The 108,529-nt window shown below is 62.6% G+C and carries 97 protein-coding genes, 1 pseudogene and 1 riboswitch; of the genes and pseudogenes, 29 read left to right on the plus strand and 69 right to left on the minus strand.

The genetic code is table 11. From position 1 onward, the window contains the following. The 7 genes from H7E91_RS08395 to H7E91_RS08425 all read left to right on the plus strand — a co-directional run. Positions 1–132, plus strand: a 132-nt coding sequence (locus H7E91_RS08395) for an integrase core domain-containing protein (RefSeq protein WP_182354407.1), incomplete at its 5' end; no start/stop codon positions are given. 59 nt (positions 133–191) lie between these two features. Beyond that, positions 192–383, plus strand: a complete 192-nt coding sequence (locus H7E91_RS08400) for a hypothetical protein (RefSeq protein WP_182354654.1) — start codon at positions 192–194, stop codon at positions 381–383. Position 384: 1 nt separating this feature from the next. Further along, positions 385–1,164: an ABC transporter permease subunit gene (locus H7E91_RS08405; protein WP_182354655.1), complete on the plus strand. Its 780-nt coding sequence runs from the start codon at positions 385–387 to the stop codon at positions 1,162–1,164. A gap of 81 nt (positions 1,165–1,245) precedes the next feature. Next, positions 1,246–2,010, plus strand: a complete 765-nt coding sequence (locus H7E91_RS08410; RefSeq protein ID WP_182354656.1) for an ABC transporter permease subunit — start codon at positions 1,246–1,248, stop codon at positions 2,008–2,010. 186 nt (positions 2,011–2,196) lie between these two features. Further along, on the plus strand, positions 2,197–2,664 hold the full coding sequence (locus H7E91_RS08415) for a hypothetical protein (protein WP_182354657.1): 468 nt from the start codon (positions 2,197–2,199) through the stop codon (positions 2,662–2,664). Beyond that, positions 2,661–2,954, plus strand: coding sequence for a transcriptional regulator (locus tag H7E91_RS08420; protein WP_206680390.1), 294 nt, complete (start codon positions 2,661–2,663; stop codon positions 2,952–2,954). The genes H7E91_RS08415 and H7E91_RS08420 overlap by 4 nt, the downstream gene beginning before the upstream one ends. Positions 2,955–3,092: 138 nt before the next feature. Then, a complete protein-coding gene (locus H7E91_RS08425) occupies positions 3,093–3,629 on the plus strand; it encodes a DUF488 domain-containing protein (RefSeq protein WP_182354658.1) in 537 nt (178 codons plus the stop codon). 157 nt (positions 3,630–3,786) lie between these two features. On the opposite strand, the gene H7E91_RS08430 is transcribed toward H7E91_RS08425, so the two are convergent. Further along, the gene (locus tag H7E91_RS08430; protein ID WP_182354659.1) at positions 3,787–5,157 is read right to left on the minus strand and encodes an APC family permease; all 1,371 of its coding nucleotides are present in this window, start codon (positions 5,155–5,157) and stop codon (positions 3,787–3,789) included. Positions 5,158–5,386: 229 nt separating this feature from the next. Between H7E91_RS08430 and H7E91_RS08435 the strand changes: the two genes are divergently transcribed. Both H7E91_RS08435 and H7E91_RS08440 read left to right on the plus strand, forming a co-directional pair. Then, positions 5,387–5,923, plus strand: a complete 537-nt coding sequence (locus H7E91_RS08435) for an NUDIX domain-containing protein (protein ID WP_206680391.1) — start codon at positions 5,387–5,389, stop codon at positions 5,921–5,923. A 180-nt stretch (positions 5,924–6,103) separates the two neighbouring features. Next, positions 6,104–8,782, plus strand: a complete 2,679-nt coding sequence (locus tag H7E91_RS08440; protein WP_182354660.1) for an HAD-IC family P-type ATPase — start codon at positions 6,104–6,106, stop codon at positions 8,780–8,782. Between the two features lie 41 nt (positions 8,783–8,823). Here H7E91_RS08440 and H7E91_RS08445 read toward each other — a convergent pair whose 3' ends face one another. Both H7E91_RS08445 and H7E91_RS08450 read right to left on the minus strand, forming a co-directional pair. Next, entirely contained in the window at positions 8,824–9,375 is a 552-nt protein-coding gene (locus H7E91_RS08445; protein WP_182354661.1) for a thymidine kinase, read from the minus strand. 92 nt (positions 9,376–9,467) lie between these two features. Beyond that, positions 9,468–10,043: a hypothetical protein gene (locus H7E91_RS08450; protein WP_182354662.1), complete on the minus strand. Its 576-nt coding sequence runs from the start codon at positions 10,041–10,043 to the stop codon at positions 9,468–9,470. 291 nt (positions 10,044–10,334) lie between these two features. Between H7E91_RS08450 and H7E91_RS08455 the strand changes: the two genes are divergently transcribed. From H7E91_RS08455 to H7E91_RS08475, 5 genes are all read left to right on the plus strand, one after another. Further along, positions 10,335–11,966 carry an ABC transporter substrate-binding protein gene (locus tag H7E91_RS08455; RefSeq protein ID WP_182354663.1) on the plus strand — a complete coding sequence of 544 codons (1,632 nt, stop codon included), beginning with the start codon at positions 10,335–10,337 and terminating at the stop codon, positions 11,964–11,966. Next, positions 11,954–12,901: an ABC transporter permease subunit gene (locus tag H7E91_RS08460; RefSeq protein ID WP_206680392.1), complete on the plus strand. Its 948-nt coding sequence runs from the start codon at positions 11,954–11,956 to the stop codon at positions 12,899–12,901. The genes H7E91_RS08455 and H7E91_RS08460 overlap by 13 nt, the downstream gene beginning before the upstream one ends. Beyond that, entirely contained in the window at positions 12,898–13,740 is an 843-nt protein-coding gene (locus H7E91_RS08465; RefSeq protein WP_182354664.1) for an ABC transporter permease subunit, read from the plus strand. Before H7E91_RS08460 ends, H7E91_RS08465 begins: the two co-directional genes overlap by 4 nt. Continuing rightward, positions 13,740–15,293 carry an ATP-binding cassette domain-containing protein gene (locus H7E91_RS08470; protein ID WP_182354665.1) on the plus strand — a complete coding sequence of 518 codons (1,554 nt, stop codon included), beginning with the start codon at positions 13,740–13,742 and terminating at the stop codon, positions 15,291–15,293. Before H7E91_RS08465 ends, H7E91_RS08470 begins: the two co-directional genes overlap by 1 nt. Positions 15,294–15,356: 63 nt before the next feature. After that, on the plus strand, positions 15,357–16,760 hold the full coding sequence (locus H7E91_RS08475; RefSeq protein WP_182354666.1) for a mycothione reductase: 1,404 nt from the start codon (positions 15,357–15,359) through the stop codon (positions 16,758–16,760). Positions 16,761–16,894: 134 nt separating this feature from the next. Here H7E91_RS08475 and H7E91_RS08480 read toward each other — a convergent pair whose 3' ends face one another. Both H7E91_RS08480 and ald read right to left on the minus strand, forming a co-directional pair. Then, entirely contained in the window at positions 16,895–17,803 is a 909-nt protein-coding gene (locus tag H7E91_RS08480) for an NAD(P)-dependent oxidoreductase (RefSeq protein ID WP_182354667.1), read from the minus strand. Positions 17,804–17,882: 79 nt separating this feature from the next. Further along, the gene (ald, locus tag H7E91_RS08485) at positions 17,883–19,007 is read right to left on the minus strand and encodes an alanine dehydrogenase (RefSeq protein WP_182354668.1); all 1,125 of its coding nucleotides are present in this window, start codon (positions 19,005–19,007) and stop codon (positions 17,883–17,885) included. 160 nt (positions 19,008–19,167) lie between these two features. Between ald and pepN the strand changes: the two genes are divergently transcribed. The 4 genes from pepN to H7E91_RS08505 all read left to right on the plus strand — a co-directional run bounded on the left by pepN (position 19,168) and on the right by H7E91_RS08505 (position 23,736). Further along, positions 19,168–21,603 (plus strand): aminopeptidase N, encoded by a 2,436-nt coding sequence (pepN, locus tag H7E91_RS08490; protein WP_206680393.1) that lies wholly within the window; start codon positions 19,168–19,170, stop codon positions 21,601–21,603. A gap of 277 nt (positions 21,604–21,880) precedes the next feature. Further along, the gene (locus tag H7E91_RS08495) at positions 21,881–22,321 is read left to right on the plus strand and encodes an FHA domain-containing protein (RefSeq protein WP_182354670.1); all 441 of its coding nucleotides are present in this window, start codon (positions 21,881–21,883) and stop codon (positions 22,319–22,321) included. Then, positions 22,318–23,067, plus strand: coding sequence for a transcriptional regulator FtsR (gene ftsR / locus H7E91_RS08500; RefSeq protein WP_182354671.1), 750 nt, complete (start codon positions 22,318–22,320; stop codon positions 23,065–23,067). Before H7E91_RS08495 ends, ftsR begins: the two co-directional genes overlap by 4 nt. Positions 23,068–23,169: 102 nt before the next feature. Then, entirely contained in the window at positions 23,170–23,736 is a 567-nt protein-coding gene (locus H7E91_RS08505; protein ID WP_182354672.1) for a MerR family transcriptional regulator, read from the plus strand. A gap of 140 nt (positions 23,737–23,876) precedes the next feature. Here the strand turns inward: H7E91_RS08505 and H7E91_RS08510 are convergent, their stop codons facing one another. Both H7E91_RS08510 and H7E91_RS08515 read right to left on the minus strand, forming a co-directional pair. Then, on the minus strand, positions 23,877–24,512 hold the full coding sequence (locus H7E91_RS08510) for a TIGR03085 family metal-binding protein (RefSeq protein ID WP_182354673.1): 636 nt from the start codon (positions 24,510–24,512) through the stop codon (positions 23,877–23,879). A 267-nt stretch (positions 24,513–24,779) separates the two neighbouring features. Further along, a complete protein-coding gene (locus H7E91_RS08515; RefSeq protein ID WP_182354674.1) occupies positions 24,780–25,316 on the minus strand; it encodes a DUF421 domain-containing protein in 537 nt (178 codons plus the stop codon). Positions 25,317–25,497: 181 nt separating this feature from the next. Between H7E91_RS08515 and H7E91_RS08520 the strand changes: the two genes are divergently transcribed. From H7E91_RS08520 to H7E91_RS08535, 4 genes are all read left to right on the plus strand, one after another. After that, entirely contained in the window at positions 25,498–27,393 is a 1,896-nt protein-coding gene (locus tag H7E91_RS08520; RefSeq protein ID WP_182354675.1) for a heavy metal translocating P-type ATPase, read from the plus strand. Positions 27,394–27,716: 323 nt separating this feature from the next. After that, on the plus strand, positions 27,717–28,367 hold the full coding sequence (locus H7E91_RS08525; RefSeq protein ID WP_182354676.1) for a hypothetical protein: 651 nt from the start codon (positions 27,717–27,719) through the stop codon (positions 28,365–28,367). Positions 28,368–28,418: 51 nt separating this feature from the next. Beyond that, complete coding sequence (locus H7E91_RS08530; protein WP_206680394.1) at positions 28,419–28,952, plus strand: GNAT family N-acetyltransferase; 534 nt, start codon at positions 28,419–28,421, stop codon at positions 28,950–28,952. A 118-nt stretch (positions 28,953–29,070) separates the two neighbouring features. Then, complete coding sequence (locus H7E91_RS08535; RefSeq protein ID WP_182354678.1) at positions 29,071–31,794, plus strand: penicillin acylase family protein; 2,724 nt, start codon at positions 29,071–29,073, stop codon at positions 31,792–31,794. Between the two features lie 199 nt (positions 31,795–31,993). Here the strand turns inward: H7E91_RS08535 and H7E91_RS08540 are convergent, their stop codons facing one another. Both H7E91_RS08540 and H7E91_RS08545 read right to left on the minus strand, forming a co-directional pair. Then, positions 31,994–32,599: a WHG domain-containing protein gene (locus H7E91_RS08540; protein ID WP_182354679.1), complete on the minus strand. Its 606-nt coding sequence runs from the start codon at positions 32,597–32,599 to the stop codon at positions 31,994–31,996. A gap of 125 nt (positions 32,600–32,724) precedes the next feature. Then, complete coding sequence (locus tag H7E91_RS08545; protein WP_241698489.1) at positions 32,725–35,043, minus strand: ATP-binding cassette domain-containing protein; 2,319 nt, start codon at positions 35,041–35,043, stop codon at positions 32,725–32,727. A 206-nt stretch (positions 35,044–35,249) separates the two neighbouring features. On the opposite strand from H7E91_RS08545, the gene H7E91_RS08550 reads away from it, so the two are divergent. After that, entirely contained in the window at positions 35,250–35,594 is a 345-nt protein-coding gene (locus H7E91_RS08550; RefSeq protein WP_182354681.1) for an RNA polymerase-binding protein RbpA, read from the plus strand. Positions 35,595–35,692: 98 nt separating this feature from the next. Here H7E91_RS08550 and H7E91_RS08555 read toward each other — a convergent pair whose 3' ends face one another. The 8 genes from H7E91_RS08555 to H7E91_RS12150 form a co-directional block, all read right to left on the minus strand. Next, on the minus strand, positions 35,693–36,430 hold the full coding sequence (locus H7E91_RS08555; protein ID WP_182354682.1) for a glycosyltransferase: 738 nt from the start codon (positions 36,428–36,430) through the stop codon (positions 35,693–35,695). Beyond that, on the minus strand, positions 36,427–37,914 hold the full coding sequence (lnt, locus tag H7E91_RS08560) for an apolipoprotein N-acyltransferase (RefSeq protein ID WP_182354683.1): 1,488 nt from the start codon (positions 37,912–37,914) through the stop codon (positions 36,427–36,429). Before lnt ends, H7E91_RS08555 begins: the two co-directional genes overlap by 4 nt. A 217-nt stretch (positions 37,915–38,131) precedes the next feature. Next, a complete protein-coding gene (locus tag H7E91_RS12145; protein ID WP_182354684.1) occupies positions 38,132–40,747 on the minus strand; it encodes a DEAD/DEAH box helicase in 2,616 nt (871 codons plus the stop codon). A gap of 76 nt (positions 40,748–40,823) precedes the next feature. Then, positions 40,824–41,726, minus strand: a complete 903-nt coding sequence (locus H7E91_RS08570) for a diacylglycerol/lipid kinase family protein (protein WP_182354685.1) — start codon at positions 41,724–41,726, stop codon at positions 40,824–40,826. Next, the gene (gene tatC / locus H7E91_RS08575) at positions 41,711–42,535 is read right to left on the minus strand and encodes a twin-arginine translocase subunit TatC (protein WP_182354686.1); all 825 of its coding nucleotides are present in this window, start codon (positions 42,533–42,535) and stop codon (positions 41,711–41,713) included. Before tatC ends, H7E91_RS08570 begins: the two co-directional genes overlap by 16 nt. After that, positions 42,532–42,795 (minus strand): twin-arginine translocase TatA/TatE family subunit, encoded by a 264-nt coding sequence (gene tatA / locus H7E91_RS08580; protein ID WP_182354687.1) that lies wholly within the window; start codon positions 42,793–42,795, stop codon positions 42,532–42,534. The genes tatC and tatA overlap by 4 nt, the downstream gene beginning before the upstream one ends. A 322-nt stretch (positions 42,796–43,117) precedes the next feature. Continuing rightward, complete coding sequence (locus tag H7E91_RS08585; protein ID WP_241698502.1) at positions 43,118–44,092, minus strand: helix-turn-helix transcriptional regulator; 975 nt, start codon at positions 44,090–44,092, stop codon at positions 43,118–43,120. After that, positions 44,092–45,009: a WYL domain-containing protein gene (locus tag H7E91_RS12150; RefSeq protein ID WP_182354689.1), complete on the minus strand. Its 918-nt coding sequence runs from the start codon at positions 45,007–45,009 to the stop codon at positions 44,092–44,094. The genes H7E91_RS08585 and H7E91_RS12150 overlap by 1 nt, the downstream gene beginning before the upstream one ends. A gap of 25 nt (positions 45,010–45,034) precedes the next feature. Here H7E91_RS12150 and H7E91_RS08595 point away from each other — a divergent pair, with 25 nt between their 5' ends. Continuing rightward, entirely contained in the window at positions 45,035–46,150 is a 1,116-nt protein-coding gene (locus H7E91_RS08595; protein ID WP_241698490.1) for a DUF3866 family protein, read from the plus strand. A 9-nt stretch (positions 46,151–46,159) separates the two neighbouring features. Here H7E91_RS08595 and H7E91_RS08600 read toward each other — a convergent pair whose 3' ends face one another. The 9 genes from H7E91_RS08600 to H7E91_RS08640 all read right to left on the minus strand — a co-directional run bounded on the left by H7E91_RS08600 (position 46,160) and on the right by H7E91_RS08640 (position 58,034). Then, positions 46,160–48,070, minus strand: a complete 1,911-nt coding sequence (locus tag H7E91_RS08600; RefSeq protein WP_241698491.1) for a heavy metal translocating P-type ATPase — start codon at positions 48,068–48,070, stop codon at positions 46,160–46,162. Further along, positions 48,067–48,432 carry a Cd(II)/Pb(II)-sensing metalloregulatory transcriptional regulator CmtR gene (gene cmtR, locus H7E91_RS08605; RefSeq protein WP_422111039.1) on the minus strand — a complete coding sequence of 122 codons (366 nt, stop codon included), beginning with the start codon at positions 48,430–48,432 and terminating at the stop codon, positions 48,067–48,069. The genes H7E91_RS08600 and cmtR overlap by 4 nt, the downstream gene beginning before the upstream one ends. 80 nt (positions 48,433–48,512) lie before the next feature. Continuing rightward, the gene (locus H7E91_RS08610; RefSeq protein WP_182354691.1) at positions 48,513–49,838 is read right to left on the minus strand and encodes an MFS transporter; all 1,326 of its coding nucleotides are present in this window, start codon (positions 49,836–49,838) and stop codon (positions 48,513–48,515) included. A gap of 143 nt (positions 49,839–49,981) precedes the next feature. Beyond that, on the minus strand, positions 49,982–53,413 hold the full coding sequence (locus H7E91_RS08615; protein ID WP_182354692.1) for a TM0106 family RecB-like putative nuclease: 3,432 nt from the start codon (positions 53,411–53,413) through the stop codon (positions 49,982–49,984). Between the two features lie 155 nt (positions 53,414–53,568). After that, positions 53,569–54,711, minus strand: coding sequence for an MFS transporter (locus H7E91_RS12155; RefSeq protein ID WP_206680395.1), 1,143 nt, complete (start codon positions 54,709–54,711; stop codon positions 53,569–53,571). A gap of 108 nt (positions 54,712–54,819) precedes the next feature. Continuing rightward, on the minus strand, positions 54,820–55,116 hold the full coding sequence (locus tag H7E91_RS08625; RefSeq protein ID WP_182354693.1) for a ferredoxin family protein: 297 nt from the start codon (positions 55,114–55,116) through the stop codon (positions 54,820–54,822). Beyond that, positions 55,116–56,411 carry an FAD-dependent oxidoreductase gene (locus H7E91_RS08630; protein ID WP_182354694.1) on the minus strand — a complete coding sequence of 432 codons (1,296 nt, stop codon included), beginning with the start codon at positions 56,409–56,411 and terminating at the stop codon, positions 55,116–55,118. The genes H7E91_RS08625 and H7E91_RS08630 overlap by 1 nt, the downstream gene beginning before the upstream one ends. Then, complete coding sequence (locus H7E91_RS08635; RefSeq protein ID WP_182354695.1) at positions 56,408–57,268, minus strand: electron transfer flavoprotein subunit alpha/FixB family protein; 861 nt, start codon at positions 57,266–57,268, stop codon at positions 56,408–56,410. The genes H7E91_RS08630 and H7E91_RS08635 overlap by 4 nt, the downstream gene beginning before the upstream one ends. Positions 57,269–57,281: 13 nt before the next feature. After that, entirely contained in the window at positions 57,282–58,034 is a 753-nt protein-coding gene (locus H7E91_RS08640) for an electron transfer flavoprotein subunit beta/FixA family protein (protein ID WP_182354696.1), read from the minus strand. Positions 58,035–58,160: 126 nt separating this feature from the next. Between H7E91_RS08640 and H7E91_RS08645 the strand changes: the two genes are divergently transcribed. Then, the gene (locus tag H7E91_RS08645; RefSeq protein ID WP_182354697.1) at positions 58,161–58,781 is read left to right on the plus strand and encodes a TetR family transcriptional regulator; all 621 of its coding nucleotides are present in this window, start codon (positions 58,161–58,163) and stop codon (positions 58,779–58,781) included. An 11-nt stretch (positions 58,782–58,792) separates the two neighbouring features. On the opposite strand, the gene H7E91_RS08650 is transcribed toward H7E91_RS08645, so the two are convergent. From H7E91_RS08650 to fmt, 15 genes are all read right to left on the minus strand, one after another. Beyond that, positions 58,793–60,127, minus strand: a complete 1,335-nt coding sequence (locus H7E91_RS08650; protein ID WP_182354698.1) for an MFS transporter — start codon at positions 60,125–60,127, stop codon at positions 58,793–58,795. Between the two features lie 37 nt (positions 60,128–60,164). After that, positions 60,165–61,040: a MaoC/PaaZ C-terminal domain-containing protein gene (locus H7E91_RS08655; protein ID WP_182354699.1), complete on the minus strand. Its 876-nt coding sequence runs from the start codon at positions 61,038–61,040 to the stop codon at positions 60,165–60,167. Between the two features lie 13 nt (positions 61,041–61,053). Continuing rightward, positions 61,054–62,610 (minus strand): AMP-binding protein, encoded by a 1,557-nt coding sequence (locus tag H7E91_RS08660; protein ID WP_182354700.1) that lies wholly within the window; start codon positions 62,608–62,610, stop codon positions 61,054–61,056. Positions 62,611–62,620: 10 nt separating this feature from the next. After that, positions 62,621–63,844, minus strand: a complete 1,224-nt coding sequence (gene caiB, locus H7E91_RS08665) for an L-carnitine CoA-transferase (RefSeq protein WP_182354701.1) — start codon at positions 63,842–63,844, stop codon at positions 62,621–62,623. 11 nt (positions 63,845–63,855) lie between these two features. After that, positions 63,856–64,989 carry a crotonobetainyl-CoA dehydrogenase gene (gene caiA, locus H7E91_RS08670; protein WP_182354702.1) on the minus strand — a complete coding sequence of 378 codons (1,134 nt, stop codon included), beginning with the start codon at positions 64,987–64,989 and terminating at the stop codon, positions 63,856–63,858. 31 nt (positions 64,990–65,020) lie between these two features. Then, positions 65,021–65,992: an acetyl esterase gene (aes, locus tag H7E91_RS08675; RefSeq protein WP_182354703.1), complete on the minus strand. Its 972-nt coding sequence runs from the start codon at positions 65,990–65,992 to the stop codon at positions 65,021–65,023. Positions 65,993–65,996: 4 nt separating this feature from the next. Then, positions 65,997–67,361, minus strand: a complete 1,365-nt coding sequence (locus tag H7E91_RS08680) for an MFS transporter (RefSeq protein WP_182354704.1) — start codon at positions 67,359–67,361, stop codon at positions 65,997–65,999. A 673-nt stretch (positions 67,362–68,034) separates the two neighbouring features. Then, positions 68,035–68,436 carry a PH domain-containing protein gene (locus tag H7E91_RS08685; protein ID WP_182354705.1) on the minus strand — a complete coding sequence of 134 codons (402 nt, stop codon included), beginning with the start codon at positions 68,434–68,436 and terminating at the stop codon, positions 68,035–68,037. Positions 68,437–68,456: 20 nt separating this feature from the next. Then, positions 68,457–69,299 carry an ATP phosphoribosyltransferase gene (hisG, locus tag H7E91_RS08690; RefSeq protein WP_182354706.1) on the minus strand — a complete coding sequence of 281 codons (843 nt, stop codon included), beginning with the start codon at positions 69,297–69,299 and terminating at the stop codon, positions 68,457–68,459. A gap of 10 nt (positions 69,300–69,309) precedes the next feature. After that, positions 69,310–69,573 (minus strand): phosphoribosyl-ATP diphosphatase, encoded by a 264-nt coding sequence (locus H7E91_RS08695; protein WP_182354707.1) that lies wholly within the window; start codon positions 69,571–69,573, stop codon positions 69,310–69,312. A gap of 114 nt (positions 69,574–69,687) precedes the next feature. Next, entirely contained in the window at positions 69,688–70,656 is a 969-nt protein-coding gene (locus H7E91_RS08700) for an ABC transporter substrate-binding protein (RefSeq protein ID WP_182354708.1), read from the minus strand. Continuing rightward, positions 70,653–71,402, minus strand: a complete 750-nt coding sequence (locus H7E91_RS08705; RefSeq protein WP_277814803.1) for an ABC transporter permease — start codon at positions 71,400–71,402, stop codon at positions 70,653–70,655. Before H7E91_RS08705 ends, H7E91_RS08700 begins: the two co-directional genes overlap by 4 nt. Positions 71,403–71,463: 61 nt before the next feature. Further along, positions 71,464–71,582: riboswitch (FMN riboswitch) on the minus strand. Between the two features lie 14 nt (positions 71,583–71,596). Then, complete coding sequence (gene rpe / locus H7E91_RS08710; RefSeq protein ID WP_182354709.1) at positions 71,597–72,262, minus strand: ribulose-phosphate 3-epimerase; 666 nt, start codon at positions 72,260–72,262, stop codon at positions 71,597–71,599. A gap of 13 nt (positions 72,263–72,275) precedes the next feature. Further along, positions 72,276–73,682, minus strand: coding sequence for a transcription antitermination factor NusB (locus H7E91_RS08715; RefSeq protein ID WP_182354710.1), 1,407 nt, complete (start codon positions 73,680–73,682; stop codon positions 72,276–72,278). Further along, positions 73,679–74,587 carry a methionyl-tRNA formyltransferase gene (gene fmt / locus H7E91_RS08720; RefSeq protein ID WP_182354711.1) on the minus strand — a complete coding sequence of 303 codons (909 nt, stop codon included), beginning with the start codon at positions 74,585–74,587 and terminating at the stop codon, positions 73,679–73,681. The genes H7E91_RS08715 and fmt overlap by 4 nt, the downstream gene beginning before the upstream one ends. A 177-nt stretch (positions 74,588–74,764) precedes the next feature. On the opposite strand from fmt, the gene H7E91_RS08725 reads away from it, so the two are divergent. Beyond that, positions 74,765–75,415, plus strand: coding sequence for a hypothetical protein (locus H7E91_RS08725; RefSeq protein WP_182354712.1), 651 nt, complete (start codon positions 74,765–74,767; stop codon positions 75,413–75,415). A gap of 90 nt (positions 75,416–75,505) precedes the next feature. On the opposite strand, the gene H7E91_RS08730 is transcribed toward H7E91_RS08725, so the two are convergent. The 27 genes from H7E91_RS08730 to H7E91_RS08860 form a co-directional block, all read right to left on the minus strand. Continuing rightward, positions 75,506–77,419: a primosomal protein N' family DNA-binding protein gene (locus tag H7E91_RS08730; protein WP_182354713.1), complete on the minus strand. Its 1,914-nt coding sequence runs from the start codon at positions 77,417–77,419 to the stop codon at positions 75,506–75,508. Between the two features lie 17 nt (positions 77,420–77,436). Continuing rightward, complete coding sequence (gene metK / locus H7E91_RS08735) at positions 77,437–78,636, minus strand: methionine adenosyltransferase (protein WP_422111038.1); 1,200 nt, start codon at positions 78,634–78,636, stop codon at positions 77,437–77,439. 11 nt (positions 78,637–78,647) lie between these two features. Continuing rightward, positions 78,648–79,892: a bifunctional phosphopantothenoylcysteine decarboxylase/phosphopantothenate--cysteine ligase CoaBC gene (gene coaBC, locus H7E91_RS08740; RefSeq protein ID WP_182354715.1), complete on the minus strand. Its 1,245-nt coding sequence runs from the start codon at positions 79,890–79,892 to the stop codon at positions 78,648–78,650. Further along, on the minus strand, positions 79,892–80,161 hold the full coding sequence (gene rpoZ / locus H7E91_RS08745; protein WP_182354716.1) for a DNA-directed RNA polymerase subunit omega: 270 nt from the start codon (positions 80,159–80,161) through the stop codon (positions 79,892–79,894). The genes coaBC and rpoZ overlap by 1 nt, the downstream gene beginning before the upstream one ends. Positions 80,162–80,192: 31 nt before the next feature. Beyond that, complete coding sequence (gmk, locus tag H7E91_RS11555; protein ID WP_182354717.1) at positions 80,193–80,750, minus strand: guanylate kinase; 558 nt, start codon at positions 80,748–80,750, stop codon at positions 80,193–80,195. Beyond that, the gene (gene mihF / locus H7E91_RS11560) at positions 80,750–81,061 is read right to left on the minus strand and encodes an integration host factor, actinobacterial type (RefSeq protein ID WP_182354718.1); all 312 of its coding nucleotides are present in this window, start codon (positions 81,059–81,061) and stop codon (positions 80,750–80,752) included. The genes gmk and mihF overlap by 1 nt, the downstream gene beginning before the upstream one ends. Before the next feature lie 109 nt (positions 81,062–81,170). Next, the gene (gene pyrF, locus H7E91_RS08760; protein ID WP_182354719.1) at positions 81,171–81,971 is read right to left on the minus strand and encodes an orotidine-5'-phosphate decarboxylase; all 801 of its coding nucleotides are present in this window, start codon (positions 81,969–81,971) and stop codon (positions 81,171–81,173) included. Continuing rightward, positions 81,968–85,249, minus strand: a complete 3,282-nt coding sequence (gene carB, locus H7E91_RS08765; protein WP_182354720.1) for a carbamoyl-phosphate synthase large subunit — start codon at positions 85,247–85,249, stop codon at positions 81,968–81,970. The genes pyrF and carB overlap by 4 nt, the downstream gene beginning before the upstream one ends. Beyond that, entirely contained in the window at positions 85,249–86,415 is a 1,167-nt protein-coding gene (gene carA, locus H7E91_RS08770; RefSeq protein WP_182354721.1) for a glutamine-hydrolyzing carbamoyl-phosphate synthase small subunit, read from the minus strand. The genes carB and carA overlap by 1 nt, the downstream gene beginning before the upstream one ends. Continuing rightward, positions 86,412–87,695: a dihydroorotase gene (locus H7E91_RS08775; protein ID WP_182354722.1), complete on the minus strand. Its 1,284-nt coding sequence runs from the start codon at positions 87,693–87,695 to the stop codon at positions 86,412–86,414. Before H7E91_RS08775 ends, carA begins: the two co-directional genes overlap by 4 nt. Next, complete coding sequence (locus H7E91_RS08780; RefSeq protein WP_182354723.1) at positions 87,692–88,648, minus strand: aspartate carbamoyltransferase catalytic subunit; 957 nt, start codon at positions 88,646–88,648, stop codon at positions 87,692–87,694. The genes H7E91_RS08775 and H7E91_RS08780 overlap by 4 nt, the downstream gene beginning before the upstream one ends. Next, positions 88,645–89,181: a bifunctional pyr operon transcriptional regulator/uracil phosphoribosyltransferase PyrR gene (gene pyrR, locus H7E91_RS08785; RefSeq protein WP_182354724.1), complete on the minus strand. Its 537-nt coding sequence runs from the start codon at positions 89,179–89,181 to the stop codon at positions 88,645–88,647. The genes H7E91_RS08780 and pyrR overlap by 4 nt, the downstream gene beginning before the upstream one ends. A gap of 215 nt (positions 89,182–89,396) precedes the next feature. Further along, entirely contained in the window at positions 89,397–90,113 is a 717-nt protein-coding gene (locus H7E91_RS08790) for a transcription antitermination factor NusB (protein WP_182354725.1), read from the minus strand. After that, on the minus strand, positions 90,113–90,676 hold the full coding sequence (gene efp, locus H7E91_RS08795) for an elongation factor P (RefSeq protein ID WP_182354726.1): 564 nt from the start codon (positions 90,674–90,676) through the stop codon (positions 90,113–90,115). Before efp ends, H7E91_RS08790 begins: the two co-directional genes overlap by 1 nt. A gap of 135 nt (positions 90,677–90,811) precedes the next feature. Further along, a complete protein-coding gene (locus tag H7E91_RS08800) occupies positions 90,812–91,414 on the minus strand; it encodes a PadR family transcriptional regulator (RefSeq protein WP_182354727.1) in 603 nt (200 codons plus the stop codon). A 24-nt stretch (positions 91,415–91,438) separates the two neighbouring features. Continuing rightward, the gene (locus tag H7E91_RS08805) at positions 91,439–92,803 is read right to left on the minus strand and encodes a flavin monoamine oxidase family protein (RefSeq protein WP_182354728.1); all 1,365 of its coding nucleotides are present in this window, start codon (positions 92,801–92,803) and stop codon (positions 91,439–91,441) included. Positions 92,804–93,084: 281 nt separating this feature from the next. Then, positions 93,085–93,600, minus strand: a complete 516-nt coding sequence (locus H7E91_RS08810) for a shikimate kinase (protein ID WP_182354729.1) — start codon at positions 93,598–93,600, stop codon at positions 93,085–93,087. Then, a complete protein-coding gene (gene aroB / locus H7E91_RS08815) occupies positions 93,597–95,144 on the minus strand; it encodes a 3-dehydroquinate synthase (protein WP_182354730.1) in 1,548 nt (515 codons plus the stop codon). The genes H7E91_RS08810 and aroB overlap by 4 nt, the downstream gene beginning before the upstream one ends. Further along, entirely contained in the window at positions 95,141–96,343 is a 1,203-nt protein-coding gene (gene aroC / locus H7E91_RS08820) for a chorismate synthase (protein WP_206680396.1), read from the minus strand. Before aroC ends, aroB begins: the two co-directional genes overlap by 4 nt. A 29-nt stretch (positions 96,344–96,372) precedes the next feature. Next, positions 96,373–96,921 carry a prepilin peptidase gene (locus H7E91_RS08825; protein WP_182354732.1) on the minus strand — a complete coding sequence of 183 codons (549 nt, stop codon included), beginning with the start codon at positions 96,919–96,921 and terminating at the stop codon, positions 96,373–96,375. Next, positions 96,918–97,757 carry a shikimate dehydrogenase family protein gene (locus H7E91_RS08830; RefSeq protein ID WP_182354733.1) on the minus strand — a complete coding sequence of 280 codons (840 nt, stop codon included), beginning with the start codon at positions 97,755–97,757 and terminating at the stop codon, positions 96,918–96,920. The genes H7E91_RS08825 and H7E91_RS08830 overlap by 4 nt, the downstream gene beginning before the upstream one ends. Next, complete coding sequence (mltG, locus tag H7E91_RS08835) at positions 97,754–98,950, minus strand: endolytic transglycosylase MltG (RefSeq protein WP_182354734.1); 1,197 nt, start codon at positions 98,948–98,950, stop codon at positions 97,754–97,756. The genes H7E91_RS08830 and mltG overlap by 4 nt, the downstream gene beginning before the upstream one ends. Beyond that, entirely contained in the window at positions 98,919–99,407 is a 489-nt protein-coding gene (gene ruvX, locus H7E91_RS08840) for a Holliday junction resolvase RuvX (protein ID WP_182354735.1), read from the minus strand. The genes mltG and ruvX overlap by 32 nt, the downstream gene beginning before the upstream one ends. A gap of 14 nt (positions 99,408–99,421) precedes the next feature. Next, the gene (gene alaS / locus H7E91_RS08845; protein WP_182354736.1) at positions 99,422–102,088 is read right to left on the minus strand and encodes an alanine--tRNA ligase; all 2,667 of its coding nucleotides are present in this window, start codon (positions 102,086–102,088) and stop codon (positions 99,422–99,424) included. Between the two features lie 86 nt (positions 102,089–102,174). Next, complete coding sequence (locus tag H7E91_RS08850) at positions 102,175–102,516, minus strand: DUF948 domain-containing protein (RefSeq protein WP_194309209.1); 342 nt, start codon at positions 102,514–102,516, stop codon at positions 102,175–102,177. A 62-nt stretch (positions 102,517–102,578) separates the two neighbouring features. Next, the gene (gene rpsD / locus H7E91_RS08855) at positions 102,579–103,199 is read right to left on the minus strand and encodes a 30S ribosomal protein S4 (protein WP_182354737.1); all 621 of its coding nucleotides are present in this window, start codon (positions 103,197–103,199) and stop codon (positions 102,579–102,581) included. A gap of 266 nt (positions 103,200–103,465) precedes the next feature. Then, positions 103,466–104,809: an AAA family ATPase gene (locus H7E91_RS08860; protein WP_182354738.1), complete on the minus strand. Its 1,344-nt coding sequence runs from the start codon at positions 104,807–104,809 to the stop codon at positions 103,466–103,468. A 363-nt stretch (positions 104,810–105,172) separates the two neighbouring features. Between H7E91_RS08860 and H7E91_RS08865 the strand changes: the two genes are divergently transcribed. The 3 genes from H7E91_RS08865 to H7E91_RS08875 are packed head-to-tail and all read left to right on the plus strand — an operon-like array spanning position 105,173 to position 108,333. Further along, positions 105,173–106,687, plus strand: coding sequence for an FGGY-family carbohydrate kinase (locus H7E91_RS08865; RefSeq protein ID WP_182354739.1), 1,515 nt, complete (start codon positions 105,173–105,175; stop codon positions 106,685–106,687). Beyond that, positions 106,687–107,280 carry a glycerol-3-phosphate responsive antiterminator gene (locus H7E91_RS08870; RefSeq protein WP_182354740.1) on the plus strand — a complete coding sequence of 198 codons (594 nt, stop codon included), beginning with the start codon at positions 106,687–106,689 and terminating at the stop codon, positions 107,278–107,280. Before H7E91_RS08865 ends, H7E91_RS08870 begins: the two co-directional genes overlap by 1 nt. Before the next feature lie 12 nt (positions 107,281–107,292). After that, on the plus strand, positions 107,293–108,333 hold the full coding sequence (locus H7E91_RS08875; RefSeq protein WP_182354741.1) for a 2-hydroxyacid dehydrogenase: 1,041 nt from the start codon (positions 107,293–107,295) through the stop codon (positions 108,331–108,333). Between the two features lie 64 nt (positions 108,334–108,397). Here the strand turns inward: H7E91_RS08875 and H7E91_RS08880 are convergent. Further along, a pseudogene (locus H7E91_RS08880) lies at positions 108,398–108,529 on the minus strand (IS481 family transposase); the annotation flags it as partial.

The following is a 108,529-nucleotide window of genomic DNA, read 5'->3' on the forward strand; positions in this document are numbered from 1 at the left end:
ACCTCAGAAACCGAGCGACGAGACGCCCTACCAGGATGGCTGCATCACTATAATCATCACCGACCCCACACAGCCTGCGACAGGCTCGCCCCAATCACCCGCTTAACCAACCTCCCCGGACAGTACAGCTAGACCAGGTACGCGAGGTCGAGATTGACGGTGTCCATGCCCGGATTTCCTATGACGGCACCGTGAACCCGGTCCTCCACGCGGCCATGGCCCACGATGTGCTTAACCTGCACTCCCGGGACGCGGACCTGGAGGAGATTTTCCTGGCCTACTACCGCGATACCGATGCGGCCACCGAGACAGCGGCAGCGCCCGACACGACCGCGAGTGACGTCAAGACCGACGACGCGGATATGACGGCGAAGGGAAGCTGACGTGTCTCCTACTTTGCTCACGCACGAGATCCGAACCCGCCGAGTTGGTGCGGCGACGCTCGCCGTAGTCCTCGGAGCGTTCGGACTCCTTGCCATGACTCTGGCCGATGCTCTGGGCTCACTGCTGAACGACATTACCGACTCGTTTCCCGAAGCGCTCCGCACGTTTATCGGAGCGGATGCCCCGGGCGGATACGTTGTCGGGGAGATGTTCTCCCTGATCTTCCCGATCGCAGTCGTGACCTTTGCCATCATTGTCGGTGCTGGCACGCTGGCCGGGGAGGAACGCGACGGGACGATGGCGATCCTTGCATCGCAACCGGTGTCTCGCACTCGACTGCTGTGGACGAAAGCTACCGGGGTGGCTCTCGCTATTGTCGGTGTAATCGCGGTGAACTGGGTTGTCATGGCACTGTTTATCGCGGCCGGGGCCACCGAGTTGTCCCTGACTGGGTTGATGGGGGCAACCGTCCACCTCTACTTCCTCGGGGTAGCGTTCGCTGCGATCGCACTCGCAGGTGCCGCCGCCACCGGGCGGCCCGCAGCCGGGTCGGCCATCGCTGGCGCGGTGGCGGTCACGGCCTATCTCGCAGCAACGATGTTGCCGATCGCGGGACTGGACGGCTGGGCCCACGTCAGCCCCTGGTATTACTACCTCCTCAACTCCGATCCCCTGAGGACCGGGGTGACCTGGACCGACATCGCGATCTTCGCCGTGATCGCCGCAATCGCCATGGTCATCGCCACCGTGGCGTTCCGCCGCCGCGACCTGAAAGGCTGACCCATGACGACGACAACCCGCTCAGTACAACGCGCTACTCTGCCAGGCCGAGCCATATGGAGAACTGTCTACACCCGAGCTGTGGCCGACAAGGCGACGCTCGTCGGCGTCCTGGCGTTCTACGGGATGGCGGTCGCTGTTGGTGTCGGGGCTCTGTGGCCACCCCTCGAGGACACATTCGTATCGATCAGCGAGAGTTTCCCTGCCGGTTTCGACACGCTACTGGGAGGGCTGTCCATTGCCACCCCGGCGGGATGGATGCACGCCGAACTCATGTCGATCCTGGGCCCGGGTTTTCTCATCGCGGTCGCCATGATCTCTGCGGCGTCGGCAACTGCCGGTGAGGAGCAAGATCGAACCCTGGGCCTTGTCTTGTCGGCCGGGGTGCCGCGTGGCACGTTTTTGTCAGCGAAGGCCACCGCAACCCTGACACACGTCCTCATCGTTGCCGTTGCCCTGTTCGTTGGAATGCTTATCGCCAATCCCATCGGTAACCTTGGCATTCCCGTCGCCAATCTTCTCGCGGCAACCCTCAACATGGTCCTCATCGCCCTCGTATTTGGGGCGATGACGCTGGGGCTGGGTGCCGTGACAGGCGACAAACGCCTGACGCTCGCCATCACCGGTGCCGTTATCGCCGTGTCATTTATCGCCGCGAACTTCCTCGGACTGAACGAGAGTCTTGTCTGGCTATCGAAACTGAATTTCTGGTACCCGTACGTCGCCAGCACCCCGCTCGCAAACGGACTGGATTGGGGCTTGGCTGCAACGATGGTAGCCCTCGCCCTCGGCATGGGCGCCATGGCCTTCGTGGCCTTCTCCCGCCGCGCCGATCTACGAGGCTAGCGAGCGCCGTCAGCACTTGTACGACACGGTTGTCCACCTCGCTGTGGCTCGGAGCCTTGATGCCCCTCGAGGGACGGAGCGCTCCAGCGAGTTCAAGACGGGCCCAAACATTGCGTCAGTCGGCTAACGGCTACTATCTGAGGTGAGTGCTTGCCATAGCGGAAAGCATCTCTTAAGCTTTACGTTATGGAAAGCATTGAAGGACCTGCAGACGAGTTGCGCGAGTTGGAGCGTAGCGAAGCGGCCCCGTACATCAACCAGCCCTCTGCGCCGTTCTGGCTCGCACCCGTGTTTGGCTCGTGGTTCGCGGCCTATGTCGCAGCATTTGCTCTATGGAACGTCAGCATCGGCCTGTTCATCCTCAGCATGGTCGCGCTGTCTGCCGTGATCGGCTTGTTCGTCGGCTCGCTTGTACGCCAGTACGACACTCTTCCGATGCCGGGGCGAGGGAACCCGCCACCTGAGATTCGGCGCGAGTACCGTGTGTACGGCTCTGGCGCGGCGCTCATTGGCGGTCTTGTCGTCGTCGGGTGGCGGTTCGCAGGGCTCGGCCTCGCCGTCGCACTGGCATTTGTCCTCGTGAGCGTCGGTTACCACGTCTATGTTCGTCGATATGAGAATGCCGCAGAGGCCGTCCGGGAGCGGCTTCAGTGACATTGCCGCAGCTCGACCCGATTATCCATGCGCCGAAGAGGCTCATGGCGATGGCAATTTTGGCCAATGCCGAGTTCGCGACATTTCAGTTCCTCAAGGACCAGCTCGACCTCAAAGACTCGGATCTCTCGAAGCAGATGTCTACTCTCGAATCGGCGGGCTACGTCAACGTGAAGAAGCGCGGCCGCGGCCCAGGTTCCGTCACGACGTACACGATGACACCGCAGGGGGACCGCGCCTATCGGTCCCATCGGGCCGCCCTCTTTGAGATGCTCGGGCCCAAGGGCTGAGCTCGCGCTCGGCGCGCGGCGGATGTGTCCGCGCTCGGAGTCGTACGTGGGCGTGCGCTCCAGTGCCCACCGGGCAGGCCGAGCATCGGTTCCACCATCGTCGTAGGCTGGACGCACAACCGAGATGAGGTGTGAGTTATGAGCGAGGCGAAGGTATTGACTGTCGGGCATTCGACCCACCCGATCGACGAGTTCATCGAGCTTCTGACATCCGCAGGAGTGACGGACGTCGTCGATGTGCGGACCCTACCCGGATCACGCCGTTTTCCTCATTTCAACGAAGAAAATCTTGGGCCCAGCCTGGAAGATGCAGGGATTGCGTACAGCCGGGAGGAGGCTCTCGGTGGACTGCGCAAAGCCGATCCGACCATCGACCCGTCGCTCAACGGATTCTGGGAGAACAAAAGTTTCAAACGCTACGCCGACTACGCGCAACATGATGAGTTCAGGTCGGGTCTCGATCGACTCATCGGAATGCTCGGCCCGGACCGCACTCCCGCGATCATGTGTTCGGAGGCTGTCTGGTGGCGTTGCCACCGCCGAATCATCGCTGATTTTCTGCTTGCTCGGGACATCCCCGTGTTCCACCTCATGCCAAACGGCTCCACTCCGGAAGCGACCCTGACGTCAGGTGCCCGCGTTGAGGGACACAACGTGACGTACCCTGCTCCGTGACAATGCTGTGCCTCGAACCGTCAGCAAGACGGTTCGTCCTCCGGCTTCAATCACGCAAGCGAGGTCCCGACCCGAAGCCGGCCGGCTGTCATGAGCGATCACTGTCCTCGACAAGGCAGGGATTGCGTTGAGCTCGTCGTGACACGACGCTGACGTCCTAGTCGCGGTTTCCCGAGGTGCCGTCGGTTTGCATCCGAGCTTCGTCTGTCGTCACCTCACGGTTCTCGTGAGGACCCTTCGTATCCACTTTCTGGGCGACAAAGTAAAGAACGACGCCGATGATGAGAAGTCCGGCCGCGAGGAGCCAGACCTCGGCGGTCTGCTGGGTAAGCAACACAACGCAGCTACCAAGTGCGAGCACGGGAATGGGGGAGGGGATCGTGAAGTGGCTGTGCTTGACGCGGTCCTTCTTGAGCACGAGGACGGCAAGGTTCGTCGAGATGAAGACGAACAGGAGGAAGAGGACAACAGCCTCCGCCAGCAACTCGAGCTCACCAGCGAGAGCGAGGACGGCGGATAGGGCGGCGGTAACGATGATCGCGACCCACGGGGTGCGACGGGTCGGCAGGACAGCTGTGAAGACGCTCGGGAGGAGACCTTCATCAGCCATGCCGTAGACGAGCCGGGAACTCATGATTGACGTCATGAGGGCGGTGTTTGCAATGGCGACAAGCGCGATCGTGCTGAACAGCCAGCTCGGGAACGACACACCGGTGGCGCTCACGACGTCAAGTAGGGGACCGGTCGATTCAGCCAATTCTTCGGGCGGCAACATGATGGACGACGCCATCGCGACGAGAACATATCCGAAGCCGGCGACGAGGAGCGCGCCGAACAGTGCGCGCGGATAGACGCGGGTGACGTCCCTGACTTCCTCGGCCACGTTGGCTGACGTCTCAAAGCCGACAAAGCTGTAGAACGCGAGCAGAGCCATGCCGAGGATGCCGCTCGCTGTGCTGACGTCGTCGGGTGTTTGCGTGAGACGGGACGTGTCACCCATCCCGTCGCCCATCGCTATCGCAACAACGACGAGGACGAGGACAAGGCCTGTCGTCTCGATGATCGTCATGACGAGGTTCGTCCGCACCGACTCTTTGATGCCACGCATGTTAATGAGCGCGAGGATCGCAAGGAAGATCGGTGCCGCGATAGGAACCGGGACGGGCATAATCGCCGACAGGTAATCTCCCGCGAAGGCAATCGCGAGTGCGCCGACCGAGACAATACCGGCGCTGAGCATGCAGTAGCCGACGAGGAAAGCGATGACGGGACTCTTGTAGGCCCGCTTAGCGAAGACAGCTGCCCCGCCCGCCTTTGGATACTTCGTGACGAGCTCCGCATACGATCCAGCCGTCAGTAGCGCCATGAGGAGAGCAACGATGATCGGTGCCCACGTCATTCCGCCCGCGCCGCCAGCAAGACGCCCCGACAGGGCATAGACACCGGCTCCGAGAACATCTCCAAGGATGAAGGCGAAGAGGAGGAGCCCGCCCATACCCTGCTTCAGCCGTGACTGTGGCTCTGCCATTGTGCCCAACCTTCGTTCTCGATGAGCGCGGGGCTACCCGCGCGCGGGCGATGCCCGTCGGTGCCCTAGTATGCAACGATGTCACGCCAGTCGCATGTTGTGTTCTGGATAGATGTATCCGTTCATGCAGGCTGAGCCGGCACTGGAAAGCTCGGTATGATGCGGCAGAGAAGGACGGCCGCATGCCGCCGCCAGCGCTGTCAGGTGCCAAGAGCGGTAGACTTTGGCGGTGCTCCACTCAGTCCTCACCCACCTCCATGCCTATGACCCCCGAGAGGATGATCAACGCAGCCTGCGAGACGCCTATCTCGATGAAGTGTCGAGACGGGGCGAGAAGATGCTGTGGAAAGGCCTGGCCGAACACCACATAACGGCCAGCTGCTTCGTTTTCTCACCATCCTTCGACCAGATCCTCCTCACGTACCACCGCAAGGGACAGTTCTGGGTGCAGTTCGGCGGCCACCTTGAGATGTCAGACCGATCGCTCGATGAGACGGCTCTACGAGAGGCACGCGAAGAGAGCGGCATCCACGCGTTGGAACTCATCGGAGGGATTGTCGACCTTGACAGGCACGATCTGCATGGAGGGTTCACGTGCCGCACCCACTGGGATGCTGGCTTTGTTGCGCTCGCGGACCCGGGGCTTTCCGTCAGCGTGAGTGACGAGAGTGAGGCAGTCGCGTGGTGGCCTGTGAGAGCTCTCCCTATCGGCGCAACCGCTGACCTTCCTCACCGCGTCGAGCGGGCGCTCACGTCCCTCGGGTAAGGCTCCGCGACCGCGGGGCGCCATCAATTCTTCTCTGCCGCATTCTGTTTCTTCTTCCTGTTTCTTCTTCCCGCTGGTGACGCCCACGCAATGCGGGACCTGCCGGGCGATAATGAATGCCCAGCCTCATGAGCAATGATGAGAGTGTGCGTCACACAGGACGCGACGAATGAAGGGCATATGAATAGACCTGTCGACAAGATTGAGCAGAGAGTTCAGTGGCATGCGATGAGCGTGGACGAATCGGCGGCCAAGCTCGGAGTGAGCACCCGTGGGTTACGTGCCAAGGAGGCGAGCGAGCGGCTCGATACTTATGGCCGAAACGAGCTCAAGCCGCAGGCTGGTGATTCCGTTTTCCGTCGCGCGGTTCGGCAGTTCAACGACCCGATGATTTGGGTTCTCATCGGTGCAGGCATCTTCACCGCCTTGCTCGGCCAATGGGTCGACACCGCCGTCATCTTGGGCGTCGTCGTCATCAACGCGATCATTGGCTTCGTCCAAGAGGGCAAGGCTGAGGATGCGCTTGAGGGAATCCGTACGATGCTCTCCGTCAGCGCGGAGGTCCGACGTGATGGCACGTGGGTTTATGTTCCAGCCGAGGAGGTCGTGCCGGGTGACAGCGTCCGCCTGGACGCGGGCGATAGAGTTCCAGCCGACATGAGACTGTGTGACGCCTCGAGTCTCCACATCGACGAGGCGCCGCTGACTGGCGAATCCGAGCCTGTCGAGAAATCGACAGAACCGGTCAAGCACGACACTGGGGTCGGCGACCGATCGAGCATGGCATTCTCCGGGACGACGGTCACAGGAGGGTCCGGTGCCGGAATCGTCGTCGGTACGGCAGAGAATACGGAGATCGGCAAGATCTCGGAGATGCTGTCCGAGGTCGAGTCCCTTGAGACACCTCTGACGAAGCAAATGACGACGTTCTCGACGAAGCTCGCGGTCGTTGTCGTCGTTCTCGCCGTCCTCATGTTCGGCATCGGCTTTGTTCACGACTACACGTGGAGCGACCTCGTGCTGTCCTCCATTGGCTTCGCGGTCGCAGCCATTCCCGAGGGACTCCCGGCCGTCCTCACGATCACTCTCGCGCTCGGCGTGCAGAAGATGGCTGATAAGAATGCCATCACGCGGCGCATGTACTCGGTCGAAACACTCGGCTCGGTCACAACGATCTGCTCCGACAAGACCGGCACGCTGACGAAAAACGAGATGACAGTCCGGGAAGTCGTGTCCGCCGATCACCACTACGACGTGACGGGGACCGGCTATGCCCCGGAGGGAGAGATCTCCCTTGACGGTGCTGCCGTGCATTCGGACGACGATGGACTTCACCTCCTCGCCCTCATCGCAAGCCTCGTCAATGACTCCACTGTGTCCAACCAGAACGGGACCTGGGTGCTTGCGGGCGAGCCCACCGATGGTGCGCTTCGCACGTTCGCGATGAAGGCGGGTGTCGAGCCAAGAGCGCGGCGGATCGCCAGCCTGCCGTTCGACTCGTCATACAAATACATGGCGACTCTCGACTCCATCGGCGGTCGCCGGTACGTCCACGTCAAGGGCGCTCCCGACAGGATCCTCCAACGGAGCACGACACAGGGCGCCACTCCCACGTCGACGGACCCTCTTGACAGGGAGTTCTGGGAGCGAAAGATCGACGACTACTCATCACACGGTCTCCGTCTTCTCGCCGCTGCGGTCCGCCCGGTTGACGCTGACACGATCGACCATGACATGATCGATGACCTGACATTTGTCGGTCTCTACGCGATCATCGATCCGCCCCGCGAGGAGGCAATCGACGCGATCCGGCTCTGCCAGCAGGCCGGCATCCGAGTCAAGATGATCACTGGCGACCACGGTGGAACGGCGACAGCGATCGGCCACGAGATGGGGATCGGACGGGGCCAGCGGGCCTTCTCCGGCGCGGAGCTGGAAGTCGCAAGCGATGAGGAGTTACGACAGATCGTCACCGAGCACGACATCTTTGCCCGCACGAGCCCGGAGCACAAGCTCCGGCTCGTCCGCGCCCTGCAGGCCAATGGCGAGGTTGTCTCGATGACGGGTGACGGCGTGAACGACGCGCCGTCTCTCAAGCAGGCAGACGTCGGTGTCGCCATGGGCATCAAGGGCACGGAGGCAACGAAGGACGCCGCCGATATCGTTCTCGCGGACGACAACTTCGCGACCATCGAGTCTGCGGTTGAGATGGGCAGGACGATCTATGACAACTTGCGCAAGGCGATCGTCTTCATGTTGCCAACGAACGGCGCCCAGGGCCTTGTCATCCTCACCGCCGTTCTCCTTGGTCTGACCCTTCCGCTCACTCCCGTTCAGGTCCTCTGGGTCAACATGATTACGGCCGTCACGCTGTCTCTCGCTCTAGCGTTCGAACCAGCTGAGCCGGATATCATGCGGCGGCCCCCGCGCAAGCCCGGCGGGTCGCTCCTGTCGCGCTCCGGAGTCATTCGCATTGCCTACGTCTCACTCCTCATCGGAGGTAGCACGACCGCCGTCTTCGTTATCGGACTTCAGTCGGGATGGGGTGTCGACTATTCCCGGACCGTCGCGATCAACACCCTCGTCATCGGCCAAATCTTCTACTTGCTCGCCAGCCGCTTCACGAGGACTTCCGCGATTCGCAGGGAGCTACTCACGACGAACCCGGTCTCGTGGGGGAGCATCGTCGCGATGATCACTCTTCAGGTCGGCTTCGTCTACCTGCCCTTCATGCAGGCGGCATTCTCGTCCGAGTCGGTGGGCTGGGTCGGGTGGCTTGTGCCGATGGCGGTTGGCATCGCCGTCTTCACCGTTGTGGAGATCGAGAAGGCGGTGACAACGGCGACCGGCAGCGACTGACCCGTGCTTCCCGAGCCAGCGACGACGGGAACCGGTGCAAGTTAGATGCCGACATGGTGCCGGCAAAGAGCCTGGTACGTGTCGCTTCCGCCGACCTGGTCGGGGGTGATATCGAGAGCATCGCCGAGGCCGGTTTGGGTGGGGCGGTGGTATGGCGCGGGAGCTCCGCACACGTCGCAGCGGGCCATGAGCTTGTCGACCCGGTCAGCCACGGCCATGAGTTCGGGTATCGGATCGAATGGGCGTCCGTCGAACGTGACACAGAGGCCCGCAACGATGACGCGTCGGCCGGTGTCGAGGAGGTGGGCAACGGCTGGGACGAGCGGCTGGCCGAAAAACTGGGCCTCGTCAATCGCGACGACATCCGACGTGACAGTTCGGATGATGTCATCGGCGGTTGCGACCACGCGAGCATCGTGCGTCGCGCCATCGTGGGTCGAGATATCTCCGATCCGGCCGCGATGATCGATCGCATGAGTGATGATGTCGGGTGACGCCCCCAGCTCTGTCAATCGCCGGATCTCGGCGATGAGGGCGGCGGTCTTTCCGGCGAACATCGGGCCGGTGATGACGTGAAGATGTCCAGGACTCATAGCGCCACGTTAGCGGTGCCCGCTAGAAGAAACCGGTCACATGCTTCGGGTGGCGCGGTGAGAGGATGCGAAGGCACGGGCAGAGGAGCCCGTCAGTGGGGAAATGGTACGTGGGGTTCTTCGCCCGACGTGCCGTGGGGCGGGGTGTCCCTGTGCGGGGTGGGGGCGTCCCTGCCACCGGGGTTCTGCGGAGCCCCTCCCCATCCTGGCCCTGAGAGAAATGGGTCGGGCTCGGGGGGCTGCCGGTACCGTGTCGTCTCCGGGTTCTGGTCTGCGCCGGTCGGCCTGTGGTAGTCCTCCGGTGTCGAGGTGGAGAGCAGCTTCTCCACATTCTCGACGTCACGACGGTAAGCAATGAAGCCGAGGTCAGAAATCCTCCGACCGGTCGGCACGTGCCACAGCTTCCTATCGTGGATGTCGAGGTCGCCGGGATAACGCACTGGATACGTGCCCTTCGTCCTGCCGCCGGGGCTTTTAGCTCTCACCTCATACGGCCAAATTTCGACGAGAGGCTGGACGAGCATGAGAACGCCGAAGACCGCGGCGAAACCGCCGAGGATGTAGAGAACGGGAAGGTCTGCCAGCGCCGCGCCGAGGATAAGAATGATCCCGATGGCGAGGAGCGCGATCGAGAGTCGCCTACTGTGTCTGATTGTTGTCGTCGCCATGAACCTAGCCTATGTGTCACAGATCTCACTGTCAGGTCGAGACGGCGTGGACCCGACGATGTCCCCTCGTCACACGCCAGCCTCCGATAGCGATCGACAGATATGCGCAGACGATGACACGCCCGCCGCGTACCGATTTCCCGTGCAACACACGAAAAATCGTCATCCGATTCCCCGGCCTATGACTGTTCATCGCGTGGGAGAGCATGCTGCTGGGCACCGTGTCCGGCCTATAATCACACGTGTCTCTACAGGTTCGTTCGGGCCGACAGGTCCTGCAAGGGTGATGTCATGTTTACTCTCCGTCGCACGTCCATCGCTGCGGTCGCGGCCGCCTCACTCGTGCTTGCCGGCTGTGGCGGCACAGCTGATGAGGCCGGGGGTGGACGGACCGCCGGAGGAGATCTCGTCTTCGCCACCGGAGATGCCGAACCAACGTGCCTCGATCCTCACGTTGGCGGGAATATGCCGCAGAAGATCGCCAGCATCCACGTGCTCGAGTCCCTCTTCACAATGACCCAAGATGGCGAGATCAAGCCCTGGCTCGCCGAGTCCGGCGACATGTCAGACGACGGAATGACATGGACGTTCGAGCTGAAGGAGGGTGTCGAGTTCACGGACGGCACACCATTTACCGCCGAGGCTGTCAAAGCCAATATTGAGCATCTTCAGGACCCCGCGACGGAATCGTCAACCGGCTACCTCGCAGTCGAGCACGTCGACTCAGTCGAGCCCGTCGACACGCACACCGCGGTGTTCCACATGACGGAGCCGGATGCTGCGCTCATGGAGTCTCTTGCGCAGACGTGGCTCGCCATCCAGTCGCCCACCGCGCTCGAGAGGAGCCGGGAGGAGAACTGCGAATCTCCAGTCGGCACTGGACCGTTCATCGTCGAGGAGTGGAACAAGCAACACTCGATCACGTACTCCCGCAACGACGACTACACGAGCCCGCCATCGACAGCCGAGCACGACGGTCCAGCCCTGCTCGACACACTGACCATCCGCTTCATGCCGGACGCCGCATCACGCTTCGCCGCACTCCAAGCAGGTGAGGTCCACGTCATCGACTCAGCCCAGCCCGACACGATAGCCCAAGCCAGGAGCGGTGGCGGCCCGATTAACGACCTCATCGGTGTCCGTTCAGGAGCTTCGACAAGGCTCGAGCTCAACACCGGCGGCGACACATTCTCTGACCCGCTCGTCCGTCAGGCGTTCATGCATGCCTCCGATATCGAGACGGGCGTCGACACGCTCTTCTTCGGCACCGTCGAACGGACAACAAGCCTTCTCGCCTCGAGTACCCCGCACGGCACCCGCCACGACGACGCGTTCAACTACGATCCTGAGCGCGCTTCCGAGCTGCTCGATGAGGCCGGATGGGTCAAGGGCTCCGACGGAGTGCGGACGAAGGACGGCAGACGTTTGACCGTGAGGATCCCCGTGTCAACCAACCAGTCCATTCCTGCCGAACAATCCCTACTCGAGCAGATCCAGTCCCAGGCCGCAGATGTCGGCTTCGACGTCACGCTCGACCCCATGGACCTCGCGAGCTGGTATGCGGCGGCGGGTGCCTGGGAGTTTGACGCAATCACCGCACCCTACGGTAAGTCGAGCCCCGACGTGCTCCGCATCATCTTCCACTCCGACAGCATCGAACCGGCTCCGTCCGGCTACCATGCCAACAACATCAAGGTGCGCAACGACGAGCTCGACGCACGACTTGATGAGGCGAACCAGACGACCGATGAGAAGGAACGGGCAGAGCTCTACGCACAGGCCCAGCGCATCATCATCGACGGCGCCTACGTCATGCCGCTATACGACTGGCAGACGAGAGTCCTCTACCGCGATAACGTCCACGGACTTCGCCTCGAAACGAACCTGTCGACGCCGTGGTTCCACGAGGCGTGGATCGACTAGACGTGCCGCCGGTCGCCCGCTATCTGCTCCTGCGGCTCGGGGGACTCATCGCCGTCCTCTGGGCTGTCGCGACCATTGTTTTCCTCGCACTCAAAGCCATCCCGGGCGATGAGGTGGATGCCATCCTTGGCCCCGGGTCAAACGCGAGCGACGAGGCCGTCGCGCTCGCGATCGAGACGTACGGTCTCGATGAGCCGCTCCTCGTCCAGTACTGGGTCCAGCTCAAGTCCATCGCATCGTTCAACTGGGGGATGAGCTTCTCCTATGACGAACCCGTTCGTGACCTCATCGGCGAGCAACTCCCGGCAACGCTGACGCTGGCCCTTGCCGCGCTGGGACTAGCGTGGGTCATGGCGCTCGCTTTCGCCCTCGTCAGCGTGTTTGGGAAAAGCGCATGGCGCGTCGCGTCGATGATCGAAGTTGTTTCCGCGGCCCTGCCGCACTTCGCGCTCGCCATTGTTCTCATCGTCATTTTCTCTACCTGGCTGGCGTTGCTCCCACCCGTCTCCACCGACAGCGCACAGTCCCTCATCCTTCCCGCCCTCACACTCGCCGTGCCGACGGCGGGCTTCCTCGGTCAGGTCATGCGCGAATCCATGCTCGACGCCCTCGAAGCACCGTTTACAACCTCGGCCAGAGCCCGCGGAGAGTCGACCATGGGACTCTTCTGGCGGCATCTACTACGCCACGCCGTCCTTCCGGCGATATCTCTCGCCGGGTGGGCGTTTGGTTCCCTCATGTCCGGAGCCGTCATTGTCGAAGAAATCTTCGCCCGCCAGGGCATCGGCCGTACCCTTCTCGGCGCAGTCGGGGTGCGAGACATGCCGCTCGTCATCGGCATCCTCATGGTAATCGCAACCATCTATGTCGTCGTCATGCTCGTGGTTGACGCCGTCGAAGCCGCGGTTGACCCGCGGGTGAGGAGACCCGCGTGAGCACCGTCGTTCTCACACAGACAGCGCGCAACAAGAGAGGGCTCGGTTTAGGTGGCTGGGCGTCACTCGTGGTCCTTGCGATTTTCCTCGTGTGCGCAGTCGCCCCAGACCTTGTCGCACCGGGCAATCCACTCGCGGTCGATCCCGGTGCCGGCTTCATGCCGCCCAGCGCGGATCACTGGTTCGGTACCGACGAGTCGGGACGGGACACGTTCCGCCGGGTCGTCCACGGAACGGGCGATTCACTCGTCATCGGTGTCGCCGCCACCGGCATCGGCCTCGCCATTGCATCACTACTTGGGATCGGCGCAGCGCTCGGGCCGCGGTGGCTCGACTTCACCCTGTCCCGCTTTGTCGAGGTTCTGTTTGCTCTGCCCGGCATCGTCCTCGCCCTCCTCCTTATCACCGTCGTCGGCCCCGGCGTCACAACCTCGACCATTGCGGTCGGCCTTGCGACGGCGCCGGGGTACGCACGAATGATCCGCACCCAGACCATCGCCATCGCGAACTCCGGCTACGTCGAGGCTGATCGTGCGCTCGGACGGACGAGGCGCCAGATTCTCGCCCGCAGGATTGCCCCCAACCTCGTCGTGCCACTCTTCGTTATTGCAACCCTCGGTGTTGGCCAGGGAGTGGTGTGGGCAGCGTCCCTGTCCTACCTGGGCCTCGGAGTCGCTCCGCCCTCGCCGGAATGGGGGGCGATGATGAATGCGGGTCGCACCTATCTCACGTCCTCCGCGTGGTGGATGACGCTCTTCCCAGGCGTTGCGATCATCCTCACGGCCGTGTCGACAACGGTCCTGTCCCGCTCGATCGCCGCCGCCTCTCGGAGGGCGTGATGGAGCCGATCTACCGTGTCCGAGACCTATCCGTGTCGTTCGACAAGCCAGTCGTCACACGCGTGTCCTTCGACCTCGTTCCGGGCCGGTGCCTCGCCCTCGTCGGTGAGTCCGGGTCGGGTAAGTCCGTCACCGCAAGGGCACTACTCGGCCTCGCCGGTAGCGATGCCACCGTCACCGGCGAGCTACTCATCGATGGTCGACACATGACGGGCGCGAGCACGAGATCGTGGCGCAAGGTGCGAGGAAGGCGTATTGGCCTTGTTCTGCAGGACGCCCTCGTCTCACTCGATCCACTTCGCCCCATCGGCCGGGAAGTGGCCGACACGCTTCGTTTGCACACGGACGTTGCTCGCCGCGACATACCTGGCCGCGTCGTCGACGTTCTCGAACGTGTCGGACTGGACGATGCAGGGGATCGATCTCGCCAGCGCTCCGGAGAGCTATCCGGCGGCCAGCGCCAGCGCGCCCTCATCGCCGCCGCCATCGCGGCCGACCCGCCGATCATCATCGCGGACGAACCGACGACGGCCCTCGATCGTAGCGTCCAGAGCCACATCGTCCGCCTCCTTGCAGACCTGCGAGATTCCGGTCAAGCTGTCCTTCTTATCACCCACGATCTCGGGATCGCGAAAGAGATCGCCGACGACGTGTGCGTCATGGCGGACGGTCGCATCGTCGATGCTGGCCCAGACGTGCTCACCGCCTCCTCTCATCCGACAACCCGCCGGCTCCTCACCGCGGTCCCGACACGGTCGACCACGCCGCCTCGGCCCCCCGCTCCCGCTGTCCTCGAGGCAAAGGGACTCGAGCGGATATTCCCGGGAAGGGCCGGTGCCCCCGACCGCGTCGCGGTCGATAATGTGGATCTCACTCTCATGGCGGGCGAGACTCTCGGTCTGGTCGGTTCGTCCGGCTCGGGAAAGACGACACTCGCCCGGCTTCTGCTCGCCATCGACACGCCCACCGCAGGCGACGTCAGACTTCTCGGTGAACCGTGGGCGACAGTTCCAGAGAGTGCGCGCCGCAAGCGCCGTTCCGGCATCTCCGTCATTTACCAGGACGCCCTGTCCTCATTCGACCCGCGAGTGCGGGTGGGAACGATCCTCGCCGATGCGGCGTCAATGGGGAACGTGCCGACCTGGCGACGAGCCCCGGCCGAGCTGAGGGCGCGCGTGCAGGAGTTGCTGGGAGATGTCGGACTGGCTCCTGAGACGGTCGACAGGAGACCGCTTCACCTCTCGGGTGGGATGAGACAGCGGGTCGCGATCGCCCGCGCCCTTGCCACTGATCCGCAGGTGCTCGTCTCCGATGAGCCGGTCTCTTCCCTCGACGTCACTGTCCAGGCGGAGATCCTCGATCTGCTTGCCCGCCTTCAGGAGGAGCGGGGCCTCACTCAACTCTTTATCTCGCACGATCTTGATGTCATCGGGCAGGTCGCCGACCGGATTGCCATCATGTCGGATGGCCGCATTGTCGAGCTAGGCAACCGTGATGATGTGCTTGACAGGCCAACCCACCCGGCGACGAAAGCTCTTGTCTCGCGACGGTGAGTCCTGCCCGCTGTGAGAGGAACGGTGTGAACCGGCCGCGATCATGTCGATAGGGTTGTGTGCATGACCCATTTCGATCTCCTTATTATCGGCACCGGTTCCGGCAACACTCTGCCGGGGCCCGAGTTCGACGGACTGTCCATCGCCCTCGTCGAGAAGGGACTATTCGGCGGGACCTGCCTCAACGTCGGCTGCATCCCGACGAAGATGTTCACGTACACAGCCGAGATCGCCACGACCCCGGCGAGGGCGCCGAAGTACGGGGTGAGTCAGACCCTCGACGGAGTCGACTGGCCCGCGATCCGGGACCGGGTGTTCGGCAGAATCGATCCGATCGCTGCGGGCGGCGAAGAGTACCGCAAGGTCCACGTAGACAACCGAAACCTCACGGTCTATCAGGGCGTCGGCAGGTTCACAGGACCACGGAGGATGGTTGTCGCCACTGCCGATGGCGACAAGGAGATCACCGCCGACAGGGTCGTGATCGCCGCCGGCGCGCGGCCCTCGTTCCCGGCGGTTGCAGGATTGGCAGAAGCGGGCCCCCTCACCTCGGACACGGTCATGCGAATGGAGGAGCTGCCGGGCTCAATGATCATTATCGGATCCGGCTACATTGGCGCGGAAATGGCTCACATTTTTTCGTCCCTGGGAGTCGACGTCACGCTCGTTGCACGTGGCCCCGTCCTGCTACGCCACCACGACAGTGACATCTCCGACGCGTACACAAAGATCGTGTCGGGAAAGTACCGCGTCAAGCTTCGGTTCAACACCGGGCTTGTCGAGCGGCGCGATGGTCGGGTGCGAGTGTCGGGCAGGGTCGGGGACAAGAAGGAGACGCTGGAGGCAGATGAGGTGCTCGTCGCGACCGGCCGGATTCCGAACTCCGACAGGCTCGAGGTTGCTACTGCCGGTATCGGCACCCATGCCGACGGCAGGGTCATGGTCGACGAGTACCAGAGGGTGCTCGACCCGCAGGGCCACGTCATCGACGGCGTCTTCGCGTTGGGGGACATCAGTTCCGAGTGGCAGCTCAAACACGTCGCCAATAAGGAGGCGAAGACCGTCCGGCATAACCTCCTCCACCCAGACCAGATGAAGCCGACCGATCACCGGTTTGTCCCGCACGCCGTGTTCGGCGATCCGCAGATTGCCTCGGTTGGAATGACCGAGGCTGAGGCACAAGTCAAGGGTCTCGATTACGTGGTGGGGAAGCAGGAGTACTCGGGGATCGCATACGGCTGGGCGATGGAGGACACGACCGGGTTCGCGAAGATTATCGCCGACCGGGAGACAACTGAAATCCTCGGCGCCCACATCATGGGTGCGCACGCCCCCACTCTTATTCAGATCCTCATCCAAGCCATGTCGACTGGACAGACGGCCCGCGACATCGTCGACACTCAATACTGGATCCACCCCGCCATGCCCGAACTTGTCGAGAACGCCCTCCTCCAGATCACCGGCTGACACGTCGGGAGGCGTTATCGTCCACACGGGCAGGAGGGAGACTTCGGTCGCCAATGTGGTCACGCAACGCGTGGGGGGGCGGATCTCAGATCCGCCCCCAATTCTCGCTCTGTCATCCTGCCGAGGACAACGCGCTAGCCACTGGTGCCGAGGACAACGTTGACGAACGGCTCACCGGAGATGTAGTTGCCGACCTGACGGCGCACCAACCGGTTCATCCTCGAGTACATCGCGCTCGTGTTGCCACCGATGTGGGGAGTGATGAGGGTGGCCTTCTCGAACAGCGGATGACCATCCGGGAGCGGCTCCGGGTCGGTGACGTCGAGAGTGATCCGGAGGCGGTCCGCGTGCTTGAGCAGAGCATCCGTATCGGCAACCTTGCCACGAGCAATATTGACGAGGATGGCACCGTCCTTCATAGCTGACAGGAACTCGTCGTCGACGAGGTTCTCTGTTGACTCATTGAGTGGGACAACGACGATGACGGAATCAGCATCGGGCAGGAGCTCTGGCAGGTCGCTGAGGGAATACACCTTGCCGTAGATATCTTCCCGCGCGCGGCGGGCCACCCGTACGACGTTCGTTTCAAACGGGGCGAGCCGCTGTGCAATGGCAGTACCAACACCGCCGATGCCAATGAGGATGATCTTCGTGTCGGCCAGGCCGAGAGTGTCAAAGCTCTCCCACCGGCCTTCCCGCTGCTGTGCCGCCACCCGGTCGATGTCGCGGGCGGCATAGAGAAGCATGGCAAGCGCATGCTCGGCCGTTGCTGTCTCGTGCACCGTCGCCGCGTTCGCGACCTCGAGGCCATCGGGCAGGTCACGCGGGATCGAGTCGTAGCCGATCGAGCCTAGCTGGAGGAGCTTCGTCCCCGTCTCGGCAACGCGCTCGACCAGGTCGGCGGTGGTGACGTGGGGGGCGACCGCGATGTCGATGTGCTCGGCAGGTGGCGGCGTCTTGAAATCCCACTCAAGAACGGTGATCCCCGGAATGTCGAGGTCGATCGTCCAGTCTGGCGATATGGCAATAGTCACGTTAGTCACGCCTCTAACCTACATGGCTCCTGTGCTTTCGACTACCGGATCACCAGCCAGCACTCTCGCGTGCGTTCGCCCCGTCGTGCTAGTCGCGCCCAGCGGCGAGTATCTCGTCGAGATCAGCGAGCGGAATACCGAAAGCGTCGGCGACGCCCGGCTCGACGAGATGACCGCCAGCGGCTTGAAGCCCGAGGGCGAGATCGCGGCGCCGCCGCATCGCCTCGAACGGACCCTCGGCGAGCATCTTGACGTACGGCAGGGTTTGGTCTGTCAGAGCAGTAGTCGCCGAGACGGGCACCGCACCCGGCATGTTGCCAACGCAGTAGTACGTTCGACCGTCCTCATGGTAGATGGGGTCGTGGTGAGAGGTCGGGCGAGACCCAGCGAAGCACCCTCCTTGGTCGATGGCGACGTCGACGAGAAGAACATTGTCGCGGAGATCGGCGAACATGTCGTCACTGATGAGTTGCGGGGTGCGGCCGCCCGGGATGAGGACGGTGCCAATAATGACATCCGCGATACTCGCCTCGTCGAGGATGTGAGCGGGGGAGGACGTATGCGTTCTGATTCGGGTTCCGTATTCGCGGTCGAGCTCACGCAGCTTTTGCGTGTTGATGTCCATGATCGTCACATCAGCGCCCATGCCAACCGCGACTTTCGCCGCATGTGAGCCGACGGTGCCGGCGCCGAGAATAAGGGTGCGAACGGGCGGTACACCTGGCACGCCCCCCATGAGCCGGCCCGGCCCACCGAACGGCTTCATGAGCAGGTGCGCGGCTTCCTGAGGTGCCAGCCGGCCAGCAATCTCCGACATCGGCATGAGGAGCGGTAACGAGCCGTCATCGAGCTGAACCGTCTCATAGGCAATGGCGGTGGCCCCGGAATCGACGATGCGGCGCGAGAGACTCTCATCTGCCGCAAGGTGGAGGTAGGTAAACAGCGTCTGACCCTCGCGAAGCCGGTCGAGTTCGCGCCCGATCGGCTCCTTGACCTTGACGACCATGTCGGCGCGCTCCCAGACAGCATCGGCGCTGTCGACAATCTCTGCCCCGGCTGCGACGTAGTCGGCGTCGGCGCAGGCAGCGCCTACACCAGCCCCGGTCTGGACGACGACGGTGTGTCCCGCGGCCATGAGCTCAGCCGCCCCTGCGGCCGTTAGCCCAACTCGTGATTCGTCGTCTTTGATCTCAACCGGGATGCCAATGATCATGGTGGTCCTCTCTTTCGTAGTCCATAGTAGACGCGCCTACCCCGGACCGGCATGTTGGCGCCGTCGCTGATCTTGGGACCGATGTGTGGTAGTCCAGCACAGCAGACTGATGTCATGTTGTGCTGTGGTGAACTCTGCTCCGTCTGCCTACGATGGCACGGTGAATGAGAATCTGACCCGCGCCGAAGCGGCCGCCCGAAGCAGTATCGTCATCGACTCCTACCGCGTCCTCCTCGACGTGCGCGGGCACGAAACCTTCGACGTCGTCTCGACTGTCTCCTTTACCGCTGATATGGAGGAGACATTCCTCGATTTCATTGGCGCCGAGGTGAGCTCTGTCGAGGTCAACGGCGAGGACCGTGAGGTCGAATGGGATGGCGCCCGCATCGCACTGAACGGGCTCGCCGAGCACAACGTCGTGACCGTTCACGGACGCGGCCGTTTCTCGACCTCGGGGGAGGGGTTGCATCGGTTTGTCGACCCGCTCGACGGGTCTGTCTACCTCTATACCCAGTACGAGCCAGCAGACTGCCGCCGCGTGTTTCCCACGATGGAGCAGCCCGATCTCAAAGCCTCGTTCACGTTCGAGATCACCGCACCATCGTCGTGGATTGTTCTGTCAAACCGTGAGGAGGTCGCCAGTGAGGAGGTCGATGGGGGAGTGCGCCATGAGTTCGCTCCAACAGAGCGGATCTCCACCTATCTTACCGCCGTCGTCGCCGGCCCTTACCATCGCGTCACGTCAGAGAAGGATCCGCGATTCTCCCTCTATTGCCGGGCGACCCTGGCCGAGTATCTCGACCATGAGGACATCTTCGATATTTCCCTCGCGGGGCTCGCAACGTTCGAAGAAGCCTTCGACTACCCCTATCCGTGGGGGAAGTACGACCAGGTATTCGTCCCCGAATACAACCTCGGAGCGATGGAGAACCCGGGGCTCGTCACGTTCACCGAGGCGTATATCTTCCGCGGGCAGTCGACCCGGGCGCAGCACGCGGCTCGGGCGAACACGATTCTCCACGAGATGAGCCACATGTGGTTTGGCGACCTTGTCACCCCCGTGTGGTGGGATGACCTGTGGCTGAAGGAGTCCTTCGCCGAATTCATGGGGGCCTGGGCAAGCACCCGGGCCACGGAGTTCACGGATGCATGGGCGGCATTTACCGCTCGTCGTAGCGCCTGGGCGTTCCTCAACGATATGAGGCCAACCACTCATCCCATCGTCGCCGACATCGTCGATCTCGAAGCTGCCGACCAGGCATTCGACGGCATCACCTACGCGAAGGGAGCGGCAGCGCTACGGCAACTTGTTGCCTACGTCGGCGAGGAGGCCTTCTTCGCAGGCGCCAGGATCTTTTTCACACGCCACGCCTACGCGAACGCGTCCCTCGACGACCTGCTTGCGACCCTTGAAGAGACGTCCGGACGAGACCTCGGCGCCTGGGCGGATGAATGGCTCCACACGACAGGAGTATCCGTTCTCACCGTCGAGGGCAGCACGATCCGCCAGGTAGGGACCGAGCCATCCGGAACTGAGATACGCCGTCCGCACCGAATGAGCGTCGGGGCGTACAGCCGCTCTGGCGGTGAGCTGACGCTAGTTGCCGATGAAACAGTCGAACTGACGGATTCGGTCACCGTTGCCGTCAACGGAGACGTCATTATCCCCAATCACGAAGCCCACACGTATGCGATTGTCGCTCTCGACGACACCCAGATTGAACATGTGCTCCGCCAACGGATCGCAGACCCGCTGGCGCGGAGCGTCGTATGGACGGGATTGTGGGAGGCGGTGCGTGACGCCAGACTCGACCCTGCACGTTATCTTGAGGCCGTCGGTCGCTTCCATGATGAAGAGGATGCGACGCTGCTTAGCCAGATGATCCGTAACTGTGACTATCTCGTCGAACACTATGTCGCCGATGTCGACACAGCCCGGACGGCATGGTTCGGTATCTGTGACGACTCGTGGCGCGACGCCGTCGCCGACCGGGATGCCGACCGCATTTACCTGTGGCGCTCTGCCCTCGCTCGTGCTGGCGCGACACTCCCCGAGGCTGAGCGGGTACTTCGGGAGGCTCTCGCGACCGTTCGAGGTGACAGGGACGAGCGGTGGAAGATTCTCATCGCGCTCGCGTCGACCGGTTCCGCGGGAGAGCCGGAGCTTGATGCGGAGCTCGTCAATCCGGCTGAAGCCGATGTCGTCGCCCACATGGAGGCAATAGCCTCGATTCCCGGCAAGCGCCGTGCAGCCTACGAACGGGCGCTTCACGAGTCCCTCTCCAACGACAGGATCTCTGCCCTCCTCGCAGGTGCGACAGCGCGGTACGAGGAGGAGTCGTATCCCTTCTTCGAGATCGCTCAGTCCGTGTGGGCTGAGCGGACCCAGGAAATAGCTGAGCGCATCCTCTACGCCGTGTTCCCGCACAGGGAGTCTGCGATAGCCGAGGCGGAGACCTGGCTCGAGGGCGCCGGCGCCGACGCGCCCCGCGCCTTGAAGAAGATCGTTATCGACGGGCTCGACACATTGAGGCGCGACCGACGGGTCAGGACGATGTTTGGTGACTCAGCGAGATTCCCCATGACGAACCACTGAGGCTGGGGACTCCCGGTCATGAGACGGGCGGGATGGGGGATGTTGCGCATGCCCAGACACCCGAACTGGGCGTCTGCACGGCTCTGACCTGGCACGACAGAGGACTTGTACCCCGCTGACGAAGCGGCGTATCATAACATTCCTTATGCGCAGGTCACATCTGCTCTGCAGGGCATTGAACATTCATACTTGTGCCTGTTGCCATGTGTAACCGTAGGCATTTACCAGCGAAAAGGGATAAGATATTACAAAGCGATAACGACGTGAGGAGGTCGCTATGACGAGCAACGGACATGATTCCGATGCAACATCACAGTTTTCAGCAGTGACCGGTTCCCCGGATACTGCCGAACTCGACGCGCGACGGATCGGCATGTCACCGGACGATTACGCCGCCGTCCAGGCACTCCCGCCGCTATCCGCCCTGCTTCTCGTTCAGAAGGGTCCCAATTCCGGCGCCAGATTCCTGCTCGACTCGGAATCGACAATGGCGGGCCGCCATCCGAAGTCGGAAATTTTCCTCGACGATGTGACGGTCTCACGCCAGCATTGTGAGTTTCTCCGCCACGAGGGCGTGTTTTACGTCCGTGACCACGGGTCACTCAACGGGACCTATGTCAATCGCGAGCGCATCGATGAGATCGCCCTCGAAGCGGGCGACGAAGTGCAGATTGGCAAATATCGGCTGACCTTCCACGATTCGCCCCAACGCCGGTGATCGCGCAGCCCCAGAGACAGCCAGCGACTGAAGCAGACTCCTGGCCCTTTGACGTATCGCACGATCCTGTTCTCAAGATCGGCGAGGTCCGGGAGATCCTTCGGTCGGAATTTCCCATGCTTAATCACTCGAAAATCCGCTATTACGAGTCGATTGACCTTGTTATCCCTCACCGCACGTCATCAAACCAGCGCCTGTTCTCCTACGCGGATGTCGAGCGGCTCCGCTTCATTCTCACCGAACAGCGCGACCGTTACTTGCCGCTCACGCAAATCGGTGAGCTCTTGCGCCAGCTCGATACAGGCGAGGCTGGTGCGGAGCATCCCGGCCGCATGCGGGCTGTTGACACCGAGGACGTGCCGCGACCAAAACCGGGCACGCGCCTGACAAAGCGTGAAGTGTCCGACCTGACGGGAGCTAACCTCGAGGAGATCGAAGATTTCGCGCGCCTCGGGATCGTTGAGATTGACCCTCGCGGCCGGCTCACGAGCCATTCGGTTGACATCATCCGCTACGCCCTCATGCTCACTGAGGAGGGACTGGATCTGCGCCAGGTGCGCGCGGTGAAGAACTCGGCCAGCTCTCACGCGGCGACCATCCGCTCGGTGCTCGCGCCGCAGCTTGCGAAGCAGTCACCCGTCGCGCGGGAGCGGGCGTACGCGCAGGGGAGCGAGATGTCGGCCGTCCTCGTTAAGCTCTACCAGGCGCTTCTTGTCGAGAACGTTGAGGTTGAACTCGACGCTTAAACGTCAACGTGAGGTTGAGGCGCGACACGCCAAACCCATTTAGGGACAGATGATTGACCGGGGTATCCGGTGAGCCTAACGTTGAGAACAATAATCAAGGAATTGGAGGCCGTGGTGAACGACGCCGCACAGCCGAGTTATGTTCAGCCTTCCCTCTTTGGGGAACAGCCGCTGGACGAAAGCGACGGCTACCGAGGGCCCATCGCGTGCAGGGCAGTCGGCATCACCTATCGGCAACTCGATTACTGGGACCGCACGGGTCTTGTCTCACCGTCGATCCGTAGTGCGACGGGTTCCGGTTCCCAGCGCCTCTATTCTTTCCGAGATATTCTCGTCCTCAAGGTCGTCAAGCGTCTTCTTGACACGGGTGTCTCTTTGCAGCAAATTCGGGTCGCCATCAATCAGCTGAGTAAGTACGGTAGCCACGACCTCTCTGGCATCACCCTCATGTCCGATGGCGCATCAGTGTATGAATGCACGTCGGACGACGAGGTTATTGACCTCGTCAACGGAGGGCAAGGCGTTTTCGGCATTGCGCTTGGCCGCGTATGGCAGGAAACCGAGTTCTCTTTGTCGGAGCTCCAGACGGAACGCGCTGAGGAAGAGGCGACTGCTGGTGTCGTCGACGAGTTGGCACAGCGCCGCGCAGCGAAGCGCAAGACGTCATAACCGGCTCGCGTGGCTGGCGGCCATGTATGTGACCTAACGGGTGGTGGCGGGGCATGTGCCCCGCCACCTCATCCTTACCGGCCAACCCCTGCCGGCGGTCACCGCGGCGCAACCTGTCAATGCAGCCCGCGGCACGTCTGTTACACGGAACGATCCGAGTTTTTCAGTTTGGTGATGTCGGTCTCGTCGCCTGAGAACTCGACATCGGCTTCGCGACCAAAAGCGAACATGGCGAGCTCGAGCGGGTTGCCAATGACCGTCACGGTAGTGTCGTGTCTTTTCGTCGCGAGAGCCGTAATATCGCCGAAGTCAGGCGAATGGAGGACGACGCGCACCGGTGCCGTGAGGAACAAAAGCTGGGCCATGATTCGAAGCTGGTTAAAGATCGACCGCTCGTCATCGGAGGACAGGACTCGTCCAAGTGGCGGATCCTGCGCCCGGCGGACGTCCTCATGATGGATGACATATTCGAGCGTGTTAACCGCCTGATCGATAGGGCTGAGCTTAAGGGGAGAGAACTTCTGGCGGCCGGTTCGGAAAATCTCGACGAGATCGTCAAAGCTCTTGCCACGGAGCTCTTCCATGGTGTCGCGGTACTTGTCCGTGGCCTTGCCGGGCAGCTTGGACAGGACCTGTGAATGCGGATGAATCTCCCGCACAATAAGGTGCCGGAGGAGCTCTTCAGTGTCCCATCCGGCGCATAAAGTTGGGGCCTCAGCGCCCACCCGTTCTATCGTCGACAAAAGGCGCTGTCGTTCAGCCGTCACAAACTGCATGGTCCAAGGTTAAGGAGAGGGGCTGGAAGAATCCTCCAAAGGCTCTGGGCATTGCTGTATCAGGTGATTACGTCTCGGTAGGTTCAGCGCGCGACATCGCTGACTCACCCGTCCTACGGACACCCGGTGCCACCTCTCTAACCGAGGTGGCCGTCATTCTTCCTACTACCTGCTCGGCTGAGGCCGGTCTGACGCGGCTGTCGGTCTGGGGCGGTCAATACTTGACCGGTTAGCCACCCAGCCCCGCCATGTCATCGACGGGGGTCATCAGCGCCCATCGGACCGTTGGCCCTTCGATAGTCCGTCGACATCCGAGACTGTCCACCGGTCGCCCATACTGTCCTGAGGAATGACGCTCATCGTGCCGTTGGTCTCGAGGATGACGGCTCCCACCTGGTCGAGTCCTCCGATTCCCGTCATCCGTATCGCCTGCCGCAGTGCCGACTCGCTGAGCCGATTCACTTTGAGCGCCTCAGACAGAACCTGGCCGTCACGGATGAGGAGGGCGGGACTAGATGTGATGAGTCCGCGTGCAGCGGGTACGCGGGAGTTGATGACGGCGACGATGACCTGCAACCCGGCGAGAACAGAGAGCGTGACGATCCCCTCGCTCAGGGAGACATCGGATGAGAGCATGATGGTCGCCATCACCGAGCCGAGGGCAACGTTGACGATGAAGTCGAAGGCATTGAGCTGTGAGAGCGTCCGCTTGCCCGAAATCCGGAGAATAACGACAACGACGACATACGTGAGAACGCCCATGATGAGAACGCGGATGAGGTCCTGCCAAGAATCGAAAAACATGTGACGATCCTCCCACGCCAGGTAGGGAGTGAGCAGGTCGAACCGACGGGCGTATGTGCTTCGCCAGGTCGGCTTCCACCCACGCGAGCGACCTGGGCCGGTCTTGACCGATGCCTTCCCTCCCACGAAGGCAAGCCTGACCTTCGTTGAAATCTCGCCAGAACAGGTCAAAACTGTATCCATGGTCAAGGTCAATCGTTTCTTGCGAAACTACCCGATGGTTGTCCTCGTGCTCGGCACCGCGATCGTCGGCATCATTCTCGAGTTCGCTGGCCCCGATGGATCGGCCCAGTGGTTTGTCTCCGCGGTTGCTCTCATCATCGCGGTACTGCAGTTCAAGGGCATGGTTGATTCCCTTCTTGCCGGTAGCTTCGGCATCGACATCCTTGCCGTGACCGCGATCGTATCGACGCTGGCCGTGGGTGAGTATTGGGCGGCCCTCGTCGTGTGCCTCATGCTGACCGGAGGTGAGGCACTCGAAGACTATGCCGAAGCTCGAGCGGGCTCTGAACTGACGAGCCTGCTCGAGGGTGCGCCAACAGTCGCCTACAGGATCGAAGACTCGGGCGATGTTACGGCCATCGGCGTTGAGGAGGTCGAGATCGGTGATCGCCTGCTTGTCCGACCACATGACACAATCCCCGTTGATGCTCGGCTCGCCTCGGCTTCGGCTGCCATCGATGAAAGCTCACTGACCGGCGAGTCGCTTCCGGTCGAGCATGTTGAAGGCGATGCGGTGCTCTCCGGCTCGCTCAATGGCAACGCAGCGATTGAGCTCGTGGCAACAGCAGATGCGAGCGCATCTCAATATCAGCGGATCATTCAACTTGTCCAGGAGGCGCAGGACTCGAAAGCTCCGTTCGTCCGCCTCGCGGACCGCGTCGCCGTTCCCTTCACCCTCATCGCCTTCATCATCGCAGGCACGGCATGGGCCATCGCAGGCGATCCCACGCGGTTCGCTCAGGTCCTCGTTGTCGCGACTCCGTGCCCACTCATCATCGCCGCACCTGTAGCCTTCATGGCCGGCATGTCACGTGCCGCACGCGGCGGAATGATTGTGAAGAACGCCGGGACAATCGAGCAGGTGTCCAAAGTTCAGACGGTGGCGTTCGACAAGACGGGCACTCTCACACGCGGGATCCCGGAAGTGAGTTCCATTTACACGTTCGCTGAGCACTCCGACGAGGAGCTACTTCGGATCGCTGCGTCCGCCGAGTTGCACTCCTCCCATCCGCTCGGTGAGGCCATCGTTTCCACAGCGCGCCGCACCGGCGACGTGCCGGTCCCATCGTCCGCGACGGAGGTCCCTGCACAAGGAGTTTCGGCTGACGTCGACGGCGCCCATGTCCGGGTCGGCAAGCGATCGTTCGTCGCCGACAGGAACGAGGCCATGGACACTGGCCCGGAACCGGATGCTGGATACACGGTCATTTGGGTCGGCATTGACGGCCGCCTCGTGGGCCGCATCGACCTGTCCGATCCGATCCGCCCCGAGACGGCTTTCGCGCTCGACGCAGTCCACCGTGCTGGCGTGCCGACGACGGCAATGCTGACGGGCGATGCAGAGGACACGGCGACGAGGGTCGCATCAGCAATTGGGATCGATGACGTGAGAGCTGGTCTCCTTCCCGAGGACAAGGTGAGCGCGGTCGCGGCGATGCCGGGCACGCCGGTCATGATGGTCGGCGATGGCGTGAACGACGCTCCCGTGCTCGCCGCTGCCGACGTCGGTGTCGCTATGGGCGCACGGGGCTCGACGGCGGCCGTGGAGTCCGCGGACGTTGTCATCATGCTCGACGATTTCGCCCGCATCCCGCGCCTTCTGCTACTCGGCCAGCGCACGATGACGATTGCGTGGCAGGCCATACTCATCGGCGTCGGGTTCTCTGTCGTTCTCATGCTCATCGGCGCCACGGGGGTCATGCCCGCCTTCGTTGGAGCCTGGATGCAGGAGCTCGTCGATCTCGCTTGCATCCTCTGGGCCCTTCTCGCCGCGCGTCCGTCGCGCCAGGAGAGGGAGCTCATCGCCCTCAGCCAGGAGCAGAGCCGAGCCGAGACCGCAGCGGTCCCCTCGTGATTCCGGGCTACGTAGCGGCCCCAAGACGTCGATGTCGGCATCTTGGGCCCTCGTGTTGCGCGTGTTGGTGTGGTGGATAGCCGTTTGATGGCACACGATTTCTGCCCGCCGCGTTTGCTACTTTTCACTCTATGAACGAATCATGGAGGCCGAGACCGGCACAGCCCAGTTCTGGGGACGAGGAGGCCGATTTCGCCGGCGAGGGTGCCGAAGCAGGGAGTACGGGCGACGGCAGGGCCCTCGGTGACGATTCGGTCTTCAACACCCGCGGTGCGGCTTCATACTCGCCTCAAGCACCGGGCGCCCGAGGCCACGACATCGCCGTGAACCCGCCGTACCCAGGTCAGTGGCAGCCCCGGGGCTATCCGAGCTACGGCTATCCAGCAGGCGAGTCCGGGTACATGCAGAGGGCCCCCAGGAAGCGCATCCATTGGCCGTTCGTCGTCGCCGCCTCCATCCTTGCTCTCGCTTCGATCGCCGGCGGTGCGTGGATCTTGCTTCAGCCGAAGAGCTACGAGGCCATCGCTAAGCAGTGTGAGAACACATCGAGCCTGAATTTTCTTGCGCTCTTCACCGGCTTTTCGGAAATAATCGAGGAGCATGGGGACCCCGCAGACGAATTTTGGGATGAGGTTCCGACTTTTATCAGAGTGTCGGGCGACTCCTCGTCGCTCAATGTTTATGACCGTTCCAGGATGTCGCTTGATGCACTTGAGCTTCTGGACGGCGCGGCGGGTTCATCCCGTGACGATGCACAGGAGTTCATCGACCAGTGGAACGGAATGCGCGACCTGGCGATCATGGGTGCAGTGGGATGTATACACGACGAGCTGAACATCCCCGACTCGGTCGAGCGACGAATGCTGTCCACGCGAGCCCTTGACGGAACTCAGGAGCTCGTCCATTCAGGCACGAGGATAATGTGGAGTTATCATCCCTCCCAGGGCATGGATGTCCTCTACGAAAGGGAGTAGCACTCTTACGGCTGTCCCATGACACGAAGATCGTCATCTACACTCAGGCGCATGACCGTGACGTTGAGGCCCGAAACCCGTGACGACTGGCCGTGGTTATGGCACTGGCGCCACGAAGAGGAAGATCCGGATTGGAAGCGGTGGGATTCACCCTTCCTCCACGAACAGACCCACACTCTGACTTTCTCTGAGTTCACGATGCGTCGCGGGCTCAATGCGCGACTCGGTGCCATCATCGAACACGATGGCCGGCCCGTGGGCTACGTGACGCGCGGCGAGCTTGCCCCACTAGGCGGTGGCTGGTGGGACTGGGGGATCGTCATCTTCGATCCTGCGGACCGACGAAACGGCGTCGGCACGCGCGCTGGTCGCCTGTGGATCGATGACACTTTCCGTCGGACGAACGCCCACGTTCTCACTCTGACGACGTGGTCTGGAAACGACGCGATGATCGCAACAGGGGAGAGTCTCGGATTTGTCGAGTGCACGAGGATTCCCGAAGCGCGCCTCTGGCAGGGCACACGGTACGACTCCGTACAAATGGCGATGCTACGTCGCGATTGGTCCTTTGAGCCTCGGCACTAATTGTGCGGGGGAGAGGCCGCATACCCCGCCACTTGTCGCACACGCGATCGGCGAGGTGGATCTCCCAGCGCCTACCGTTCGGTAGTATGTCATTTGACTGCTTCCAATGAGGTGAACGATGTCACAATCCCGCACGATAGTCCGCCGTGTTCTTCTGGCTCTTCTTGTCCTCATCCTCGTCGTTGCGATAACTGGGGGAGTAGCCCTCCTCGTGGCGCTCAACAGCCCGTTACCGCGACACAGCGGCAACCACGTTATCCCAGAGTCAGACGGGCTGATCGAGGTGATCCGCGACGAGAATGGGATTCCCCATATCTACGGGGAGACGGACGAGGATCTTTTGAGAGCCCAGGGCTATGTCCATGCCCAGGACCGGTTTTTCGAAATGGACTACAGACGGCACATGACCGGCGGGCGACTGTCCGAACTGGTTGGCGATGCGGAAGCAGCCAAGCAGGCCGATGTTGTCATCCGCAGCATGGGGTGGCGCAGGCTCGCAGAAGAGGAATGGGATCTCATCTCCGAGGAGTCGCGACGCTTCTACACGGCCTACGCCGAAGGGGTCAATGCCTACATCGCGGACCGGGGACCATCCGAGCTCGCGCTGGAGTACCGCGTACTGTCGCTGTCGATCCCCGTCACAGATGTCGAACCGTGGACGGGCATTGATTCGCTTGCATGGCTTAAGGCGATGGCATGGGACCTGAAAAACAACCTTGACGAAGAGACTGCGAGAGTGATCGCCTACGACAGTCTTGGGGATCCGGCGCTTGTCGAGGAGCTGTTCCCCGCGTTCTCACTCACCGGCCATGCCCCCATCATCCCCTCGGAGTCAGGCTCGAATCTGTCCGACCGCCAGGCGTATCCGCGCGACAATCCGCGTCCACTTCCTCAGGTTGGGAGGCAGCCAGAGGAGCCGACGTCGGATGCTGACGTTGAGGTCGATGCGAGTTCTGAGAGCGAGATTGGGCGCGCGGTTGTGTCAGCCCAGGCGGCGCTGGACTCAATGCCGATCATGCTCGGCCGCGGCGCCGGCATCGGCTCGAATTCGTTCATCATTGGGGGAGAGCACACCGAATCCGGGCTACCGATCCTTGCCAACGATCCGCATCTGACAATCTCCTATCCATCCGTCTGGTACCAGGTTGGCCTCCATTGCGTCGAGATGACGGACAACTGTACGTATGATGCGAGCGGCTTCTCGTTCGCCGGGATGCCCGGCCTCATTATTGGCCGCAACTCCGAGCTCGCGTGGGGCCTGACGAACCTCGGCGGCGACGTCACCGACTTCGTCATCGAGAAGAACACGGGCGAGACGACGTATGAACGAGACGGGCAGGATGTGGACTATGAGATCTGGACCGAGACATTCGATGTCGCGGGCGCCGATTCTTTCGAGGTTGAAGTGCGGCATTCCGTTCACGGTCCGATCGTCTCTGACCTGCTCCTCATGGACGAGACAACGGCGGGTCTGCCGAATGCGCCGGCGGATTTCTCAGTCGCGCTCGAGTGGACGGCGCTCAAGCCTGGCCTGACAGGGGATGCGATCTTCGCGATCAACAGGGCAAAGACTGCTGACGATGTCGCGGCCGCAGCGGAGATTTTTGCCGTGCCGGCCCAGAACATCGTCTTTGCCACGGTCGACGGTGACTACGGCTATCAGGCGCCGGGACTGTTCCCGATCCGTCCTGTCATAACAGCGGCGGATGGAGAACTTGAGGTGGCGCCAATGCCGGACAACCTCGGCGCGGACGGCAGATGGCCACGCCCCGGCTGGGACTCGGCCTACGACTGGCAGGGGTACTACGCTGCGACCGATATGCCGTCGCTCACCAACCCCGAAGAAGGCTTCATCGTCGCCGCGAACCAGCAGGTGACCCCCTCCGAAAGCGGTCCCTACCTCGGCTCCTACTCAGACGGCGGATATCGATCGGAGGCGATTCGGGAGGCGATTGAAGCGGAGATTGCCTCGGGCAGTCCAATGAGCCTTGCTGACGCCGAGCAGTTCATGTTGCTCGACCAGTCGCCGTTCGGTCTGGAGCTCGGTGAACTCTTCGTCTCCGTGGAGACGGACGATGTGCGGATCTCCGAGGCGCAGACGATCCTCGCAGATTGGCTCGACCGAGGCGCGCATACGAGCGTCGATGAAGCGGGAGCCGCAATCATGGCGTCCGCTTACTCTCATCTGCTCGATCAGACGCTCGCGGCGCGGATCTCCAATTTCGATCCGGTCAATTCCACCGACTACCTCATTTTCTTCACGCAACTTGATGAGTCGAGCCCCTGGTGGGACAACGGAGTGTCAGAACGGGTGGAGCACCGCGACGACGCGCTACGCGCGGCGCTGGCGGCGATGGACCATGATCTTTCGGCACAGATGGGGGACGACATGTCCTCATGGCGGTGGGGCGATATCCATATCGAGACCCCAACCCACTCCGTCCTCGGCGGCACTGACATTCCGAGTGTTGTCAGACACTATTTCAACGGCGATCCGCTCGGCGTGCCAGGTGGCTCCGCCATCCCGAACGCCATGCACTTCTCGCCAGCCGTGGGAGAGGGAGATGGTCTCGTCGACTACGAGGTGACAGCAGGTCCATCAATGCGAATGGCGGTCGACATGGCCGGTCTCGATGAGGCGTTCTGGATCATCTCCTCCGGATCGTCAGGCCACCCGCGCTCCGCGCAGGTAAACGATCAGTTCGAGATGTGGGCTACCGGTAAGAGCCTGCCATGGACCTTCACGCGCGATGAAGTTGAGCAGCGAGCAACAGCGACGATGCGGATCTCGTCAGAACCTATCGACGATGGCCCACGAACGCGCCCGCCATCGCTCAGGTAAACGAGGGACGCTGTCGCCTGTCGGCCCACACCCGCAGGTCTTCACGTCGTCACAGTGTGCTCGGCGACGGCGGGAGAGGGGTCCCGATCAACCGTCACTCGGACATCTGCCACCCATAAAGTAAAATGACATAATATGCATTATCGGAAAGTGGCGCGAATCGGAAAGTGGCGTGAATCCGGCTGCGGCTCCGCAACCGTCACCTGCCCCGCGTCTGCTCGAGTCCCAGCCCCTTAAGCAGGATGTCGATCGATGTTTCAAGGACGGCACGCTTCTTTTCGAGAGAAATTTCCCGGAGGCTACCGAACGTCGACAGCGTGGCCGGACCGTGCGCGGTTGCCCAGATTGTCAGCGCCACATGGATTGGATCGTCGACGGGCGGATCGATTTGCGCGGCGAGCTCTTTGAGTACGCGTAGCGGACGCGGTGTCGTCGACTCCCAGTTGTCGCTGACTGGGAACTGGTATGTGACGGCGCGGAACTTCGTTGGATTCGCGACAGCGTACTCGAAGTAGGTTCTACAGACGATGGCGATTTGTTCGCCGATGGGAGCACCTGTGTCGTTATTAAGGGCCGCCTCAAGCTCGTAAAAGAGATCCTGGAGAACCCTGTCTCTAATTTCCTCGAGCAGGTCGGCTTTACTCTCGAAGTGTCGGTACGCCGCCGACGGCGACACGCCTACTCGACGGGCGACCTCGCGTAGGCCGACTGCTTCGGTCCCACCTTCGTCGACGAGTGCGAGACCGACCCGAATCATCTCGTTGTGCAGATCGCCGTGATGGTATTGACGTGCCGACTCTGTCACTCAGTCTCTCATTCTGTGCTTGTCCGGTTCGCTGGCTGTCGCGCAGGACCTGGACGTGACGTTTGACCAGGTAGAATACGTCTGAGGTTCGTAGGGGCCAGTGTAGCCCCGAATCGTTGCGCGAGTCACGTCAGCACATAGCGGGCGAGATGGTGCGCCGTCAGCGTTGATCCAGCGGCAACGAGGTCTGCCGGCGTCCCAGCGAAGACGACGCTCCCGCCCTCACTGCCGGCTCCCGGCCCAAGATCGATGACCCAATCCGCGTGAGCCATGACCGCCTGATGGTGTTCGATCGCGATGACAGATATGCCGGAGTCGACCATGTCATCAAACAGTTCGAGGAGCGTCCGGATGTCGGCCAGGTGGAGCCCGGCAGCTGGCTCGTCGAGAACGTAGATTCCGCCCTTCTCTGCCAAGTGATGTGCGAGCTTCAGGCGCTGGCGCTCACCACCGGACAGCGTCGACAGCGGCTGGCCGAGGGTGAGGTAGCCGAGCCCGACGCGGACGAGCCGGTCGAGAATTGCCGCGGCAGCCGTGAGCTTCGCTTCCTCGTAGAACGTCGCCGCCTCCCCCACTGTCATGCGGAGTACATCGGCGATATTCTTCCCTTCGTACATATGTTCGAGAACATGGTCTTGGAAGCGCTCTCCCCCGCACACCTCGCACGGAACGGGAACGGACTCGAGGAAGGACAGCTCGACGAACGTGACCGCAAGACCCTTACAGTTCTGGCAGGCACCATCCGAGTTGGGGCTGAAGAGCGAAGCGGGCACGCCATTCTGCTTCGCAAAAGCCTTCCTGATGTGGTCAAGTAGCCCGGTATATGTTGCAGGGTTGGAGCGTCGAGACCCGCGAATGGGGGTCTGACCGATGTAAACAAGGCCCTCCGTGTCGGGGATCGAGTCCTTGACGAGAGACGACTTTCCCGACCCGGCGACACCGGTGATGACCGTGAGAACGCCGAGCGGAATGTCGACGTCGACGTTCTTGAGGTTATGAATATGAGCTCCACGCACGCAGATCGCGCCCGTTCGTGGTCGGACCCGAGCCTTGAGCCCGACGCGTTGAGAAAGGAATCTGCCCGTCACCGTGTCGGAGTCGTGGAGCCCGGAGAGGTCACCCTCGTACGTAATTTCGCCTCCCGCGGTGCCCGCGCCGGGCCCGAGGTCGACGATGTGATCCGCGATCGCGATTGTTTCGGGCCTGTGCTCGACGATGATGACGGTGTTGCCCTTGTCGCGCAGAGCGATGAGGAGGTCGTTCATCCGGTCGATGTCGTGCGGATGAAGGCCCGCTGTCGGTTCGTCGAACACGTACGTGACGTCGGTGAGCGAGGAGCCGAGATGCTTGACCATTTTGATCCGTTGCGCCTCCCCACCCGATAGCGAGCAGGCTTCCCGCTCGAGCGTGAGATAGCCGAGGCCGATGTCGATGATCGACGTGAGAGCGCTGATGAGGGTCTCCGTGATGGTGGCGGTTCCTGGCCTGTCGAGTCCCTCAACCCAGCGCAGCAGGTCCACGACCTGCATGGCACACACGTCGGCGATGCTCAGTCCATCGATAACGGATGTGCGAGCGGACTCCGCGAGGCGGGTGCCTCCGCAGTCGGGACACTCCTCGAACGTCACCGCCTCGTCGACGAAGCGGCGGATGTGGGGCTGCATTGAGGCTCGGTCTTTTTGCAGGAAGGAGGCCTTGACCTTGGGCAGGAGCCCCTCGTACGTCATGTTGGTTCCCCGCAAGGAGACCTTGGTTGGCTCCTTGTAGAGCAGGTCGTGCCGCTCCTGGTCTGTGTAGTCTTTGATCTTCTTTGCTGAATCGATGAATCCAGACTCGCTGTAGTACCGCACGGACCAGCCTCCCGGCTTGTATCCGGGGACGGTAATGGCTCCCTCGTCGAGGGAGAGGTTCTCGTCGATGACATGGCCGATATCGAGTTCGGCGACCGTGCCGCGCCCCTCGCACACAGGACACATACCGCCGAGAAGCTCGTACGTCACAACCTTGCGCTTCTGATCGCCCTTGGCAACCGTCATAGCGCCCTGTGCGCTGACCGACGGCGTGTTGAAGGAGTACGCGAGCGGAGAGCCGAGATGGGGCTCGGCAAGTCTGCTGAACAGTAGCCGCAGGTAGGCGTTAACGTCGGTCACCGTTCCCACGGTCGACCGTGGGTTCGTCGCGAGCCGCTCCTGATCGACGATGATTGCTGCGGTGAGGCCCTCGAGCATGTCGACGTCAGGGCGGGCGTTCGTTGGCATAAGGCCCTGGACGAAAGCAGAGTAGGTGTCGTTGACGAGCCGCCGGGACTCTGCCGCGATCGTCTCGAACGCAAGCGAACTTTTACCGGAGCCGGATACCCCCGTCAACACAGTGAGCCGTCTCTTGGGCAGGTCAAGGTCGACATTTTTGAGATTGTTGACGCGGGCACCGCGAAGCCGGATCATGTCGTGACTGTCAGCTGGATGTACGACCATGACGCCCTCTCCGCATTAGGGCGCTAGAGTACCACCACTCAACACATTCATCCATATTTTTCTCCAGCAACTCGGGTCCTCAATCATCCTGGCAAAGCAGTGCCGTCATCCACATCGGCTCCTGGAACAAACGGGTGCCTTGTGGCGTTGACCAGGGTGGAGACAAAAGGAGAAGAATGGCTGAACGATCGCTTCGCGGAATGAAAATTGGTGCGTCCTCGCTCGAGACAGACGAGGGCGTGCGCTTTGTTCCGCGCCAGGACCATGAATACACCTGCCCGAACGGCCACGTGTTCCACAAGACTTTCGCTGAAGAAGCCGACGTGCCGGCACTCTGGGAGTGCCATTGCGGTGCGAATGCCCTCCTCAAGGACGCCTCAGAGCCGGAGGATGCGAAGAAGGCGAAGCCTCAGCGCACCCACTGGGACATGCTGCTTGAGCGCCGTACCCTCGATGAGCTGGACGACCTCCTCAAGGAGCGGATGGCTCTTCTTGAGAAGCGGGGTCTTCGCAACCGCTGATAGGCGAGATGCAACCGGGGGCCTGTGGCCCCCGGTTTGTCTTGTTCGGCTCTATCGGGTCAAGCAGGATTCGCAACGATGGACCGTGAGCGCGTCACTTAGCCTCGCAAGATTCCTTTCGCCTGCGTTGTGTGGTGACGAATGCCGCGGCGCGTTGATTCTTTGAGAGATTCAAAAAAGATCGTGGAGGACAGCTTCGACTGCCCCGCCTCGCGCTCGTGGAACGTGATGGGCTGCTCGACGACGTGAGCTCCCCTTTCGTGCATCCGCTGCGTCATGTCTGTCTGCCAGTAGTAGCCGACCACCTGGACGTCGGCGAGATTGATGTCGCGAAGTGCGTCGCAGCGGTAAACACGGAAGCCCGCCGTGATGTCGGTGAACGGTAGTCCGAGGGCAATGCGGTTATAGACGTTGCCGAGACGAGACAGAAGCTGCCTCGACAGCGGCCAGTTCTCCACTCCCCCGCCAGGCACCCAGCGCGATCCAATGACAAGGTCAGGCTCGTCGGCACGCTCTGCACGCGCGAGCATCCTCACGAGATCGTCAGCCCGGTGGGAGCCGTCCGCGTCCATCTGTACGACATGCGTGTAGTCCTTTAGCGCCCATCCGAACCCGGCGACGTACGCCGCGGCGAGCCCACCCTTGCCCGGTCGATGTAGCACCTTGAGATGTTCGTCTTCTGCTGACCTCGCGTCGGCCCAGGCACCCGTGCCGTCTGGGGAATTGTCATCGACGACAAGGATGTCGATGTCGGGTAGCTCGGAACGGATCCGATCCACTGTCATCGGTAGTGCGTCGATCTCGTTGTATGTGGGAATGATGACGATCGGCTTCACTGCCGTTCCTTCCTCAGTGTGAATGCCCAGATAAGGGCAAGGAGCGCGCCGCCCACCGCGACACCGCGGTAGACGTGGCCGAAGCGAGCTGCGGGGGTCAGGTCGTCGCGCAGCGGGATTGTCGCAGCCCCCGATGCGTTCGTCTGTTTCTCCGACTGCTGTATTACCGTGCCGTTGGGCATGACAACCCCGGAGACTCCCACGGTCGACACCTGGACGGCGGCGCGGGAGTATTCGACAGCTCGGAAGATTGTCTGCTTCATTTGCTGCTCTGACTCGGCGCTGTCCCCGAACGAGGCCGAGTTGACGGGGACGATAAGGGCCCGGCCGCCCGCGTTGACAGCATCTTGGACAACGGTGTCGACGGCGATCTCGAAACAAATCGGCACAGCCAAGATCTCGGTCCGCGCACCGATCGGCACCTCGAGGACTGCGGGGCCCTCCCCGGGAAGCATGTCGGTTGTCACGAGGTCGACTGCTTCGGTGAAGCGCCGGAAGACGTCTCGTGAGGGGATGTACTCCCCGAACGGGACGGGGCGCGACTTCGAGTAGTGCGCAACCATCTCGCCGTCGACAACGAGCCCGTAGTCGTTGTAGCGCCCATTCTCTACGTATTCTTGGGTGCCGAGCAAGAGTGGGATGCCGGCGGTGAGACTGACCCGCCGGACGATGGCAGCTGCCTCAGGGTCAACTCGGATGTCGCGGTCCGAAGCAGACTCCGGCCACAGGAGCAGGTCGATCTGTTCCGAGTTCGCGAGCAGCCGCTCCGTTTCTTCTTCGGTGCGCAACGTGACGTTGAGGGCTCTGCCGGAGTCGTGATCGCCCCTGTCCGGACCTCCCTGCACCCATCCGACCGTGAGGGAGTCGGAGCCGCGCACCGACAGCGGGATGGTGAGGCAGGCGGCCACGGCGATGACAGCACCGAGCGCAGTCGCGAGGCCTGCGACCCTCGGCCCGTTGTACAGCCAGCGCACCGCAGTTGCGAGAAGGAGGGCAAGAAGAACGGTGAGGAACGTGACGCCGACGGCGGCGATGTAGGGGGACGTGCGGAGCAGGGGCGTGCCAACTTGGGAGTAGGCGACCATGCCCCACGGAAACCCGCCCCACGGCCAGTTCGTTCGGATAACTTCGATGCCGGCGAAGGCGACGGCACCGAGAATCGACGCCGGTATCCCCTTCATCGGGGACAACCCCGCCCATATCGCACCGACGAGGCCGATGAAGAGGGCTTGGGACAGGCTGAGTGCGACCCACGGTAGGGTCTCCCCCACGGCTATCCGCGTCCACTCGACGAGCGGCAAGAAGAACGCGAGCCCCCACACCGTGCCCGCCACGGAGCCAAACAGCATTCCGCGGGCGCGGGTGACGTGCGCGAGGATGATGAGTGCGGGAAACGCAAGGATCGGGAGATCGACAGGGTCGAACGATGCCCACATGAGGCCCCCGCCGAGGGCGGAGGCGAGGAGTAGCAAAGCGGAGCGCACCACATCACACTACCGAAAAAAATCCCGCCGCCACTCCCTCGGGCCGTTGGCGCGAGTCCAACGTTTTCTAACGGAGCAGCGGCGGGTGCACAAGACGAACTCATGCATCCCTGCAAGCGTATTGACCTCTGTGTCGCTGTGCAAATCTTTACTGCGCGAAGATGGGTGGACGCACGGGGTGACGCCCTAATGACGGCGTGTTGTCGACACCGGCGCGTCAGATTGACATCGTGACGCCGGGCCGTTCGAGGAGCCTGCGGGCAGTTGCCGCCGTGTCTGAGGTCGGCGACCCCTCGGTTGCGTGCATGACCTGAGTGAGAAGGTCGCCGGTGCGGCGAAGCCCGTTGATGAAATCTCCCGGTAGCAGTTGCGACATGCTGAGGCACGTCTGGAGCGTCGCTCCGTCCGCCCAGGCGACAACGGCCGACGTTGGATGTGCAGAAATCTCAGGCTGTCGATCGAGCCCGTAACGTTCCTCAAGGTCAGTGAGAAATTCGAGATTGTGGCGCATCACCCGCCAGGCGAGCGGGTCCGCCGGTGGGTTCGACCGGCCCCTGCGGTCCTTAAAGGAGAACGCCGCCATCATCCCCGCCAGCATCGCTGGCGACAGGCCCGCGATATGTGGATCCTTCAGGCACTCATAGATGAGCAGATCAGCCGATGAATGGAGACTGCGCAACGGTTTCGCGCCCGTGCCGAGGACATAGTCACCCGGCTCGCCCTTGAGGATCCCGAGGGTGGCGAGCAGATCGCATGTCGCGTCAAACTCGGCACCGACAGAGTCGTCGTAGGATTCCGCGAGATCGGCTAGGCTCTCGAGCTGCCGGCTGAGCGTCCGATAGGCCGCCGCAGCGTCAACATGGGCCTCCCGATCGGGGCACGCGTGGACGGGATGGGCGAGGAGTTGCGGGCTCTCCCGCACCGCTCCCCTATCCCACGACTCGAGCAGATCATCGTCGAGGCCGATCTCGACCCGCTCCGCTACGAGGTCTGTGATGTGGCTGGCGAGGACGTGGCGCTGGGCCGGGTCACGTAGCTTCATTCCAGATGGGAGCTCATATTCGCCAACGTGTCGAAGTTCGGAGCGCACCTCATCACGGCGGAGCCACACGAGGTCCCCCATCCACGTCGCAACCCGCAGGCGTTCCCCGTCGACCTGCGTGACGTAGGCGTACTCAAGAGACGTTCCGTCGGCGTACGCAACGATCTCCCCGCCGTAGGCCCAGTCGAACGAACTGGCGACCCGCTCCCGATAGGCACGCTTCGCTTTCTTTCTCGCGGAAGAGCTGGCCCTGCCAGCCCGGTTACGAAGCTCGATGTACTCGGCCACGTCTCCGAGCTCGCACAGGCCCTGCAGACGGGCCGCTTCCCGCTCGTGCGCGATGCGGACGCGCTCGCGGGTCACCTCGAGTTGCGCGAGCTCCCGGTTGCGCTGGAACTGCGCGAACGAGCGGGCAAGGAGGGCTCTCGCGCTCTCGTACTCGTGCTCAGCCAGCACGTTGACAACCGTGTTGTACGACGGGAAGAAGGCGGATATGAGGGGTTCAAGCTCGCCTGCGCCGAGGGAGAGGAGCACGTCCGGATCGGTGTCCGTGCTCGCGATGACGAGAGTGTGGCCGACATCGTCTTTACCGCGGCGGCCGGCTCTGCCGATGAGCTGCGTGTACTCGATGCCGGTGAGGTCGGCGAACTCGGTGCCATTGAATTTGAGGAGCGACTCGATGACGGTTGTCCGAACCGGCATGTCGATCCCGAGAGCGAGAGTTCCGGTGGCGTAGACGAGCTTGAGCAGGCCGCGCTGCATGAGGCGCTCGATGATCTCTTTGAACGGCGGGTAGACCCCGGCGTGGTGCGCCGCATATCCCGACGCGAGGGCACGTTCGAAGGACCGGAACCTCAGAACCTCCTGATCCTCGTCTGTGAGTTCCTCACGAATCGGGTCGAGCGCCTGGTGGATGAGCTTCCGCTCATGCCTGGTTGTGAGGAAGATGCCATCCTTGACGAGGTCCCGAACCGCCTCATCGCAACCCTTGCGGGAGAAGATGAAATGGATGGCGGGGAGGAGACCGCGCTCCTCCATGAGCCTCAAGACTCTCTGCCGCTGTGCCGGACCTATTCTCTCCGGTAGCTTCTTGTTTTCCAGCGCCGTCAGAGCTTTCCGGTTCGGGTTTCTGCCCGCGCCGAGCGTTGCGGAAGGGCCGCCCTCATAGAGATCGTGCAGCCTGTTGCCAACAACGACCTGCTGGAGCAGTGGGACGGGACGGAGGTTCGTGTGGACAAGCCGGGTGTTGCCGCGAACCGACTCGAGCCAGGCATGGAATTCATCCGCGTTCGCGACTGTCGCGGACAGTGAGACAACGCGGACGGACCGGTCGAGTTCGAGGATAACCTCCTCCCACGTGGGCCCGCGCTCCGCGTCGGCGAGGTAATGAACTTCGTCGAGGATGACGTAGCCGAGGTCGGACAGGTCGTCACCGGCGTAGAGAAGGTTTCGGAGAACCTCGGTCGTCATGACGACGATGCGGGCGCCCCGGTTGAGGGTGACGTCCCCAGTCATGAGCCCGACCGAATCGCTCCCGTAGCGGTCGACGAGCTCTCGGTATTTCTGGTTGGACAGGGCCTTGATTGGGGTTGTGTAAATGCAGTTCGTCGACGTTGCGAACGCCATCTCGACCGCGAAGAGGGCAACCATCGTTTTACCGGCTCCGGTGGGCGCACAGAGGAGCACATCGTGTCCGTCCTCGAGAGCCTGGGATGCGTCGACCTGGAAATCGTCAAGCTCGAAACCGAGAGCCGACACAGAGTCCTTGTAATGATCGAGGTAGATGCCCACGTGGTCAGGCTAGTCGACCGCGGCTCAAACATGCCAAAGATCGCCCGGTGCGGCGAGCTACGAGGCTACTGAGCCGTCAACAGAGGAATCGGAGCGAACGCGGCAACACGGTGACAGTGACTGGGAGCGGGCCGACCTCTTCGCCATCGACCATGGCTGTCACTCCCTCGCCGACGGTGTCGATGACAACACTGTCCGTACGGTACTGATGGACAGAATCCGCCTCGAGGTGACGGCCCTTGTAAAGCTTCGGGAAGACCGAGAGGAATTCGGGCAGGGAGAGCGGTTTCGCGAGGATGAGTTCGAGCACTCCATCCTCTCCGTCCGACTCTGGCGAGATTGTGAGACCGCCCCCAAACGAGCTGAGATTGGCGACGGCGACAAGCAGGGCATCGCCTGTGTTCGTTCGACCACCGACATCAACCCGGTACGTCCGCGGCGAATAGCCGGGTAGCTTCGCTATGATGGCGCGCAGGTAGCGGGCGTGCCCATGCGGCCACCTGTAGCCATTCGCGGCCTTGTTGACGATCGCGTCAAGACCGGCGGAGAGCACTGCCAGCCCATACCGCGTTCCGTGGCTACCCGTAATCTTCATGACGTCGAGCGCGGTCGGTTCGGGTTCCTCCAGTGCTGGCAGGAGCCGTTCGACTCCTGATTCCCACGTCGTACCGAGTCCGAGGGCGCGCGCGATGTCGTTGCCTGTTCCGAATGGGACGTGGCCGAGGAAAAGATCCGTTCCAACAAGATGTTGTATGGCGAGATGGATCGTCCCATCACCGCCCATCGTGACAATTCCGTCGACCATGCGGCTTTGAACTGCGCGCCCTATGAGGTTGCGAGTTTCGTCCACTGTTGGGGCACCGAGAGGGACGATGTGATGCCCGGCGGATTCTAACCGCCGGGCAGCCTCTCGACCGAGTGTCAGGCCTCGTCCCGCTCCCGCTGAGGGGCTGACGACGAGGCCTAGGGCTGAAGCCAATCCTCGCCCTCGCTCTCATCCCCGAGCAGTTCTCCCAGCTCCGCAGCGCGGCGCTTGAGCTTGCGTTTGTCGTGGATGATGGCGATGCCGGTGGCCGCGAAGTAAAAGACGATCATCGGGGTGAGGATGCCGAGCATCGACCACGCGTCGGGCAACGGGTTGACCATCGCGGCGAAGATCGAGCAGCCGACGACCGCCCATCGCCAGCCGCGTAGGAAGCTCGTGCCTTTGATGACGCCGACGAAGTTCGCTCCGACCATGACAACGGGCAGGAGGAAGCTGATACCGAAGGCGCCGATGATCTGCATGAAAAATCGGTAGTAGGTTCGCGCGTCGAGGATATTGACGGCGAACTCTGGTGCGAAGCCGGTGAGGATGACAACGGCTCGCGGCAGGATGAACCAACCGAGAAGCCCGCCGAGGAGGAAGAGGATAACCGCGGTGAACGTGAAGCTGAGCGCGAGAACCTTCTCCTTGCGCCTCAGCGCGGGTGCGATGAAGAGCCAGATCTGGAGGATCCACCACGGGGAGGAGATGAAGACGCCGATGAAGGCCGCCATCTTCAACTGCAACTCGAAGCCGACGCCGACTGTCGCGAAGTTTAACTCTGCGTTGCCGCCGCGCTCGTTGATGCCCTCGAGAGGTTGCACCATGAGTGTGGCAAGCGGCTCATAGAGGAACCAGCCCGCGACCGATGCGAGGGCGATGCCAATGAGGGCATAGAGGAACCGGTTCCGGAGTTCTCGCAGATGCTGGGCGAGCGGCATCCGCCCTTCCGGATCACGGCGTTTCGTGATCCGCTCGGTCACTGGCGCGGTTTATCCTCATCGCGCCGATCGTCGTGTGGCGCGGTGGCGTCATAGCTGGACTGCGGGGCCTCGCCCTGCGGAGGTTCAGTGGTGCGCGGCGGCGTGCTCGGGTTGGTGTCCTCACGAAGTTCGGTGACTTCCTTCTTGAACACCTTCATCGACTTGCCGACTGAGCTGGCGATCGTCGGTAGCTTCGCAGCGCCGAAGACGAGGACGAGAACGAGCAGGATAATGAGAATTTCCCAACCGCTAAGTTTCATTGTGAGCTCCCTAGTGTGTCTACGACATGTACTCTATCCCGATTTTACCCGGGGTAAATTTCCGACCACCGTTCGATGGTCCTACGCTCCCTTTGTATTCGGCCACATTTTCTCATCTGTGAGTTGCGGGCGAGGGTCGCGATGGGTGACTCGGTCGGACGAGCCGGACGCGGTGGCGCCTCAACCGCTCCCAGGCGCTCGGCGGACATGCTCAGCGACTCCCCGAGACGTTTCGCAGCACGCCAGTTGAGTCGCACCGTCCGGAACACGTCCCACGCGAAATAAGCGATCGCGGCGACGATGAGAAGAATGACAAGCGTCGTCACTGGACCTCCAACATGGCTCGAGCCTGCTCAGCGACGGCCTGGCGGACCTCGGGTGGGTTGATGTCGAGCAGATCCGTGCCGATCTTCAGTGCGGACTCTCGAACCCACGTCGTCGAGACTGCCCTCACGGTGATGTCGAGCCTGTCGCCGTGACTCGTGACATGAGCTCCCGGGGTGCTCTCAGCAAACCACGCCGCGCCCGTCTTGACGGTGAATGTGACGGCGAAGCCATCAATCGGCTTCGGATCGGAGTTCTTCTTGAGAGTTCGGCGGGCACGGTTTGCCTCTGTCGACGACACGGCCTCCCCCACCGACGCGTTCGACATCCGGTCGAGGCGGAACCACCGCAGTTCGGTCTTGTCTTGGAGCGCAGCGAGATAGCCGTCGGTCTCCGACAGGACGGCGCAGGGAATGACAGTGCGGGTCGTGACCTTCTCGGTGAGCCCACCCGGGCCGTGGTAGTCGAATGTCAGGCGTCGCGACTCCCGCAGGGCCTGCCACGTGCAGTCGAGCACGTCCTGGGAGCTATCTGGTACGGGCGGCTCCGCTCCGACGGTGCCCCCGGTCGCCGAGCGGATCTTCTCGCGCACGGTGCGCAACGATTCCGCCGCATCCGAGCCCGGGTGAAGGAGTTTGAGGACCTGGTCGATCATCCCGATCGACACAGCAGCCTCGCCGAGGGTGAGGTAGACGAGCGGATCGTCGTACTTCGTTGGCGTGTAGGTCACCCAGTTGTCGCGAGCGAAGACGAGGTCGGAATCGTCATCATCGTCCTCGGTATCGACGGCGATCTCGATGAAGTAGAAGCCAGGCCGGCTCTCGACCTCTGTGAGCATGAGGGTCTTGAGAGCGTCCACCGTGTTGGTGAGGGACAGATCGAAGACGTCGGCGATCTCTCCGACCGTCGTCTGGCGGGTGTTGATGATGAAGGCGGCCATGGAGGTGAGTAGGACAACGTCAGGTTTCGCCATCACTGCCCCAAATCTGCGATGTGGCGGAGCCGCTCGCGGTAGTCGGCCACATCAGTACGAGACTCGACGCCAAGAATGTTGAGAGCATCGAGCATCCGCGGCCAATCGGTTTCCTCGAACCGGTACCCGTCCCATCCGTTGTCGTCTGTGCCGACAGGCTTGCCGCGGGCGCGAAGGTGATCGCCCGCACCGGGCGCGAGGTAGACGGTGGCGGTGACGGGGTCGAATGAACGAACGGTGATCGGCTCGGGTGTGTAGCCCGTCGGCTCGAGCGCCTCGACGGAGACGATGCGGGACAGCCGGAAGTTGCGGATCTCCGGAGCCGTCTGCTCCATGTCGTCCGCGCCCGTCCCGACTGCAGTTCTGTTTCCGCGGCAGTAGAACTGGCCGAGAGTCTCCCACACGCCGTGGACCTCGACCGTGTAAAAACGGCGCCGCGGGTTTCGGACGTTGTCGTACTCGATGAGGACCGGGGTCCGATGCGCGATGGCGTCGACGATATCGAACAGGTGCCCGATATCGGGAAGAGCGATGAGGACGGCAGCGTGATCATCCGTGATGCTAGCACCGCCAAGAAGCTTGCGAACCGTCCTCTTCGCGACCTTGTGCAGGTCAGCCCTGCCAGTGAGAGAATCCGCCGCGAGCCGCAGAAGCGTGAGATCGGCGGCATCGAGATCGAGTGCGACAAGCCCGTCTAGGTTGAGCTCGAAGATTGGGTCCTCATCGTCGCTTTGCGAAACGGGGTAGCCGTACTCCCGAAGCTTGTCGATGTCGCGGGTGAGCGCCTTCGCCCTGTCCGCTCCCGACTGGTCGTAGCCGAGCTTGTAGAGCTCGGAGCGTCTGCGCGGCTCGTCGACAAGGTTGGCAAGGAGCTGGAACAGTCTCCTGCCGGGGTCATACGTTCGAGTACCTGTCACAGGCTCAAGAATAGCCCACGTTAAGATGGGACTCGTGATGACATGGCGTAGCGGCGTGACCCTCGAACCGGGCGATACGTGGGCAGGAGCCGAGGAGTGGTGGGTCGATGTGGACGGCGCGCGTTACCGTGCACTGGCCTACACCGACCTCGTCGGCCCGCTCGAGATCGGTGAGCGGGTCCTTCTCAACTCGACCGCGGTCGATCGTCACCTCGGGTCCGGCGGCTACCTCTTCATCGTCGCACCGCTCGACCGGCTCCCGACGCCCACTCCCGGCCCGGGCCATATTGTCAAGGCTCGCTACATGCCTCAACAGAATATGGTGCTGGCAGTTGACGAACAGGACTCACCTCATCACGAAACCGTCCAAGACGCGGATGGTCTCGATGGTATGCCCGTCATTGTCGCCGACCTCCATTCCGCCCTGCCGGCGATTGTCGCAACTGCGCGATACCACGTCCCTGACGTGAGAATCGCCTACGTTCATACGGATACTGCTGCCCTGCCGATTGCCTTCTCGAAAACAGCCGCCCATCTCAAAGCGCGCGGCGACATCACAACGATCACAGCGGGACAGTCCTTCGGTGGAGATCTCGAGGCGGTCAATCTCCACACCGCTCTCCTTGCAGCGCGACATGTCATCGGTGCTGACATTGCTGTTGTCGTCCAGGGGCCCGGCAATGTCGGGACGGGCACAACCTGGGGTTTCTCCGGAACGGCCGTCGGCGAGGCCATTAATGCGATCAATCTGCTTGGTGGAACCGCGCTTGCGACGCTGCGAGTGTCCCAAGCTGATCATCGTGCCCGCCACCGCGGCATCTCCCATCATTCGCTCACGGCCTACACGAAGGTTGCACTCACACCGGCTCTCGTCCCGACGACCAGAGAAAACATCGGTCGCGACATTCTCACGAGGATCGAGGCTCACTATCCCACGCTGGTCCGAACGGGCTGGCTCACCCTCATTGAGGTAAGTGGAATCCGGGACGCTCTCGAGCACTCCCCGGTCCCACTGAGAACGATGGGAAGGGGACTGCCCGAGGACTATGCCGCCTTCGCTTTCGCTGGCGCCGGCGGTGTTCTCGCAGCGCAGATGATCGCCGACGCTCGCCGAGTTCCACCTGCCGACCGCCGGCTCTAAACAGCCGCTCTAACGGGCGGACGCGCTTTCGAGCTCGCGCTGTGCGGTGAGGAGAGTGGCGGGAGCGCGAGATGCTCGCAAGCCATTGAGGATGACGATAATCTCTCCGACCTCGTGGACGAGGACGACCGCGGCGAGGCCGAGGACGCCACTGATGGCGAGCGGCATGAGGGCGGTGATGATGACGAGTGAGAGGGCGATGTTCTCGTCGATGATCCGCCTGCCCCTGCGGGCGTGGCGGACCGCCTGCGGTAGCAGGCGAAGGTCATCGCCTAGAAGAGCGATCTCAGCTGATTCGATCGCCACATCCGATCCCGCCTGGCCCATGGCGATTCCAAGATCAGCAGAAGCCAGGGCCGGGGCGTCGTTGATTCCATCGCCGACCATGGCTGTCCGCCCGCTTGTCGACAGCTGGGAAATGGCGGCAGCCTTGTCTTCGGGCCGAAGACTCGCGCGAACATCATCGATGCCAGCTTTGGAAGCCAGCGCATCGGCCGTCTGCTGGTTGTCTCCCGTCAGCATGACCGTGCGAATGCCGTCCTCGTGGAGAAGCGAAATCGCGTGGGTTGCCTCGGGTCTCAGCTCGTCACGCAGGCCGATGACACCGGCAACGTCATCGTCGCGGTGAACAACGACGATCGTCATGCCGGCCCGCTGGAGCTCGTCAACCGTACCGGAGAGTGCTCCGGGGTCCAGCCACGTGGGGTTGCCAACCGCAATGGCGGCACCATCGACCATTCCCGTCATACCCAGTCCTGCTGATTCTCCCGCGTCGGATGCTGGCGGCGCCGACACGGAACCGGCGATCGCGCGCGCTAGCGGATGGGTGCTGTGCTGTTCGAGTGCGGCTGCCCACGACAAGACATCACGTTCGGAATAACCCGGTGCGCTGACAACCTCGACGACCACCGGCTTGCTTTCTGTCAGCGTTCCGGTTTTGTCGAACGCCATCGTTCGGATCCCGCCGAGCTCTTCAAAGGCTGCTCCGGACGTAAAGATGACGCCCATGCGGCTGGCGGCGCCGACCCCGGCGACGACGGTCAGGGGTACGGAGATCGCGAGCGCACAGGGTGATGCGGCGACGAGAACGACGAGGGCGCGTGTGATCCAGAGGTCCGGATCGCCGAGCAGGGAACCGATGATGGCAACTGCGGCGGCGAGGATGAGGACTCCGGGAACGAGGGGCCGGGCAAGCCGGTCCGCGATTCGGGCGCGTTCTCCCTTCTCCTCCTGGGCCTGCTGAACGAGCCGGACGACGGTTGTTAGCGAGTTGTCAGTACCGCTCGCGGTGGCAGTCATCGTCAGTGGGCCGGAAAGATTGATGGATCCGGCGAGCGCCTCATCGCCAGCGCTGACGTCGACGGGGATTGATTCACCGGTGATCGCGGACGTGTCGAGGCCGCTTCTGCCGTCGGCGATCATGCCGTCCGTTGGGACCCGTTCGCCCGCTTTGACGAGGATCGTGTCGCCGACTTTGAGGTCTGCGACCGGGACTGTGCGGGCCGGCCCGTCGATGATCGTCGCGGTGTCGGGGACGAGGGTGAGGAGAGCCCCGAGCCCCGACCGGGCCCGGTCCATGGCTCGGTCCTCCAGGGCTTCGACGATGGAGTAGAGGAAAGCAAGGGCGGCTGCCTCTTCCACGTAGCCAAGGATGATGGCGCCGGTGGCGCTGATCGTCATGAGCAGGCCGATACCGAGCTGGCGTTCCATGACGAGCCGGCGAAGGGCTCCTGGTGCGAATGTGTATCCGCCGAGCACGAGGCCCGCCCAATAGAATGCTGTCCCGGTCCCTCCGAGCCATTCGGTTATGAAACCGGAGGCGAGGGCGATGCCGGAAAGGATCGGAAGGAGGATCTGCCGATCCTGCCACCAGGCGGCGGTCTTTTCGATCTCGTCGTGGTCACATCCGCACGCGCTCATGAGGCACCTCCGTCGCATCCGGTGACGGCGCAGTCGGGGTCGAGGCAGGGTGCACTTTCGTCGACGGCGAGGGTGATGGTGACGAGAGTTCGCAGGGCGTTAGCGAGGTGGCTGTCAGCTATCTCGTACCGTGTGTGCCGCCCTTCTGCCACGGCGGTGACGATTCCGCAGTCGCGTAGGCAGGCGAGGTGATTGGACACGTTCGGCCGCGTCAGGCCGAACGTGTTCGCAAGGTCGGAGGGGTATGCGGGGCCATCGAGGAGGGTGAGGAGGATCTGGGAGCGGGTCGAGTCCGCCATCGCCCTGCCAAGCCTGCGCATGACATCCAGCTGGCGGGTTGCCGCGCCGCGGCTCACGTCAATGTTCAACACATGCTGAACTATACAGCGTGCAGTGAACTGTTGGTAACCGGGTCTGACCGAGTCCGGTCAGTGGGCGGGATTCACTCGGGCTTGGCAGACACGTCGGGAAGGGTGCCGCCAGCGAAAACTCCGACGAGGCCGAGGGCCGCGAGAACGAGGAGAGCCCAAATGATGCCGAAGGCTGCGATCGCTGAGCTGATTGCGCCGACGAGAAGGAGGATGATCCCCATGGCCGTATTCGACACGGCCGTATATGTCGTGCGTGTGTCGCCCTCTGCCATGTCGACAATGTAGGTTTTCCTCGCGACTCGGACGCCGGTGTGAGTGAGACGGAGAAGAAAGTAGCCGAGGATGAAGACGACTGTCCCCACCCACGAGTTTCCGTCAAAGCCAGGCAAGGAGACGGCGACGACGACGGCGACGATGATGGCAGAGGCAAGGCCGGCTCCGATGCTCATGAGCCGCCTGCTCGATCTGTCAGCGAACCGGCCGAAGAGGCGGCCGCCAATGAGGGCGGCGAGGCCGGAGGCGATGACGAAACCGCCGAGGCCGACAAGGACGTTCGAACCCCGCTGGATCGACATCGTGACAATGAAGGGCGGGCTGAGGGCTGAGACGAGGAGAAGGCTGCGGACAAGAACGAATCTGTGGAACACATCGTCATCCCTCAGCAGGGCAACCATGGAAGAGAACCAGTTCGACGAATCGTCCGAGGAGTCTGCATCCCCCTCATCGGCCGGCTCGTTGATGCTCGCATAGACAAGGGCGACAAGGACCCACAGAACAGCGCCTCCCGAAAGCATGAGTGCGAGTTCGCCAGCCGAGAGGCTTTCGCCTCCGAAGATGCGGATGGCGAGGCCGAGGGTGATGGCAACGATGCCGGAAGCTGTCGTCGCAAGTCCGGTAATCTGGCCCCGCTCCCCCTTCGGGATCGTTCGGCCCTGGACGTCCTTCGACGAGATCGACCCGAGGCAACGGCCAAGCGAGAAGGCAGCGAGTGCACTGATGATGAGAATCCCCGCTGTCAGCCCCTCGGCCAGCGCGGCAGTGCCCGCCATGAAGGCAACGGACGCCGCTTGAATGAGTGCTCCGGTGACGAACACCCACTTGCGGTGCTTCACCCTCAGCACGAGCGGGGTGAGGAAGGCCTGGGGCAGCATCGAGCCCGATTCGCGGATCGGGACGAGGACACCCGTGAGGGAAGTTGGGACACCGAGGACAGCGAAGAGCCACGGCAGCACGGTCGAGGCATTGACGATCTGGTCACCCGATGACTGGAGTGCGTGACCGACAACTTGGCGCAGGCCGTTCGAGGGAATATGTCGTTGCACCTCGTCCGGCATGTCCTCCGCGGCCTGCGGACTTCGGGTCACGATGGCTGAATAGATTTTCTCAACTGTGCTCACGCATGAACCCTAGTCCATCGCCTCACAGCGTGCCCGCAAAGCTGGCCCGCGACCGGGGCTTTCTCTCGTCGACGCCACGCTGGCGTTCCCCCGTTCAGTCCGGGAGGTTCGTCGCTGTCGACAGCCGGCGCCGGCGCGCAGGCTCAGCTGTCAGCTCCGACGAGCCGAGCAAACCGGCTGAGCTCCGCGAGGTTCGACGGCGTTGTCGGCATGTGGTCGACGAGGCCGGGTGAGTAGACGATGTAGGCGATCCACATGGCTCGGGAGATAGAGACGTTGAGCCTGTTGCGCTGGAGAAGGAATTCGAGCCCACGAGGCACATCAGCCGCCGAGGACGCCGCAAGAGTCGTCACCGCAATGGCAGCTTCCTGCCCCTGGAACCGGTCGACGGTGCCAACCTTGACGTTCGAGAGCCCGGCCTCGTCGAGTGCTCTGCGGACCGTGTTGACCTGAGCGTTGTAGGGGCTGACGACAATGATGTCGTCCTGTTCGAGGGGCCGTGTCTCACGGCCGTCATACCACTGCTGACCAAGGTGAGAGTGGGCGATCCTCACGACCTCGTCTGCTTCCTCGGTCGAGGACGTGACGTTGCCCCTGTGATGAAGCGGGATTGCTTTGACACCGGGACGGACGCCAGCGAGCTTGCGCTGCGTTGTCGAGGCGTGTGACCGGAGCTTGCCCTCGTATGAGAGCTCTGACACGGCGCGCGTGACTGCGCCATCCATGCGCCGGGATTCGGGAAGGAAATATCCGTATTCGGGCGGGAGCACGTCATGTCCCGCGCTGAGGAATCCGAGCGCGGACGTGTCGACCGGTTCGGGGTGCGAGCCGATCGTGACCTGTGGGAGCTGTTGAGGGTCTCCGACGAGCAGGAGCCGCGTCGCACATGGCGCAGTGGCAATCGTGTTGGCGAGAGAGAACTGCCCAGCTTCGTCGATGACGAGCAGGTCGAGGCTGGCGGCGGGCAGGCGAGAAAAGCACCACGCCGTGCCCCCGATAAGTGCCGCCTGTCCGGGCCGGAACCGTTCCGTCTCTGCGTTGCGAACGTGCGTGATCGGGATCGGCAGCGGCGGCCGATCCGCAGTCTGGGCCTTGCAGATCAGATGCGGCTCCAAACCGAAGCGGTGGGCGGTCAACAGAACGTTGTCGACGACCTTGTGCGATTGGGCAACGACACCGACCCGCCACCCATCCCGAACGAGCGCAACGATCGTGTTCGCAGCGACATACGTCTTTCCCGTTCCGGGTGGTCCCTGCACGGCGAGATAGCTATGGTCAAGATCCCGCAATGATGCGACGACCGCGGGGTTGTCAGCGTCCATCGGGGCCGGGCCAGAGCCGCTGAGAAACCGCGGGGGCCGCCGCGACAGGAGGTCGCCCACCGGATCAGCGGGCATCGCCCCCAGCGCATAGGCCCGGCGCACCCAGGTCTCGATCGCATCCGCGAGACCGCCAGTTTCCAGCGGTGGGCCGGGCACGACCGCGATCGGAGCGAGGTCATGGGGTTCGATCCCACCTGGCAGCCGCTCGCTCACGGTTACCGAGCCGTCGGTGATCTCACCCAATGTGGCTGAGATGGCGACGCGCTGGCCACCGGCGGACAGGAGTCCGGACTCATAGATGAGATAACAGGAATTCTCCTTCGGCGTGCTTCCCGGAGACCATTCGCCGGTCAGCACAAGGTCTCGCGACAGCGTCTTCGCCCGCGGCTTCACCGACCAGTCGCGCTCGATGGCCGCCTCCTCGACAAGGAAGACATCTCTGTTGCCCGACCACTGGTCGACCGGGTCGTCAAGGCGCGCATAGTGCGCCCACCAGAAAGACTTGTCTTCTCGGCGGTGATAGTGCAGTGCGGCTGCCGCGAGACCCCAGGCCCTTTCATCGGCCGTACGGTTCACGTCAAACCGGTCGCCAGCACGCTTCGCTACCTGGGTCTCGAGTGCCGTGCGCGCCTCGACTTTCGCCTGCTCTTGTTCCTTCTTCGTTTGCCGTGTCCCCGAGTCGGTCGTGACAGACCCACCCGCTCCGTCGCCGGCCGCGATGGGAAGCGCGCGCAGCCAATCACGCAGCCGAAGGGTCGACAGACAGTCATACCTGTTGTAGTCCGCGATCTCGTCCAGGACCGCTTGTGCCTCGTCAGTGCGGCCTGCGTCACCGAGCTCGACGTAGTGCGCATACTGAGTGACACTGTCCGCCGCCGTTGTCACACCTTCGCGATGATCGGCACCCATGTAGAGAACCTCAACAGCCTTGATCGAATACGACGGGGCCCCGATTCGTAGCGCTCGCCTCACCGTCGCATACAGGTCGACGAGAACGCCCTCGCGGAGCAGGGTGTCGACCCTCTCCTCCCCCACCCCGTGACGTTGCGCAAGCGACGCAAGGTGCGCCCTCTCGTAGCTCGCGTAGTGATAGACATGCATGTCGGGATGATCTCGCCTGCGGGCTTCGACGTCATCGAGGAAGTCAAGGAGCGCCTGCCGCTCCTGCTTCATGTCATGCGCCCAGAACGCCGTGAACTCACCGGAGGTGTCAACGAGCCCAAACAGATAGTCGAGACCCCATGTCGCACCATCGGCCGTCCACAGCGGATCACCCTCAAAGTCGAAGAAGATGTCGCCGTCGCTTGGAGCTGGCAGCGCCGCGAGCGCGTGCGGGTCGATGACCCTGACGAGAGGCTCACTCCGCCCCTCGCTGGCGATCTGCAATGCGGCTTGGTCTGACAGGGTCGACAGGGTCTGCACCGGCACCCCGCCCGTCGGCGCGCCACTCTTCCACGCGGCAACATCGTCAATTGTTTTGAGGCCGGCCGACCGGAGCTTGGCACGCTGAGCGCCTCGCAAGCCGTGGATAAGCCACATGTCGCGATGCTCGGCGATAGCTGCGGCGCAGTCCTCGCATGAGCCGCACCGTGAATACCGGTCGTCTTCCCACCCGACAGGTCTGCCAGATGCGAGCTGTTCTCCAACGATCGCGGCGAGTCTCCTCCGGCGCAGAACATACATGGGCTCGATGTCCTTCAGCCGATGGGTGCTCGTTGTTCCATCACCGAGGACAAGATCGACCTCATCGTCGACCGGGATACCGAGGGCTCTCAGTTGCCGCGCGTACGCCGCAAGCTGGAAAAGAGCGGTGACTCGGGCGGTGCGGGCGAGCTTCGTGTCCTGGACCCGGTACGACCCGTCCCCCTGCAGGACGAGGAAGTCGGTGTATCCGACAAACGGCAAGCCAAGATCATCATCTGCGACAAAGGCCGCCTGAAAGACCACGTCCGCGTGGGACTGCAGAGCGAGGAGAGTCTCCTCGGCCGCCTTCTCAATACTGCGCCGATCGTTCCCCGCAGGCCTGCCAATGATCTCGACCCGCCGGCCCTGCTGTCGATGTGAATCGAGAACTCTCCGCTCGTGGAGTTCACCAAGTTCCGCTGTCCGCACCATCATGGCGTCGATGCTCCGCTGGAGCGGGGGAACCCGGCCCAGACGCTCGTCAAGCTGTCTCAGCCACGCATACTCACACGACGAGGCGGCGGCGAGATCACTCGCCCCCGTGACGACGCGGCCCTCATCTACATACATCCCGCTCCCCTCGTAACCCGGCCTCCATTCTGTCTCATCTGGCGGTGAGAAATGCGGCGCATGTTCAGGCCGGCACGAGTCGCGACAGAACCCACTGGCGGAGCTGACCCGAGGAAACTCGCCACGCGCCGTCAGCTGCCGTGACGGACGTTCGTTTAGCCGGTGACCTTTGGCGTTTGCTTGAACGCAAGCGGCAGGGTGAGGAGAGAGACGGCACCTCCGACGAGCATCGCAGTGCTGAAAGACGAACTTGCGGCGACGGCGCCGATGACGACCGAACCCAGGCCCGTGCCCGCATCGAATCCGATGTTCCACGCCGCGCTCGCGGAGCCGTAATGAACGCGCTTGACGCCATCGAATGCGAGAAGAAGCGTGAGATTTTGTAGCCCGCCGTAGCCGATACCGACGAGTGCTGTGCCGGTGAGGAGAGCCGCAACATGCGAGTCACCTCGCACGGCGTAGGCGATGACGACCATGCCGACCGTTGTCGATACGACGAGAGGCCACACGAATCGCTGAGCACCAAAACGGTCGGCAAGGCCCCCAAGTCGCCACCTCGTTGCGGCAGCGAACACGGTGAGCAGGAGCAATCCAACCATCGCCAGCCACGGCTCGGACACCATCTGTGCGAGGAACGTGATGATCGCGCCGCCCGCAAGCGTGACGGCAAGGAGGAGGAAGATCGGCCGGAGGAGGTTCGTGTACGGCGCACGTTCCTGGGGTTTCGGCACCGCCTCCATCCGCCCCCCGAGGATGTAGGCGGGCACGGCGCCGAAGATGGGAAGGACTCCGATCGCGAACATCGTGGCGAAGCCGAAGCGTTCAGCAAACCAGGGTCCGGTCGACATGAAGAGAATCTGAGGAGCGGCCACGGCAAGGCCGTAGACACCGATCGCCTCTCCTCTGCGTAGCGGGTCGACAAGTTCGGCGATGAGGGCGCTTCCGGTGACGGTGATGATGCCGAACCCGATGCCGCGCAGGGCCGAGACGGCAAGGATCGCTTCGAGACTGTCGCTGAAGAACAGTCTGATCGTTGGCAGGCCGAGAAAGAGCGTGCCCGTCACGAGGACAAGCACCCAACCGAACTTTCGTAGGCTGGCTGGCACCATGAGCTGGGTGAGAACTGTTGTCCCCATGAGGACGCCGTTGACGAGCCCAACACCGCCCGCGTCTGCCCCGCCGGCGGCTGCCCAGAGCGGAGCAACCGGCATGAGGGCGCTATAGCCCGAGAACGCCAGTGCTGTCATTGCGACAACGAGTGGCACGCCGGGCGAGCGGAGGACAGAAGATGGAGTCACGCCAGCAAGGATAACCCCGAACCTTGCTGGCGCTACCGCTGGACCACGGCGGCGCCGATAAGGTCCAGAGCGTCGGCCCGCTCACGTGGAGCGGGCCGACCGTCTGTCCTATCCTTCGCGGAAGACGATGCCCGCGCCCGAGCTGGGATAGTGCCATGTGAGAGCACCAGGTGCTGCGACCGCGAGACACGTCCCGCATTCCAAGCACGCGGCGTACTCGACGTCGATCGTGCCGTCCTCACGTTCGGAGTAGACGCCCGCGGGACACACCCTGACAAGGAGTTTGCCAGTTCCGGTTGACTTGGCGATGTCCTGATTGACCTCGATGTGCGAGTTGCCCTCATCGACCTCGTAGTGGTTCCCGGCCAGCCGCTGTGTGACTGAATCGTTGACAAAATCAGACATTATAGTGACCTCACCGCTTGGTAACCGATCTTCGCAAGGCGCCGCATCGTCAGCTTCGAACGCTTGACCGCGCCGAGTGCGACCTTGACCAGCGGCCTGCGCGGGCTGAGATCGTGATTGAAGATGTCGTGCATAACATCAGCGACGAGCACTCCCATGTCGCCATACATCTCCTCATTTTCAAGGAACGCGGGAGCTTTCGCATACGTTGCCATGTCCTGGCCGACAAAGCTCTCGTCGACGTGTCTCGTGTAGGAGCCAAGCGCCGTGGCCGAATAGTCCTCGGCCTTGAGCGCCTCGTCGACAGCCTTCGCGGCGGCACGGGCCGAACCGGCCGCGAGATCCATGCCCCGCACCGTGAAACCGGTGTTGAGGCACAGCCCCGAGGCGTCGCCGATGATGAGAAGGCCCGGGTGGACAACATCGCCCATCATCCCCTGCCCGCCCTCCGGCACCATGTGGCAGCCGTATTCGAGCAGTTCGCCACCCTCGAGGAACGGGGCGATGAAGGGATGGGAGAGGAAGTGGTCGTGGACGTCGCTTGACGCCTTGCCTTTGTCAGCGAGATCGTCGAGCCGCAGGACGACGCCGATCGACACACTGTCCGTGTTGGTGTACATGAACCCGCCGCCAGCGACACCCTGTGTGCAGTCGCCGACAACCGCATATGCGGCGCCGTCGCTACCGGACAGGTTGAAACGTTGACGCACGGTGTCCTCGCCGAGGCGGATGACCGATTTGACGCCGACCGCGAGGTCCTTCGTCTTGGCCTTCGGGCGGATGCCGGCATTCTGCGCGAGGAACGAGTTGACACCGTCTGCAGCGATGACGACGCGAGCGTGGAGTTCGTCCTCGCCCGCGCGGACACCGACGAACTGGTCTCCGTCGCGTAGGAGCTCGTCGACCTTGATGCCGGGCATGACTGTCACGCCGGCCTCTTCGCACTGCTCCGCCAACCAGGGATCGAGCTTCGCCCGCAGCACGGTGACCGCGTTGACGGGCTCAGCCAGCCGCGTGTCCCAGTAGTCAATGTTGACAGCTGAACCCTCGTTGAGGAAGGACACGCAGTTTCGGGTGATCGTCCGTTCGACCGGAGCATCGCTCAAGAAGTTCGGGAAGATCTCCTGCATGATCCTGCAGTAGAAGACGCCTCCGGAGAGGTTCTTCGACCCCGGCTCGACGCCCCGCTCGATGAGGAGAACTTCGTGGCCCTCCTGCGCGAGCAGGTATGCGCAGACCGTGCCTGCGACACCCCCACCGACGATAATGACGTCGAAATCGTACTCGACACTCACGCCAGGGCCTCTGTCATCGCTGGCAGGACCTCGTATAGGTCGCCGACAACGCCGTAGTCGGACTGAGCAAACATCGGAGCCTTGTCATCGGAGTTGATGGAGATGACCGTGCCGGAACCGACCATGCCAGCCGTGTGTTGCATCTGCCCAGAGATGCCGATGGCAACGTAGACCTCGGGGGCGACGTGCTGGCCGGTGATGCCGATGTAGCGGTCACGAGGCAACCACTCGGTGCCCTCGGAGAGCGGCCTCGAGCAGGCAATGACGGCGCCGATCGACTTCGCGAACGTGTCGGCGAGCTTGAGGTCCTCCTCGGACTTGAACCCGCGGCCGACAGCGACGATCTTCTTCGCGGCTGCGAGGTTGACTGACTCGCCCTCGGCGCGGCTCGTCGCGGTCACGACTGCAGCGTGCGTCGTTGCGGGACCGGTTTCTGATGCTGGGGCTTCGCCCTCGGGTGCGGTTCCACCATCTGCGATGGCGACGACAGCGGATTCGTAGGAGACGGTCTCTTCGACGATCCCGCCGTAGCGGCCGTAACGGATTGTGCCCTCGCCAATTTCCTTGACGCCGGAAAGGACGGGAGCGTTAAGTTTCGCCGCGACCGCGCCGGCGATGACGCGCTCAGCGGATCGGTTGGCCACGAGGACGATGTCACCCGGTTCTGCGCTTACCGCCTCTGCGACGGCCGGGGCGGCTGCCTCAGCGGGCATGCCCTCGGCAAGCGGGATGACGATCTGTCGAGCCGCACCTGGAACATCTGCTCCGACGGTGACAGCGGTGACCGGGCGGTCGCCAGCCAGCTCAAGAAGGTTCGCGACGTCGGGGTTAACTGCAATAAGCCAAATCTGTGCCATGTTCATCTTCTTTCTAAAGAATGCCTGCCGCACGGAGCTCACTGGCCAGGCCAGCGGCGTCGGACGAGCTGCGGATATCGTTCTTGCGTGCCTGGGGTGCTGGCCTGGTCCGGCCCGTCACCGTGACCGCGGCGTCCGACACGCCGACCTCGTCAGCGGATGCTTCGTCGAGCGGTTTCTTGCCAGCGGCAAGGATGTCCTTCATCGATGCGGCCTTGATCTCGACAGCGTCCGACGTGGCGGCGAGAACCGCGGGGCCGGTGACGTCGATCGTGCGGGTGCCACCCGCGACCGCCTGGATGACTGTGACTCCATCGGCCGTCTTCTGAACGGACATGATGTCCTGGAAGCACGGCCACCCAAGGTATCCCGCGAGGATCGCGGGGACGATCCGGGTTCCCTCATCGATCGAGGAGTCGCCCGCGAGGACGAGCTCGACATCGTCAACTTTGCGGACAAGGCCGGCCAGTGCTGACGCGACCTTGGTCGCGTTCCACTCGGCGCTCGCATCGTCAGCGACGACAAGGGCGCGATCGAGGCCCTTGGAGATGGCGTTCTTCTTCGCCATGGAGCTCGCGACGGCGGAGGTGCCAACGGACACGCCGACAACTTCGCCGTCACCAGCAATGGTGCGGGCGAGTCCGATGGCGACCGGATCGTATTCGGACACGGCGGGCTTGGCGCGTGACCAGTCGATCTGGCCATCAGCCCCGACTGCCGCGTCCTGCGGATTGGACGCATACTTGTAAGCGACGACAACGCTCATGGTTTCCTCTTTCTCTCTGTGTGGTGTGCGAAGGTGTGTGGGGTGCCGGGCGTGGACTTAAGTCACACGCCCCCGGACTTTTGACCTGGTTGGATGGGGAAGCGAATAACTGTGGAGGGAAGACACGTGACTCAGTTCTCTGTTGTAGGACGGCCCAGAAGTGTTGATGCGGACGAGCGGATCATGAGGGCTGCCCTCGATCTGTACGGTGAAGCGGGCTGGTACGGGTTCAACCTCACGAATGTGGCGAAGCGCGCCGGCGTCGGGAAGTCGACAATGTATGCCCGGTGGAACTGCCGCGGCAGGCTGCTCATCGACTCCTTCAACCAGTTCATCGAGCTGCCCCCGATCACGGGGACAACCGTTCGGCAGATCCTCCGCGATGAGGTCATCTACCGACTCGGCCTCTACTTCGGCGAGCATTCCAAGGCGATTCGCCGCATCCTCGTCGAGATGAATACTGAAAACGAGCCTGCTCTCATCGAGATCTACAACGCGCACGTCCTCTACCCGATTCGGGCTGTCCGCGACAGGCTGTGGATCCTCAAGAACGAGGGCGACCTGTCCTCCCATATTTCGGTCACCCGCCTGCTTGATGCGATTGAAGGGTCGACCCTCATGAGGGCTCTCACTCTGCACCCGGACAACATCGAGTGCTTCAAGACCGAATTCGCCGAGTACGCTGACGACCTGGTCGACGATCAGCTCTATGTCATCCACCACTCGAGCGACCTTCGACTCGCCTAGGATCGCGCACCTCATCGCTTCGCCTTCGTCCGGGCATTGAAGCCCTCCGAGGCCGTTTCCGTCAGCGGGTACCCGGATGTTTCCGGGGCCCACGCGACAGAGATCGCCAGTCCGAGCAGGGAAATCGCCGCGCCGACGAGCATTGTCTTACCCGTTCCGTGGGTCGCGAGGAACGTCGGCAGGACGTAGATCGACACGACGGTGCCAATGCGTGACAGTGCCATCGCCGCTCCCATCGCCGTTGCCCGCACGCTCGTCGGGAAGAGTTCGTTCGGGTAGAGCCACTGAAGGTTGCCCGGACCGCCGGAGGCGATCGCGTAAATCGCGAAGCAGGCAACGACGACGAACAAGCTCGGAGCTGGGATCACCCCAAGAACCGCAAGAGAGGCGGTCATGATGACGAAGCTCCAGATAATAAGCGGTCTTCTCCCCCAGTATTCGGCGAGGAACATCGCGGGGATGGTGCCGATCATGAAGAACGTGCCGATGATGATCTCACCGATGAGGGCCTGACGGCCCGCACCGAAGCCGAAGCCGGAGATGATCTGCGGGCCGTACGTGTAGACCGCGTACATCGGGATTGCCTGGCACAGCCAGATGACGCCAACGAAGATGATTCGCTTGAGGTACGTGCGGCGCAGCAGCGTCCTCACATCCGTCTTCTCAGCCGTCTCATCCTCGAGTTGGACGGGGGTGTGGAAAATCGATTCCATGATCCCTTCGGCCTCGTCCGTGCGGCCCTTCGACATGAGCCAGCGCGGGGACTCGGGGATTGACCAGCGACCGATGAGAATGATGAGGCACGGAATGATGGAGCTTGCCAACATCCAGCGCCAACCGCCGTCGAGGTCGAGCAGGAAGTAGCCGACAATGTAGGACGCATTCGCGCCGATGTACCACATGGCTGCGATGAAGCCCATGGAAATCGCGCGATAGCGGCGGGGCGTGAACTCCGCGATCATCGATGTGGCGATCGGGTAGTCCGCGCCAACTGCGAGACCGATGAGGAAGCGGACGATGAAGAGCTGGAGCGGGCTCGCGACAAAGGCGGAAATGATGGAGAGGATGCCGATGGCGGCGATATCGATGATAAACATCCGCTTCCGACCGAGCAGGTCAGTGAGCCATCCGCCGATTGAGGCGCCGAAGAACAGGCCGACGAGGGACGCGACTCCGAGAAGTCCGTTCCAGTGTTCATCGATCCTGAACTCGCTGACGATAAGGGGCAAGGCGACGCCGATCACGCCGAGCACGTACCCCTCAAGGAACGGACCCCCAGATGAGTAGAGGGTGATCCGTTTGAGGAACGTATTCATTCCCAGATCGTCAAGGCTTACTTTCTGCATTCTTCCTTCTTCCACCGCGCCAGCCCGCTCCAGTCGCTTACTTGAACTCGATGATTCCCCAGTTGAGATGCGGCTTGGCGCCGGTCACGTCAGCGTCCTCGTCGACAAGGCGGAAGCGAAGCTCACCCTCCCCGACCTTCCACAGCTCGGTCTTGAGCGTCGTGCCAGGGTGCACGGGTGAGGTGATGCGGGTCTTGAACCGGGTGATCCGCTCCGGCTCACCCGGAACGAACTCGTTGATCGCGTGGCGCATAACGACACCCGCGTACGAGATCGCGTGCAGGATGGGGCGCGGCTCGCCGTTCTCGGCTGCGTAGTCCCAGTCGATGTGCTGCGGGTGGTAGTCGCCCGACAGCCGGTAAAGCAGAGCCTGATTCTCCGGGATCCGCTCGGTCACGACAACGTCCGGCTCACGATCCGGCATCTCGACGATGTCCTTCGGCGCGGCAGGGCCGCCCCAGCCGCCGTCGTAGATGAGGCAGTCCCACGACTCTGTCGTGAACAGCTTCTTCCCGTCCGAGTCGTACGTGTCACCGATGTGCTGCGCGAGCAGGCCTCTGCCCTCACCGCGGTCGAAAAGACCTTCGAGCTTGACGAAGGTCTCGAGCCGGTCGGACATCTTCGTCATCGGTTCATGGAAGGTGATGTCGAATCCCCAGTGGAGGGAGCCTGCGTAGTTGTAGCCGTAATCGATCGTCCGGGTGACGTCGGAGTCGACAATGAGCATGGCGCCGAACATGGGGAGCACCTTGAGCTCCGGGTTCGTCGAATCCTTCTCGTTGATGTACTCCAGTCCGTCCTTGCCGTCGATGCCGGCGCCGCAGCCAAGCGCGAAAAGCTCGAGGTCGCGGAACGTGTAATCACGGATGAATGGGCCGAATGTCTGGCCCACCATCTCGGTGTTGATCGCCATATCTAGTCTCCTTCTAGTTGCTGGTCGTCATGTCATGTGTCGGCTGACAGGCCGTGTGCCGGTCAGAAAGTTCTACGGGCTCTTTGAGCTCTTGGCGGTTGACCTTGCCGTAGGCGCCCCGCGGTAGCGCGGTGCGGAACTCGACAATGGTGGGAATCTTGAAATAGGACAGGCGCTTCGCCGCGTAGGCGATAATCGACTCGGCGGTCACTACGTCGGATGAGGGGACGACGACGGCCTTGACCGCCATGTCCCGCACCTCGTCACCGACCCCGACGACCGCGACAGCCTCAACCCCCGGACAGCCGCTGAGGACGCACTCGACCTCGGTGGCCGACACGTTCTCGCCCGCCCGCTTGATGAGATCAAGGTGCCTGTCGAGGAAGTAGAACCACCCGTCCTTGTCGGTGACCGCGTAATCGCCCGTGCGATACCAGCCATCCTTGAGAACCGCTGCGGTGGCAGCCGGGTCGTTCCAGTAGCCCATCATGAGGCTGACTCCGGGAATCCCATGAATGTAGAGCTCCCCGCATTCGCCAGCAGGTTGCTCGCGACCGTCCTCGGCGCAGATCCGGGCCCGATAGCCGGGACCGATCCGTCCGATGGAGGGCCAGCGCCGCTCGCCGACAGGCGGGTCGGTGATGACGCCAACGAGCGACTCTGTCGACCCGTAATTGTTGAGCAGGGTAATCCCGAATCGGGACGTGAATTCGTTTTTCTCGGTATCGGATAGTGGCAGGAAGTAGTGCATCTCCCGCACAACGTGGTCCTGCTCCCCGTCATCGACCGGTTGCTTGAGCATCGTTCGTGCGATCATCGCCATCCCCTGGACGAGGGTGGCCCGGTGCCGGCAAACAGACCGCCAATAGCGTGTCGCCGAATAACGAGTGAGAGCGATAAGGGTCGCGCCCGCCTCGATAACGGGCATGAGGGCCGAGAATTGGAAGTTGATGTGGGTCATCGCCATCGTCGTCAGCAACCGGTCCTGCCCGGTCATCGCCATCTGCCACACACAGAACTCGCCGGAGAACGTCGCGTTCCTGTGGGACAGCATGACGCCCTTCGGCTGGGCCGTCGTGCCGGAGGTGAACATGATCTCGAACAGGTCGGCGCCGAACGGCCCGTCACGTCGTACCCGCCGCGGCGCAGGTGGTGTCCTGTAGCCGCCCTCCGCATAGCCCCGGATGTGGAGCTGCGGAACCGAGGTGATGTCAGCGCCAAGTTCGGGGTCGGACACAACGAGACGGACTCCTGTGTGGCCGAGCATGTAGCTGGCCTCGAAAAGAGTGGACGCTGCGTTGATCGGGACGAGGACGCCGCCGATCTTCGCAAGTGCGAGGAGGGTTTCGATGAACTCGACAGAGTTGTGGAGGAGGGTGGCGACGCGGTCGCCGGGGTTGACTCCAAGGTGGACAAGTATGTCCGCCAGAGCCTCGACGCGTTCGTCGAACTCCCCGTACGTGTACCGGCGCACGCGGCCCGTGTCAGGATCCTCAAAGATGAGGAACTCACGTTCGGGGTGAGACACGCACCGTGCCTCCCACAGCTCCCCCACACCTCTGTCAGTCATCGCGCGCAGCCTACGGCTGCTCCACCTGCTCTCCGAACTTCACTGCACCTGTTTCACCGAAGCGACGGATGTCGTCGTCGGAGAAGCCGGCGCGCTCCAAGACGTCCCGGGAGTCCTGCCCGAGGCCCGGCATGGGCCGCCAAAACCCGCCCGGGTTCTTCGCGAACGTCGGGAACGTGTTGGGCCCCTTAATGGTCACGCCGTCGGCGTTCTCCCACTCGATGAAGTTGCCCCGCAGCGCGACGTGCTCGTCGGCGACAACATCGGCGATCTCATTGACAACCTGAGCTGCGATCTTGTGGGCAACGAAGTCCTTTTCGACATCCCACTTGGACCGAGCGAGGAGGTACTCTTCGAGCTTCTCTTCAATGAGGTCCGCCTTCGGGCCGTTCCGCCACAGAGCGGACGTGCCCTCCGGGTAGTCGTCCGTGCCCCACAGGTCACCAAGACCGATCTGCTCGAGCAGGTACTTGTTCTGCGGCACGCCATAGAGGCATAGGCCGATATAGCCGTCCGCGCATTCGTACAGGCCGATACCGCACAGGTTCTGATGGCGACCGCCGGGACGGTCGTACGTCACGCCTGCGTTGAGATAATCCATCATGTAGTACGTGCCGACGCGCAGCATCGTCTCGTACATCGCAAGATCGATCGACTCGCCTTCGCCGGTGATGCCGACCTTGTGAAGCGCCGCGAGCGATGAAGACACGATCATGAGGGCATTGAAATAGTCCGCCCCGTAGGGGTGGATATTCATCGGCTGCTCGGTCGTGCCGTTCTGCGCAACAATCCCCGCGTAGGACGCGACCGTGAGGTCGTAGGCCGCGGATTCGACGCGCTCCTTCACACCCGTCAGGCCAAACCCGGACACGTGGACGATGACGAGCTTGGGGTTGATACTCCACAGCCAGTCGTCCGTGATCCCCTTGCGGGCGTACGTGCCGCCCTTCGAAGACTCGATGAAGATGTCAGCGTCCTTGACGAGGCCCGCGAGGGCCTCCTTCCCCTCGTCGGTGAAGGCATTGAGGGAGATCGAGCGCATGTTGCGCCTCTCCAACTCCTTCACCCACGCGGTGTCGCGCATGGAGTCACCGCTCCACACGTTCTCGATCCACGTGACATCAGCACCCCACTCACCCATGATCGCGGCCGCGGTAGGCGCAGCGATCTCGACGGCGGAGTAGACGACCTTGACGTCATCGAGGACGCCGAAAGAGGGCTTGTTCGTCTCCATAAGTTCTCCCCTTACCTGTAGTCGCGAAGGGCAGCGCGGCCTGTCGCGAGGATCATGACCTCGTCGGTGCCGCCCGACACGCGGTCAACCCGCAGGTCCCGGAAGGCACGCTGGACGCGGTGCTCACCGGTAACGCCGATGCCGGCGAGAACCTGAAGCGCGTGGTCGACAACGAGGCTCGATGCGTGCGAGCAGTAGTACTTCGCCATCGAGCAGTCACCGCGACCGAGCTGATCGTTGTCTGCCTTCCACGCGATCTCGTACAGCATGTTCCGCATGTTGACGAGCGCGACCTTCATCTCCGCAAACTTCAGCTGAATGAGCTGCGTGCGGCCGATGGCCTCCCCGCCCTGGACCCGCTGGTTGGCGTACTTCGCTGCGTCCTCGAACGCCATATAGGCGGTGCCGTAGTTCGTCAGGGCAACGAGGAAACGCTCAAGGTCGAAGTCCTGGACACCGCGCTTGAACGCGTTGCCTTCACTACCGAAAATGTCGGACTCGTCAAGCTCGACGTCATCGAAGTAGAGCTCCGCACAGGAGTCCATCTTGAGACCGAGCTTCGCGAGCGGCTCCTTCGTGATGCCGGGCTTCGACATGTCAACGAACCATTCGGTGTAAACCGACATGTCATCAGCGTTCCGGGCCATGACGACCATGTACGGCGCATGCATCGCCGAGGTCTGGAACGTCTTGTGCCCGTTGAGGTACACCTTGCCGTCTCGGCGGGTGTACGTCGTCGCCATCTCATCCCACGAGGAACCCGCACCGGGCTCGGTCATGGCGTAGTTGAGCATCTGCTTGCCGGTGCCGAGGAAGGACAGCATCGTTTCCTTCTGCTCCTCGGTACCCTCGCGCAGAACGGTGCCCCAGCCCGGAAGCTGGTAGAGCACGTAGGTCGGTCCGCCCAGGCGGCCAAGTTCCTCATACGCTGCCGTAAGCTCTGTCCAGCCGAGCCCGAAACCGTCGTTCTCCTCGGGCAGGAGGATGTGGTCGAACCCGAGCTCGCAGATCGCCTCAGCCCACTCGATCGGGTACTCCGAGTTGGCATCGCACTCGCGGAAGTAGTCTTCCCAGTTGCGCGACTCCATGAGCTGTCGGTAGCCCTCGACCATGAGCTGCTGGTCTTCATTCAGCGAAAAATCCACGGTGATGTCACTTCTTTCTGTGTCTGATGTGTTAGGACTGGCTGGCTTGTGCGCGATAGAACTCGCTCGCGGCCGCAAGGGCCGCTCCCGCCTCCGGCACAAGCCGTGAATGATGGAGGAAGGCGTGGATGATTCCCTCGTAGATGTCGAGCTTGACCGGGATCCCCGAGGACTCAAGGATGTCGGCGAGTAGCCGGGAATCATCGAGCAGGGGATCAAGCTCGGCGGCGACGATGTAGGTCGCCGGCATGTCCCTCGTCAGGTCGTTGCGGAACAGGTCGAGGAATCGGTCCTCGATCTGACGTTCGTCGGCGAGTGCCTGGCCGATGTAGAAGGCCAGCTCGTCTTGGGTGATGCCGTCCCACGGGCCGCCGAGGCGGCGCTGTGAGGGAGAGTCGCGTAGGCCGAACCAGCCGTAGAAGAGGAGCAGGGCACGAACGTTATCGGCAGCCTTCTCCACCTCCCGCAGGTAGAGGTATGAGGCGAGCGCAATGTGGGCGCCACCCGAGTCGCCAGCGAATGACACATCGTCGCCGTCGATTCCCCACTCACCCGCAGCTGCGCGGACCGCCTGAACGACGGCGACGCACTGCTGCAGATTTGTCGGATACTTCGTCTCCGGGCTGAGCCCGTAGTCGATGGCGATGACGGCCGCGCCTGATTCCTCCGCGAGGATCCGAGTCATCCTGTCGTGGGTATCGAGGTCCCCAAGGCACCAGCCACCGCCGTGAGTGAAGAAGATGACTGGAAGAACAGCATCCGTCGTCGGCCTGTACATCCGGACCGCGATATCGCCGTGGTCCGTGGGGATGACACCGTCAACCGTGGCGGCCATGACCGGACCACCCTCGTTCCAGTAGGCGCGCTCCGTGCGGTAGCCCGCCCTCATCTCTTCGATGCTCTGACCTGTGGAGTAGACGTCAGCGGCAAGCTCGTTCTGCTTCGCCACCGCCTCGCCTGTCTCGTTCGTCCAGCGAGAGGGGACATCGATCTTATTGACCACGGACCTACTTCACCTCCGGGACAGCTGCCTCGGCGGGGACCGGTGGGATGGGGCCCTGCGGAGCGATCTCGCCCTCGATGAGCGCATCTGCGTCGACCGGGCGACCGTTGGTCTTACGGACGTAGAGAATCAGAGCGATGGCGAACACCATGGCGAGCACCGCGACGCCAGCGAGGATCCCGAAGATCTGCGGGTACGCATCGTTGCCATTGGCGTCGATCATGGCGCCGAACCACTTCGAGGAGAACGTGTCCGGAAGGAAGCCGACAACGGAGAGCAGGCCGGTTGCGGTTCCGAAGATCGTCAGCGGAACCTTGCCCTCCGTGAGCTGGGAAGACACGATGCCGAACACGCCGTTTGCGATGAAGCCGAGGAGAACAATGATGAGAGCCGCGATGATCGTCGCCGCCTCGTTCTTCGGAAGGAAGGTGAGGACAATGATCGAGATCGCCGTGACAAGGGAGCCCGCCCCGATGATCTTCGACGGGGAATTGACTGCCTTCGCCATGAAGCCGAACGCCGGCCCTGACAGCAGCGTGACGCCGTAGGTGCGGATAACCGACACAAAGGTTGCGATGCCAACACTCGCACCGAGAACCGACGTGAGGTACGGAGTCGTGTACGAGACTCCCGTGTAGTAGAAGTACACGCAGAACATCGTGGCTGCGGCGATCCAGACGACTGGCGACCGGAGTGCGTCACGCAGCTCCGACAGTGAGAAGCCGTTCGCCTTCGTATCAGCAATCTCGCCCTCGAACTTCGGAATGTAGAGGTAGGAGAGAACGCCGAGGATGAGAATGATGGCCGCGAGGATCCAGATGAGGGATCGAACCGCCATGTCCATGTTCGACGCCATCCACGAAATGATGGCGAGCTGGATGACACCCATGACGAGGCCGGCTGCGCCGTAAACGCCGTACGACAGGCCGATGTTGCGCGAGTATTCGTCCTCTTCCGAGATGAGACGGACAAGCTTGAAGCGAATCCCCCACCAGATGAGAATCGTCGTCACGCCCATGCCGACGAAGATGACGTGAAGCATGAACATTGACGGAAGCAGGCCGTACATAAACGTGAGGACCGCGGTCGAGCTGAAACCAACCCACGCCAGCGTGCGCATGCGGATCTTGTCCGCAATGATTCCCGAGGGCAGGTAGCAAATCGTCGCCGTGATGGCGTACGCGGTGATGAGCGAACCGATCTGCTCGTTGTTGGCGTTGAGCGCCTCCATCAGCGGATCGTAGATGACGTTCTTAAGATAGGCGGGTGCATAAATAATCGAACTGCCCATTGAAACGAGAATAAGGAGGAAAATTCTGTGACCTTTGGACAGGTCGGTCGCCCGCACCTCCTCACGAAGATTGATCATGGTTGTTGCCTTTCAAAAATGGGAGCGCCGCCACCGGCTGGAAAGATATATGTGCGGATCACGAACCGTGTTCCGTGCGAGCCAGGTCGCCCCGCACAGAAATAATCATCGGCGCGACGTTCCACCAGTTCGTGGGACCAAGGTGCAGATCCTGCGGACGGCTTTCGTCCGAATTATTGACGGCGGATACGCCGCAGATTCGGCCGCCCACGCGTCCCGGACGTCACACCGGCCGTTCGCAACCGAGGGCCGGTCCTCTCGGCCCAGCACGAGCTACGCCCGCCGTGGTCCGACTCACACGGACGGCTAGCGTCCGAAACGACCGATTTATGGCGCACGTCTCTCCAACGAGTACACGTATAAACGTCGTTGTAGTTATAAACCGCCCAACCGTCATGGTCCTGCGCACACTCGGGCATGCACGACTCATGAACAAAGTCCGCTGGACGCACGACAACGCGTGAGCACATGGGTTTATCGCAGCAGGAGGCCGCATGGGGCTTCGGCGGTGGTCAGCCCATCCCCCTGAGCACTTTTGCCTCGTACGTTCGCGAGAATGTCACGGGCGCCGCGCCCGCGCCGAGGGTCATGACATTGGACACAGCTCGGTTCCGGCGCGTCGTCTGAGCAACGTCCAGCCCAGCTCGACTCTCAGTTCTCATTGCCTGCCGTGCTAGGCAGACTGTTTCCTGTCGATAAGTGTCGCGAGCCGAACGGCTTCCCTCCGTGCATAGTCGCCGTCGGCGCTCTGGATCGCCATGACGGACACGACGTGGCCGTCTGTTGTATCGATCCTCACCCACGGGCCTTCACCGAAGTCGACCCCGACGATCTGCCCCCACTCGAGGCTATGGGCGTAGATGAGGTTCTTGATGTAGATGCCCTCGTCGCGGACTTCAACGCGGACCTGGTACTGGATCCACAGCAACCAGAGGAAGAAGGCAAGGAGAATGACGGTACCGATGTAGTCGACGGTCCCCCACGCGTAGATGCCGAAACTCGGCGCCATAGCGAAGAGGACCGCCGTCGAGGCAATGAGGAGAACGGCGAGGCCCGCAGTCACGTACCTCGCCATTCGGGGTCGAAACGTGCGCGTCACAGCCTGCAGGCGAGGATCGGGGTGACGAGAATGGCACGGGCACCGACGTCGTACAACCCGTCCATGACCTTGTTCCTGTCGTCCTTCTTCACCATGGCGCGCACCGCGTACCACTCACCATCATGCAACGGCGAGACCGTCGGTGACTGGAGGCCCGGCGTTAACTTGACCGCGTCATCGAGGTGGCTCGTGTGAATGTCGTAGTCGATGAGAACGTAGCCGCGGGCGACGAGGACGCCCTGGATGCGGCGGTCGAGAATCTCGAGCCCCTCGGGTTCTTCTCCGGCGCGACGGATGAGAACTGCTTCGGACAGCATGAGCGGCTCACCAAAGACGGTAAGGCCCGCAGCTCGCAGGGTCGACCCCGTCTCCACAACATCCGCGATGGCGTCCGCAACCCCGAGCTGCACGGAGGATTCCACTGCTCCGTCAAGGTGGACGACTGTCGCGTCGATGCCCTTGTCCGACAAGTGCTTCGTCACGACCTGGTCGTAGGACGTGGCAATCCGCTTGCCCTGCAGTTCGTCGATGGTCGACATTGATCCGCCAGGCGCTGCGAAGCGGAATGTAGAGCGGGCGAATCCGAGGGCGCGATGCTCGATCGCCTCGGCATCGGAGTCGATGAGGAGGTCACGGCCCGTAATGCCGACGTCAACGGTTCCCGCGCCGACGTAGACGGCGACGTCCCGCGGGCGGATGAAGAAGAACTCGACGCCGTTTGTCTCGTCGAGCAGGACGAGCTCTTTCGGGTCGCGGCGCTGGCGGTAGCCCGCCTCGGCGAGAAGGGTCGATGCGGGTTCGGACAGGGAACCCTTGTTTGGGACAGCGATTCTCAGCACGGAAAAGTCCTTAGAGGTAGCGGTAGAGGTCATCGAGGGTCAGTCCCCTGGCGATGAGCATGACCTGGAGGTGGTAGATGAGCTGGGACGCTTCGAGGGCGACCTGTTCGTCGGATTCGTACTCGGCCGCAATCCACACTTCGCCCGCCTCTTCGAGGATCTTCTTCCCGATCGTATGGATCCCGGCATCGAGCTCCTTGACGGTACCCGATCCCTCCGGGCGGTCCTTGGCCTTCTGGCTGAGTTCGGCGAACAGTTCTTCGAAGTTCTTCACGCGCCCAGTCTATGCGCATCGGCCACGCTCCTCACCTCGCGCCCAGGAACGGGCACCCAGCGGAAGGCATCGTCATGCACGAGTCCCGCACAGGAACGTGCGGGACTCGTCGGGTCAGCGTGCGTCGATGACAGACGTTGTCATTGCCTCGTCTGCAGGCACGTCGGTTGAGATGAGGCCAGTGCCAGACATGAACTCGCTCATCGCCTCCCACCTCGCGGTGTCCTGAACACCGATCCTGCCATCGCCCTGATAGAGAGGCAGTGTCGCATTGAAGGTCAGTGTCGCTGCTGCACGGACCTCAGGGTCGCTCATGCCGGGAACATACGTCGTCACGATGTCGATCGTTTCCTCGGGGTTCTCAGCCGCGAAGTCGATTGCCTTCTCGACGCCCTCGAGGATGGCGGCGTAGGCGTCGGTGAACTCGTCGAAGGAATCACCGCGGGCACTGAGGCCCGGACCAATGAGAGGCAGATTCGGCGCGAGATCAATTGTGCGCACATCAAAGCCCTGCGATTCCATGGCGACAGCGTCGTTATTAATGAAACCAACAACGGCATCGACATCCCCGCGAGACAGCGCCGCCATCTGCGTGAAGCCGATGCTTTGAATGTCGACGTTCTCAAGCTCGTATTCATCAAGCATGGCAAGGAGGCCGAACCAGTTTGCGCCGTACTCTCCGGGCAGGCCGACGCTTCGGCCCTCAAGATCAGCCGGGCTTGTAATGTCAGAATCCTCGGGGACGATGAGAGTCACCGGGTACTCCTGGTAGAGCGTCGCGAAGTTGACGACGTCGATGCCCTCCGCTCGGGCGTACATGACCTCGTCCCCACCCGCATAGAGGACGTCCTCTTCGCCGGTTGTCAGCGCCGTGAACAAAGGCTCCTGCGCCCCGTGGTGACGTAGCGTGACAGCCACTCCAGCATCGTCGAAGAAACCCTCGTGGTCAGCGACGTAGAACGGGAAGAACTGGACGTCAGGCACGTACGACATTCCGACGGTCACCGACTCAGCCTCCTCCGTCTGTGCACCACATGCACCGAGCAGAGCGACTGCTGCCAGAGCTGCGACGATTCTTTTCATGAGATTCCCTTTCTGATGTCGAGGACACGCTCGACGTACGTGAGGATGAGGTAGATGCCGACAGCGAGGACGATGAGGACCGCGATGACGGCGAAGAGTTGGGCGACGTTTGCGGTCGAGCCCTGACCTTTCGACAGGGCGGCCCCCAGGCCGTCCCCGCCCATGACCATTTCGCCAACGACGGCGCCGGTGATGGAGAGCGTGAAGCCGGTCCTGATACCGGCGAGGATGGAGGGCAATGCGAGCGGCATCTCAATACGCCGCATGAGGTTGAGCCTGCCGGCCCCGTCGAGCCGTGCCGCATCAATGATGTCCTGGTCGAGTTCGCGAATGCCGAGGGCTGTCGAGATGACGACGGGGAAGATGACGATGATTGTGCACAGGACGGTAATCGGCAGGAGGCCATAGCCGATCCAAATAACAAGAAGGGGGGCGAGAGCAACCGCTGGAACCGCCTGCGATGCTGCCAAATATGGGCCCAACATGGCCGCGACGACGCGGGAACGGGCAATGAGGTAGCCGAGCGGGATGCCAATGATCGTGGCGGCGGTGCACCCCAACAGGGCGGCAATAAGAGTCTCGCGAGCCGCAAGGATGAGGTAGCCCTCGGTCAACCCAGCCCACAGCGTGTCCCACACGCGCACGGGATGGGGAAGGAAATATGTCGGGACTGCGCCCGATTCAGCGACGGACCACCACAGGGCCAGCACCAGCAAACCGAAACCGATCGGTGCGAAGTGTCGCAACTGTCCTCCGCGCATTCCGGGGACAGCGGGCACGCGCCGCGCACGTTGGGCGCGACAGCCAGACGTGTTTCTCCCATCCGGACTTTCACCGTCGGTTAGGGAATTTCACCCCATCAACCGCTTGCGCGGGTCGCGGACTATCACCGCCGGCTCGGACTTTCACCGACCCCGAAACACGCCCCTATCGTATCACCTCATGAATGGCTGCACTTGCGAGCCAGCTCACGAAGCTGATCGACAGCGTTTGCCGCATCTTCAGCCCTGTAGACCGCGGATCCGGCGACAAAGTTGTTCGCGCCTGCCTCGGCGGCCTGTTCGATCGTGTCGACGCTGACGCCGCCATCGACCTGGATCCACGTCTCGAGGCCCTTCTTGTTGATGAGCTCACGCAGGCGCCGAACCTTCGGCATGACGCTGGTGAGGAACGGCTGGCCGCCGAATCCCGGCTCAACTGTCATGCACAGGACCATGTCGAACTCGTCGAGGATGTCAATGTAATCGTCGATCTGGGTGGCGGGGTTGAGAGCGATACCGACCCGTGCTCCCATGCCGCGCACCTCGCGGGCTAGACGGATCGGGGCCGCAACAGCCTCCGCGTGGAAGGTGACAGAGTCAGCACCCGCTTCGACGAAGCTCGGCACCCAGCGGTCGGGATCGGCGATCATGAGATGTGCGTCGATCGGGACTGGCGAGTACTTCTTTGCAGCCTCGATGACGGGCACACCCCACGTGAGGTTGGGGACGAAGTGGTTGTCCATGACGTCAACGTGAGCCCAGTCGGCGTTCGAGATCTTCTCGAGTTCGCCAGCGAGGTGGCCGATATCGGAATTGAGAATGGAGGGAGAGATGAGAGTGGTCATGTCTCCCAGTTTCTCACTTCTTCACGAGAATGGCGGCAAACATGGCGTCAGTATCATGCTCGTCCGGCCAGAGCTGGAGATATGGGCCCCTGACCGTGTCTAAAGAACCAGGCCTCGCGATGCTACGGGCGATCTCGACAGCATCGAGCACCTCGACCCTGTCCGTGAACCGGTCAACGATCTCCCGGGTTTCCCGCACATCGGGTGAGCACGTCGAGTAGCAGACGAGACCACCCGGACGAGCGGAGTCAATGGCGGCCTCAAGCAATCCGACCTGAAGATCTGTCATCCCCTCCGCATCCTCCGATGTCTTCCGCCAGCGTGCCTCGGGGCGGCGGCGTAGCGAACCGAGTCCCGAGCATGGCACGTCGACAAGGACACGGTCGAACCGATTCGGCTCGTTCAGCGAGCGAGCATCGCCTTCGCGAAGAACAACAGCATCCCCGAACGGCTCGACTGCGTTCGCAACAAGGTCAAGCCGGTGATCGTGGAGCTCGTTGGCAAAGATCGTGACCGACGGATCTGCCAGCGCTACCATCGTCGCCGCCTTCCCGCCCGGCCCTGCACACATATCAAGCCATTCGGTATCGCGCCCCTCAAGCGGCGCTTTGGCAACAAGGTGGGCGACGAGCTGGGACCCCTCATCCTGCACGCCCGCGCTGTGATCGCGGATCGACTGCATCCGGCCCGGATTGCCCCTCTCGAGGACAACGGCCTCCTCGAGGAGTGAACCCTCGGTCGGGGTCGCGCGAGCGTCCTCAGCATCCCGCACGACCGTCTCCCGGGAGACAGCGCGGGGTGCGATGGCGACGCGGGCGGGCTCGTTGTTGGCGGCGAGCACGTCGCCGAGATCTTCGACCCTGCGCCCCGACGCCTCGAGCGACTTCTCGTAGACCTCGAGGATCCACTCGGGGTGGGAGGTCTGTGCGGCGAGCACCGCCCGCGGCCCCTGCGCCGCGAGCTCCTTTGCGAGGATGTCATCCCATTCGGCAGCGGTGCGTTCGCTGATGCGGTGCATAACGGCGTTGACAAAGCCTGAAGCGCCGGAGCCCGCCTCGTTGCGTGCAAGGTTGACGGTCTCATTCATGGCCGCGTGAATCGCGACATCGAGGCCCTGGATTTGATGCGCTCCGAGGCGGAGGATGTCAACAACGAGTGGGTCGATCTCGTCGAAGGGCCGGCCCTGGACGCAGCGCTCGATGATCGCATCCCACCTGCCCATCATGCGGAGCGTGCCGTACGTGAGGTTGGTGGCAAAGCCCCTCCCCCGTCCCGTGAGACCAGCCTTCTGGAGGGTCGCCGGTAGCGCGATATTCGCATACGCCCCATCGCGGACCTGCTCGAGCACATCGAGAGCGACGAGCCGTGCAGGGTCAGATTCCATGCGCCCCGGGCGCCAGTTCGTTGGTCTGTCAGTCATGAGCCCCAGACTACCGCCTCACGCAGGCCTCTCCCCCAGTCGGCCGCCCTCATCCACGGCTTCCCCGGGGGCGCGATCCGGTCGAGCCTGAGCGACCCGGCGCCCGTACCCAGCAGCACATCATCGCCGACCGAGATCTCCCCGACGGGCAGGTCGACGTCGACCGGCTCGGCCGGACCGATCTTCACCCGGTCCCCGTGCCACGTCGTCCACGCGCCCGGTGCGGGCGTGAAACCGCGGATTTGCGCGTCAAGCTCGGCCGCGGTGCGGGTGAGGTCCAGCCGCCCGTCGGCGGCCTTCAGCTGCGGCGCGTAGGTCGGCTCACCTGCCTGAGGCACAGGGTTCGCGGTTCCATCCGCGATCGATGACAGAGTTCTCGCGAGCAGGTCGGCGCCCATGTCCGAGAGCCGCTCGAGTAACTCCCCCGCGGTCTCACGGTGACCGATCTCAACCTCCGCAGTGTCAAACACGGGGCCCGTGTCGAGGCCCTGCTCGATCTGGAATGTCGCAATCCCCGTTGTTCGTTGACCGGCGGCGACCGCGTACTGGACGGGGGCCGCGCCCCGCCACTGCGGCAGCAAAGAGTAATGAAGATTGATCCAGCCGTGAGCGGGCACTGCCAGCAGCGACTCGGGGATGATGAGGCCGTAGGCGACGACGGCGACGATCTCCGGGTTGAGTTCCGCGATCTGCTTGTGGACGGCCGGGTCCTTGAGGGTCGCCGGAGTGAGGACATCGATGCCGAGCTCACGTGCCTTCGCCTCAACCGGCGAGGCCGTGAGCACGCGCTTCCTGCCCACTGGGGCGGGCGCCCTCGTGAGGACAGCGACGACCTCATGCTCCTCGGCAAGGCGAATGAGCGAGGGTACTGCGGTGGCCGGGGTGCCGGCGAAGATGATGCGCATACGCTCATTCTACGGTCCGCCAGCATGGCGACCTGGGCGGGCTGAGCTCTGGGAGATGGGTCCTAGCCTGACCCTGCATCTCACCACCACGGCAGGTCACGACCAAAAGCGGTGCCTGGTGTGCGACAGTCCTTAGCCTGATGGAGCGTGCAGAGCGGCGCGCGGAATGGAGACAGCGTGGTCGACACACCAGAGACGCAAAGGCGCGCCCGGAGCCACCGGAAGCTGCTCCGCCTCTGGCCCATCGGAGTCGTAGCCGTGGTCGCACTCGCCATTGGCATGATCCTGCCGAACTCTTTCCCGACAATGTTTGGCACCGAGGAGCAGTCCGACCACAGCCTCGTCGTGCACTCCCTTGAGAGGAGCGAAGAGATCGTTCTCATGGGCCTGGGGATCCAGGGGATCACCGAGGAGCGCGTCTCCCGCACAGTCTTCGGCCGCAGCGTTCCCGGGAGCGGCAGGGCGCTGTTCCTTCAGTACAACTTCCAGGCGAAGCTCGGCATCAACGGCGAGGACGTCGAGATCGAGCAACGGGGCGAGGATGGCCTCCACATCACCATCCCCGAGTTCATCTTCATCGGCCACGACGACATCACGTTCAAGACGGCGCTCGAGGATAACGGGGCACTGAGCTGGGTCTCCCCTGACATCGATGAGCCGGACGTCATCAACCAGATCCTCAACGATCAGAATGTCGACGTACACGTCAACGCGAACAGGGATCTTCTCGAGGATCAGGCCGAGGCCTTCTACACGGGCATTGTCACTGCCGTCGATCCCAACATCCGCGTCACGTTTGAGTTCCCCGAGGCAGACCCCACTCGCTGACGCCCTGCGCATTCCAATCCGACTCTGGCAAGACTGCCACAACAGAGCGAGCACTGACCCGGCGGCATCAGACAGCGCCGGTTCGTAGCCTCAGATGATTGGATCCGCCTCGACCCGCACGGCGAGCTGCCCCAGCTTCTGAAGGGTCTCTCGAAGGACGCGGGCGAGCCGCTCGGCAGGCGCCTGCTCGTGCAGGTGGAGCGTCACGCCATCCGCCTCTTCGACCGGCCCGACGATGTGGATGCCGCGCGCGAAGACCTGGCGGCCGCCGCCCGCCAGGAGGGCTGCGATGCCCTGTTCGGGTGGCGCCTCGCCCTCGAGCCTGGCGGCGATGCCGCCGAGCAAGCGCTGAATGTCGACCCTCTGCCCAGAGATCGCGAACCACCGGTGGAAGGGCGGCTGGCCGAGGGCCTCCCGCTCGGCTACGAGCGGCTCGATAAAGTCAATGTTGCGGGCCGCGAGAGCCTCAGCGAGGTGCGGTGGAACCCCACCGGTGAGGAGAACGTGCTGAGAGACGCGGCTCGCCACTCGGGCCCACCTGCCCACCGCCTCGATCTCCGCATCGAGCGAGAGGCTCGCGAGCCTCGACCCAGCATCGAGAATGACGCCCGCGGAGAACTCACGGTCCGGTTCGGCTCCCGGGGTGGCGATGACGATGGGGAGGGTGGATTGCTCGGAGCTGCGTCGCACCGTTTCCACTCCGATTCCTGGGAACGCGGCGGCCAGCTCCTGGGCCACGCGGCTTGAGCCGCGGGCGACAGCCCGCAGGGCGGCCGAACCGCACTCGCACCGCCACTGCGAGGTCCCGCACGTCGCGCACGAGGCGGGGGTGCCGGGCGTCGGCACGGCGAGGCTCGTCCCGCACTGCTGGCACACGGCCTTCTTCCCGCACCGCTGACAGGCGAGTGCTGGCACATAGCCGGCCCGCGGGGCAGAGACAATGACGGGTCCGGTTTCGAGGCCGCGACGGATTGTTGTGAACGTAGCGGGTGGTAATAGACCGCGCTGGTCTCCGGCCCATTGCTCGGCCCGGGTGACGTTCGGCCACAGGCCGCCCGAGACGGTGTCGGGTTGGGGTAGGTGGATTCTCGGCGGGAAGCTGAAGCGCAAGAAGGTGCGCCCTGTGCCCCTCATACGAAGCACCTCGTCGGCCCACATGTACGGGCTGCGCCTGTCCCTCATCGCGTCGTTTTGCTCATCGACGACAATGAGTAGCCCGGCGTCGATCGGCGCGAAGGCTGCCGCACGGGTGCCAAGAACGACCCGTGCACGGCCTGTCATGGCCGAGAGAAAGTGACGGTAGCGGGTCTCCGGGGACGTGCTTGCCTCGACGAGGGCAACTGGCTCAGCTGGCAAGCGCTCGCTGATCGCCGTTCTGCACAGGTCGACCTCGAGCGCTGTCGGAACAACGACGAGGACGCGCTGACCTGCGGCAAGTGCGGCGTGCACTGACCACGCGATCGCCTCCCACGTGCTTCGCCCAGCTGGCACGAGCAGTTCCCTGCCGCTGACGGGAGCTGTTCCCAGCCACGACGGCTCGGGCGGGTCGATGGTCGGGAACAGCGGCGGCCGAAGAGCCGCAACAGCTTTCTCGGCGCGGACGTGCCGTGGCGGCACCGCACCTCGCAGGACATCGTGGCGTGAGCACACCTGCCGGCGGGCGATGCGGTCGGCAAGAGCGAACAGTTCGGGCGTAACGACTGGCTCTCCGAGGACCTTGAGGAGCGGCTTGAGCGAGCCCGCATCCGTCGTTCTGCCCCGTTCCCGCAAGAACCCGGTCAGGCGCTTCGATCCGAACTGGACCCGAACCCGAACACCGGGAACGGCAGCCTCATCGAGACTTTCCGGCACGAGATAGTCATAGTCCTTATCGGGCCATGAGAAGGGCGTGTCGAGGATGATCCGAGCGATTGGATTCTCGACAGAGGACTCGACAGTGCGGACAGCCCGCTCTGCGGGAAGCAGGGCGGGCTGTGCCGGCAGCTCGAAGAGAGTGTCGTCCACTCGGCTATATCACCACGTCACAGGGACTCAATGGCGGCTCGGAGCGCTTCGACCCGGTCGGTTTGCTCCCACGTGAAGTCGGGAAGCTCGCGACCGAAATGACCGTAGGACGCCGTCTGGGCATAGATGGGGCGCTTGAGTTGCAACTGGTCGATGATTGCGAGCGGCTTGAGGTCGAAGACCTTGTCGACCGCCTTCGTGATCTTCTCGACCGGGACCGTGTTCGTCCCGAACGTGTCAACGCGGACCGAAACCGGGTGGGCCTGGCCGATGGCGTAGGCGACCTGGACTTCACATCGCTCAGCGAGCCCGGCGGCGACGATGTTCTTCGCGACCCAGCGGGCCGCGTACGTCGCAGAGCGGTCAACCTTTGATGGGTCCTTGCCGGAGAAGGCGCCGCCACCGTGGCGGGCCATGCCACCGTACGTGTCAACGATGATTTTCCGACCGGTCAGCCCAGCATCGGACATGGGGCCGCCAATAACGAAGCGGCCGGACGGGTTGACGAGAATCTTCATTCCGCTGCGGTCCAGGTGCGTGGCGTACTCATCGAGCACGGGCGTGATGACGTGGTCGATGATCTCACGAAGGAGCTCCTCCTGCGTCACGTCCTCATCGTGCTGGGTAGAGACGACGATCGTGTCGACGCTGACCGGCTTATCGGATTCGTCGTAGTTGATCGTTACCTGAGTCTTGCCGTCGGGGCGTAGCCCACGGACCTTCCCTGATGTTCGGACGTCGGTCAGAGTCTCGGCGAGCCGGTGGGCGAGGAAGATCGGCATCGGCATGAGAACGTCAGTCTCGTTCGTCGCGTACCCGAACATGAGCCCCTGGTCGCCCGCTCCTTCTCGAGAGTACTTGTCCACCTCACCATCTGACTGGCGGGCTTCAAGGGAATGATGGACGCCGTCGTAGATGTCCTGCGACTGCTGGCCAATTGACACGGACACGCCGCAGGAGCGGCCATCGAAGCCGACCTCGGAGCTGTCGTACCCGAGGTCAATGAGGGTCTCCCGGACGATGTGCGGGATCTCGACGTACGAGCTCGTGTTGAGTTCGCCAGCGACATGGACGAGACCCGTGGTCACCATCGTTTCGATGGCGACCCGCGCGTGAGGGTCGTTCGCAATGATCGCATCGAGAATCCGGTCGGAAATGAGGTCACAGACTTTATCGGGGTGGCCGGCTGTGACTGATTCAGAAGTGAAAGGCTGCACGGTTGTCAAGCCTAAACGCCCTTTCTGACAGAAAAGATGGTGTCGATGACGACTCCCGCCATCTGAGACTTTGTCCCAGTATGTTCGGCGCGAATCTCGCCGCTAGAGTCGAGGATCGTGATCGTCGTGTCGACGTCGCCGAAGCCCGCGGTCTCGCCGACCCTGTTGACGATGAGGAGGTCCGCACCCTTCGCCTGTGCCTTAGCCCGGCCGTAGTCGAGGACCGTGCCCTGCTCATCACCGGTCTCAGCCGCGAAGCCGACGACAAACGCGCCGTGCGACCGGTCAGCGGCGAGGCCTTTGAGGATGTCGGGATTCTCGACAAGCTCGACATCGGGGGCCTTGCGCCCCTTCTTCACCTTTGAGCCGGTCATCTTCGCTGGCCGGAAGTCCGCAACCGCGGCTGTCATGATGAGGGCCTGCGCCCCGGGAGCGAGCTCGAGCATCTTCTCCTGCAGCTCGAGAGCTGTCCCTGCCTCATGGATTGTGATGAGCGGGTGGTGCGGCCGTAAGGCTTCATCGACATTGCAGGCAACGAGGTCGACAACGGCGCCCCGGTGTGCCGCGGCGAGGGCGAGGGCGACGCCGAAGCGGCCGGTCGACCGGTTGCCGAGGAAACGGACCGGGTCGATCGGTTCTCGCGTGCCGCCGGCAGAGATGACGTACCGCTGGCCATCGAGGTCCTGCTCGGTCAGCAAACCGAGAGCGGCCTGGACAATGTGTTCTGGCTCGGGCAACCTGCCGACACCCGAATCGGCGCCAGTAAGGCGACCTTCTGTGGGTTCGAGAACCGTGACGCCGCGTTCTTGCAGGGTTGCGATATTTGCCTGCGTGGCGGGATGGTTCCACATCTGGGTGTGCATGGCCGGGGCAATGATGATCGGGCACGTCGCAACGAGTGCGGTCGCCGTCAGGAGATTGTCGGCGATGCCGTAGGCAAGCTTCGCTATCGTGTTCGCTGTTGCGGGCGCGATAACGAGAAGGTCGGCTTCGACGCCGACTCGCACGTGCTCGACGGCCTCAGGGTCGTCCCACACCGTCGTATGGATGGGGTGGCCGGAAAGGGCCGCGAACGTTGACTCGCCAACCATCTTCAGCGCTGAGGCGGTTGGGACGATGCGGACATCGTGACCCGCCTTCATGAGGAGGCGGGCGACGATGGCGGACTTGTAGGCCGCGATTCCGCCCGTCACCCCAATAACAATGCGAGACGGGCCCGCGGTATCACCGTGGGCCCGTGCGGTACGAGTGGACATCAGGCTTCGGGTTGGTCGAGGACGAGCTTGTCCTCAACGATCTCCCGCAGCGCAATCGACAGAGGCTTCTCCTCAGGATCGGAAGCGACGAGCGGCCCGACATGAACGACGTTGCCGTCGGCGGACATGAGCTCTTGGCGGTAGTCGTTGATCTGACGTGCGCGGTCAGCGGCGTACACGGCGAGCGCGTACTTCGAGTCGACCTTCTCGAGAAGATCGTCGATGGGAGGGTAGGTGATGCCTTCCGGCTCTGGAACGGTTCCGTACATGTCAGCCTTTCCGATTGCTCAGCGATTCAGTCTATCTGATGCTCGACATAATCGACAGGACCTCATCGGTGGCCCGTGCCACGTCATCGTTGATGACGATGCGGTCGAACTCGTCTGCCGCCGCCATCTCCACCCGCGCGGTCTCGAGCCGTCGGGCCCGTTCAGCTGGCCCCTCCGTACCGCGGGTCTCAAGCCGCTCCTCAAGGTCCTCGAAGGTTGGCGGGGCGAGGAAAATCTGAACCGCTTCGGGGAAGGATTGGCGCACCTGGCGTGCGCCAGCGAGATCGACTTCGAGCAGAACGTCCCGGCCCGCCGCCATCGCATCGAGCACGGGCCCGCGCGGAGTGCCGTACTGGTTCACTCCGTGGACGGTCGCCCACTCAAGCATGTCGCCCGCCGTGACGAGATCATCGAACTCGGTGGGGGTGACGAAGAAGTAGTGGACCCCGTCTACTTCACCCTCCCTGGGTGGCCGCGTCGTCGCGGAGATCGAGAGCCAGATGTTGGGCTCTCGAGCAAGCAGGTGACGGATAACCGTGCCCTTGCCAACCGCGGTCGGGCCGCAGATGACGAAAGCCCGTGTCGTCACTAGCTGAACAAAGAGACGAGCGCGGCCCTCTGGTGAGGTCCTAGTCCGCCGACGCGCCGCGACGGAGAGATGTTCGTACGGTCCATAATCGCGCGAGCCTTCGCGATACCGATGCCCGGCATCGCTTCCAGGAGGGCCGAGACCCGGAGCTTAGCGATGACCTCATCGGTCTGCGCGAGGGTGAGAACCTCGCTCAGGGCAACCTCTCCCATTTTGAGAGACTTCTTGAGCTCTGCACGCTTTTTCCGCGCGACAGCTGCTTTGTCAAGGGCTGCCTGCCGCTGCTCGGGTGTGAGGGACGGAAGTGCCATGGATGCTCCAAACTTTCAATGCACGGTCGTTGTGCACGACGACGGAATACGCTCAAGTTCGTGACATGAGCACCGCCAGATTAACAAAGTAAAAACGTACGTTTTCGCTTTAGAATGTGAGATGGGAATCTTTTAAGCTGGACATGTCCGGACCTGAACGAAGGACCGCACGAGAGACCGGGATGATGAGCGGATTTCCAGCCGCGAGCGCCTCCGCTTGGGCACGTGTGGCACCCTGGGCGCCGACTCCGGGTGCGAGGATCGGGCCATGGAGGTGGTCGAGGGCGATGCCCCACTCGGTGAGCCTCGGCCCCGCCGTGGCACCGATGACAACACCGATTGACCCGGCCCTGCCGGGCCACAGCCGCTCATTCCACTCAGCTAGCTCATCAATGATCCGCTGAGCGACGGGCGGTGTGCCCGCACCCTGAATCGATGCGCCATCCGGGTTCGACGTGACGGCGAGGACGAAAACACCGCGGTTGTTCTCTGCTGCACGCTCGAAGGCGGGAGCAAGCGCGCCCACTCCGAGATAGGGGCTGAGCGTCACCGCATCGGAGCCGAGCGGCCCCTGCCCCAGCCAAGCCTGCGCATACCCCTCCATCGTCGACCCGATGTCGCCGCGCTTTGCATCGGCCACGACAAGGGTGCCAGCGTCCCGGAAGGTGCCGATGAGGTTTTCGAGGACGGCGAGTCCGGCCGAGCCGTGCCGTTCGAAGAAGGCGACCTGCGGCTTGATTGACGCGACAGAACCTGCGAAGGCGCCGGCGAAGATCTCCGCGAAACGGGCGAGACCGGCTGGGTTGTCGGGCAGGCCCCACGCCTGGAGAATCGAGGCGTGGGGGTCCGCTCCGACGCAGACCGGCCCGAACGTTTCCTGGGCTGCTGCGAGCCGCTCGGCGAACGTCAACCCGCCCGCCTTGCGGTGTGCTCCTGCAGGGACGTGACGTCAAACCGGCTCATCGCCTGCATCGCCTGAACTGCGGCACCGAACTGCTGGACCGTCGTCATGATCGGCTTGTCGGCTGCCGTCGTCGACGCTCTGATCTCGTAACCGTCGGCACGGGTACCCGATCCGGACGGAGTGTTGACAACCATGTCGATCTCCCCGGCCGTGATGAGGTCGGAGATCGTCGGCTCGCCGTTCGGGCCGCGGCCTGCCGAGTTCCGGCGAACCTCGGTGGCTGGGACGCCGTACCTGCGAAGGAGAGCGGCCGTTCCTGTTGTCGCGCAGACCTCGAAGCCCATCTCGATGAGCCCGATGACGGGGAAGATGATCGATCCCTTATCGCGGTCGGCAACTGACACGAACACCGTTCCCGTCGTCGGCAGGCCGCCGAAGGCGGCCGCCTGGGACTTGGCGAACGCGAGGGGGAAGGTGGAGTCGAGGCCCATGACCTCACCGGTCGACCTCATCTCTGGGCTGAGAAGAGAGTCAACAATCCGACCATCCTTCGTTGCGAACCTCTTAAAGGGCAGCACGGCTTCCTTGACAGCTGTGACGGGGTTGATGTCGACCCGCCCAGCATCTTGCTCCGGCAGGAGGCCGTCCGCTTTGAGATCGGCGATTGTCTCGCCCGTCATGATCCGAGTTGCCGCCTTCGCCAGCGGAACGCCGGTCGCCTTCGCGACGAACGGAACAGTGCGGGATGCTCGCGGGTTCGCCTCGATGACGTAGAGGATGTCAGAGACGAGCGCGAACTGGATGTTGAGCAGCCCCCGGACCCCCACCCCTTCCGCGATCGCCTCGGTCGACTGGCGGATCCGGTCGATCATTGGCTGGCCGAAGGTGAGCGGGGGAAGAACGCAGGCCGAGTCGCCGGAATGGATGCCAGCCTCCTCGATGTGCTCCATGATCCCGCCGAGGAACAACTCGTGGCCGTCATAGAGCGCGTCGACGTCGATCTCGATCGCATCGTCGAGGAACTTATCGATGAGGAGGGGTGCGACCCTGCGGTTCGCATCCCCGCCCTGGCCGACCATACGCACGAGATAGTCCCGTAGCTGAGCCTCGTCGAACACGATCTCCATGCCGCGCCCGCCGAGCACATATGAGGGGCGCACAAGAACCGGGTAACCGATCCGGTCGGCGGTGTCGATCGCCTGCTTCGTCGTCATGGCGGTGCCGAACGCTGGTGCGGGCAGCCCTGCCTGTGCGAGGACCCCGCCAAACTCGCCACGGTCCTCCGCGGAGTGGATCGCTTCCGGTGACGTGCCGAGTATCGGCACTCCAGCGGCCTTGAGGTCCGCCGCGAGAGACAGGGGCGTCTGCCCACCGAGTTGGACGATCATGCCCTCGACTGGGCCCGCCTCGCATTCGGCCCGGTACACCTCGAGGACATCCTCGAGTGTGAGCGGTTCGAAGTAGAGACGGTCCGACATGTCGTAGTCCGTTGACACCGTCTCCGGGTTGCAGTTGATCATGACCGTCTCGTACCGGTCCCGTAGCGCGAGCGTGGCATGGACGCAGGAGTAGTCGAACTCGATGCCCTGCCCGATCCGGTTTGGGCCCGAACCGAGGATGATGACGGCAGGCCGCTCACGTGGGGCAACCTCACTTTCGAGGTCGTAGCTCGAGTAGTGGTAGGGAGTCGACGACGCGAACTCGGCGGCGCACGTGTCGACTGTCTTGTATACGGGGTGCAGAGCATAGGCGTGCCGGATCTCCCGGACTGCCTCCTCCCCCATGTGTCGCAGCCGGGCGATCTGGGCGTCAGAGAATCCGTGCCGTTTCGCGTGAGCGAGAAGGTCAGCGTTGAGAGCCGGAGCGGTGCGGACCTCGTCCGCAATCTCGTTGATGAGAACGAGCTGGTCGAGGAACCACGGATCGATCTTCGTGATCTCGAACATCTGCTCGATCGTCGCGCCGCGGTACAGTGCCCGCTGAACGGTGCGAAGTCGATGTTCGGTCGACTCACCGGCCTGCTCGAGTAGCTCCTCGAGGCTCTCCTCGATGTCCCACGTGAAGGATGACCCGCTCTTGTCGATCGATCGCATAGCCTTCTGCAGAGCGTCGGCATAGTTCCGCCCGAGGGCCATTGCCTCACCCACGGACTTCATCGTCGTTGTCAGCGTGTCATCGGCTGCCGGGAACTTCTCGAACGCGAAGCGCGGGATTTTGACGACAACATAGTCGATCGACGGCTCGAAAGACGCGGGCGTCGTGCCCGTGATGTCGTTGCGAATTTCGTCGAGCGTGTATCCGAGTGCGAGCCGGGCCGCGATCTTCGCGATGGGGAAGCCGGTCGCCTTCGAGGCGAGGGCAGAGGAACGCGAGACACGCGGGTTCATCTCGATGACAACAACACGGCCGGTGGCCGGGTCGACAGCGAACTGGATGTTACAGCCGCCCGTGTCGACACCGACTTCGCGGATAACGGCGATGCCAATGTCTCGCAGGTTCTGATACTCCCTGTCGGTCAGCGTGAGCGCGGGAGCGACAGTGATGGAGTCGCCCGTGTGGACGCCGACCGGGTCAACGTTCTCGATCGAACAGACAACGACACAGTTATCAGCCTGGTCGCGGATGATCTCGAGCTCGTATTCCTTCCAGCCAAGAATCGACTCTTCGAGGAGGACCTCGGTCGACGGCGAATAGTGCAAACCTGCTCCGGCGATGCGGCGCAAGTCATCCTCGTTCCAGGCAAACCCAGAGCCAAGCCCTCCCATCGTGAAGCTCGGTCGCACGACAACCGGGTAGTGAAGCTCCTCGGCCGCATCGAGGCATTCCTCGATCGTGTGGCAGATAAAGGACCTGGCGGATTCGGCGCCGCACGTCTCGACGACCTTCTTGAACTCGTCACGGTCCTCACCGGCCTGGATCGCGTCGAGGCGGGCGCCGATGAGCTCGACGCCGTATGTCTCGAGCACGCCGAGCTCGGACAGCTCAACTGCCGCGTTGAGGGCGGTTTGGCCACCGAGAGTGGGGAGCAGGGCGTCTGGCCGCTCCTTCTCGATGATCGACGTCAGGACATCGGCTCGAATCGGCTCAACGTACGTCGCGTCGGCGAGCTCCGGGTCCGTCATGATCGTCGCCGGGTTGGAGTTGACGAGGATGACGCGTAGCCCCTCCTCTTTGAGAACTCGGCAGGCCTGGGTGCCCGAATAGTCGAACTCGGCGGCCTGGCCGATGACGATCGGCCCGGAACCGATGACAAGGACGGACGAGATATCGTCGCGGCGGGGCATCAGCCCACCTCCTTCATGAGGGTAATGAAACGATCGAACAGGTGCTCGCCGTCGTGGGGACCGGCGGCAGCTTCAGGATGGAACTGGACGGAGAAGGCGGGAATGTCGAGGCACCGAATGCCTTCGACGACCCCGTCGTTAAGGGACACGTGCGAGACCGCGACACGGCCGTATCTTCCCCCTCCATATGGTGCCTGCGTCGGTTCGTCGACCGGCAGATCGACCGCAAAACCGTGGTTGTGGGCCGTGATCTCAACGCGACCGGTCTCGCGGTCGAGGACAGGCTGGTTCGCTCCCCGGTGGCCGTAGTCAAGCTTGTACGTGCCGAACCCGAGAGCGCGGCCAAGTAGCTGGTTGCCGAAGCAGATCCCAAAGAACGGAATCCCCGCATCCAGCACGCCCCGCAGCAGATCGATCTGAGCATCTGCCGCCGCCGGGTCACCGGGCCCGTTCGAGAAGAACACTCCGTCGGGGGTGAGCGCCCGAACGTCGGCGAGGGTGACGGACGCGGGAACGACCGTCACCTCGACCCCGCGTTCGGCGAACTGCCAGGGCGTACGGTTCTTAATCCCTAGGTCGACCGCGACGATCCGCGCGACCGGTTCCGAGAACTCACCGCGTGGCGTGACGACGTACGGCGACGCCGTCGACACATCGGAGGCGAGGTCCGCCCCCGTCATCGCAGGCGAGTCGTTGACGAGTCCGAGAAGAATGTCGATCGCCTGCTGGCTACCGGTCTCGGCGCCGACGGGCAGTGCCGACGCTGAGAAAATCCCTGCTCGCATCGCGCCGCGTTCGCGGATGTGACGGGTGATGGCGCGGGTATCGACGTCGCAAATTCCCACGACGTCGTGCTCGACGAGGTAGTCTTCCAGCTCGCCCTCGGCCCGCCATGACGACGCCCGGCGGGCGGGGTCGCGGACGACAACGCCCGCGGTCCACACCCGATCCGATTCGCTGTCGTCCGAGTTCACTCCCGTGTTCCCGATATGGGGGGCTGTCATGACGACGATCTGGCGGTGGTAGGACGGGTCCGTGAACGTCTCCTGGTAGCCGGTCATCGCGGTTGAGAACACGATTTCGCCGGTGGTTCGGCCTCGCCTGCCCCATGCCCTGCCGCGGAAGATCGTTCCGTCTTCAAGGACGAGGAGCGCTGGTTCTCTCATTCGATGACCTTTCCGTCGCGGCACGTGAGGCGGCCGCGAAACACTGTGTGCGTGACCTGGCCGGGCAGTGTCACGCCCTCCCACGGGGTATTGGTGGACTTCGTATTCTGCTCCTTCCCACGCACAACGACCGGTTTGTCCGGATTGTAGAAGCAGAGGTTGGCGGGCTCGCCGACAGCGATGGGCCGGCCCTGATCCGCCATCCGGCCGATCTGCGCAGGCTTGGTCGACATGACCCGGGCAACATCGGCCCAGTCGAGTAGCCCGGGAGCGACGAGCTCTTGATGGACAACGGCGAGTGCCGTTTCCAGCCCCGTCATTCCGAACGCCCCGGCCCCCCATTCGCAGTCCTTCGCCTCGACAGGGTGTGGCGCGTGGTCGGTGCCAATCGTGTCAATTGTTCCGTCAGCGAGGCCAGCCTTGAGGGCCTCGATATCGTCATGCGTCCGCAGGGGCGGGTTGACCTTGAATCGCGGATCGTAAGAGCGAGCATACGTGTGGTCGAGAGAGATGTGGTGCGGGGTCGCCTCGGCCGTCACCTGGATACCGAGCTCTTTTGCCCAGCGGATGATATCGACGCTGCCCTTCGTTGACACGTGGAGCACGTGCAGGCGGGAGCCGACCTGCTTGGCGAGCAGGCAGTCGCGGGCGATGATCGACTCTTCGGCGACGGACGGCCATCCGGCCAGCCCGATCTCGGCCGACACTTCACCCTCGTGCATTTGCGCCGTTTCCGTCAGGCGCGGCTCCTGGGCGTGCTGGGCGATGACGCCGCCGAACGTGCGCACGTATTCCAGAGCGCGGCGCATGAGGACCGGGTCGGAAACACACATCCCATCATCGGAGAACATCGTGACGTTTGCCCGGCTCTCGAACATCGCCTCAAGCTCGGCGAGCTTCTCGCCCTTAAGCCCGACGGTCACGGCGCCAACCGGCTGCACGTAGGCATAGCCGGCCTTTTTGCCGAGCTTGCCAACCTGCTCAACCACACCAGCCGTATCCTGCGTCGGAGTCGTGTTCGCCATCGCATGAACGCACGTGAACCCGCCCGCGGCGGCAGCCTTTGTGCCGGACAGGACGGTCTCGGCGTCCTCGCGGCCCGGCTGGCGCAGGTGGGTGTGGAGGTCGACAAGGCCCGGAAGGGCAATGAGGCCGGCGGCCTCGATGACATCTGCGCCATTCGGTTCGAGGCCCTGGCCGATCTCGGTGATCGACCCGTTCTCGATGCGGATATCGGCAGCCTGCTTGCCGAGGATAGATGCGCCTGTGAAGAGAATCATGCTGCCGCCTCGCTTGCCAGGGTCAGATAAAGGACTGCCATTCGGATATAAACGCCGTTCTCAACCTGTTCGAGGACAACGGAACGATCCTGGTCGGCCGCTTCGGCCGAGATCTCGAGGCCCCTGTTCATGGGCCCGGGGTGAAGGAGGATCGTGTGATCTGGGAGCCTGCTCATCCGCTCCATGTTGAGGCCGTAAAGCCGGTGGTATTCCTCCGGTGAGGGGAAGAACCCTCCCCCGGCCCCGGTCATCCGCTCGTGCTGAACACGAAGCATCATGATGGCATCCGGACCGGCGTCAATCGCATCATCGAGGCTGTAGTTGATCGTCGCGTTCCAGCCTTCAATGCCGACAGGAAGCAGGGTCGGCGGCGCCACGAGTGTGACCTCGGCGCCGAGAGTCGTCAGCAGGTCAAGGTTCGACCGGGCGACACGCGAATGGAGAATGTCACCGACGATGACGATCTTCTTACCCGTCAGGTCTTTGCCGAGCCGGTCGGCACCGACAAGGTGCCTCCTCATCGTGAATGCGTCGAGCAGAGCCTGCGTCGGGTGCTGGTGTGTGCCGTCCCCGCCGTTGATGACGGGGGCATCGATCCAACCCGAATGGGCGAGCCGGTGCGCAGCACCGGAGGCGGAATGCCGCATGACAAACGCTTCCGCCCCCATGGCAGCGAGCGTTTGGGCGGTGTCCTTGAGGGACTCCCCCTTGGACAGAGAGGAACCTTTCGCGCTGAAGTTCAGCACGTCAGCGGAGAGCCGCTTCGCGGCGGCTTCGAAGGAAAGACGAGTGCGGGTTGAGTCCTCGAAGAACATGATTGCGATCGTCCGTCCCGCCAGGGCAGGCAGTTTCCGAATCGAGCGCTTGTTCGTGTCCCGCATCGTCTCTGCCGTGTCGAGGATCGTCAGGGCCTCGGCGAGGTCAAGCTCGCCGGCAGACAGCAGGTGCTTCATCGGGGATCCTCAATGATAACTGCGTCGTTGTCGTCGATCTCGGCGACATGAACGTCGACCCGTTCAGAGCGGGAGGTCGGCAGGTTCTTCCCCACATAGTCAGCCCGGATCGGGAGCTCACGGTGGCCGCGGTCCGCGAGGACAGCGAGCTGGACCGCGGTGGGCCGGCCGATGCTCGTCAGCGCGTCAAGGGCAGCGCGGACTGTGCGCCCGGAGTAGAGGACATCGTCGACGAGGACGACGATCTTGTCGTCAATACCATCGTCGGGAATAAGAGTTGGGGCTGGTGCTCGGGTGGGGTTTCGGCGCAGATCATCTCGGTGCATCGTCACATCGAGCGATCCAACATCGACGCCTCCGCCGCCTGCCTTCTCAATCGCCGCGGCGAGCCGGTGGGCGAGAGGAACACCTCGTGATGGGATGCCGAGCAAGATGACATCCTCAACACCCTCGTTGCGCTCGATAATCTCGTGCGCCATGCGGGTGATTGAACGATAGATGTCGCCATCGTTCATGACAGTTCGTTGACTCATGTGGACTCCTTGCCGCCTCACAGGACGGTAGTTAAAGGAGATCCGACCCGGTTAGGCCGAACCCGTTATTCAGTTGTGTATTAAGTTATCTGCGCCGTGGCGCAGGCCGGCCCGCCTCAGCGGGACGGACATCTGTCAGCGCGGGGCAAGAGCGGCTACCCGGCCGCGCTGGGTTGACAGTACCAGGACCCGGAACTGCCGCCCCACCCCGTCCATCACTCGAACCGGTCCGACTCCGGCGAGTCGCCAGCATCGTCAGCCGTAGGGGCGCTATGAAGAGGACCGGACGTTTCGAGAGCGTCGACAACCTCTGCCTTGTTAATATCGGACTCGATGACGTCAGCCTCAGCCTCGACAGCCTCCCCAACGACAGTGCGGTCGATGTCCGCCTCGGCCATGAGGGTCTCAGCACTCGCCTCAGCGGTGTCCAGGTCGCCCTGGGAGCCGCTCTCGTCGGCGAGAACCTCCGCATTTTCACCGGTGCGCTGCGGGAGCTCTGTCACCCGAGTTGCTCCACGCCCATCCGCCTCATCCTTTGCACGATTGAGAATGGCAGTGATAAAGCCGATGGACTTCTCGGTCCCAAGCTCGCGAACGATCGCCGTGTAGTCGTACACCGTCTCGCGAAGATCGGCCCCAGCGAAGACGATCTCGCCAATCCCGAGGCGGAGGACCGTCCGGTCGAGGCTCGACAGCCTCCGTAGCCCCCACTTCGAATAGGTGTCGACAAGTTCGTCGATCTCGTACAGGTGATCTGCGACGAGGGTGACGAGCTCGACACCGAGCTTCTGGATCGGTACCTGGGATGTCGAGACCTGCTGGCGCTCGGCGAGGAGCTCGCGAAGGAGGCCGGGAACAAGGATGTCCTTCTGCTCGGCCTCGAAGATGACGTCGAGGGCGCGCCGGCGCTGAGTGATTTCTTTACGAGCCACTAGTCGGTCGCGCGACCAAGGTAATCACCCGTGCGGGTATCGACCTTGACCTTCGTGTGCTCGTTGAGGAATAGGGGGACCTGGATCTCGTGGCCGGTCTCAAGCGTCGCGGGCTTCGTACCAGCCGAGGAGCGGTCACCCTGCAGGCCCGGCTCCGTGTACGTGATCTCGAGGACGACCGAGGCCGGAAGCTCAATGAAGAGGACCGTGCCCTCGTGGGTGGCGACGATCGCGTTCTGGTTCTCGAGGAGGAAGTTCTTCGCGTCTCCCACGACCTCGGGGCTAATCGTGATTTGGTCGTACGTGTCGAGGTCCATGAACACGTAGTCGGTGCCGTCGTTGTAGAGGTACTGCATATCCCGGCGATCGACCGTTGCAGTCTCGACCTTGACACCGGCGTTGAGAGTGCGGTCGACAGTCTTGCCGGACATGACGTTCTTGAGCTTGGTTCGGACGAACGCGGGCCCCTTGCCAGGCTTGACATGCTGGAATTCAACAACCTGCCAGAGCTGGTTGTCGAACACGAGCACCATGCCATTCTTCAGATCATTCGAGGTTGCCACAGAAAACTCCTTAAGCTCAGTCACCCACACATTACCGGTTCGCTCTGGTTCGGCCCAAGATGACCGGTCGGATGTGAGCCAGACGGCACAGTCACACGCGTTCGCCTGGCGGAACCCGGTCCAGCACCCTTGCCGTCAGTTGCCTTGAGCGGATGGCGGCCGTGCGCCGATGCGGCCCGCGTCGAGCAAGTCGATCGCCGCGGTGATCCAGTCGATCTTCCGCTCGATGTCCTCGAGAAGGAAGGCATTCTCGTGGCGCCACCCGGCAAGGTAGATGTGCTCATTGTCCAGGCCCTCGACGTAGCTTTGCTCATTTGCGAGCGAATCAGCCTCTATCCGGTCCCGTTCACTGCGGAAATGGGAGAGCCCATCGGTGAGGAAGGCGCGGATAACTGTGGGATCGGCCGCGACGAGAAACGTGTAGCGCAGGAGGAACGTGCGAAAGTCCGATAGCGAATTCTCATACGAGATCGGACTTGCCAGCCACTCTCGGTGGGCGCGCTCGCCCGCTTCCGTCACCGTGTACTGCTTCCGCCACCTGCCGCCGTTACCGCTGTTGTCCTCCACACTGACGAGGCCCTCATCGAGGAGCCCCTTGAGAACGGGATAAATCTGGCTGAGGGATGCGGAGAAGAAGTACCCTGTCGAGCGTTCGATAATGGCCCGCAGCTCATATCCGGTCACGCCGGGATGGAGGCCGATGAGCCCGAGGATGACGTCGCGCTGTCGTGTGGTCATACGTCCTCCTCGGGCCCCGGTGTCTCAGCTGATCATAGCCTTTTCAGCTCTTGCGACCTCCTCGGCGGCCTTCTGGCCGGTCGCAAAAGCGCCCTCCGTGCTGGCGATGAGGAAGAGGTACTCCCCTGCCAACCTCAGTCCCTTGACATCGTCCGCATGGTTCTCGAGCAGGTTGTGGATTGCCTCGAACTGGCCAGGCGATTCAAGGTTGACTGCCTTGTCCCAGCGCTCCACATCAGTGAAGAGCGGTTCATCGGGGAACTCGGGGAAGTAGCGCTGAACCTCGCGAATAACCGTGCGGCGCCGCGCCTCCTCCGACATTGCCGACAGCGTCTCATCGTGCCAGCCAGCCGTGAACGCGTGCATAAGACCAGTGCCTTCAGGGGCACGTCTGCTCGATCCAGCGTTCTCATCGAACATTGTCGTCAACAGCGAGTTGTCTGATTGGGGAATAAAGAGCGAAAGGAAGTGATCCGGAACGATGCGCTGGTTGAGCCCGAACATATAGTTATAGGTCGACGAGTACTTGACGGTCTCGAGTGGCTCCCGCATCGTCGTCGGCAACTCCGGCATGAGGTTGAGAGCGACCTCAGCATCGGTGCAACAGATAACCTGGCTTGCCTCCATGAGCTCACCGTCGACGCGGACCCCAACGATGGCTCCGTCCTCAATAACAATCTCCTCCACCGGGGTATTGAGTTTGAGGTCATCCTTCACCTCGTCATACAGGGCGTCCGTGAGCGTCGCGAGACCACCCTCCAGGACACACATTCCCTGCATGAGGGACATGAGGGCAATCGGGTGCGCGATAGATACATCGCGAGCTCGAGCCAAGACCATCGTGCCGAGGAACGGGTTGAGGACGCGATTGACCAGTTCAGCGCTGCCCTTCGCCATGCCAAATTCCGCCGTCGACTGCCGCGAGATTTCCTTCAATCCGCTGAAATCGTGTCCGTCAGACGCCGTTATTTGTTTCCGATATGGAACAATCGCCTTCGCGAACTTGACCGCGCCAAACAGCGCGCTGAGCGGCAAACCCCGCAGGGCTCCGATGAGCGACTTGACGGGGTTCATGCCCTTGCCGAGTCGAACGTAGTGAATCTTCCCGTTTCGCGGAAATCCGTAGGTCTGACTTTCGACTTTTGTCACCCTTTTGGAGAGATCGAACTCTTCGAGATATTGGAATGTTGTCTTCCACTGCGGTTCTGTCATTCCGGCACCGTAGGCGGCTGTGAACTCTCCATGGTAGCGATTACCGACTCTGCCGCCGTAGCGCTCAGATGCCTCGAGAATAGTGAAGGGCACTCCAGCCTTCTTTAACGTGTACGCGGCGGAGAGCCCCGCGCACCCGGCCCCGACGATAATGACGCGATTCGTGTGATTCGACATGATGATCCTCCTCCAGCGCACCGTTGCGCTTGACACCACGATATGTCGGGACCGTTATATCATCATAGAGTCATTCGAGAAAAGGTCCGTGATTTGTCCGAAGTCGGGAAGCGAGAATGAGCGAAAAGGGTCTATGGTCCCGTAAATCGCACGGTCATCGTCTGACTGGGGTCAATTTTTGGTCGCTAAGACAGCCTCACGCGTGCCTGGACAAAAGGCATAAGTCCTAGCCCTCGAGATCACAGGACAACCCGCAATCAAAAGGGAAACGAGACCAGCGATCAGAGTGCGTCGATCTGGTCGGCGAGCGCCTCCCAGTCCTCCTCGGAGGTGTCGATCTCCAGCGCATCCCCTTCATACAGCGAACTGCGGGCCTTAAGTTGGGTGAGGTACATCGATCGAGGTGAACCGATAGCGACCGAGCGTGGCACATTGAGGCCGGAACGGTCGAGGAGCTTTTTCGCGGACGCCGTGAGATAAACCTTCTTGGCACCTTCCGCCAGGGCTTTGTCGACCCGCTCTCGCACTTCCGCCCCCCGTTCATCACCCGCCGCGTTCCCGAGCGCCCCAGAGCCGAGCACGACGATGTCGGCGCCGGAGTCCAGGGCGGCGATGGCGGCGGCACGCTCAGCTTCGGCGTACTTCTCGGGGCCTCCGCTGATCGCCAGGCTTGCGAGTAGCATTCCCTCCCGCTCTTCCACGAGCCGGTCGGAGTCGACAACTGTTCTGCCTCGCTGTTCGAGGACAGCTACAATCTCGTGAGCGCCGCTTCCGGGCGGGCCGACAAGGATGATCATGCGCCAATAACTTCCCACGAGCGGTCAATTTGTTCGGCGGTGGGCTCGTAGATCACCGGCCTGCCCTGCTCTTCGAGTAGCACGAACCGAAGTTTCCCGGCCCGCACCTTCTTGTCTGAATACATCGCTTCCAGGAGTGGTTCCCGCATCCCTTCCCGGTACGTCACCGGCAGTCCGACTCGTGAGAAGGAATGAATGTGGTCGTCCACGAGATCGGGGAAGCCCGCTTCGCGGGCAAGCGCGGCCGCGAATACGGACCCGATGGCGACAGCCTCGCCGTGGCGGACCGTGAAGTTCTCGACCTTCTCGATCGCATGCGCGAGCGTGTGTCCGTAGTTGAGGAATTCCCTGCTCCCCGCTTCTCGGAAATCGTCCGTCACAACCGTCGCTTTGACCGCGATCGAGCGAACGATCGCGTCGAGTAGCGCGCTGCTGGACGCATTCAGCAGAGAGTCTGGATCGAGCTCGAGGATCTCCTTGTCGGCAATCCATCCGCACTTGATGACTTCGCCGAGCCCTGCCGTGAGCTCTTCTTGGGGCAGGGTCGTAAGGAAGTCGAGATCTGCAATAACAGTGACGGGCTTGTGGAAAGAGCCGACAAGGTTCTTCCCCGCAGGGATGTCGATGCCGGTCTTCCCACCGACGGCCGCATCGACCATTCCAAGTAGCGAGGTGGGAACCTGGATGAGGTCAATTCCGCGCAGCCAGGTGGCCGCAACGAAGCCGGCGAAATCGGTCGTCGCTCCCCCGCCGAGCCCAACGATGATGCCATCACGGCCCATCTTCATGTCCCCAAGCCTGTCCCAAGCACGCACGAGCTCGCTCGACTGCTTCTGTGCCTCGCCGTCGGGGACTTCGTGGCGCTTCGTTGGGATGCCGCGGCGGATCATCTCTGCCTGAACGGCCTCCGCCGCTCCCGTGAGAGCGGCTGGATGGATGATGAGAGCAGATGAGGCACCCGCGGCGGCCTGGGCGACCCGAGGTAACAGATAGCGGCCGACATGCACCGCATAGTCGACAACGTCGATCGTCTGGCAGTCCTTCTCTAGCCTGTCTCGCAGTTCGCGGGCGAGCCTGCTCGGCGGCCTGTTATCCGTTGTCACAGTCAGACTCGCAACCCGCTGGTAGAGAGGTTCCCGCTGCGCTCGCAGGGCGGCAAGGTTCGCCGCTGGATCGTCGGCGAGGAGCGGCCTGCGGTCAGGGTGTCGGGAGACTCTGTCGAGCAGGACATCGTGGTCGCCGCTGATAAAAACGACGCGGTGTCCGCGAAGGGCCGTGCGCACGCCGGGGCTCGTGATGGCGCCCCCGCCGAGGGCGAGAACTCCTGAGAAGTTGGAGAGTGCTTCGGTGATGACCTGCTCTTCGACAGCCCGGAAGCCCGCCTCACCCGACGTGGCAAAGATGTCGGGGATGCTCATCCCCCGTTCCGCGATGAGATCATCTGAGTCGGCAGACTCAATACCGAGAAGCTCGGCAACGTGGCGTGCCATCGTTGACTTGCCCGAGCCGGGAAGTCCGACGAAGACTGCGTAGGGCCGGGTCATGACATCGTGGCCGGTCGTGATGCGAGGTATCCGGCAAGGTTTCGGCGCACCTCGGCGACCGAGTCTCCCCCGGTCTTGTCAAGCAGTGCCTCGGCCAGCGTGAGGGCGACCATCGCCTCCGCAATGACCGCGGCGGGGACGACAGCGGACGTGTCTGAGCGCTGGTGGATTGCGGTCGCTTCCTCGCCCGACACGGTGTCGATGGTTGTGAGTGCCCGGGGCACTGTTGAGATCGGCTTGATCCCTGCACGCACGCGAAGAACCTCGCCGTTCGACATGCCACCCTCCGTGCCGCCCGCGCGGTTTGTCTTCCGCACAATCCGGCCGTCCCGCACAGCGATCTCGTCGTGAGCTTCGGAGCCGCGGCGGGCCGCTGTTGTGAAACCATCGCCCACCTCGACACCCTTAATGGCCTGGATGGACATGAGCGCCTGGGCGAGGCGAGCGTCAAGTTTTGTGCGTCCCGAGATGTAGGAGCCGAGCCCTGGCGGCATACCGTAGGCGAGGACTTCGACAACACCGCCGAGGGTGTCGCCTTCCTTCGTGGCTCTGCGGATTTCCTCCTCCATCGCATCCGACGTTTCCGCATGGAAGCACCGTGCCGGGTTGTCATCGAGGGCAAGAATATCGCCTGGCCATGGCTTGTCGGCGTCTTCCGGCACCGCGACGGATCCGACGCGGACAACATGGGAGACGAGCTGGATGCCGGCAGCCTGGTCAAGGAATCGCGCTGCGACCTCACCGAGCGCAACGCGCGTGGCGGTCTCGCGCGCCGAGGCACGTTCGAGAACCGGGCGAGCATCATCGAAGCCGTACTTCATCATGCCGACGAGGTCGGCATGGCCGGGACGGGGTCGGGTGAGCTTCTTGTTGCGGGAAACCTCCCTCTCGTCACCCGTGCCGGCGTCAATGAGGAGATCGGCCGGGTCGACCGGGTCCGGGCTCATGACCTTCGTCCACTTCGGCCATTCGGAGTTCCGAATGACGAGGGCAATGGGTGAGCCGATGGTGACGCCGTGGCGAATGCCGGCGAGGATCTCGAGCTCGTCCTGTTCGAACTTCTGGCGTGAGCCTCGGCCTGCTCCGAGCCGGCGCCGGGCCAGCGCAGAACTGATGTCTGCCGATTGCACCTCGATCCCGGCAGGCAGTCCCTCGATGACCCCGACAAGCGCGGGGCCGTGTGATTCTCCAGCGGTCATCCACAGCATGGGTCTATAGTGCCAGAGATTTACGCGAGCCCGGTTGCGAGTATCGCGGCCATGATCATCGCCGGGCCGTATGGCGCCGTGCGCCGGCCACGGGCGAGAGACACACCCAGCCACAGGGCTCCAATGATGGTCGTGAAGACGAATCCGAGCCCGATCGCTCCCCAGCCCAGCGGTAGGAGCCACCCACCGAGGACGGCGGCAAGTTTGACGTCTCCGAAGCCCAGCTGCCGTTTCGAGAGCATCCTCGCAAGCGAGAAAAGAGCGAAACCGATGCTGGCGCCAACTGCGGCGAGGAGGAAGATGAAGCCGCCGATGACGGGATCAATGGTCACCGCGATGGCAATGGGATGGAGGGCAACGAGGACACCGGCGATGATCATCCACGGGTCGGGCAGGTAGCCCGTACGAGCATCGATGACAAAGAGAACGCCAAGTACTGCAAACAGCAGTGAGCCAACCACGGTCGTGGCTGCGATCTCGATAGTCCAGGTTGCGGCGAGTCCCGCTCCTGCCCCAGCGAGGGCACCGAGGATGAGCCACAACGGGGTGACCCCGCGGGTCCAGTTCATCGCCGCTCGAGCTCCGAGAGCAGGGCCCCCTTCATCACCTCGACATCGGGGGTTCTGTTCGTGAAAAGCCGGACCTGGGAAACGGCCTGGTGGAGGAGCATCGCCCATCCCGGCACGATGCGTGCCCCGCGGTTCTGCGCGGCACGAACGAGTTCGCTCGGCCACGGGTGATACACCACGTCGAGGATCATGAGTCTCGACAGGTCGGGCGCCTGCTCGTCGATCTGCTGGGCGAGACCATCGGCAATACCGGCGGGCAACGACGAGATGAGAAGGCCCGTGCCAGCCAAGGCGGGAACGAGCCTCTCGTCCAGCTTGGCTAGGGCCGGGCTGAGGTTCATACGGGTCGCCGCGGCGACGGCTGATCCGGGGCCGCCGTGATTGCGTGCGGCAAGGGTGATGTGGTCCTTGAGGTCGAGCTCGACACAGGCAGCGAGGGCGGATGAGGCGGTGGCGCGGGCGCCGAGGATGATGGCGGAGGGAACGGAGATGTCCCCCTGCTCGCGGACCGCCTGGGCGATGCCGTAGACGTCCGTGTTGAAGCCAACCCTGAGATTGTTGGCTGGCTGGAAACAGACCGTGTTGACCGCGCCGACAGTTTTGGCGAGCCCGTCAACGAAGTCGAGATGCTCGATAACGACCTGCTTGAGCGGCATCGTGAGCGAGAGGCCGACCCACGAGTCGTCCAATCGATCGAGCAACGACGTGATCTCGTGAGCTTCCGTCTCGAATGTCCCGTACTCGATGTCGACCCCGAGCGAGTCATAGGCCGCGTTGTGGAGTACTGGCGACAGAGAATGCGCAATCGGGGAACCGGCGACGCCCGCCCGCTTCATTCGTCACCACCAGCCTCTTCCTGTGCTGGCGCCGTCGTCGAACCGTAGTCGGGGTTCTCTGCGAGCCACTGGTCAAGCTTCTGCTTGTTCGCGTTGTGCTCATCGAGCGTGGCGGCGAACAGGGTCTCGCCCGTGTAGAGGTCGACCGTGACGAAGTACAGCCAGTCCCCCTCGGCCGGGTTGAGAATCCCATCGATCGCGGCATGGCCGGGAGCGCCGATTGGTGTCGGCGGCAGGCCAGCGTAGATGTAGGAGTTGTATGGGTTGTCATCGTCGAGCTCAGCCCTCGTCGGGATGCCACCGGACTTGCCGACCCCATAGAGAACCGTCGAGTCCATCTGAAGCCTGCCGTTAACGGACGCGGTGTCGACGAGCCGGTTCTCGATGACGCGGGCAACCATCGGGTAGTACTCCTCCTGGTTGACCTCACGCTCAAGAATGGAGGCCTTGATGAGGAGCTCCTGACGCTGGTCGGCAGGAACCTCGAGCGCATCAAGCTCGGCCACCCGGGCGGCGATCATCTCGCCGAGGATCTCGTGGACCGGCGTATCCGGGTTGAACATGTATGTCTGGGGCATGTACCAGCCCTCAACGTTGCCGCCGGCCTCCGCTGGCAGGCCAATCGCCTCGGTGTTTTCAGATGCGGCGACGACATCGTCGAGCGGCACATCCATGATGTTGGCAACACGTTCGTGGACCTGGGTCCGGGTGAAACCCTCGGGGATCGTGATCTGCATGTCAATCCGCTGGCCCGCATGGTCCTTAAGTAGGGTGACGGCCCGCTGGGCGGGAATCTTTGTTGGCAGCTCATACGTGCCGGGCTGAATGCTGCCAGCCCCCGCATCAGCATTGAAGGCGTTAATGAAGGCCTCGCGGGACGCAACAACATCGGCAGACGCGAGGATTGACGCCATATCCGCGCCGGTTGACCCTTCGGGGATCGTGATCTGGACAGGTTCCCCCTCTTGGCCCTCGGCATAGTCTTCGGCGCCGTTGCCGAAAAGGTCAGTCAGCGGGTTGGAAGAGATCCAGAATTGGACGTTGGGAATGACGGCGAATGTCAGACCCGCCAAGACTGCGAGGGCGGCAACGATGACAGCTGTGGCGCGGGTGCGCCGCTTGCGGCGGCGCTCACTGCGGACGCGCTGCGGCGTCGGCTCGTCATCGCCGAAGGCCTCGAATATGTCCCCCATCGGGTCCCTTTCTGCTCACCTGCTCGCCCGCCGGCTGCCCAGTTTGCTCCTCGATCTCGAGCGCAAGCTCAAGAATGAGAACGGCGGAGACCTGGTCGACAACGGCCTTATGGGATCGCGTCGAACGGCCTGCCTCGCGCAGTGCACGGTGCGCGCTGACCGTTGTCAGCCTTTCGTCAACTAAACGTACCGCAATATCACGATGGCGTAACGCTACCTGCCGGGCAAATGCGCGAGAATCCCGGGCGGATACTCCCTCTGATCCGTCCATGTTCTTTGGCAGGCCGACGATGATCTCCATAGGGCCGTATTCATCGACGAGGTCATCGACATCATCGAGGTGAGCCGTTCCTCGTTTATCACGGTAGAGGGTCTCAACGGGAGTGCAGAGAATTGCCTCCTCATCGCATGCGGCAACGCCGATGCGCGCCCGGCCCACATCGAAGGCCAGGCGCACACCGCGTCGCTTGCTCAGAGGGCGCTCGCTACCGCCGCCGAAGCATCGGCGATCTTTGAGACATCCTGACCGCCGCCCTGGGCGACATCGTCCTTGCCGCCACCGCCGCCACCGAGAACGCCTGCGGCCACCTTGACGAGAGCGCCAGCCTTCACACCCTGTTCGCGGGCGGCTTCGTTCGTTGCGATGACAACCGTGGGCCGGCCCTTCGACTGACCGAAGATTGCGACAACGGCAGGCTCGGAACCGAGCTTGGAGCGGACATCGAGGGCAAGCGTGCGCAGGTCATCGCCCGACGCCCCATCGCCCAAATCCTTCGTGGCATACAGCACATCGCCGTGGCGCGTCGCGCCCTGGGCGATCTGGTCGGCGCCCGCCATGAGCTGCGCCGTCCGCATAGCGGCCAGCTCCTTCTCGGCAGCCTTGAGGCGGTTCATGAGAGTCGCGATACGATCGGGAAGCTCAGTCGTCCGGGCACCAAGCTGGGAGGAGACCTGGGAAAGGATTGCCCGCTCCTTCGCACCTTCGGCATATGCTCCGGCGCCGACAAGGGCGTCAATGCGGCGAACACCGGAACCAATAGAGGCCTCTCCGAGCACGGAGACAAGGCCGAGAGTGCCGGTTTCGGGAACGTGGGTACCGGCGCAGAGTTCGCGTGACCATTCCCCACCGATCGAGACGACGCGGACCGTATCGCCGTACTTCTCACCGAACAGAGCCGTTGCGCCCTGCTTCTTCGCCTCATCGAGGCTCATAAGCTCATCGGTGACAGCGAGGTTCTCCTGGAGCCGCTCATTGACTCGGGACTCGATGCCGGCAAGAACGTCGGACGAGACCTGCTGGCCGTGGCGGAAGTCGAACCGCATCCGGGACGGAGAGTTCTCCGACCCAGCCTGTGTCGCCTGCTCACCGAGGTGCTCATGCAGCGCCTTGTGAACCATGTGAGTGGCCGTGTGGGCACGGGCGATCTGGCCGCGACGATTGACGTCGATCTGGGCGTGGACGGTGTCCTCGAGCGCGATCGAGCCCTCCGTCAGGGTGCCGCGGTGAACAATGAGGCCCTTAACTGGGGACTGGACGTCATGGACGTCGACAAGGCCGCCACCTGCCACGGAGATTGTCCCGTGGTCGGCGAGCTGGCCGCCCTGCTCGGCCCAGAACGGAGTCTGGTTGAGAATGACCTCGACCTCGGCAGGAGCCTCAGCGGCGGGGCTGGGCTGCCCATCGACAATGATGCCGATGACCTTCCCGTCCGTCGCAGTTTCCGTGTATCCAAGGAACTCGGTCTTGCCCATGCGGCCAAGAAGCTCGGAGTAGACGTGAACATCAACGTGCCCGGTCTTCTTCGCCTGGGCGTCCGCGCGGGCGCGCTCCTTCTGCTCCTTCATGAGAGCAGTGAAGCCCTCAGCGTCCACCTTGACACCTGCCTCTTCTGCCATCTCGAGCGTGAGGTCAATGGGGAAGCCGTACGTGTCATGGAGAGTGAACGCGTCCGAACCCGCAAGCACGGGAGCACCGCCAGCGGACTTCAGCTTGCGGACAGCGCCCTCAAAGATCGCCGTGCCGGACTGGAGAGTCCTGCGGAACGCATCCTCCTCGGCATAGGCGATCTGCGCGATCCGATCGAAGTCGGCCTCAAGCTCCGGGTAGGACGCTGCCATGACGTCCTTCGACACCGGCAGCAGGGCGGGCATGGCGACGTCGTCAACACCGAGGAGCCGGACAGAGCGAACGGCACGGCGGATTAGGCGGCGCAAGACGTAGCCGCGACCATCGTTGCCGGGCCGGACACCATCGCCGATAAGCATGAGGGAGGAACGAACGTGGTCGGCGATAATGCGCATCTTCACATCATCTTCCTCATCCGCGCCATACGTTTTCCCGGTAAGTTCTTCGGTGCGCTGGATAACGGGGAAGACCTCGTCGATCTCGTACATGTTGTTCTTGCCCTGAAGCAGGTAGGCGATGCGCTCCAGGCCTGCGCCCGTGTCAATTGCCTTCCTGTCGAGCTCGCCGAGTAGCGGATAGTCAGATCCCGCACCCTCACCACGCAGATACTGGTCGAACACGAGGTTCCACACCTCGAGGTAGCGGTCGCCACCCGGGTCGACATCGCCGCCCACGGCCTCGGGCCCGAACTCGGGGCCGCGGTCGTAATGGATCTCTGCGCAGGGCCCAGCAGGGCCTGGCTGCCCCGTCGACCAGAAGATCTCTTCGCGCGTGAGCTTGACGATGTGCTTGGGATCAAGCCCGATCTTCTTGGTCCACAGGTCGAACGTCTCATCGTCCTCTTCCCAGATCGTGACCCAGATCCGGTCGCCGTCAAGGCCGTAACCGCCCTCGGCAACCGAACTTGTGAGCAGACCCCAAGCGAGGTCGATGGCGCCCTCTTTGAAGTAGTCGCCGAACGAGAAGTTGCCGTTCATCTGGAAGAACGTGCCATGGCGGGTGGTCCGGCCAACATTCTCGATGTCGTTCGTGCGGATGCACTTCTGCACGGACGCGACGCGCGGCCAGGGAGCCTCTTCCGTCCCGATGATGTAGGGGATGAAGGGGACCACTCCGGCGATCGTGAACAGGATCGACGGATCGGGCGACACAAGAGCGACCGAGTCGGCGATGTGGTGGTCATGCTTGCGGAAGTAATCCAGCCAGCGTGTCCGAATTTCAGAAGTACGCATTGTTCCTCTTTGCTAAGCCACCAGTGCGGGGGCTGATCTAATCAACTGGGGGAAAACCCCGGTGCGTGCCATGACTGCACGCCATTCTATCGCCCTCTGCGGACCTTGCCGACAAACCTCCGGATGGCAAGGAAGGGTGCGGCGATGGTCGAGGTGACGATGGTCGTCGTCGCCGAGACATCCTCCGCCGTGCGGGCCGCAGCCGAGGTGATCGTGTCGACCCTCTCAAGCTGAACATTGGTGAGCGCCACGGTCTCGGCCGCATTCGTCAGCGCCGGGATCGTCTCATCCGTGAGCTTCTCGACCGACGCCGTGAGTTCATCAAATGTCTTTCCAAGCTTCGCGAGCGGTCGAATAAGGAAGATGACGAGGGCAACGAAAGCGAGTGCGGCGATGAGTGCGGCGATACCTCCGAGGGTGATCTCCATGGCTGTCTCCTTGGATAGATGGAACGCCCCGAGCATATCTGCCCGGGGCGTCCAATCGTGTATCAGCGAGAGTAGAACTCGACGACCAGCTGCACGTCACAGGCAACCGGAACCTCGGCTCGCTTGGGGCGACGCACGAGGGTGAACTTGAGCTTCTCGAGTTCGACATCGAGGTACTCGGGAACGTTCGGAAGAACGTCGCGGTGAACGCCCTGGGCAGCCATGAGGAACTGGTCTGAGGCCTGCGAGCGGGCCTTAACCTGAATAACCTGACCCGGCTTCACCTGGAAGGAGGGGCGGTCGACGATCCGGCCGTCAACGAGAATGTGACGGTGGACGACAACCTGGCGTGCCTGGGCGATGGTGCGGGCGAAGCCTGCACGAAGAACGAGAGCGTCAAGACGCATCTCGAGCAGCTCGATGAGGTTCTCACCGGTCTGACCATCGATACGACGAGCCTCATCGAACATCGTGCGAAGCTGCGACTCGCGAATGCCGTACTGGGCACGCAGGCGCTGCTTCTCCTTGAGACGGACCGAGTAGTCCGAATCCTTTGTGCGGCCGCGGCCGTGCTCACCCGGACGGTACGGGCGGCGCTGCATGTAGCGCTCAGCCTTCGGGGTGAGGGCGATACCAAGGGCGCGCGAGAGGCGCACCTGCTTGCGGGAACGTGAATTAGCCATATTTCTCCTGTCGAATCAATTGCACAGCACCAAGGTTCAGTGCTGCGGGGCCACCTCGTGGCTAAGGCCCCAGGGAATGTCGCCGAAGCAACCGGTCAAGCGTACCACCGCCGACCATCAACAGAAGATCGTCACAGCGCGATTCAGACCGTGATCTCTGACTCGAAACCAGCTCGCGTTGCTCACACATCAGAAACGCGGGCGATATGAGAACCCACAGTTGCCGGCAAGCTCGAGGCGTTCAGAGTGAACGTCATTCGTCCGGATCACTCGCCGTCGACGATAGAGCGGTACTTCGACAGCCGTGCTGTCACCTGAGATTCGAAACCGTTGTCGGTCGGCTCGTAGTAGCGGGTGCCCTCAAGTTCATCGGGCAGGTACTGCTGAGAGACAACGTGGCCGGGATAGTCGTGGGAGTACTTGTAGCCCTCCCCTGCCCCGGTCTGGCGGGATGCCCACACGGAACCATCGCGCAGGTGGTTGGGTATCGTGCCGACCTTGCCGGCCTTGACGTCGTCAATCGCGGCATTGATGGCCTTGTACGCCGCATTCGACTTGGGTGCGGTCGCTAGGTGAACAACAGCCTCCGCAAGGATGATTCGTGCCTCGGGCATGCCGACCAGAGCGACAGACTGAGCGGCGGCCGTGGCAGTCTGCAGGGCCGAGGGGTCGGCCATGCCGATGTCTTCGGCCGCAGAGATCATGAGCCTGCGCGCAACGAACCGGGGGTCCTCCCCCGCTTCGAGCATCCGCGCCAGGTAGTGCATTGCCGCATCGACATGTGAGCCGCGGATTGACTTGATGAAAGCGGAGATGACGTCATAGTGAGCATCACCGTCTCGGTCATAGGTCACGGCCGCAACATCGATTGCCTCCGAGACGTCCTCGACTGTGATCGTGTCATCGCCACGTGCAGCGGTCGTACTCGCAGCCGCCTCGAGAACCGTCAAGCTCCGCCTCGCGTCGGAACCTGCGAGGCGGACGATCATCTCTCGCGATTCTTCCGGCAAAGTGAATTTTCCATCTAGCCCTCTCTCATCGCTCACAGCACGGTCGAGTAGCTCACCGATGTGCTCGGGCCCGAGCCCGCGAAGAGTGAGCATGATCGACCGCGACAAGAGCGGCGTGACGATCGAGAAGGAGGGGTTTTCGGTGGTTGCCGCAACAAGGATGACCCACCGGTTCTCAACCGCCGGGAGGAGTGCGTCTTGCTGTGTCTTTGAGAAGCGGTGAACCTCATCAATAAAGAGGATGGTCTCCGCCCCGGAGGTAACAAGGTGCCCGCGGGCTTCGGAGATGACAGCGCGAAGATCCTTCACGCCTGCCGAGACGGCCGAGAGCTCGACGAACTTGCGCGAGCCTGAGCGGGCGATGAGGTAGGCGAGAGTCGTCTTGCCTGTGCCGGCGGGCCCCCAGAGAATGACGGACGAGGGACCCGACTGGTCGGACTCGGAATCTATGAGCCGTCGAAGCGGTGATCCCGGCGTGAGCAGGTGTTCCTGACCAAGGACATCCTCGACCCCGCGGGGCCGCATACGCACAGCAAGGGGCCCACGAGCATCGCTCGGGATCCCCTCTGGTTCCATGCCAGCGTCATCGAATAAGTCCACGGAGCAAGTGTATCCACACGGTCAGGCGCACGACTCGCGGGCTTCGCTCTACATATCCTGTGATAGGCGTTCTCTCTGCCCGGTGCTCCCGTGGTGGCGCGGCATTGAGAGCTAGCGAGACCTGCCGATGGAGCTCTACATGCATCGGGGGCACTCGAGTCGAGGTCCCACGCTGGTTGACTGCCGCTCAGCGCTCGCTCGCAATAAGGTTCGCCACTCAATCCGCTCAGTGTGCTCCTTGACACACCAGTAGGTGGCACTATACTGAGGCAGGACAACAGAATACAAAAAGAGCACGTGCCATAAGTCAGCTCGCTACTTCGATGAAGTGGCGAGTTTTTTTGTTGCAGATTGGATGCAAAGATGCAGTACATTCTCGGGATAGATAATGGCGGGACAGTCACGAAAGCGGCTCTCCACGCGATGGACGGAGAGTCGGTCGCGATGACGTCACGTTCAGTTCACCCCATCGTTCATGCTCCTGGGTGGAGTGAGCGCGACATGGAGGACCTGTGGGAAGCAAACATTTCAGTGATCCGGGAGGTCGTGGACAAGTCCAAGGTCGACCCGGCTGACATTGCCGGCGTCGTGCTGACAGGCCACGGCAACGGTGTTTACCTCGTGGGCGCGAACGGGGCGCCCGTGCGAAACGGAATCATCTCGAATGATTCGCGCGCTCAGGACATTGTCGACCGGTGGAACATGGATGGTAGCTACCGCGAGAAGTGCAAGCCTCTGACGATGCAGTCTCTGTTCTCCGGCGGTCCCCTGCCGATCCTTGCGTGGCTGGCTGAGAACGAGCCAGATGTCGTTGACAAGACCCGCTATATCTTCATGGCGAAGGATTTTATCCGGTACAGACTGACCGGCAACGCAAATTTTGAAAGGACGGATGCGTCCTGCACTGATCTCTACGACATGGTCGACCACGAACTTCATGAGACCGTTTTCGAAAAGATGGGTGCGGGAGATTGGGAAGGCAAGCTACCTCCACTTATCGACTCCACTGCTATCGGCGGGTACATTCTTCCTGAGGTTGCCGCTGCAACCGGTCTGCTGGAGACGACACCAGTCGTCGCTGGCGTCTCTGATATCTCCGGCGCGCCCGTGGGCGTTGGCGGTGTCTCCGACTATGAGCTCTCCGTCATCGCCGGAACGTGGTCGATCAATAGCTACTTCTCTCCCGAGGCCGCTGCCCATGAACAGCAATTCATGACCTCGATGGCGCCGCTCCCCGGCAGGTACCTCATCACAGAGGCCTCTCCTACCTCGGCGGCAAATCTCGAGTGGTTCATTCAGAAAGTGCTCCGTGCGGTGCCCGGATTTGCTGACGCGACGAACACCGAGCTGTACGAGTTCTGCAATGATCTGGCCTTCTCTGAGGGAGCGAGCGATTCTGAAATTACCTACTTGCCGTTCCTCTTTGGGACGAGCATGCATCCCCATGTGGCCGGTAGCTTCACGGGGATCACAAATGCGGATGGTTTGGCTCAGATCATCTACTCGATCTATGAGGGCGTTGCCCTCTCTCACCTTGAACATATCGAGAAGCTTCGTAGCTACACGAACAAACTGAAACCTCGCGCTCGACTCACCGGCGGTGTCACTCGATCGCGCAGGTGGACACAGCTATTTGCCGACGTCATCGGCATGGAGATCGAAAGCGTCGACGTCGAGGAGTCGGGGATTCTCGGAGCGGTCATTGTGGGCGCCACTGGGCTTGGGCTCTACGAAACAGTCGCCGACGCTGCCGCTGCCATGGTTCCGGAGCCCTCCCCCACGCAGTTCAAGGCGCGCGCTGACTACAGCGAGACATACGAACGCTGGAAGAGGACCGTCGAGGAAGCAGACAAGCGGGTGGAGGAAAGGAACGCCTAGTGCCGATCATCGAGCGCAATGGGCGAGTGATCATCCCGTCGATCCACAACCTTGCGACCCTTGATGCTGCGATCGACGCCCCGCCATCGGTGATACTTCTCGCCGATGTCCATCTCGGCAACGTTGGTCCGCTCGCTCGCAAGTGCAAGGGCGCAGGGCACAAGGTCTTGGTCCGCCCAGACCTAATCCAGGGACTGAAATCGGACAAACGCGGAATCACTCTGCTCAAGCAAGAGTTCGCTGTCGATGGCGCCTTTACGGGTTCGGCTTCGACTGCGCGACTCGCTCATCAGGCGGGCCTCGAAGTGTATTGGCGATTCTTCCTGCTCGACACGAGATCGCTTGATTCTGCGGCGCACCAGATGAACACGATGCCGTGGGATGGGTTCGAGATAGCACCTGGGCCCATGGCGCTTCAGTGTGCGGAGGTCCTCGTGAGCTCGGCAGCGAGCAAGCCGCTCATCGCCGGCGGGTTCGTCTCGAGCTTGGACATGGTCAACGCTCTGTTCGATGCCGGATACTCAGCAATCAACACAAGTGACCGCTCACTGTGGCCCAGCCGAACCCAAACCGTAGCCACACCAGACGTGTAAGGAGATTCAGACATGACGACCAAAATCCTGTGCGTAGCCGACGGGGGCATCACCCCGGACATGATGCGCGATTTCACCGGGCTCGAGGAACACGGAGCCAACGTGACGATAGTCGAAGACAAAGACATGGGGACGATCGGCGACATCACCGATCGTATGGGACTGCTCGAGCGCTCTGGCATCGATGCCGCTCCCTCGTGCCAGGAGTTGCTGGACAATGTCTCGGACGCGGAGATTCTTGTCGTCCACGTGGCTTCCGTCAATCGCGAGGTGCTGGCCGCAGCGCCGAACCTCAAGCTCGTGGCTGTCCTTCGCGGCGGAATCGAAAACGCTGACACTGAAGCGCTGAAGGAACGCGGTATCACCCTGATAAATGCGCCCTGGCGATCCGCCAACGCCGTCGCCGACTTCACGGTCGGGATGATGATTGCCGAGAACAAGAACATCGCACGATCCCACCACTTGCTGAAGGAGGGAACCTGGTGCAAGAAGTATGTCAACCAGGCCTACATCAGGGACCTACGCAAATGCACGATCGGGCTCATCGGGCTCGGCCATATCGGCTCACGTGTGGCTCAGCGACTCGTCGGATTCGAATCGCAGGTCATCGCATTCGATCCGTTTGCACCCGCCGATATGGAACTGAAGCATGGGGTCACACGAGTAGATTCGTTGGAAGAGCTACTCACGCGTTCCGACTTCGTCTCACTACACCTTCGGATCAGCCCGGAGAGCCACCACATCATCAATGCAGACACACTCGCGCTGATGAAACCCACTGCTTATCTCATCAACACGGCCCGCGCCGACCTTGTTGACGAGGTAGCACTCGCGGAGGCATTGCGACAAAAAAGTATCGGTGGTGCCGCTATCGACGTCTATTCGCTGGAGCCTTTGGAAGCGGGTCACCCCTTCCTTGAACTCGACAACGTCACCCTCACGTCTCATCTCGCCGGTACTTCTGCCGACACGATGCAGACGTCCGTCGAAATCGGAGTGGGCGAGCTCGAGCGATACTTCAACGACCAGCCACTGCAGACTGTGTGCGCCTGAGGCCCGACGGTTCAGCATTCTAGGCACCGCCTCCGCAGCTTCAGCGGCACGGATGTGACGCGGCCTAGCTGTGATGTCCAGGCAGGTTGTTCAGTCTGCTGATGGGCGTGGCCCTGATTGCGGAGTGGTGCCTGTGGTGATTATAGAAGTGCAGCCATCCGGGAAGCGCGTCCCGCCGCTCGGTCTCTGAGGTGTA

The organism is Flaviflexus huanghaiensis, assembly GCF_014118685.1.
Lineage (GTDB): Bacteria > Actinomycetota > Actinomycetes > Actinomycetales > Actinomycetaceae > Flaviflexus > Flaviflexus huanghaiensis.

Bases quoted from the DNA above. Each gene is read 5' to 3' on its own strand.
- H7E91_RS08625 (WP_182354693.1), bottom strand. From the start codon at position 55,116: ATGTCTGATTTTGTCAACGATTCAGTCACACAGCGGCTGGCCGGGAAC.
- H7E91_RS08545 (WP_241698489.1), bottom strand. From the start codon at position 35,043: ATGATCCGGCTTCGCGGTGCCCGCGTCAACAATCTCAAAAATGTCGAC.
- coaBC (WP_182354715.1), bottom strand. From the start codon at position 79,892: ATGTCCACTCGTACCGCACGGGCCCACGGTGATACCGCGGGCCCGTCT.
- H7E91_RS08805 (WP_182354728.1), bottom strand. From the start codon at position 92,803: ATGTCGAATCACACGAATCGCGTCATTATCGTCGGGGCCGGGTGCGCG.
- carA (WP_182354721.1), bottom strand. From the start codon at position 86,415: ATGAGAGAACCAGCGCTCCTCGTCCTTGAAGACGGAACGATCTTCCGC.
- H7E91_RS08800 (WP_182354727.1), bottom strand. From the start codon at position 91,414: ATGACCACACGACAGCGCGACGTCATCCTCGGGCTCATCGGCCTCCAT.
- H7E91_RS08440 (WP_182354660.1), top strand. From the start codon at position 6,104: ATGAATAGACCTGTCGACAAGATTGAGCAGAGAGTTCAGTGGCATGCG.
- H7E91_RS08470 (WP_182354665.1), top strand. From the start codon at position 13,740: ATGGAGCCGATCTACCGTGTCCGAGACCTATCCGTGTCGTTCGACAAG.
- H7E91_RS08865 (WP_182354739.1), top strand. From the start codon at position 105,173: ATGCAGTACATTCTCGGGATAGATAATGGCGGGACAGTCACGAAAGCG.
- H7E91_RS08445 (WP_182354661.1), bottom strand. From the start codon at position 9,375: ATGAGTCCTGGACATCTTCACGTCATCACCGGCCCGATGTTCGCCGGA.
- H7E91_RS08415 (WP_182354657.1), top strand. From the start codon at position 2,197: ATGGAAAGCATTGAAGGACCTGCAGACGAGTTGCGCGAGTTGGAGCGT.
- H7E91_RS08875 (WP_182354741.1), top strand. From the start codon at position 107,293: ATGACGACCAAAATCCTGTGCGTAGCCGACGGGGGCATCACCCCGGAC.
- H7E91_RS08660 (WP_182354700.1), bottom strand. From the start codon at position 62,610: ATGACTGACAGAGGTGTGGGGGAGCTGTGGGAGGCACGGTGCGTGTCT.
- H7E91_RS08550 (WP_182354681.1), top strand. From the start codon at position 35,250: ATGGCTGAACGATCGCTTCGCGGAATGAAAATTGGTGCGTCCTCGCTC.
- H7E91_RS08600 (WP_241698491.1), bottom strand. From the start codon at position 48,070: ATGAGCGCGTGCGGATGTGACCACGACGAGATCGAAAAGACCGCCGCC.
- H7E91_RS08780 (WP_182354723.1), bottom strand. From the start codon at position 88,648: ATGAAGCACCTGCTGTCTGCCGGCGAGCTTGACCTCGCCGAGGCCCTG.
- H7E91_RS08635 (WP_182354695.1), bottom strand. From the start codon at position 57,268: ATGGCACAGATTTGGCTTATTGCAGTTAACCCCGACGTCGCGAACCTT.
- H7E91_RS08475 (WP_182354666.1), top strand. From the start codon at position 15,357: ATGACCCATTTCGATCTCCTTATTATCGGCACCGGTTCCGGCAACACT.
- aroC (WP_206680396.1), bottom strand. From the start codon at position 96,343: ATGACCGCTGGAGAATCACACGGCCCCGCGCTTGTCGGGGTCATCGAG.
- H7E91_RS08510 (WP_182354673.1), bottom strand. From the start codon at position 24,512: ATGCAGTTTGTGACGGCTGAACGACAGCGCCTTTTGTCGACGATAGAA.
- H7E91_RS08535 (WP_182354678.1), top strand. From the start codon at position 29,071: ATGTCACAATCCCGCACGATAGTCCGCCGTGTTCTTCTGGCTCTTCTT.
- alaS (WP_182354736.1), bottom strand. From the start codon at position 102,088: ATGCGTACTTCTGAAATTCGGACACGCTGGCTGGATTACTTCCGCAAG.
- H7E91_RS08775 (WP_182354722.1), bottom strand. From the start codon at position 87,695: ATGATTCTCTTCACAGGCGCATCTATCCTCGGCAAGCAGGCTGCCGAT.
- H7E91_RS08455 (WP_182354663.1), top strand. From the start codon at position 10,335: ATGTTTACTCTCCGTCGCACGTCCATCGCTGCGGTCGCGGCCGCCTCA.
- H7E91_RS08430 (WP_182354659.1), bottom strand. From the start codon at position 5,157: ATGGCAGAGCCACAGTCACGGCTGAAGCAGGGTATGGGCGGGCTCCTC.
- rpoZ (WP_182354716.1), bottom strand. From the start codon at position 80,161: ATGTACGGAACCGTTCCAGAGCCGGAAGGCATCACCTACCCTCCCATC.
- H7E91_RS08450 (WP_182354662.1), bottom strand. From the start codon at position 10,043: ATGGCGACGACAACAATCAGACACAGTAGGCGACTCTCGATCGCGCTC.
- H7E91_RS08650 (WP_182354698.1), bottom strand. From the start codon at position 60,127: ATGCAGAAAGTAAGCCTTGACGATCTGGGAATGAATACGTTCCTCAAA.
- fmt (WP_182354711.1), bottom strand. From the start codon at position 74,587: ATGCGCATCATCTTCGCCGGCACCCCGGCCACCGCAGTACCCTCGCTC.
- H7E91_RS08640 (WP_182354696.1), bottom strand. From the start codon at position 58,034: ATGAGCGTTGTCGTCGCTTACAAGTATGCGTCCAATCCGCAGGACGCG.
- mihF (WP_182354718.1), bottom strand. From the start codon at position 81,061: ATGGCACTTCCGTCCCTCACACCCGAGCAGCGGCAGGCAGCCCTTGAC.
- rpe (WP_182354709.1), bottom strand. From the start codon at position 72,262: ATGACCACTCTCATCTCTCCCTCCATTCTCAATTCCGATATCGGCCAC.
- H7E91_RS08615 (WP_182354692.1), bottom strand. From the start codon at position 53,413: ATGTATGTAGATGAGGGCCGCGTCGTCACGGGGGCGAGTGATCTCGCC.
- H7E91_RS08680 (WP_182354704.1), bottom strand. From the start codon at position 67,361: ATGATCAATCTTCGTGAGGAGGTGCGGGCGACCGACCTGTCCAAAGGT.
- H7E91_RS08700 (WP_182354708.1), bottom strand. From the start codon at position 70,656: ATGAAAAGAATCGTCGCAGCTCTGGCAGCAGTCGCTCTGCTCGGTGCA.
- aroB (WP_182354730.1), bottom strand. From the start codon at position 95,144: ATGACCCGGCCCTACGCAGTCTTCGTCGGACTTCCCGGCTCGGGCAAG.
- H7E91_RS08715 (WP_182354710.1), bottom strand. From the start codon at position 73,682: ATGACTGACAGACCAACGAACTGGCGCCCGGGGCGCATGGAATCTGAC.
- carB (WP_182354720.1), bottom strand. From the start codon at position 85,249: ATGCCCCGCCGCGACGATATCTCGTCCGTCCTTGTCATCGGTTCCGGG.
- H7E91_RS08850 (WP_194309209.1), bottom strand. From the start codon at position 102,516: ATGGAGATCACCCTCGGAGGTATCGCCGCACTCATCGCCGCACTCGCT.
- H7E91_RS08515 (WP_182354674.1), bottom strand. From the start codon at position 25,316: ATGTTTTTCGATTCTTGGCAGGACCTCATCCGCGTTCTCATCATGGGC.
- H7E91_RS08685 (WP_182354705.1), bottom strand. From the start codon at position 68,436: ATGGCGAGGTACGTGACTGCGGGCCTCGCCGTTCTCCTCATTGCCTCG.
- H7E91_RS08425 (WP_182354658.1), top strand. From the start codon at position 3,093: ATGAGCGAGGCGAAGGTATTGACTGTCGGGCATTCGACCCACCCGATC.
- H7E91_RS08655 (WP_182354699.1), bottom strand. From the start codon at position 61,040: ATGGCGATCAACACCGAGATGGTGGGCCAGACATTCGGCCCATTCATC.
- mltG (WP_182354734.1), bottom strand. From the start codon at position 98,950: ATGGGGGACATATTCGAGGCCTTCGGCGATGACGAGCCGACGCCGCAG.
- H7E91_RS08810 (WP_182354729.1), bottom strand. From the start codon at position 93,600: ATGATCATCCTTGTCGGCCCGCCCGGAAGCGGCGCTCACGAGATTGTA.
- H7E91_RS08520 (WP_182354675.1), top strand. From the start codon at position 25,498: ATGGTCAAGGTCAATCGTTTCTTGCGAAACTACCCGATGGTTGTCCTC.
- H7E91_RS08825 (WP_182354732.1), bottom strand. From the start codon at position 96,921: ATGAACTGGACCCGCGGGGTCACCCCGTTGTGGCTCATCCTCGGTGCC.
- H7E91_RS08530 (WP_206680394.1), top strand. From the start codon at position 28,419: ATGACCGTGACGTTGAGGCCCGAAACCCGTGACGACTGGCCGTGGTTA.
- H7E91_RS08595 (WP_241698490.1), top strand. From the start codon at position 45,035: ATGGGACTCGTGATGACATGGCGTAGCGGCGTGACCCTCGAACCGGGC.
- tatA (WP_182354687.1), bottom strand. From the start codon at position 42,795: ATGAAACTTAGCGGTTGGGAAATTCTCATTATCCTGCTCGTTCTCGTC.
- caiB (WP_182354701.1), bottom strand. From the start codon at position 63,844: ATGGAGACGAACAAGCCCTCTTTCGGCGTCCTCGATGACGTCAAGGTC.
- rpsD (WP_182354737.1), bottom strand. From the start codon at position 103,199: ATGGCTAATTCACGTTCCCGCAAGCAGGTGCGCCTCTCGCGCGCCCTT.
- H7E91_RS08495 (WP_182354670.1), top strand. From the start codon at position 21,881: ATGACGAGCAACGGACATGATTCCGATGCAACATCACAGTTTTCAGCA.
- H7E91_RS08830 (WP_182354733.1), bottom strand. From the start codon at position 97,757: ATGAAGCGGGCGGGCGTCGCCGGTTCCCCGATTGCGCATTCTCTGTCG.
- pyrR (WP_182354724.1), bottom strand. From the start codon at position 89,181: ATGAGTCAACGAACTGTCATGAACGATGGCGACATCTATCGTTCAATC.
- H7E91_RS08585 (WP_241698502.1), bottom strand. From the start codon at position 44,092: ATGGCGAAACCTGACGTTGTCCTACTCACCTCCATGGCCGCCTTCATC.
- ald (WP_182354668.1), bottom strand. From the start codon at position 19,007: ATGATCATTGGCATCCCGGTTGAGATCAAAGACGACGAATCACGAGTT.